At 51.0% G+C, this 115,343-nt stretch carries 93 protein-coding genes and 1 tRNA gene (1 of these 94 running past the window's edge); 50 read left to right on the top strand and 44 right to left on the bottom strand.

Translation table 11 applies throughout. The features are described 5' to 3' along the window. The 5 genes in view from F4Y64_06430 to F4Y64_06410 are tightly spaced (at most 59 nt apart) and all read left to right on the top strand, a layout consistent with a single transcriptional unit that may run on beyond the window. A protein-coding gene (locus F4Y64_06430) for an N-acetyltransferase (GenBank protein ID MXX97236.1) crosses the window boundary here: on the top strand, positions 1 to 471 show its 3' portion. 246 nt of this gene lie to the left of the window's left edge; only the last 471 of its 717 coding nucleotides appear in the window; the start codon falls outside the window, past its left edge; it ends in the stop codon at positions 469 to 471. A gap of 4 nt (positions 472 to 475) precedes the next feature. Then, entirely contained in the window at positions 476 to 1,591 is a 1,116-nt protein-coding gene (locus F4Y64_06425; GenBank protein MXX97235.1) for a DegT/DnrJ/EryC1/StrS family aminotransferase, read from the top strand. Continuing rightward, positions 1,584 to 2,597, top strand: coding sequence for a Gfo/Idh/MocA family oxidoreductase (locus F4Y64_06420; protein MXX97234.1), 1,014 nt, complete (start codon positions 1,584 to 1,586; stop codon positions 2,595 to 2,597). The genes F4Y64_06425 and F4Y64_06420 overlap by 8 nt, the downstream gene beginning before the upstream one ends. A gap of 59 nt (positions 2,598 to 2,656) precedes the next feature. Continuing rightward, positions 2,657 to 3,427, top strand: coding sequence for a TIGR02757 family protein (locus F4Y64_06415; GenBank protein MXX97233.1), 771 nt, complete (start codon positions 2,657 to 2,659; stop codon positions 3,425 to 3,427). Next, positions 3,424 to 4,395, top strand: a complete 972-nt coding sequence (locus tag F4Y64_06410) for a glycosyltransferase family 2 protein (GenBank protein ID MXX97232.1) — start codon at positions 3,424 to 3,426, stop codon at positions 4,393 to 4,395. Before F4Y64_06415 ends, F4Y64_06410 begins: the two co-directional genes overlap by 4 nt. Before the next feature lie 155 nt (positions 4,396 to 4,550). On the opposite strand, the gene F4Y64_06405 is transcribed toward F4Y64_06410, so the two are convergent. Both F4Y64_06405 and cadA read right to left on the bottom strand, forming a co-directional pair. Next, positions 4,551 to 5,597, bottom strand: coding sequence for a hypothetical protein (locus tag F4Y64_06405; GenBank protein MXX97231.1), 1,047 nt, complete (start codon positions 5,595 to 5,597; stop codon positions 4,551 to 4,553). A 27-nt stretch (positions 5,598 to 5,624) separates the two neighbouring features. Further along, a complete protein-coding gene (gene cadA, locus F4Y64_06400; protein MXX97230.1) occupies positions 5,625 to 7,946 on the bottom strand; it encodes a cadmium-translocating P-type ATPase in 2,322 nt (773 codons plus the stop codon). A 63-nt stretch (positions 7,947 to 8,009) separates the two neighbouring features. Between cadA and F4Y64_06395 the strand changes: the two genes are divergently transcribed. The 4 genes from F4Y64_06395 to F4Y64_06380 all read left to right on the top strand — a co-directional run bounded on the left by F4Y64_06395 (position 8,010) and on the right by F4Y64_06380 (position 10,678). Beyond that, a complete protein-coding gene (locus F4Y64_06395; protein MXX97229.1) occupies positions 8,010 to 8,456 on the top strand; it encodes an SRPBCC domain-containing protein in 447 nt (148 codons plus the stop codon). A 213-nt stretch (positions 8,457 to 8,669) separates the two neighbouring features. Beyond that, positions 8,670 to 9,347: a DUF2461 domain-containing protein gene (locus F4Y64_06390; GenBank protein ID MXX97228.1), complete on the top strand. Its 678-nt coding sequence runs from the start codon at positions 8,670 to 8,672 to the stop codon at positions 9,345 to 9,347. A gap of 16 nt (positions 9,348 to 9,363) precedes the next feature. Next, positions 9,364 to 10,146 carry a VOC family protein gene (locus tag F4Y64_06385; GenBank protein ID MXX97227.1) on the top strand — a complete coding sequence of 261 codons (783 nt, stop codon included), beginning with the start codon at positions 9,364 to 9,366 and terminating at the stop codon, positions 10,144 to 10,146. Positions 10,147 to 10,273: 127 nt separating this feature from the next. Further along, positions 10,274 to 10,678 carry an SRPBCC domain-containing protein gene (locus F4Y64_06380; protein MXX97226.1) on the top strand — a complete coding sequence of 135 codons (405 nt, stop codon included), beginning with the start codon at positions 10,274 to 10,276 and terminating at the stop codon, positions 10,676 to 10,678. 2 nt (positions 10,679 to 10,680) lie between these two features. Here F4Y64_06380 and F4Y64_06375 read toward each other — a convergent pair whose 3' ends face one another. The 8 genes from F4Y64_06375 to F4Y64_06340 form a co-directional block, all read right to left on the bottom strand. Further along, on the bottom strand, positions 10,681 to 11,352 hold the full coding sequence (locus tag F4Y64_06375) for a repressor LexA (GenBank protein MXX97225.1): 672 nt from the start codon (positions 11,350 to 11,352) through the stop codon (positions 10,681 to 10,683). A gap of 122 nt (positions 11,353 to 11,474) precedes the next feature. Beyond that, complete coding sequence (locus F4Y64_06370) at positions 11,475 to 11,906, bottom strand: VOC family protein (GenBank protein MXX97224.1); 432 nt, start codon at positions 11,904 to 11,906, stop codon at positions 11,475 to 11,477. A 50-nt stretch (positions 11,907 to 11,956) separates the two neighbouring features. Further along, on the bottom strand, positions 11,957 to 12,616 hold the full coding sequence (locus F4Y64_06365; protein ID MXX97223.1) for an RluA family pseudouridine synthase: 660 nt from the start codon (positions 12,614 to 12,616) through the stop codon (positions 11,957 to 11,959). A gap of 26 nt (positions 12,617 to 12,642) precedes the next feature. Further along, on the bottom strand, positions 12,643 to 14,991 hold the full coding sequence (locus F4Y64_06360) for a carboxypeptidase-like regulatory domain-containing protein (GenBank protein ID MXX97222.1): 2,349 nt from the start codon (positions 14,989 to 14,991) through the stop codon (positions 12,643 to 12,645). Positions 14,992 to 15,005: 14 nt separating this feature from the next. Next, positions 15,006 to 17,375 (bottom strand): carboxypeptidase-like regulatory domain-containing protein, encoded by a 2,370-nt coding sequence (locus F4Y64_06355; protein MXX97221.1) that lies wholly within the window; start codon positions 17,373 to 17,375, stop codon positions 15,006 to 15,008. Beyond that, positions 17,368 to 18,510, bottom strand: a complete 1,143-nt coding sequence (locus F4Y64_06350) for a patatin-like phospholipase family protein (GenBank protein ID MXX97220.1) — start codon at positions 18,508 to 18,510, stop codon at positions 17,368 to 17,370. The genes F4Y64_06355 and F4Y64_06350 overlap by 8 nt, the downstream gene beginning before the upstream one ends. Before the next feature lie 221 nt (positions 18,511 to 18,731). Beyond that, positions 18,732 to 20,942 (bottom strand): S46 family peptidase, encoded by a 2,211-nt coding sequence (locus tag F4Y64_06345; GenBank protein ID MXX97219.1) that lies wholly within the window; start codon positions 20,940 to 20,942, stop codon positions 18,732 to 18,734. Beyond that, positions 20,935 to 22,041, bottom strand: coding sequence for a S46 family peptidase (locus F4Y64_06340; protein ID MXX97218.1), 1,107 nt, complete (start codon positions 22,039 to 22,041; stop codon positions 20,935 to 20,937). Before F4Y64_06340 ends, F4Y64_06345 begins: the two co-directional genes overlap by 8 nt. A gap of 24 nt (positions 22,042 to 22,065) precedes the next feature. Between F4Y64_06340 and F4Y64_06335 the strand changes: the two genes are divergently transcribed. Beyond that, positions 22,066 to 22,149, top strand: a tRNA-Leu gene (locus tag F4Y64_06335). A gap of 24 nt (positions 22,150 to 22,173) precedes the next feature. On the opposite strand, the gene F4Y64_06330 is transcribed toward F4Y64_06335, so the two are convergent. Both F4Y64_06330 and F4Y64_06325 read right to left on the bottom strand, forming a co-directional pair. Continuing rightward, the gene (locus F4Y64_06330) at positions 22,174 to 22,542 is read right to left on the bottom strand and encodes a methionine-R-sulfoxide reductase (GenBank protein ID MXX97217.1); all 369 of its coding nucleotides are present in this window, start codon (positions 22,540 to 22,542) and stop codon (positions 22,174 to 22,176) included. 49 nt (positions 22,543 to 22,591) lie between these two features. Continuing rightward, positions 22,592 to 23,416: an NAD-dependent epimerase/dehydratase family protein gene (locus tag F4Y64_06325; protein MXX97216.1), complete on the bottom strand. Its 825-nt coding sequence runs from the start codon at positions 23,414 to 23,416 to the stop codon at positions 22,592 to 22,594. Positions 23,417 to 23,470: 54 nt separating this feature from the next. Here F4Y64_06325 and F4Y64_06320 point away from each other — a divergent pair, with 54 nt between their 5' ends. Together F4Y64_06320 and F4Y64_06315 are read left to right on the top strand one after the other, a co-directional pair. Continuing rightward, a complete protein-coding gene (locus tag F4Y64_06320; protein MXX97215.1) occupies positions 23,471 to 23,938 on the top strand; it encodes a PH domain-containing protein in 468 nt (155 codons plus the stop codon). Then, positions 23,938 to 25,380 (top strand): PH domain-containing protein, encoded by a 1,443-nt coding sequence (locus F4Y64_06315; protein MXX97214.1) that lies wholly within the window; start codon positions 23,938 to 23,940, stop codon positions 25,378 to 25,380. Before F4Y64_06320 ends, F4Y64_06315 begins: the two co-directional genes overlap by 1 nt. A gap of 10 nt (positions 25,381 to 25,390) precedes the next feature. Here F4Y64_06315 and F4Y64_06310 read toward each other — a convergent pair whose 3' ends face one another. Then, entirely contained in the window at positions 25,391 to 26,155 is a 765-nt protein-coding gene (locus F4Y64_06310) for a hypothetical protein (GenBank protein ID MXX97213.1), read from the bottom strand. Positions 26,156 to 26,460: 305 nt separating this feature from the next. Beyond that, positions 26,461 to 26,916: a GNAT family N-acetyltransferase gene (locus F4Y64_06305; GenBank protein MXX97212.1), complete on the bottom strand. Its 456-nt coding sequence runs from the start codon at positions 26,914 to 26,916 to the stop codon at positions 26,461 to 26,463. Between the two features lie 53 nt (positions 26,917 to 26,969). Between F4Y64_06305 and malQ the strand changes: the two genes are divergently transcribed. Next, positions 26,970 to 28,457 (top strand): 4-alpha-glucanotransferase, encoded by a 1,488-nt coding sequence (gene malQ, locus F4Y64_06300; protein ID MXX97211.1) that lies wholly within the window; start codon positions 26,970 to 26,972, stop codon positions 28,455 to 28,457. On the opposite strand, the gene glgX is transcribed toward malQ, so the two are convergent. Then, entirely contained in the window at positions 28,410 to 30,467 is a 2,058-nt protein-coding gene (gene glgX, locus F4Y64_06295; GenBank protein MXX97210.1) for a glycogen debranching protein GlgX, read from the bottom strand. The genes malQ and glgX overlap by 48 nt on opposite strands. A gap of 105 nt (positions 30,468 to 30,572) precedes the next feature. On the opposite strand from glgX, the gene F4Y64_06290 reads away from it, so the two are divergent. Further along, entirely contained in the window at positions 30,573 to 32,546 is a 1,974-nt protein-coding gene (locus F4Y64_06290) for an alpha-1,4-glucan--maltose-1-phosphate maltosyltransferase (GenBank protein ID MXX97209.1), read from the top strand. Positions 32,547 to 32,561: 15 nt separating this feature from the next. Here F4Y64_06290 and F4Y64_06285 read toward each other — a convergent pair whose 3' ends face one another. Beyond that, entirely contained in the window at positions 32,562 to 33,953 is a 1,392-nt protein-coding gene (locus F4Y64_06285) for an NCS2 family permease (GenBank protein MXX97208.1), read from the bottom strand. 595 nt (positions 33,954 to 34,548) lie between these two features. Here F4Y64_06285 and glgB point away from each other — a divergent pair. The 4 genes from glgB to F4Y64_06265 all read left to right on the top strand — a co-directional run bounded on the left by glgB (position 34,549) and on the right by F4Y64_06265 (position 43,245). Next, positions 34,549 to 36,441: a 1,4-alpha-glucan branching protein GlgB gene (gene glgB / locus F4Y64_06280; GenBank protein MXX97207.1), complete on the top strand. Its 1,893-nt coding sequence runs from the start codon at positions 34,549 to 34,551 to the stop codon at positions 36,439 to 36,441. Beyond that, positions 36,366 to 38,894, top strand: a complete 2,529-nt coding sequence (locus F4Y64_06275) for a choice-of-anchor B family protein (GenBank protein MXX97206.1) — start codon at positions 36,366 to 36,368, stop codon at positions 38,892 to 38,894. The genes glgB and F4Y64_06275 overlap by 76 nt, the downstream gene beginning before the upstream one ends. 1,127 nt (positions 38,895 to 40,021) lie before the next feature. Then, on the top strand, positions 40,022 to 42,082 hold the full coding sequence (locus F4Y64_06270) for a VCBS repeat-containing protein (GenBank protein ID MXX97205.1): 2,061 nt from the start codon (positions 40,022 to 40,024) through the stop codon (positions 42,080 to 42,082). 290 nt (positions 42,083 to 42,372) lie between these two features. Continuing rightward, positions 42,373 to 43,245 (top strand): GIY-YIG nuclease family protein, encoded by an 873-nt coding sequence (locus F4Y64_06265; protein MXX97204.1) that lies wholly within the window; start codon positions 42,373 to 42,375, stop codon positions 43,243 to 43,245. Positions 43,246 to 43,511: 266 nt separating this feature from the next. Here the strand turns inward: F4Y64_06265 and F4Y64_06260 are convergent, their stop codons facing one another. From F4Y64_06260 to F4Y64_06250, 3 genes are all read right to left on the bottom strand, one after another. Further along, positions 43,512 to 43,736, bottom strand: a complete 225-nt coding sequence (locus F4Y64_06260) for a hypothetical protein (GenBank protein ID MXX97203.1) — start codon at positions 43,734 to 43,736, stop codon at positions 43,512 to 43,514. Between the two features lie 558 nt (positions 43,737 to 44,294). Continuing rightward, positions 44,295 to 44,633: a hypothetical protein gene (locus tag F4Y64_06255; GenBank protein ID MXX97202.1), complete on the bottom strand. Its 339-nt coding sequence runs from the start codon at positions 44,631 to 44,633 to the stop codon at positions 44,295 to 44,297. Positions 44,634 to 45,261: 628 nt separating this feature from the next. Continuing rightward, complete coding sequence (locus F4Y64_06250; GenBank protein ID MXX97201.1) at positions 45,262 to 48,222, bottom strand: vitamin B12-dependent ribonucleotide reductase; 2,961 nt, start codon at positions 48,220 to 48,222, stop codon at positions 45,262 to 45,264. 348 nt (positions 48,223 to 48,570) lie between these two features. On the opposite strand from F4Y64_06250, the gene F4Y64_06245 reads away from it, so the two are divergent. Further along, on the top strand, positions 48,571 to 48,969 hold the full coding sequence (locus F4Y64_06245; GenBank protein ID MXX97200.1) for a hypothetical protein: 399 nt from the start codon (positions 48,571 to 48,573) through the stop codon (positions 48,967 to 48,969). Here F4Y64_06245 and F4Y64_06240 read toward each other — a convergent pair. From F4Y64_06240 to F4Y64_06230, 3 genes are all read right to left on the bottom strand, one after another. Next, on the bottom strand, positions 48,958 to 50,544 hold the full coding sequence (locus tag F4Y64_06240) for an HD domain-containing protein (protein ID MXX97199.1): 1,587 nt from the start codon (positions 50,542 to 50,544) through the stop codon (positions 48,958 to 48,960). The genes F4Y64_06245 and F4Y64_06240 overlap by 12 nt on opposite strands. Positions 50,545 to 50,792: 248 nt before the next feature. Further along, positions 50,793 to 53,438, bottom strand: coding sequence for a cellulase family glycosylhydrolase (locus F4Y64_06235; protein MXX97198.1), 2,646 nt, complete (start codon positions 53,436 to 53,438; stop codon positions 50,793 to 50,795). 238 nt (positions 53,439 to 53,676) lie between these two features. Then, positions 53,677 to 54,048, bottom strand: coding sequence for a (2Fe-2S)-binding protein (locus F4Y64_06230; GenBank protein MXX97197.1), 372 nt, complete (start codon positions 54,046 to 54,048; stop codon positions 53,677 to 53,679). Between the two features lie 56 nt (positions 54,049 to 54,104). Between F4Y64_06230 and F4Y64_06225 the strand changes: the two genes are divergently transcribed. After that, positions 54,105 to 55,388 carry a beta-lactamase family protein gene (locus F4Y64_06225; GenBank protein ID MXX97196.1) on the top strand — a complete coding sequence of 428 codons (1,284 nt, stop codon included), beginning with the start codon at positions 54,105 to 54,107 and terminating at the stop codon, positions 55,386 to 55,388. A 39-nt stretch (positions 55,389 to 55,427) separates the two neighbouring features. Beyond that, positions 55,428 to 55,721 carry a zinc ribbon domain-containing protein gene (locus F4Y64_06220; protein MXX97195.1) on the top strand — a complete coding sequence of 98 codons (294 nt, stop codon included), beginning with the start codon at positions 55,428 to 55,430 and terminating at the stop codon, positions 55,719 to 55,721. 74 nt (positions 55,722 to 55,795) lie between these two features. Here the strand turns inward: F4Y64_06220 and F4Y64_06215 are convergent, their stop codons facing one another. Genes F4Y64_06215 through F4Y64_06200 form a run of 4 tightly spaced genes read right to left on the bottom strand, consistent with a single transcriptional unit; the run spans position 55,796 to position 59,916 of the window. Continuing rightward, positions 55,796 to 56,557: a triose-phosphate isomerase gene (locus F4Y64_06215; protein ID MXX97194.1), complete on the bottom strand. Its 762-nt coding sequence runs from the start codon at positions 56,555 to 56,557 to the stop codon at positions 55,796 to 55,798. 5 nt (positions 56,558 to 56,562) lie between these two features. Continuing rightward, positions 56,563 to 57,936 carry a redoxin domain-containing protein gene (locus F4Y64_06210; protein ID MXX97193.1) on the bottom strand — a complete coding sequence of 458 codons (1,374 nt, stop codon included), beginning with the start codon at positions 57,934 to 57,936 and terminating at the stop codon, positions 56,563 to 56,565. Then, a complete protein-coding gene (gene gatB, locus F4Y64_06205; GenBank protein ID MXX97192.1) occupies positions 57,933 to 59,393 on the bottom strand; it encodes an Asp-tRNA(Asn)/Glu-tRNA(Gln) amidotransferase subunit GatB in 1,461 nt (486 codons plus the stop codon). Before gatB ends, F4Y64_06210 begins: the two co-directional genes overlap by 4 nt. 40 nt (positions 59,394 to 59,433) lie before the next feature. Then, the gene (locus tag F4Y64_06200; GenBank protein ID MXX97191.1) at positions 59,434 to 59,916 is read right to left on the bottom strand and encodes a thioredoxin-dependent thiol peroxidase; all 483 of its coding nucleotides are present in this window, start codon (positions 59,914 to 59,916) and stop codon (positions 59,434 to 59,436) included. A gap of 324 nt (positions 59,917 to 60,240) precedes the next feature. On the opposite strand from F4Y64_06200, the gene F4Y64_06195 reads away from it, so the two are divergent. Beyond that, positions 60,241 to 60,723: a hypothetical protein gene (locus tag F4Y64_06195; protein MXX97190.1), complete on the top strand. Its 483-nt coding sequence runs from the start codon at positions 60,241 to 60,243 to the stop codon at positions 60,721 to 60,723. A 466-nt stretch (positions 60,724 to 61,189) separates the two neighbouring features. Here the strand turns inward: F4Y64_06195 and F4Y64_06190 are convergent, their stop codons facing one another. After that, positions 61,190 to 61,642, bottom strand: coding sequence for a hypothetical protein (locus F4Y64_06190; GenBank protein ID MXX97189.1), 453 nt, complete (start codon positions 61,640 to 61,642; stop codon positions 61,190 to 61,192). 389 nt (positions 61,643 to 62,031) lie between these two features. Between F4Y64_06190 and F4Y64_06185 the strand changes: the two genes are divergently transcribed. Then, positions 62,032 to 62,760: a SprT family zinc-dependent metalloprotease gene (locus F4Y64_06185; GenBank protein MXX97188.1), complete on the top strand. Its 729-nt coding sequence runs from the start codon at positions 62,032 to 62,034 to the stop codon at positions 62,758 to 62,760. A 150-nt stretch (positions 62,761 to 62,910) separates the two neighbouring features. On the opposite strand, the gene F4Y64_06180 is transcribed toward F4Y64_06185, so the two are convergent. Both F4Y64_06180 and F4Y64_06175 read right to left on the bottom strand, forming a co-directional pair. Continuing rightward, entirely contained in the window at positions 62,911 to 64,809 is a 1,899-nt protein-coding gene (locus tag F4Y64_06180; GenBank protein MXX97187.1) for a dehydrogenase, read from the bottom strand. Between the two features lie 80 nt (positions 64,810 to 64,889). Next, positions 64,890 to 66,308: a sugar transferase gene (locus F4Y64_06175; GenBank protein ID MXX97186.1), complete on the bottom strand. Its 1,419-nt coding sequence runs from the start codon at positions 66,306 to 66,308 to the stop codon at positions 64,890 to 64,892. A gap of 309 nt (positions 66,309 to 66,617) precedes the next feature. On the opposite strand from F4Y64_06175, the gene F4Y64_06170 reads away from it, so the two are divergent. Genes F4Y64_06170 through F4Y64_06160 form a run of 3 tightly spaced genes read left to right on the top strand, consistent with a single transcriptional unit; the run spans position 66,618 to position 70,758 of the window. Beyond that, on the top strand, positions 66,618 to 68,276 hold the full coding sequence (locus F4Y64_06170) for a capsule assembly Wzi family protein (protein MXX97185.1): 1,659 nt from the start codon (positions 66,618 to 66,620) through the stop codon (positions 68,274 to 68,276). Further along, positions 68,273 to 68,842 carry a hypothetical protein gene (locus tag F4Y64_06165; protein ID MXX97184.1) on the top strand — a complete coding sequence of 190 codons (570 nt, stop codon included), beginning with the start codon at positions 68,273 to 68,275 and terminating at the stop codon, positions 68,840 to 68,842. Before F4Y64_06170 ends, F4Y64_06165 begins: the two co-directional genes overlap by 4 nt. Next, on the top strand, positions 68,842 to 70,758 hold the full coding sequence (locus F4Y64_06160; protein MXX97183.1) for a hypothetical protein: 1,917 nt from the start codon (positions 68,842 to 68,844) through the stop codon (positions 70,756 to 70,758). The genes F4Y64_06165 and F4Y64_06160 overlap by 1 nt, the downstream gene beginning before the upstream one ends. 59 nt (positions 70,759 to 70,817) lie before the next feature. Here the strand turns inward: F4Y64_06160 and F4Y64_06155 are convergent, their stop codons facing one another. Then, positions 70,818 to 71,336, bottom strand: coding sequence for a BrxA/BrxB family bacilliredoxin (locus tag F4Y64_06155; protein ID MXX97182.1), 519 nt, complete (start codon positions 71,334 to 71,336; stop codon positions 70,818 to 70,820). Between the two features lie 116 nt (positions 71,337 to 71,452). Here F4Y64_06155 and F4Y64_06150 point away from each other — a divergent pair, with 116 nt between their 5' ends. From F4Y64_06150 to F4Y64_06140, 3 genes are read left to right on the top strand one after another with little or no spacing between them, the layout of a single operon-like run. After that, on the top strand, positions 71,453 to 72,022 hold the full coding sequence (locus F4Y64_06150; GenBank protein MXX97181.1) for a hydrolase Nlp/P60: 570 nt from the start codon (positions 71,453 to 71,455) through the stop codon (positions 72,020 to 72,022). 21 nt (positions 72,023 to 72,043) lie between these two features. Further along, positions 72,044 to 72,520 (top strand): transcription elongation factor GreA, encoded by a 477-nt coding sequence (greA, locus tag F4Y64_06145; protein MXX97180.1) that lies wholly within the window; start codon positions 72,044 to 72,046, stop codon positions 72,518 to 72,520. Then, positions 72,517 to 73,542 (top strand): low specificity L-threonine aldolase, encoded by a 1,026-nt coding sequence (locus tag F4Y64_06140; protein MXX97179.1) that lies wholly within the window; start codon positions 72,517 to 72,519, stop codon positions 73,540 to 73,542. Before greA ends, F4Y64_06140 begins: the two co-directional genes overlap by 4 nt. Here the strand turns inward: F4Y64_06140 and F4Y64_06135 are convergent. Continuing rightward, a complete protein-coding gene (locus F4Y64_06135; GenBank protein ID MXX97178.1) occupies positions 73,529 to 74,182 on the bottom strand; it encodes a fumarylacetoacetate hydrolase family protein in 654 nt (217 codons plus the stop codon). The two genes, F4Y64_06140 and F4Y64_06135, sit on opposite strands and share 14 nt — an antisense overlap. A gap of 92 nt (positions 74,183 to 74,274) precedes the next feature. Here F4Y64_06135 and rplU point away from each other — a divergent pair, with 92 nt between their 5' ends. The 3 genes from rplU to F4Y64_06120 all read left to right on the top strand — a co-directional run bounded on the left by rplU (position 74,275) and on the right by F4Y64_06120 (position 77,035). Next, positions 74,275 to 74,595: a 50S ribosomal protein L21 gene (gene rplU / locus F4Y64_06130; protein ID MXX97177.1), complete on the top strand. Its 321-nt coding sequence runs from the start codon at positions 74,275 to 74,277 to the stop codon at positions 74,593 to 74,595. A 12-nt stretch (positions 74,596 to 74,607) separates the two neighbouring features. Then, positions 74,608 to 74,871, top strand: coding sequence for a 50S ribosomal protein L27 (locus tag F4Y64_06125; GenBank protein MXX97176.1), 264 nt, complete (start codon positions 74,608 to 74,610; stop codon positions 74,869 to 74,871). Positions 74,872 to 74,938: 67 nt separating this feature from the next. Then, positions 74,939 to 77,035, top strand: coding sequence for a peptidylprolyl isomerase (locus F4Y64_06120; protein MXX97175.1), 2,097 nt, complete (start codon positions 74,939 to 74,941; stop codon positions 77,033 to 77,035). A gap of 99 nt (positions 77,036 to 77,134) precedes the next feature. On the opposite strand, the gene F4Y64_06115 is transcribed toward F4Y64_06120, so the two are convergent. Genes F4Y64_06115 through F4Y64_06105 form a run of 3 tightly spaced genes read right to left on the bottom strand, consistent with a single transcriptional unit; the run spans position 77,135 to position 80,462 of the window. Continuing rightward, on the bottom strand, positions 77,135 to 78,280 hold the full coding sequence (locus tag F4Y64_06115) for a cystathionine gamma-synthase (GenBank protein MXX97174.1): 1,146 nt from the start codon (positions 78,278 to 78,280) through the stop codon (positions 77,135 to 77,137). 25 nt (positions 78,281 to 78,305) lie between these two features. After that, positions 78,306 to 79,559: a tetratricopeptide repeat protein gene (locus F4Y64_06110; GenBank protein MXX97173.1), complete on the bottom strand. Its 1,254-nt coding sequence runs from the start codon at positions 79,557 to 79,559 to the stop codon at positions 78,306 to 78,308. 60 nt (positions 79,560 to 79,619) lie between these two features. Then, entirely contained in the window at positions 79,620 to 80,462 is an 843-nt protein-coding gene (locus F4Y64_06105) for a diaminopimelate epimerase (GenBank protein MXX97172.1), read from the bottom strand. A gap of 65 nt (positions 80,463 to 80,527) precedes the next feature. Between F4Y64_06105 and F4Y64_06100 the strand changes: the two genes are divergently transcribed. Then, the gene (locus F4Y64_06100) at positions 80,528 to 81,475 is read left to right on the top strand and encodes a PhoH family protein (protein MXX97171.1); all 948 of its coding nucleotides are present in this window, start codon (positions 80,528 to 80,530) and stop codon (positions 81,473 to 81,475) included. A 220-nt stretch (positions 81,476 to 81,695) separates the two neighbouring features. Beyond that, on the top strand, positions 81,696 to 82,880 hold the full coding sequence (locus tag F4Y64_06095; protein MXX97170.1) for an ATP-binding protein: 1,185 nt from the start codon (positions 81,696 to 81,698) through the stop codon (positions 82,878 to 82,880). A gap of 409 nt (positions 82,881 to 83,289) precedes the next feature. Here the strand turns inward: F4Y64_06095 and F4Y64_06090 are convergent, their stop codons facing one another. The 3 genes from F4Y64_06090 to F4Y64_06080 form a co-directional block, all read right to left on the bottom strand. After that, on the bottom strand, positions 83,290 to 84,030 hold the full coding sequence (locus tag F4Y64_06090) for a 4'-phosphopantetheinyl transferase superfamily protein (protein ID MXX97169.1): 741 nt from the start codon (positions 84,028 to 84,030) through the stop codon (positions 83,290 to 83,292). 74 nt (positions 84,031 to 84,104) lie between these two features. Beyond that, the gene (locus F4Y64_06085) at positions 84,105 to 85,232 is read right to left on the bottom strand and encodes a quinone-dependent dihydroorotate dehydrogenase (GenBank protein MXX97168.1); all 1,128 of its coding nucleotides are present in this window, start codon (positions 85,230 to 85,232) and stop codon (positions 84,105 to 84,107) included. Positions 85,233 to 85,243: 11 nt separating this feature from the next. Beyond that, on the bottom strand, positions 85,244 to 88,339 hold the full coding sequence (locus tag F4Y64_06080; protein MXX97167.1) for a peptidase S9: 3,096 nt from the start codon (positions 88,337 to 88,339) through the stop codon (positions 85,244 to 85,246). Positions 88,340 to 88,383: 44 nt separating this feature from the next. Here F4Y64_06080 and mrdA point away from each other — a divergent pair, with 44 nt between their 5' ends. The 6 genes from mrdA to F4Y64_06050 are packed head-to-tail and all read left to right on the top strand — an operon-like array spanning position 88,384 to position 98,101. Further along, a complete protein-coding gene (mrdA, locus tag F4Y64_06075; GenBank protein MXX97166.1) occupies positions 88,384 to 90,321 on the top strand; it encodes a penicillin-binding protein 2 in 1,938 nt (645 codons plus the stop codon). A 3-nt stretch (positions 90,322 to 90,324) separates the two neighbouring features. After that, positions 90,325 to 91,581 carry a rod shape-determining protein RodA gene (locus F4Y64_06070; GenBank protein ID MXX97165.1) on the top strand — a complete coding sequence of 419 codons (1,257 nt, stop codon included), beginning with the start codon at positions 90,325 to 90,327 and terminating at the stop codon, positions 91,579 to 91,581. Beyond that, complete coding sequence (gene solA / locus F4Y64_06065; GenBank protein ID MXX97164.1) at positions 91,559 to 92,716, top strand: N-methyl-L-tryptophan oxidase; 1,158 nt, start codon at positions 91,559 to 91,561, stop codon at positions 92,714 to 92,716. The genes F4Y64_06070 and solA overlap by 23 nt, the downstream gene beginning before the upstream one ends. A 1-nt stretch (position 92,717) precedes the next feature. Continuing rightward, positions 92,718 to 94,463, top strand: coding sequence for an arginine--tRNA ligase (locus tag F4Y64_06060; protein MXX97163.1), 1,746 nt, complete (start codon positions 92,718 to 92,720; stop codon positions 94,461 to 94,463). A 2-nt stretch (positions 94,464 to 94,465) separates the two neighbouring features. After that, complete coding sequence (gene pheA / locus F4Y64_06055; protein ID MXX97162.1) at positions 94,466 to 95,323, top strand: prephenate dehydratase; 858 nt, start codon at positions 94,466 to 94,468, stop codon at positions 95,321 to 95,323. Positions 95,324 to 95,356: 33 nt separating this feature from the next. Further along, the gene (locus F4Y64_06050) at positions 95,357 to 98,101 is read left to right on the top strand and encodes a S9 family peptidase (GenBank protein MXX97161.1); all 2,745 of its coding nucleotides are present in this window, start codon (positions 95,357 to 95,359) and stop codon (positions 98,099 to 98,101) included. Positions 98,102 to 98,253: 152 nt separating this feature from the next. On the opposite strand, the gene F4Y64_06045 is transcribed toward F4Y64_06050, so the two are convergent. The 5 genes from F4Y64_06045 to F4Y64_06025 all read right to left on the bottom strand — a co-directional run bounded on the left by F4Y64_06045 (position 98,254) and on the right by F4Y64_06025 (position 101,280). Beyond that, the gene (locus F4Y64_06045) at positions 98,254 to 98,772 is read right to left on the bottom strand and encodes a histidine phosphatase family protein (GenBank protein MXX97160.1); all 519 of its coding nucleotides are present in this window, start codon (positions 98,770 to 98,772) and stop codon (positions 98,254 to 98,256) included. Between the two features lie 3 nt (positions 98,773 to 98,775). Next, a complete protein-coding gene (locus tag F4Y64_06040) occupies positions 98,776 to 99,348 on the bottom strand; it encodes a DUF4389 domain-containing protein (protein ID MXX97159.1) in 573 nt (190 codons plus the stop codon). A 182-nt stretch (positions 99,349 to 99,530) separates the two neighbouring features. Further along, positions 99,531 to 100,238: a di-trans,poly-cis-decaprenylcistransferase gene (gene uppS / locus F4Y64_06035; protein ID MXX97158.1), complete on the bottom strand. Its 708-nt coding sequence runs from the start codon at positions 100,236 to 100,238 to the stop codon at positions 99,531 to 99,533. Positions 100,239 to 100,322: 84 nt separating this feature from the next. Then, positions 100,323 to 100,682 (bottom strand): transcriptional regulator, encoded by a 360-nt coding sequence (locus F4Y64_06030; GenBank protein MXX97157.1) that lies wholly within the window; start codon positions 100,680 to 100,682, stop codon positions 100,323 to 100,325. Next, positions 100,672 to 101,280 carry a hypothetical protein gene (locus F4Y64_06025; GenBank protein ID MXX97156.1) on the bottom strand — a complete coding sequence of 203 codons (609 nt, stop codon included), beginning with the start codon at positions 101,278 to 101,280 and terminating at the stop codon, positions 100,672 to 100,674. The genes F4Y64_06030 and F4Y64_06025 overlap by 11 nt, the downstream gene beginning before the upstream one ends. A 94-nt stretch (positions 101,281 to 101,374) precedes the next feature. Here F4Y64_06025 and F4Y64_06020 point away from each other — a divergent pair, with 94 nt between their 5' ends. The 10 genes from F4Y64_06020 (at position 101,375) to hemG (ending at position 111,599) form a co-directional block, all read left to right on the top strand. Next, positions 101,375 to 102,523, top strand: a complete 1,149-nt coding sequence (locus F4Y64_06020) for a hypothetical protein (GenBank protein MXX97155.1) — start codon at positions 101,375 to 101,377, stop codon at positions 102,521 to 102,523. A 27-nt stretch (positions 102,524 to 102,550) separates the two neighbouring features. After that, positions 102,551 to 103,585, top strand: coding sequence for an alcohol dehydrogenase catalytic domain-containing protein (locus tag F4Y64_06015; protein MXX97154.1), 1,035 nt, complete (start codon positions 102,551 to 102,553; stop codon positions 103,583 to 103,585). A 69-nt stretch (positions 103,586 to 103,654) separates the two neighbouring features. Next, positions 103,655 to 104,908: a glutamyl-tRNA reductase gene (locus tag F4Y64_06010; GenBank protein ID MXX97153.1), complete on the top strand. Its 1,254-nt coding sequence runs from the start codon at positions 103,655 to 103,657 to the stop codon at positions 104,906 to 104,908. After that, on the top strand, positions 104,905 to 105,810 hold the full coding sequence (hemC, locus tag F4Y64_06005; GenBank protein MXX97152.1) for a hydroxymethylbilane synthase: 906 nt from the start codon (positions 104,905 to 104,907) through the stop codon (positions 105,808 to 105,810). Before F4Y64_06010 ends, hemC begins: the two co-directional genes overlap by 4 nt. Next, a complete protein-coding gene (locus F4Y64_06000) occupies positions 105,803 to 106,537 on the top strand; it encodes a uroporphyrinogen-III synthase (protein ID MXX97151.1) in 735 nt (244 codons plus the stop codon). Before hemC ends, F4Y64_06000 begins: the two co-directional genes overlap by 8 nt. Beyond that, complete coding sequence (gene hemB, locus F4Y64_05995; protein ID MXX97150.1) at positions 106,530 to 107,516, top strand: porphobilinogen synthase; 987 nt, start codon at positions 106,530 to 106,532, stop codon at positions 107,514 to 107,516. Before F4Y64_06000 ends, hemB begins: the two co-directional genes overlap by 8 nt. Then, complete coding sequence (locus F4Y64_05990; protein MXX97149.1) at positions 107,517 to 108,254, top strand: chlorite dismutase family protein; 738 nt, start codon at positions 107,517 to 107,519, stop codon at positions 108,252 to 108,254. It begins immediately after the preceding gene. A 30-nt stretch (positions 108,255 to 108,284) separates the two neighbouring features. Further along, entirely contained in the window at positions 108,285 to 109,313 is a 1,029-nt protein-coding gene (hemE, locus tag F4Y64_05985) for a uroporphyrinogen decarboxylase (GenBank protein ID MXX97148.1), read from the top strand. Further along, the gene (locus tag F4Y64_05980; protein MXX97147.1) at positions 109,300 to 110,268 is read left to right on the top strand and encodes a ferrochelatase; all 969 of its coding nucleotides are present in this window, start codon (positions 109,300 to 109,302) and stop codon (positions 110,266 to 110,268) included. The genes hemE and F4Y64_05980 overlap by 14 nt, the downstream gene beginning before the upstream one ends. Beyond that, entirely contained in the window at positions 110,265 to 111,599 is a 1,335-nt protein-coding gene (hemG, locus tag F4Y64_05975; protein ID MXX97146.1) for a protoporphyrinogen oxidase, read from the top strand. Before F4Y64_05980 ends, hemG begins: the two co-directional genes overlap by 4 nt. Positions 111,600 to 112,085: 486 nt before the next feature. Here the strand turns inward: hemG and F4Y64_05970 are convergent, their stop codons facing one another. Together F4Y64_05970 and F4Y64_05965 are read right to left on the bottom strand one after the other, a co-directional pair. Then, positions 112,086 to 114,644, bottom strand: a complete 2,559-nt coding sequence (locus F4Y64_05970) for a T9SS type A sorting domain-containing protein (protein MXX97145.1) — start codon at positions 114,642 to 114,644, stop codon at positions 112,086 to 112,088. A gap of 3 nt (positions 114,645 to 114,647) precedes the next feature. Beyond that, a complete protein-coding gene (locus tag F4Y64_05965; protein MXX97144.1) occupies positions 114,648 to 115,028 on the bottom strand; it encodes a hypothetical protein in 381 nt (126 codons plus the stop codon). Positions 115,029 to 115,343 lie beyond the last annotated feature (315 nt).

Raw genomic sequence — 115,343 nt, 5'->3', positions numbered from 1 at the left:
GCAATCCTATACTGTGGCTGCGCTGTCGGCTCACATGTAATGGTCGCGGACCTGGCTTCTGTGCGGGAACGGGTTTCCATTGGCGAAGCTACCATTGTTGGCCGAGGAGTCGCTGTCGAGAATGACTGTTCTGTCGGAGCTCATTGTAAGCTGGAGACCAACGTATATATCACCGCCTACTCTAAACTGGAAGATTACGTATTCATTGCACCCGGTGTAACGACCAGTAATGACAATTTTGCAGGCCGAACAAAAGAGCGCCATAAATACTACAAGGGGGTTACGGTATTGCGCGGTGGACGGATCGGTGCAGGAGCCACCATCCTACCTGGTAAAACGATTGGACCTGATGCGATGCTGGCTGCAGGTGGTGTCCTTACACATCATATTCCTGCACGTGAATTGTGGGCAGGAGTACCCGCTCGATACCTGCGCATGGTTCCAGAAGATCAGTGGTTAGAGAATCAGTAGCCGAATGAATATTCAGATGGTTGATCTCAGGGGACAGTACCTGAGAATCAAAGATGAGATCGACGCAGCTGTGGCTCAGGTTTTGGATTCCGCGCATTTCATTCGCGGTCCTGTTGTATCACACTTTGAGGCCGCACTTGCTGAGTACACAAAAGCTGAATATGCCATCGGAGTCGCGAACGGGACGGATGCCCTGCAAATTGCCTATATGGCTCTTGGGATTGGCCCCGGTGATGAAATCATCACCCCCTCATTCACGTTCATTGCCACCGCGGAGGCTGCTGCCCTTTTGGGAGCCGTGCCCGTCTTTGCAGATATAGATCCCGATACGTTTTGTCTTGATCCGGCCAGTGTTGAAGCATGCATCACTCCTCGAACGCGAGCCATTATCCCCGTACACCTCTTCGGCCAGTCGGCAGATATGGATCCGATTACTGCTCTCGCCTCACAACACAATCTTGCTGTGATCGAAGACAATGCACAGGCGATTGGAGCAACCTATAGGGATATTCCCACCGGAAGTATGGGAACCATGGCTACCTGTTCATTCTTTCCTTCAAAAAACCTGGGCGCATATGGTGATGGCGGAGCCATCCTCACTTCCGATCCAGAACTAGAGGCCCAGTCCCGCATGATCACGAATCATGGTGGACGACACAAATATTATAATGAAGTGATTGGACTCAACAGCCGACTGGATGCGCTCCAGGCAGCAATCCTGGAAGTAAAACTCCGGCATCTCGAATCTTTTACTGAGCGACGACGCACGGCAGCCGCGTACTATCATTCACTCTTTGAAGATATTGATGAGATTGTTTGCCCTCATGAAGCTCCGTGGGGGCGCCATGTCTATCACCAGTACGTGATTCGCGTAAAGAAGAGAGAAGAACTCGTCAACTCCCTCTCCCAGGCCGGTATTCCCCATGGGATCTACTATCCTGTACCATTGCATCGGCAACCTGTATTTGGGGCCGAATCAAATCAGAAGGTGCTCCCCGAAACGGAGCGAGCCTGTGATGAGGTCTTGGCCCTGCCAATGCACACAGAGCTCACGCCTGCTCAGCAGGAGCTGATTGCAGAGAAAGTAATTGACCATGCAACCCATCTGATCTATGCATAAAGTTCGACTAGCCCAGATCGGCGTAGGGTACTGGGGCAAAAACCTATTGAGAAATTTTGACGCAATCCCGGCATGCCGTGTCGTCGCCGTCTGTGATGCAGATCCTGGGGCGAGGCAGTTTGTTGAGGACCGATATCCGATGATTTCTGTCACGAAGGATGCACAGGACATTCTATCCCGTGACGACCTTGATGGGATTGTTATTGCTACGGAAACATCCTCTCATTTCTCTCTTGCACGCACCGCTCTTGAGAGCGGCCGCCATGTATTCGTCGAAAAACCCATGGCTGAACGTGCGAAGGAAGCGGAAATTCTGGTCTCGCTATCTGAGGAGACGGGCTGTCACTGCATGGTGGGCCATCTGCTTCTCTACCATCCGGCGTTCAATTATGTGGAAAACCTGATTCAAAGCGGTGCACTCGGTGATATATACTACATGTACAGCGTACGCGTCAACCTTGGCATTGTACGTCAGCGTGAAAATGCACTACAGAGCCTCGCTCCACACGACCTGTCTGTCGCCCTAGCCTTTCTGCAGCGGGAACCCGTCGCGGTCGCCGTACATGCTCAGGCTTACTTGCAACCTGATATCTGCGATGTTGCATTCTCAACGATTTTTTTTGAGGATGGTGCACTCGCGCATCTCCATACAAGCTGGCTGGATCCCCACAAAATCCGTAAGATCACTTTGGTGGGTAGCAAAAAGATGGTCGTTATTGATGAAATGACCAGCGCAGAGAAAGTGCGTATTTATGATAAAGGTGTCAACCCGCCAGGGTATGTAGGATTTGCCGAATCCATGACTACGCGTGTTGGCGATATTCATATTCCCAATATCCGAATGTCGGAACCGCTGCGTATGGAGTGTGCCCATTTTGTTGATTGTATTCGTACGGGCAAGACACCACGTACCGATGCTCGCAATGGTTTGGCGGTTGTTCGTTTGCTTGACGCCGCACAAAAATCGCTTGAATCAGGGGGTGCCAAGATCCCGATTAGCGCTTAGTCGTTTCAATCCTTAGACCCCTGCCCAGTTCTCTCCGGGAAACATAGTCTTGATTTTGTGTGCCAAACCCCTCCTACCTTGATCGACTGGTGACTCACTTTGAGTCTCCCTCCTTTATCCCTGACGATCCGATCAGCCTATGCCACGCCTTCACGGATCGAACCGATCAGGAGATTATTGGGCTCTACGCTGCAACATTGGCGTGGGGATCGCGTGCGGTCATTCTTTCAAAGCTCGAAGAACTATGCACCCGTATGCAATTCAGGCCCTGGAGGTTCGTTACTCAGTTCGATCCAGTTCGAGACCATGATGTACTTCGTACTTTTGTGCATCGTACCTTTCAACCAGAAGACTGCCTTGCCTTCACGCACAACCTGAGTCTCTTGATCCGCCAGTTTGGATCCGTTGAGAATATCTTTGGGTGTCAGCCTGAGGAGACCGACGCACATCCGTCCATAGAGCGATTTAGTATGCGCATGATGACTGCCCAACCCGATACCCCGATAAGACTGCAGAAACACCTCGCACGTCCCAGTCGTGGAAGTGCCTGCAAACGACTTTCATTATATCTACGCTGGATGGTTCGCTCTGGACCTGTAGATTTAGGACTCTGGAATTCTATGAAACCCCGTCAGCTTGTATTACCCCTGGATATTCACTCTGGACGCCAGGCACGTATCTTAGGATTACTCAACCGCAAAATGAATGACTGGAAGGCCGTCATTGAACTGACTGATGCTTGTCGGAAACTCAACAGGAACGATCCGGCACGCTATGACTATGCACTCTTCGGCCTTGGAGCATATGGAGACCCGTTTGAAGATTCATGACCGATCGACACACTTCTAGCCCAGGAATTTGCCTCGTTTTTCCCTGCTACAATGAGGAAGAGGTTCTACCAGATTTACTTCGTACACTCAGCGCATTGGATTTGGGGATTCCGACACGATTCCTGTTCGTTGATGATGGGAGTACCGATGGTACGCTTCAGCTTTTGCAAGCGGCCTGCCAATCCGAATCCGATCATCAAATGGCTTACCTGAGCTTCTCCAGAAATTTTGGACATCAGGTCGCTGTAAGTGCCGGGTTGAAGCATGCTCATGGAGACCTCGTCGCCGTCCTAGATGCCGACCTTCAGGATCCTCCAGAGCTCCTCAATCAGTTTATCGCCAAATGGCGCGATGGTTACGATGTTGTCTATGGGATACGGACAAATCGTAAAGAACCTTGGTTTCTGCGAGTCTGCTACAGTAGTTTCTACCACTTTCTGAGCAAAACAGCAAATATTAGAATCCCCCGGGACGCGGGAGATTTTGCCCTCATGGACCGAAAAGTGGTGGATGTGATCAACTCGCTGCCTGAGCACAACCGATTTGTTCGGGGCCTGCGTGGGTGGGTTGGGTTTCATCAAGTAGGGGTCAAGTATGCACGCCCGGCCCGACATGCAGGCAAACCCAGCTACAACATGAAACGACTGTCACGGCTTGCCTTGGACGGGTTGCTTTCATTCTCGTCGGCCCCTCTGCGATTATCAGCGTGGCTAGGTGCTGGAGCGGCTTTCCTTGGCTTTTGCTATCTCGTTTATGCTCTGAGCGTATTTATAAGCGGGAAGGATCTGCCCGAGGGATGGACTTCGACAGTCGTGTTGATCCTATTCCTGGGTGGGGTCCAACTTATGGTCCTGGGAATTCTCGGCGAATATCTGGGACGAATCTTTGACGAGGTCAAAGGCCGCCCGCATTATGTCATGAACGAGTGTGCTGGCTGGCTGACCGAACCAGATACGATCAAGGAATGAAGCGTCTGGGACGGTGACTTGAATCACTGACCCGTATGGATTAAATGTCCCAAACCTTAAAATCCTCAATCCAAAGATTTTGCAGGAGGCCCGTTTGAAAGCCATTTATACACTCCCTCCAAGGAGATCCGCTATAGCACTCAGTAGCATTCCAGCTACTGAAGCACGGTCATCTGCATCCTGGCGAGCTTAATCGTACCCGACCCGACAATGGCAAATCCCGTTACTCCTGCTCCTGGGGCGGAGCCATGCCCATGTACCGCAAGGTCTCCATCAAAATATCCCCGGAAGTGTGTCTGATCTCCAACCACCCTGAATACACCAACCTCCAGGGATTGGGATAGACTCGATTCTTCCTCTATCTCCATTTCTCCATCCACCGAAACTCCAAGACGGATCATCCCATCTTCCACCTCCATGAAGTGGTACGAGAGACTATCCGTTACATGATGAAGCAAGCGTGTGGAGCCATCAAAATCAGATAGATCCATCTCCGCCAGTAATTCAACGTTTGTGACGGGAATCCCGTACGTGATCATTGCTGGAGATTCCACGATAGACAATGCCAACCAGTAATTACCTTCTGAATCTTGGACCGTATCGGTGACGACTTGCCCCGTCACCGTCTCAAATGCCGCATTGAACGTGTTCACAGCATTCTCTCCTGCCCGCCAATGCCATGCGCCATCTTCCCCGAGCCCCGAAAACTCTTCTGCCATCCCCATTCTCAAGAGTTCCCTCTCCTTTTCCTCCAACTCTATCGCCATCGAATCTACCATCGCGACTCCCACCCCCTGCTCGTATACCAAACGCCCCCCGAACGATGATGCCTGATAGAGTGGGATCAGCCCGATCGCACCGATAACTGTAAGTGGAATCCAGAACACCAGTCGGAACGAAAACCACCACAGTGCAAGTCTGAGCACCGCGTAGATCAGGAAATAATACATCACAATTTCGCCTACATCTTCATGATTGGCCAGTATTGAACTCGCCTGCCCTGCTACTGCCACCGTTTCTACCGCAGCCTCGCCTGAAACGACGCTACCTATAGCCCCCAGAGCCCCGAGGACATAAAGGATCGTGGACATTCGCGGCAGTATTGAAATCTTGCGGAAAAACAAGGCAACTACATCCACAGCAAAAGCTACGATGATCAGCGCAATGGGAAAATGCACCACCATGGGGTGCAGATTGGGCATCCATTCAGGAAGCATTGACTCTCGGGGTTAAGGTTTAAGTTTGTTGCGCAATCGTAAACTGTTGAGAACCACCGACAGACTGGATAGAGTCATTGCCAGCGATGCCAACATAGGATTGAGAAGTACTCCGAACATTCCATATAGCGCACCGGCAGCTACAGGAATACTCAGTGTGTTATAAATAAATGCGAAAAACAGGTTCTGACGAATCGTACTCATGGCCCTCTGACCTACATTGATCGCATCTGCAGCAGATCCCAGATCTTCGCGCAGAAGCGTGACATCTGCCGTCTCAACGGCAACTTGTGTACCAGATCCAATGGCGATTCCAACGTCTGCCTCGGCAAGTGCAGGAGCATCATTGATCCCATCACCAACCATTGCCACTACCGTATTAGGCCCTCGCAGGGACGAGATAAATTCAAGCTTGCCTTCCGGTGTTACACCGGCTTGTATATGATCGATCCCAACCTGCTCTGCTGCGGCCATTGCATTTTTTTCTGTATCTCCCGTCAGCATAATGGCGGTTAAACCCTGATGACGCAACTGTGTAACTGCATCCTTGGACGTACTCCGCAGTGCATCTGTGATCGAAAACTGCGCTGCCCATTGTCCGTCAACCGCCACATGAATTCTTGCCTCTGTTGAGGCAATTGAGGGCAGACTGATCCCTCTCTGAACCAAGAATACATCGCTGCCAACACATATTTCACGACCCTGCACAACCCCCGAAATGCCATGTCCAGGAATCGATTCAACCGCTTCTGCCAAACCATATTCAACTCCATCCTCTCTGGCTTTCGCAACAATAGCCTCTGCCAAAGGGTGCTGCGAGTGTACCTCCAGCGAGGCGGCCATCTGCAAAATTTCCGGAACGGAATGCTTTGGGGACGCTTCAACAGACTGAACCGCTGGTTTTCCCGTGGTGAGCGTCCCTGTTTTATCCAGAACAATATGTGTAATCCGACTAATTCGTTCTAAAGCATCTCCCCCCTTGAACAGGACTCCCCTCCGGGCCCCGGCTCCGGTGGCAGTAACTACAGCAGCAGGAGTCGCCAACCCTAGAGCACACGGACAGGCAATAATGAGTACGGAGACGAATGTGGTGAGTGCATGTTCTAAGCCCCACCCCGCGATCAACCACGCTGCAAACGTTACCGCTGCAATCACCAAGACGACCGGCACAAAAACTCCCGACACTCGGTCTGCCAATTTCTGGATTGGTGCTTTGCGTCCCTGGGCTTCCTTGGTAAGGCGGACAATTTGTTGCAACACAGTGTCTTGACCAGTTTGCGTAACACGCACTGTCAGAGATCCATCTACATTCAGGGTACCTGCCACCACAATATCGCCTTCTGATTTGGAAACCGGCAAAGGTTCTCCTGTCAACATACTCTCATCTACCACACCAAATCCCTGTACCACCTCCCCATCAACGGGAACTTGATCTCCAAGCCGAACGATCACAAGATCACCTGGCTTCACTGCCTCAACAGGTAAATCCACCCAATGTGCGCCCCGCTGTACACGGGCAACTGGCACCTGTAGCCGCAGAAGTGCCTCAATCGCAGATCCGGTTTGTGCCATTGCACGTGACTCCAGAAACTGGCCAACGAGAACCAGAGCTACAATGACTGCCGAGGCTTCAAAGTAAATAGGCGGGGCTGCATCAAATAACGCCGGGAAAAGAGTGATAACTGTACTGTAGATCCATGCCGTTGCTACCCCAATTGCAATGAGCGTATACATGTTTGCGGCGCCTCGCTTTAATGCAATCCATGCTCGCTTGAAGAATTCACTTCCACAGTAAAACACGATGGGGGTCGCAATCGCCATCAATACCATGTGGGATGCTGCCTCAAGCATGGTCAAGGCCATCAGGCTCACGGCACCCGGTACGGCAATCACTAAGCGGATCTGATTGAAAGCAGACGTTTTCGATTTGCCGCCCGGTGTATGTGCATACTCAGGAAATGCAGCCAACAGATCTTCTGCTTTCACGAGACCTGGAATCCACGATAGGGTCAATGTTTCGCCCGATAACTCTCCCTGTACCAGCGGTCCGAGCCTGCTGCAGCGTTCATCAATACTCTGCTGACTTAAACCAGAACCTTCCTCCTTTGCGTGAAGAACCAACTTGGATTGAGCGACATCATATCCTGCTTCTTGAATCACGGCCACGGCGGCTTGTGGAGACAGCCCCTCAACGTGTGCTTCATGCGTAGCAATGTTCACATGCACCTGAGTCGTATCGGGGCGTTGTCTGAATTGGCGCTCCAGCCCAGCAGCGCACGAAGCACAGTGCATGCCCGTTACAGGGATTGTAAGTGGAGAGGTGGCCGTATCCATGAGTGTATGATGCAACCTAACAGGTGTTTTTTTTGTTCTGCACTGTTTCAGACCAACGAATAGATGCGTACACTTTCTTTTTCAGAGAATTTCGCCTGCACACCACAGGAGCTGTTTGATGCGCTGCACACTCCGAGCGCACTACGCAGTTGGTGGAATGCAAATCGGGTAATCATTATCCCTCGCACAAATGGCATGTATGCTGCCGCCTGGGGGGAGGATGAAGATGATCCCGAATACGTCTCTTCGGGGATCTACCGAGTCTATGATCCACCATATAAGAGTGTGATTGAGGACTTCCGGTATTATGCAAAATCTGATCCAGCCGACTTTGAAGGCCTGATGTCTATCACCTATGAAATTACCGCGCGCAACTCAGAAGCACATCTGCAACTTACACACACGGGCATCCCAGAGGGCGCTGAAGCTGATGCTTACTTTGAGGCCTGTACTATAGGATGGGTGGAAACCCTCAAAAATCTTAAAAAATATGTGGAACAACATATGTAGAACAGTGTTAGCCATATAATTCACTAACCTTTCTGCATCCACGTATTCCCGTTCATTGCTTATATTCGCCTCGCGTGGTTCCATCTTGACCACGATTCGTGTTTTATCGAAAGCCTTCATTGCCAGTTTTGTTAAGCATCAGACTGAAATCAGAAACGAAGTTTTACCGCTTTTAATCCACACGCAAACCCATTGTAAGAAGCCCCTACTGATATGATTACCCCTGCGCTATTTGATTTCTTTCGTGAACTCCGTGCCAACAATAATCGGGACTGGTTCAACGAGAACCGCGCCCGCTATGAACAGGATGTAAAAGCTCCGCTACTGAGATTCATCACAGAATTTGCTGGACCGCTTCAAACAATCAGTCCCCACTTTACGGCCATTCCGAAGGTTGGCGGTTCCCTCTTTCGTATCTACCGAGATATCCGCTTCTCAAAAGATAAACGACCTTATAAGGAAGCCGCCGGCGTGCACTTTCGGCATGCAGCGGGAAAAGATGTGCATGCACCGGGATTCTATCTTCACTTGGCTCCTGACGAAGTGTTCGCCGCAATTGGCATCTGGGGACCCGGCAGTAAAGAATTACTCAGGATCCGGCAAGAGATTGCCCGACACCCGGATACATGGACCGGAATCACCCAAGATCCAGACTTTTTGAGCGTATTCTCCGAAGGATACGAGCACCAGAAGCTAAAACGAGCCCCGAAGGGGTTTGACCCAAATCATCCTCTCATTGAGGACTTGAAATGCAAACACTTCGTAGCTTCATGTCCCCTGTCTGAAAAGTTTGTGTGTACACCGGACTTTCCGGTTAAACTTGCACAAACCTACAGTCATGGCGCGAAGTACATGGAGCATCTGACACATACACTTGACCTTCCCTGGTAACTAAATAATTTTCTTGATGAACCCATTCAAAACACACGGCGCCTTCAGCTGGCAGGAACTCTTAGCTACTGACATACCCTCGGCATTAAACTACTATACACAGCTTCTGGGGTTAACCACCAGCGAGATGCCAATGCCCGATGGCACATATACACTGCTTCACAGCCACTCAAAGCGTGTCGCCGGATTAATGGCTTGTCCTCCCGATGCCCCACCCTGTTGGACGTACTACGTCACAGTTCATGATATTCAGAAACTTCTTGAAGAGAATGAATTGAACCTGATCGTTCCTTTACAGGAAGTCCCTATGATTGGCTCCTTTGCAGGACTTCTGGATCCATATGGGGCATACCTATCCGTCATCCAATACAATGAAGCTGGGGAGCCTGACAAAGAGGCCATTGTGAGTAATCAGGAAGCATTGACCACACATGGTGCATTTTCATGGTTCGAACTTCACACCAATGAACCAAAAGCGGCTGCCGATTGGTACAGCAAACTGTTTGGCTGGTCCATTAAAAAGATAGAACTACCCTCCACTTACTATATCATTTCTGCGAATGGAACTGAAATCGGTGGAATAATGGAAGTCATGGACCCTAATGTTCCGCCACACTGGAGTTGCATTGTTACGGTCGATAATGTAGATGCTGTACAGTCGCAAGTCGCTGAATTAGGAGGAACTGTTCTTGCACCTGCCTTTGACCTGCCGAATGTTGGCCGTTTACTGTATACTCTTGATCCTACTGGTTTGCCGCTTGCGTTTGGCACTTGGGCTCCCCAACCCTCAGAAGAATAGCGCAGTTAGAAATTCCCTCTGGAAACGCTCAATCAAACTTGCATGACCGATACCGAAAGGAGGGAGCACAACTTGAGATCGTCTGAGCGGTCCACCCAGCACTAGCACACGGGCATTATACAGGGCTATGTTTGGAATCTACCACGATGTTGTGTTGGATATTGCACCGGCGAAAGTTTTTGCAGCCTTCAGTACCGAAACTGGACTGAATAGCTGGTGGACCGATCGGTGCAAAGCAGATCGCCGGATTGGAGGGACATATGAATTCTACTTTGACCCAGATTATCACTGGTCAGCACAAGTCATCGAACTCACCGAGTCCAAACAGATTACCTGGATCTTCACACAGGCAGACCGTGACTGGACAGGTACAAGGTTGAGCTTCAGCTTAGTTCACTCCGACGGCAAACTGTTGTTGCGTATGGAGCATACCGGATGGAGGGTCCGTAACCACCACTTCCGACACTCCAGCTACTGGTGGGCACAGTACCTCAGGAAGTTGAAGGAAAGCGTGGTTACCACACCAGAATAGGTCTAAGCCTCGTTCCCGAATGGGGAGTAATGCCGTGTTGAGACTTGGTACATCTCCGGTGCTTTCCGAACTCCCATTTTATTCACATGTCCAATATACCGTCCCAGAATTTTTACCTCCTCAAAGATGTCGGGCGCGATGTGAATATCATCGAATTCGGAATTGGCCGGCTCAAGGCGAAGCCCCTGATGATCCATGAAAATCCTCTTGAGAGAAGTTTCACCATTATAGAGGACTGCACCAATACCACCATCTGGAATATCATCATCCACTAGGAGTACATAATCACCGTCATGGATTTCAGCTCCAATCATGGATTCACCTCGAACACGTACCGCAAAAATACGGTCAAGATTGGGAAAAAGAGTTTCTATCGTGATATAACCCAGATTCGTTTCCACGGCTTCCTGAAGCGTTCCCGCGGTGATCTCACCGAGGATCGGAATCCCGCGTCGAGCATCTTTTTGTTCGGGCTTTAGCTGGTAACCGCCTTCTTCATTAATTAAGTAACCTTTCTTCTGGAGAGCCTTCAGATTCTGTGTGATACTGTTAGAGGATTTGTAACCAAACTCATCCATAAAACTCTCGTAACTGGGCCATCCCATATCCTCTTGATCATATTTTATGATGAAGTCCAGTACAGCCTGCTGTTTTTCGGTCAAGGGTCGTGGCATATTTTCCGTGATTTTTTATATGGAATAAATATACTACTTACATCTCACATATAGGTTCAATTGGTACAATATTCCTGGGGAACGGATGAATCTTGTTCAAATCGTACGAAGCAACCAACCTCCTATTGAACCGACGTGTCGGGGCGGTCAAAAAATTGATCTACCAAAATGACATTTCCGTCGGGGTCTTGAAGCATTAAACTTCCGGGCCCGTTCGAATTTTTCTTCTCATCCACTTCCGATACAAGCTCCAGATCAAGAGATTTGAGATGCTTTTGAATCGCCCGGATATCTGTAAACTCATCTACGCGCCATGCTTCCAGCAATGCTCCCTCAGAGTCGTTTTTCGCACACAAACCAGGGTTAAAGGTGAGAATATTCCCCTCGAACATCCCCTGAAAAAGCCCGATCACCGTGGTGCCATTCACCATGATTAAGTAACCTTGCCCCTCGTGTGTTACCTCAAAACCCAGTTTCTGGTAGAATTCACTAGATACGTAAAGGTCGCGGACTGCCAGACTCATGGAAAATGCTCCCAACTCAAGTTTGCTCATGGTTTTCTGTATTGGATAATTTTATCAATGACAAATATGAACTTCAACGATTAGTAATATAGTTCCCTAAACTTTCTCCAGGGACTGGGAAGCGTGGTTTCGACATCCATGGAGGTCTTCTTTACAGGATGTAAAAAGCGGAGATTTTGACAATGTAATGCAATCTGGTCCTTTCCATCAAAACCTTGCTGTGCACCATAGCGAATGTCTCCTAATACGGGGAATCCCCGATCACTGAACTGACATCGAATTTGATGAGCACGCCCTGTAATCAGCTCTATCGATACCAGTGTAACCTTCCCATTGGACTCTACCGCATTCCACCGTAAGCTCGCATACTTGCCCTGGTCCTTCACCTGCACCACATAGGACCGATCCGCTTCCTTACGCAAATAATCTTCCATGACCCCGCTGCCAGTCAGGGCCCCTTCCACAAGAGCGATATACTTCTTTTTTACGCTTCGCTCACGGAATGCCTGAGATAAACGTCGTGCTGCTTTAGAGGTCCTTGCAAGCACCATTGCTCCCGAGGTGGGGCGATCCAATCGGTGGACCAATCCGATATATACATTCCCAGGCTTACTGTATTTGTGTTTGATATACTCCTTTGCCAATGTCACTACATCTGGGTCTCCTGTACTATCCGCCTGGGAAAGCAGTCCTGCAGGTTTGTCGAGCGTCAAAAGGTGGTTGTCTTCAAAAAGCCACATCTATAAGGAACTTGACCGATAATGCATTAATTGCGCCCCGCAATACCAAAACCCACGAATATCCCTGGCTGATCAATTCTGCGAGTGAAGTTGACACGTACCGGAGCTCGTGCAATACTTAGCGTAACCTCGTGAATCCAGCGTCCATTTATGTATACATGTGCCCCGCCAAGACGCATACTGACATTATGGTCCACCAGTGGACGAATACGAAGTGCCTCAAACAGAAGACTACGAAAATCATGTTCCCAGTGGGCCCCAATCATTTGACGTCCAATGAGTCGCCGATTCCGAATGGAACGCAGCGTACCCAACTCCCCAACTGGCCCCATACTACCTTCAGCGACATGCCAACGATCTCTAGAAGCATCCTGTGTTATAACCCCACCTAAGATTCGCAGAGAAAGCCTTGGTGGAGTTGGGCGACGACGCATGAATGTAGCGAAATTATAGTCCGCGAGCAGTGTGGCCCGAAGGTCACTGCGGCTACCATGCGGATGTCCAAATTCAATCCTGGCCTCAACCCTTTTTTGTGGGTCAATGTGGTATGGGTGCCACATGCTACCGGTCGCAACCCTCAACTCAAGGGACTGTCGTTGACCCGGTCGTATCGATAGATTCTCAGGAAATTCCTTGTTCAATGGCCAAGGGCGCCGTACCTGTGTCTGCATGGAATCAACAAACGAATACTCTCCCGAAAGCATCATCCTAATTCCTTTCGTCTCATAACGCGCACTTGCACGAAGGCTTTTCGACCAGTACCAGTCAAAATAATCTTGTGCAAAAAACCTTGAAGACAACGAATTCAATGCCTCCGTATGGATCAATACCCCGTTTTGTGGACGCGTGTTCTGCTCATATACCACAGACGTCTGCAGCGACTGAGTTTCCTGACGATTTAATGCGATACCTAGACGTGTCCGGCCGAATCCGATAGACTGACCAATTCGTGCGGCAATTTTACGATTGTTTCGAACCGAAAAAACTCTACCCGCTCCCACGCGTGTCCCATCAACACGGTTGTATGCAAACCAAGGAATGAATCCCCCGACGACGGGGAAAGAAAACTGAGGCCGGTCCCATATTTGAAAATCGTACAATTCAACTGCTGAAGCGACAGCCGAAGTGGTTGGTGGAAATGCCTCGCGAAGCGTAAGCGGCTTCTCCCATCGAAGATTTTCCAGAGCTTGCAGTTCCCGCGCAGTCAAGGCAACCATATCAAGTCCCATTAGAAACAAATCATCCCGCAGAACCGAAGTTGAATCAACCTGTAATTGATCCTCAACCGTAAACGGTGCACTCGGTACAGGCTCGTTGGCTTGATAGTTAATGAACCTGACGGCCTGTTCGACTACGGCTGGACTGACCCGCTCACCGTTCGGCTCTACATGAATCCAACCCTGTAACTGAAGATCGGTCGGGAGCCAGAATGAGTCCACCTGGGCAAAATTCTGGCGGTACATGACACTCCATTCTCGTGTATCAGGAGAAAAGACCACATGAGGGGCAGGCTTTAAATCCGCCTCTACAAGTGCGTACACACTGTCCAACACGGAAATCCGACCAATCAACGTGGCTTCTTGATTGTTTTTCGGGGCAATGTAGATATCGTATAACTGCTGACCATCCCACATGCGACGCCCCGCAAATGTGAACGTATAGTGGTCCAATGCATCCGGGTGTGTCGGCCCAAAAAATGACAGCCCGTTGATCTGCACATGATCAGAAGAAAAATCCTGAGGTGCCAGCGTCAAACCCAATTGCTCGTGAAAGTCAGAGGTTGTACGCATGGACCGGATGACATCCCTGATTCCACTGCCCTTGGCAAAATATCGGTCGAACACCGTTTCATTGATCAGAACAATTCTGTCCCGATTCTGAAGTGTGATTCTGGTATATACTCTCGCGTTGTGAGACTCCAGGTGAACTCTGCGCGCAGCTTTGCGACGAATGACCTCCTGCATAATCCCTGTAGCCAGATGATCTCCCGTGATCAGTAGCTCCGGTAACTCGATCGCCGCCGGCTCAAGACTCATGTGGATGACCCTCGTGTCATTCGGCGTCAATTCGACCCGCGCCGGATGATAGCCAATGTGTCGAAAAATGAGTGTAGCCGGGAGACTGGGAAGTGTGATTTCAAAATCACCTTCCCGATTGGTAATGGTGCCCAGATTACTCCCATCCAAAATCACGTGTGCAGAAGTGAGCGGCAACTGGGTAACTGAATCCTTTACGGAGCCGGTAATCAGCACCTGCCCCGTCGCCTGCGGTGAGTACATCTGGGTACCTGCAACACCCAGCGAGATCAAAAACCACAAACGGATACGACGCCTCCTGAATGACACAATACTGCACTCTGAGCAGGGTAGCTTCATCCATTCCCCGTGGATCAAAAAATACGCGCCACACTAATCGCAGGATAGAATTGATTCTCTCCGATCCGATACGCTAGGTCCAAACGCATGACGCCAAATATGCCACTCAATGAAACCCCTAATTCATTATGATCAATCCATTTATTGCCCCATGGTCTTGCCTCTCGAACGAAAGCATGCCCACCAAAAACCAACACGTTGTAACCTTTGTTTGTCATCCACTCTAGGCCAAGTATTTCGAAAAAAAATGTGCGGAAATTATGCTCCCAGTGCCCAAAGACGATCGCGTTTCCCTGATAGGGTAATCCCTGAAGTGTGTACAACGAGCCACCCCAATGATAAATTGTGGTCCCTCCCTCAACAACGAATGTACGCTGCGGCGGTAATGTCCGACCTCCGTCGGAAGACAAGCCCACAGAAATCCCGTAATCAAGTGTCGCCGGCAAAAGCCGTCTCTGCAGGAAGGTGGTGATCCGCCCGCCCACCTTTAAATAATATCGACGGAAAGAAATGTCCGACCAAGGCATTGAGATTTCAATACTGGATTCAAAGTGTCTTGACGGGCCGATATTTATGGGTATATCGCGACCGATCCGAAGCGTAGCCGTAAATGTTCGCAGGTCTCCCTCTTGAATCGCTCCATTAGGACGTTGCAACGTACTCTTGCCCAATAAATCGTAGCTCACATTGCCGGTTAGTCCTGAATGTTTTTCGTGGAGATACGTGCCAGTAATGGTGGCTGAACGCCACCTCTTTATTCTATATCCTCCCGTGAAAGAAATCCCTTCCCGCCGATAATAATCAAAATAGTCTTCCTGTCCCAGTAACATCAAACCACTATTAGACAGCCGCGACTTGCTATTGGATGAGTAGGTGGGCACGTTCTCTGCACGATAACCTATATCAATAAACCAGTCATTGTCCAAACGAATGGATCCTTGATACGAATACCTTGTATCCCCTTCCTGTTCCGTGTTGAAGCCTCCCTGAGCCTGAACCTCAAGTATCTCTCCGAACCCTTTTTTATATCCAAGTCCTAGGTGTAGAGCATCTACCCGGTTGTACCAGGCCTGAGGCATAAAACCAAGATCTGTAACAAAAGAAAAGACTCCCCTCGCGGACGAGCGTCTTTCTTCTATTTCTGCAAGCCTTTCTGCTCTGTCCCACAAGGAGCCTCTCGGTCCATATGCTTCTCCAAGGGAATGGGTACTGTCTATAGATGCATATGCTACTGTTTCTTTTGGTGTCAGAGGAACGATTGCCCCCTCACGTTGAAATGATTCACCAGATGAGACTGCCGAGGAGTCAACCTGTAGATAGCTCCCCTCAAATAGGCTGTCCGCCAGTTCCACATTCAATTGATAATCGGTAAATCGAGATACCATATCTATTATAAAGGGTGGAAAACTCAGCAATGGTTCCATGGAGACGAGTTCCACAATTATGTTTGAGCGCAAATCCATTGGTAGCCAAATCTCCCCATCGTAGTCAGAAAACTGCTGCAAGTAAGTGACATCATATTTCTGGATTGGGAAAGGAAACAAGAACGCCGGCCCCGGGCGCAGCCTCGCTTCTATGAGAGCAAAGTCCCCATCAATCACGGACACACTGCCCACAAATGCACTGGTAAGATTCTGCTTTGGCTCAACCGCAATATCATAGACAAGTACATCATCCACTCTGCGCATCCCATCTAGGGTAAACACATATCTGTCTAATGCATCTGGGTGGGTCACGCCAATGAGTGTGTGACCGCTGATCCGAACATCATCGTCATACAGATTCACCATGATTGACGCGGCGGGGAGTGCCTCCCCATCCCCCAAAGGCACATTTCCTGTGCTGCGTGACCCGGTGACCTCCTCGCGAAGTCCGCGATCCTGATCCCACCAGGTGGTGGCTGCAGACTCAACAATCGCAACAATCCCTGAATCATTGGAAAAGGTGTAGCGACTATACGCCTGCGCCTCAAATGTATTGAGTTGCTTTCGCCAAATTTGCTTTCGCTCAATGACCTGACGCATGATCCATATGGCCGGATCATCTTCGGTCACAACCAACTGCTCCATCTCCAGAGCTACTGGCTCCAGTCGAAATTCCAGTGGAGTCAGCGTGTGTGCAGTCAGCGTGTCAGTCCGAAATCCGATGTACCGCACCACTATATCAACCGGCAAGTCGTCCACTGCAATTTCATACATCCCGTCGTTATTCGTTATCGTCCCCCGATAAGTACCCGCAATCTGCACGGTCGCTGCAGGTAGCGGCTCATTGGTGGCTGCGTCACTGACGCGGCCACGAAGAATCTGCGCGAAAATCTCTGGCGAACACACCATGCATCCAAGCAGAATCAACCTGGCCACTCTGAAAACCCTTCGTCTAGTCATCTATTGATTTTGTTATAAATTTTTCGATTGCAGTGGTCTGCCGCCTGCCATCTTCATAGCCCAGCTCTAGTACACGTCCGATAAATTCCGGATCAAACAGCATGACACTGAGCCAATCTGGACTCAGTGTCTCTCCACTTCCCAGGCCCCGTGTCAACATCCGAAAAACTCCCTTCGTCTTCACTTCCAATCCCTTGGCCAACTTTGCAATATCCCTCGACGGTTGGATCAGAAGAATATTGACCGGGCGGACTCCGCCCCGTTCAGACGGGGGCACATGTTTAGCCAATTCGGTCATTCTCTCTGCCATCCGAACATCATGGTCAAACGCATCCAGGAAAGTGGCATTCAGCAGGATACCCATGACCTGTGCAGCAGGTGGATACCCGGTAATCGCAGGCTCTGCGGCTTCGATTTGGGTGCGTACGTACTTAGGCGAAATACAAATAATATCTGTTGCACCCAGGTGCAGTGCAGGTGAAATCGGTGCGATGAGGCGAATTCCCCCATCCCCATACCATTCATCGCCGAGCCTCACCGCTGGAAATAACAGCGGTAAAGCCGAGGAGGCCATCACATGATCAAGCGTAATCGTGTCGCGATGCGCAATACGATTCGGGCGCTGCCAGGTCTGTATATCCTGTCCCTGTATCCAACTCACAGACTGACCCGTCGTAAAACTCGTGGTCGTGATGCAAACCGATGTCAGTTCTCCTTCGTCAAGATTTTTTTGAATCTGTGGCAGTGTGCCATCGGAAGCGGCGGGCAACTGGTGCGAAAGGTAGTGGCGTAGTGGAGTCGTATTGAGGAGTGCCTCCCCTTCCTGAACACGAATCATTATGTCTCCAAATGGGACCCGTGGGAGCACCCTTCGAATTAACCCCATGGATGATTCTGCTTCGTAGACCTTGCTTTGATCAATATTTTTCCAGCAATCCACCAACGCTTCTGCACCGCCTCGACCCGGATGGCCTGCAAGAAATGCTGCATTGATTGCTCCTGCAGAGACACCGGTAATGATGGGATATGAGATCTCTGGAACCAGTTCACGTATATAGGACACAACACCTGCCTGATATGCAGCTCTGGCACCTCCTCCGGCTAATACTAAAGCAAGTTGTCTTGGCTGCTCCATCTCCTCTGTGTGGGGTTTATCCGTTATTCCATGTGAATGATACTCCTCCGGGCATGGTTACCCCAAATCTGGCGGGAATCCCACATGGAAACCTAGTCTGTAATACCAGCAAATTCCTATCCATGCCGATGAGTTTGGTGTTGGAGGCATCACTGACAATCTAAACCTTTGCAGAGATGTTCCTCTGTCCAGGCATGAAACTGACTGGAAGCTCACTGCGTCTACTGCGCCGCAAGAATCTCTTCCACAAGCCGCTCGGCTTCGTAAACATGTTGTAATGAGGCCAGGATCGCCCGAACATCTACCGAAACTGTCCGTGCTGTCCGGTCCGAAAATATATATACATTGGGCAGAGATTCAATATTGCCATCAAATACCAAACCTACGATCTCCAAATCCTGATTTAATAGTGGGGATCCAGAATTCCCTCCCGTAATATCGTTGGTGCTGACTAGGTTGAGCGGGGTTGAGAGATCAAACATCTCCGGTGGATTCCGCCAGCGTTCCGGGAGGTCCCACGATCTGCTCATGTTCCGATAGGCGTAAAAGTGATCATACAGCCCATAGAAGGTCGTAAAAGCAGGTGCGCGGGTTCCATTGTACGTATATCCATCTACACGCCCGTCTGATATTCGGAGCGAAAAGGAGGCATCTGGGGGCACACCGGTACCGTAAAGCGCAAAACGGAGCGATGCCAGCTCGGCAACGAGAAGGTCTTCTCTGTTTTTGAAACTCTCGGCCTGTTGCTGAGCCGTAAAATACAAGGGTGCCAACGCGCTGATCACTGGCACCGCCGGATCATCACTGCTCAGAAACCCTTGATCCAGAAGGTCGGCAAACCTTGCAGAATCCGAGAGTGCTGTGGTCGCTACCAGATTTGCCGCCAGGCTATCGATTGTGAGTCCCCCCAATATGCTTCGCATCGTTGGGTCCTGCTCTCCCAAAGCTTCCAGAAGCTCTTCAAGCCGAAGAGCAATGATCTCTCTGTCCACCTCTGCCGGAAAGTCATCCAACGCCAATGCGTTCTCACGAATCTCATCAAGTACCTCCCGATCCACATAACCACGACGCTGTAGATTTGCATAGTAGTATCCATGCAGTGCACGCGTCAGGATCCGCGATCCGACCGCCGTTCCAAAGAACGTGAACGCCGCCATACGCCCTGCTTCCGCGCGCTTTGACAACTGAAGTTCATCCAGTTCCTGGAATAATGAGCCATAGCGCATGGATAGCGAATCTGAATGAAAGAGATCCTCTCTGATCTGAAATTCCGCTGCACTGCGACGTGCGATCAGTGTGTCGTTACGAAGCCCTTCCAACTGCCCCGAGAGTGCCTTGAGTGAATTACTGGCCGTGAACCACATGTTCTCAAATGCATCTGCACCTTCTTGGTCTATGCCGATGAACGGTTGCAACGCTTCTACACGTCGCCGCAGTATTTCGACCTGCTGAACCAACGTATAGTCTCGCTCAAACGTTAGTTGCGACACGCTGCCAAACCGGCTGGTTGATCCTGGATTACCCACTACAAAGACGGCATCGTCCGCATTTGCTCCCTCGCTACTCCATTTGTAATGTTCTGGCGTAACTGCGGGATTACCCTCTCGATCATAAGCACGGAAAAAGGCCATATCAAGCGTATACCGGGGGAAGGTAAAATTATCCTCTTCTCCTCCGAAATATCCCAGTCTCTTTTCTGGAGCCATTACCAGGCGTACATCCTCGTAACGCCGATAGGTATACGCGGCATATCGTTCGCCGCTATACAGCTCAATCACCTCCACCCGGAGCGTTGAGTCTCGCATCTTGGCAGCGCTTGTCAGCTCGCCTGCAATCACCGAAGCCTTATCCCTGCGTGCACGGACACGCTCATTATCCCCGCGCACAATGCGGCTGGCACCGTGTACCCGTTGGGTGACATCTGAAATTTCCCAGAGTTGCTCAACATACAAATCAGGCACTCTTCGCTCGTCGGCAGCTGTTGCAGCTAGAAACCCCTCTTCAAGTAAATGCTCCGCCTCATCAGACACCTCGGTAATGCTCTCACGAGCACAGTGATGATTCGTTAAAATTAATCCCTGATCCGAAACAAAGCTGGCAGAACAGTTTGTCCCAAACCGTAATGCCCCCAGTCTGGCTCTGGCAAACCATGCAGAATCAGCGTCTATCCCATACTCTTCCGCAAGCCACTCCACAGGCGGGCTATCAAACGTCCACATCTTCCCCCCGTCAAACCGATCAAGATCCACATCGAATCGGTCCACAGTCAGAGAAAGGGTAGGATCCGGCGCTTCCACGGGTGAAACAGAGGATTGAGGCTCTTCCACGACCAGAGGCTGATTAATCACCTGGACTACCTCTACGGCGCTGGGGGCACAACCTGCCAGACATATCAGGAACCCTGCAATCAACCAATTTTTGTACTTACCCATTCTCCTCTGCACTTCGTGCCTGTTCTGCCAATTCCTCCACAATATTCTCCGCCTCGAATACGGTCCTTAGAAGTGACAGGATACCCGAAGTCGAAACTGCTACACAGCGCTCACGCCCCCCTGTGAATGCATGATCAAAGGCAATGCCAAGAATCTCCAAGTCTATATCTACAATGCCCGTTCCTATCTGAGCACATTTACCGGCCACAGAAAAATTCAATGCGGCGGATAAATCACTCTCTTTGATTCCAGCAATCCACCCCGCTGGTAATCCCCAAACCCCTATTGCCCCGTGCGAATGATGCAAATCCAACATACCGTACAACGTCGTGTAAGGCGGACTGACGGTCCCGTTGTACGTGAATGTATTTGACAGGGTAACACTCGTAAACGGTCCGTTTTCATCCACTGCAGTGGCGAATAATTTTTCCCGATGATCGGGCGGACGATCACTCCACGCAAAGTAGTTTTCGGTGTCCAGAGATTGACCGCTCTCATCATACACCCTGAAGAGTGCAAAGTCCAGTGCATACCTGGGATAGACCCCCTCTTCATTGCCAAAATTTGCCACCTCCACAGGCGGAATCAGTACTAGCCTCACATCATCGTAGATACGCCAGGTATATTCCCAGAAACTACTACTGTCGTCCGCGGCAACAATCTCCGTACGTGTTCTGGGCAGTGCATCGCTGGGCGGATCTTCTGGGCTGTCAAGCTTTCGGACCTCGACAAGCTGCTCTACGGCGAGCCCTGCCAACCTGCGCTCTTGCAACAATTCATCGGCCACAAACACCGAATCGGTTGGTCGAATCCAGGTTTCTAGAGAACGCAGGCATGCAGCACTGGTCACAGCCAGACCATCCGCACTCACTAGAGCTCCAGCACATTGAGGTAACTGCAGCGTCCCCAAGCGCACATTCTCAATCCAATCTTTATCCACAATATGTGAACCTGGGGCCTCTAGATGCGCCTGGGAATACCACTGGTGTCGCACGACGACCGTATCCGCTTCTCCAGAAGTGCTCATCTGCTTCGCCTGGGCAGATGGCATCAACAGCAACAAGCTGATGATCCCGCAAACGATGGAACTATTTTTCATAAGTTTATATCACTCCGATCGCTTGCCGGAGTGGCGGAACTGGTAGACGCGCAGGTCTTAGGAACCTGTGTCCCTTCGGATGTGTGGGTTCGAGTCCCACCTCCGGCACTATGTAATGAAGGGAATCCACCGTCAGGAGTTGGCCTTGTCGCTTGCCATGAATTTCATGGACAGCGAGTTAACACAATGACGCGTATTCTTGGCGGTAAACATCTCTCCTGTAAATACGTGTCCGAGGTGCCCATTGCAATTCGCGCAAATGATCTCTGTACGACGTCCGTCTGCATCGGGTACACGTTGGACCTGACCCGGTATTTCATCGTCGAAGCTGGGCCATCCACATCCTGAGCGAAACTTATCCTCCGACCGATACAGAGGTGCGTCGCACCGGCGGCAGAGATAAATCCCTGCAGCATCATGCTCATAGTATTCCCCTGTAAACGGGCGCTCGGTCCCTTTCTCTAGTATGACGTAGGCCTCTTCAGGCGTTAATTCGTTCATCTTTACAGTTTTATACTTGCAACTGGAATCTCCGCTGGAATGTTGCCCGTTACGGCGCTGGAGCCAATGGATCGGGAAACTTGAACGTATATCCGAGATGCATTCTTACCTTATCACTAAGCACCACCTTATTGGGACGGGATTCACCAAAGGAACCTTGTGGAGGGGGCAGACCTAGATTCGATGCTGCGCGGGCATAGAACTCGGCTCTGGTCGGATGTAAGTCCGCACATACATTAAAGGTTTGTCCCCAGCACTGTTGCTTTACCACCTCCATTGCAACTCTCACAGCGTCATCGCGGTGCAGCATGTTCACGGCGTTTTGTGGATCCCGTAACGGACGCCCTGACCAGAATCGTCCCGGCTTACGTTCATACCCATAGAGTCCGGCGAATCGGAGCACGGTGCTCTTGAAATCTGATGCATTTCTGATTAATTCCTCTGCGGCAAGTAGTGCGGCACCCGATGCACTACTTGGCGGCAATTTACCTGCATCCTCTTCATGTACATACCCGGCGCTATACACACTTGTTGAACTGATAAACAACACCTTCTGTACCTGCCCCTCCTTTAAGTAGGTGAGAAGCGATCCCATTGCAGCTTCCATAAACGCCTCCACATCGGCCCGCTTGCGCCCTGGCGGAAAATTGATCACAACGACGTCGGAGTCAAAAAAATCACGTCGGCCATACCCCTCCAGGTTTGGGGTTAATCTAAGGAGATACGGCTCTATCCCATCTGCCAACAAGTTCGTAAGCTTTGATTCACTGGTCGTTGATCCGCGTACCCGCCAGCCACGTTTCAGAAACAGTTTGGCCAAGGGCTGACCAATATATCCGCATCCCAGTATACTGACCGTGATTGGCGTGCTCATATTATAACAAGTCAACGGTTCTGGCGCACTTTCTTTGGCTCCTTATAAGGAATTATGCAAATACTTGATCCAGCAGTCATAAAAGTTTGGACCATCAAGGGAGCACTGAGCTGGGGAATTTTGCTTCCGGTCTGTACAACGGTTGATGTCATTCTCTTCTTCTCGGACAATGATACGTTTCTACCGGGTTTGTGGACAGGCCTGCTGTTGGTTATCTGTTTAGCATGGATCTTGATCATCCCAAAATTGCGTTACAGATACTGGCGGTATGAATTGCGCGATGAGGATCTCTACGCCATCCGGGGAATCTGGAACCGAGTGCAGACGATCGTCCCTCTTCGTCGCATCCAGCACTTGGACGTTGCTCAGGACCTGATTGAAGGAAATTACGATCTCGCCCGCTTAGTCGTACACACTGCCGGAACCAGAAGTACGGATGTGGTCGTCCCAGGACTCCCCTACGATGAGGCGGTGCAACTGCGCGATACAGTGCGCGAATTTATCGCAGAATACATGGATTAATGGAGGCGCCTTCCGCGGTATTTCGCCAATTGCACCCATTGACCTTCGTGCATTATGTGTTTCTGGCCATTGTCGGATTTGCCTTTGCCGCACTCTCGTCACCCAGTTATGGCGGGGACGCGCAGAGGTACTCCTTGATTTTCGCCACCTTCTACGCGACCGTCACCGGGCCTTATGCAATTGCCAAATACATCAGGTTTCGATACCATGTTACGAGCGATGAATTGGTCATTTATTACGGAGTATTCAAGCGGGTACGACGCAATATTCCTTCCGAGCGTATTCACACGGTCTCCATTGAGCGTAATATGCTTGCCCGGATCCTTGGGACTGCTGCTGTCAGGATTGAAACTGCAGGAACGGGAGACGCAGAGGGAAACCTATCCTATGTTGGAGTCCGTGAGGCGGAGCGGATACGAAACCTGCTCCGAACGGCACAAGCTGTTGATTCGCCCGAATCTCCTACCTCTCCAAGCTTTTTTATGCCGCTGAGGCGGGTATTGCTCTCAAGTATTTACCAGTTCTCCCTCGGAATCAGTGCACTCCTGGTTGGTGTGTTCTTTCAATTGGAATCCTTCGGCATCGTCGACGGTCGCGCACTCACCACTTGGCTTGTAGAACAAAACTTTTTTAGCGGGACCATTGAGGAATTCTGGCCACTGCTTATAGCCCTACTGCTTCTAGTTACCTTTGTACTTGGCTGGACTTTGGGCTTCATTCAGAACCTGATTCGGTTTTACAATTTTCGGATCGAACTCGGTGCAATGAAAATCCGCCGTAGATTCGGCCTGATTACTCTTCATGAGGGGGCCATTCCATATAAACGTGTTCAGTCCTTCCTCATCCGATCCAATCCGCTCATGAGGCTATACAACTGGCATCGACTGGAAATGCAAACGCTCGGCCTGCAAAGTGGTGAACGGGGATTCCAGCCCGGAATGCCCTTTGCCAAGTGGGCAGAAATCACTGCGTTGGCTCCTAAAATTCGACCGTTCTCAATTCCAGAATCCTATGCGCCTGTCAGTCGGCTGACCATTCGCAGACGTACCCTGCGTTACAGCCTTCTGATTGTACTTTCCTCGGTTATTATATCACTATTGTGGTGGCCCCTTGCTCTCTGGGGATTATGTCTCTTGCCAGCCGGATGGGGACTAGCTTCGCTCCAGTATCTGTGTCACCGATGGGCATACTATGACGGGAATTTGCTGATTCGCCGGCGCGTATTCAGTCAACAGTTTTGGATTATTCCGGTTGAGCGTTTTCAGGCTTTCGAAATCACTGCAACGTTTTTTCAACGGCGCCTGGGGCTATGTACCCTGATCGTGGATACCGCTGGTGCAGGCGATCTGCGCTATCCTCGAATCATTGATCTGGAGCGTGAGGAAGCAAACCGACTATTGGCCGAACTCTACGATGCATTTCAGGCAGAAGCTACTTGGTAAGGGTCCCGACTCAAGAACTTTCATTTGCGTCTACACTTCTCTGACCTTTCTCAGCATCCAAACGGATACAACTAAGCCCCAAGTAGAGTAAAATTGGGACGGTCTTGCGACGGGCGGGTCCCTGGAGATCCAGTGTAGTCAACCCGATCGAGATGACCCACGCCCCGGGGATAATCGTATGAGCCCACCATGGTACGCGGGCAAAAAGAAATGCAAACAGTGAGGTCGCCAGCTTTACACCAATCAGGCGGACGGTCCACCCAAATAGCACAGTCTTGATCAGGCCCTGAACCACCAGTGTACCAAACGCCTGCAGGAGCACAGGTGCAGCAAAAATTCCTCCGGCCTTCTTCAGAAATGCAACGGCGCGTTTACGCTCAATCCCCAGAGATTCCAGAATCTGTAGTTGTTCCGCCTGGGTATACTTCGAGAACACATCCACAGCATATTCCTGCACCATTCGAATAAGTAGATCTCTTTCTGTACCCCGGTCCGCCAAGGGTATTTTGAGAAATCGTGCCGTATCGCGAATGATATAACGAAAATCTGCTCCAGGTTCTTTACCAACAACTCTTCTGAATTGATATGCAAGGTCACTGCTTCCCAGGTATCGAATCTTCTTTTCAAGCTCTTCGCACAGAGCTACGTGATGATCAGGGGAATCAATTTCTTCGAGATGCCTTTTCAGGCTCGTACACCGGTCAAACGGTCCCTGGATGATGTGAATCAGATACGCGTAATCCTCCTGGGAGAGTTCCAACAATAATTCCTGCATGACTCCTCCGTAATAGCCTGAATCTCAGGGATACGTACAGCGATCACATAAGGTTGAGAAGGCGGTGGCTTGATTAGTCGCGGGGATATATCGAATTTATGGCTCTTCTTTCTTGCGGGAGGCAATGTAGCCAGTTTCGACGCGATAAACCAATCCCATGATAATCTGCGATCAAACGTAAAATTGTACCCGCCACCCCTAATTGGACCGTGTTATCCCATATCAGACCTACTACCACCGGAGTGACAAGGGTTGGGTGCGATTTGCAGCCGTCACAAAAAACATCTTTCCACGTCGACCTTGAGCTAAAGATCAAGAGCGTAATGATAAAACGTACGGTCTCGTGAATATCCTAGCTTCTCGTAAAGGCGCTGTGCACGCTCATTAGTTTTTTCAGTTGCCAACTCCAGTGCAATGTTTCCGCTCTGCACCGCATGCCTCCGCGCCGCCTCCATCAACTGCTCCCCAATGCCCCGACCACGCCAATCTTGATCTACATACAAGTCATTCAGAATAAAAATTGGGGCCATACGTACCGATGAAAACATCGGATAAAGCTGAACAAATCCAACGGACAACCCCTCCTGTTCTTTGGCTACAAGAATGACGGAATCTCCGCGGCGCATACGCTCCGAAAGAAAAACTTGGGCCCCCGCGAGGTCGGATTCCATTCCGTAAAACTGCCGATAACCATCAAAGAGATACGCTAAACCGGACAGCTCACCGGGCACGGCAATCTTGATCTGAACACCTGTTTGCATGGCACGAAATCGTCTGAATGAAGTTTGCGGGGATATTACGCTCATGAACCCCTATGCGCTCCAGTGGTCTTCTGTTGCATGTGACTTCCTTGCCCACCCGCTTTGGAATTGGGGATCTAGGACCGGAAGCATGGAAATTTGTTGATACACTGGCAGAAGCTGGTCAGACTTGGTGGCAGTTACTCCCTATGTGCCCCGTAGGCCTGGGGGATTCTCCCTACGCAAGCCCTGCATCATTTGCGGGAAACCCACTCCTGATCAGCCCCGAACTGATGGTGCAAGATGGGTGGTCCACCGAGACTGAAATCAACACTAATTATCCTCACTCGGGTGGCAGTGTAGATTATCAGAGCGTTTCCAATTACAAGTCAACCCTGCTGGGCCAGGCGTTCTCCCGGTTCGTGAAACAGCCGCAAACGGATGAATTCATTTCCTTCGTAAATAGGGAAAAAGATTGGCTGCTGCCGTATGCAGCCTTTCAAGCACGAAAGGTGCAATACCGAAATAGAATTTGGACGAGTTGGTCCGCAGAGGACCGAAAACCACCCGGAAAAGATTCGCTGAAGATTGATTCTCTGGAGATTCAATTCTACCTGTTCGAGCAGTTTCTTTTTGATTGCCAATGGCAGAGACTCTATGAGTATTGTCGTCAAAAAGGAATCAAGATCATGGGGGATCTACCCATCTACGTCGCACATGACAGTGTTGACGTGTGGGCGCATCCTGAATTGTTCGAGCTCGACAATGCCGGTGAGCCGCTGGTAGTTGCGGGCGTTCCTCCAGACTTTTTCAGTAAAACTGGGCAACGCTGGGGAAATCCGATTTATCGCTGGAAGGCAATGGAAGCCGAGGGATTCGACTGGTGGATCCGCCGAATGAAACGGGCACTGAGTCTATGCGACAGCATTCGACTCGATCATTTTCGCGGATTTGCCGGATACTGGGAGATACCGGCGACGGAAGAAACTGCTGTTCGCGGACGCTGGGTAACCGGCCCCGGACAAGCTTTCTTTGACCAGCTTACAGAAACCCTAGGCCCGCTGCCCATCCTCGCAGAAGACCTTGGAGTGATCACACCGGATGTGATTGAACTGATGAAGACGAACGCGTTCCCAGGAATGGCTGTCATTCAGTTTGGGTTTGATGCGGGAATGGATAACCTGCACCTACCACATAACTACAAACCCAACCAGTGCGTGTATACCGGTACCCACGACAACAATACCCTTCTCGGCTGGTGGAACTCCCTGACCGAATATGAGCATGAATTCGCAAAGGATTATTTGCAGATCGAATCCGATGAAGACGTATGCCGGATGGCCATTGCACGGTGTCTGGACTCCGAGGCCAAAATGGTGATTCTACCTGTACAGGATATCCTAGAGCTCGACAGTGATGCCCGGATGAACTTCCCTGGAACTCTTGTCGGAAACTGGTGCTGGTCCCTTCTACCAGAGCAGCATTTACAGTTGCGAGAAGTCGCCGATCAGTGGCTACACCATACCACGCTCCGAAGCAGACGACTGAACGCGCAGGATTAGCACCGACTGCGAGGCAACACTGGCGACCCCTCCTTTCAAATCTTCACCTGCCACAACCGTACTCTCCCCCCAGCCCAGCCCCCAACTCCAGACATACTCATCCGAGAGCTTGAACCGGACTGCTTCGCCAGTCGGGTTGAAACAAATCAATAGCATATCTGGCGCGGCAAGCCACATTCCAAATGCTTGGGTTGATGCCCAGTCTTCGGAGCGCATGACATGTCCTTCAGGGTGCCACCAAATTGCGTCTGGCAAGCCATTTTTTTCTACTTGTCCCGTCAAGAACCGGTTACGCCGCAGAGATGGATGATCCTCGCGGAATGCAATCAACTCACGTACAAATTCGAGCTGCTCTTTATTGGATTCGCCGAGATTCCAGTCATACCATGAGATCTCATTGTCCTGACAGTAAGGGTTATTATTCCCCTGCTGTGTCCGGCCAAGCTCGTCTCCTCCCAGAAGCATGGGAACTCCCTGAGATACAAACAAAGTGGTCAGCAGACTGCGCTTTAAGCGGTCCCGATGCGCCAGGATATCTGGATTCGTTGAGCTCCCTTCCTGACCGCAATTTTGACTGTAGTTCACAGATCTGCCATCACGACCATTTTCCTGGTTGGCCTCATTGTGTTTCCTCTCATAGGACACCAAGTCCTGGAGTGTAAACCCATCGTGCGAGGTTACGTAATTAATTGAGGACGAGGGGCGGCGATGCCCCGGAGCAAACAGATCACTCGAGCCAGCAATGCGCGTGGCAAACTGTCCGGTGATGCCGAACTCACCGTTCCAGTAACGCCGTACGACATCACGATACTTATCATTCCACTCTCTCCAAGGCGGAGGATACGTACCTAATTGATAACCTGAGTAGCCCAAATCCCATGGTTCGGCAATCAACTTTACCCCGGATAAAACAGGATCCTGTTGTACCATTTGCAGCCATCCGCTTTGATGATTGACTCTGCCTTGCTCCCGAAGCAATGTGCTGGCCAGATCAAAGCGAAAGCCATCTACATTCATCACTTCTACCCAATACCGCAGGCTATCCATGATGAGACGACGAACATATACATGCTCTGCACGCAAGGTATTACCGCATCCGGTACTGTCATAGAGAAAGCGGGGCTGTCCAGGTTTCGGTACATAATAGGACGCATTATCAATGCCCCGCCAAGATAGAGTTGGCCCCAGATGATCCCCCTCCCCCGTATGATTATAGACCACATCAAGGATGACTTCAATTCCATGGTCATGCATCGCATCCACCATCACCCTGAATTCTTTGATCGCCGAGGCTGGACCACCAGCCGAGAAACGCGGATCCGGGGCGAAATAGGAAAGGGGATTGTATCCCCAATACTGCGACAGCCCATTTTTTACGAGACGCTCATCCTGTACCGCAGCGTAGACGGGTAATAATTCTATGGTCGTCACACCCAGATGCTTCAGATGAGCCAAAACTGCATCAGAAGCAGCTCCCAGATAAGTCCCGCGAAGTGAAGGCGGTACATCCGGGTTCTGGATGCTCAGCCCTTTGATGTGCGTTTCATAAATCACGGTATCTGTCCAAGGGGTATCAGGCCTCATCGCTGATTTTTCCGAGATCCCAGGATCGGTCACTACACCAATCGGTGCATAGGAGGCACTGTCCACTGGATTCAGGACCCGGTCATCACGGTTACGGTCGTGGCCAAACAAACTGTTATCCCATACCGGCATCCTGCTGATGGCACGAGCGTACGGGTCCAACAACAGCTTTGCACTATTGAACCGGTGCCCTTCGTCTGGCGCCCATGGACCATGGACACGATAGGCATATCGCTGCCCTGGCCGTATCCCTGGCACATATACATGCCACACATCCCCGGTGCGTCCGCTCACGTCTATTGTACGTTCCAGGGAATGCTCTTCATCAAGCAGGACCAGCTCTACACGATCAGCGTTTGCACTAAAAATGGAGAAATTCACCCCGTTTTGATCGAGATATGCTCCTAATACTGTAGTTTTATCCATGAGTTATATCCGGTGGGATATACATGCTTTTTGAATAGATTCGTTGAACCGGTAAGCACCACGCTACTGCCGGTGGCACCGAGAATAAGAAATTATGACCACAATATGAAGTCCGCCTCTGATCGCTGGTCCCGTGTTTTTATTATTTCCGTATCTCCCCGCGTCCATGAAGGCGACTGGCACATCAAACGAACCGTGGGAGAACGGGTCAACGTCACTGCAGACATAATTGTTGACGGACACGACCAACTTTGCGCAAAACTCTACGTGACACACCTGGGTGGTGCCACCGAAGAAATCCGTATGACACCAACCTATAACGATGAATACACGGGCAGTTTTGTAACGGAGACTCCCGGCCTCTACACGTACCATGTACAGGCCTGGATTGACCGTTATGGTTCGTGGCAAGAGGAATATGGGCGCCGTTTTAAGGCAAAGATGCCCGAAGCGGAGCTCAAAATAGAACTTCTGGATGGCGCCGCTCTGCTCAAGGAGTACGCGGTCAATGCTCCCCTGGAGGCCCGTGAAAAGCTCCTCTCTTTTGCGAAACGGTATACCAAGGGGGATATCCAGGCCCCGCTGGAAGAGGAACCCCTGCAGTTAGCACTGGCTAACGACCCGCAAAAAGGTGCAGTCCAGAGCCCTGTACTCACGGTTGAGGTTGATCGCAAACTTGCCGCATTCGCAGCATGGTACGAATTTTTTCCGCGATCTAGTGCGAATGCACCGGGCATGCACGGAACGTTTGACGATGCAGCGCTACATCTTGAGCGCATCCGGGATATGGGGTTCGACATCGTGTATCTGCCCCCGATTCATCCAATCGGCACCACTTTCCGAAAGGGCAAAGACAACAGCCCGGAGGCAGAACCTACGGAGCCGGGGAGCCCTTGGGCAATTGGCAGCCCTGATGGAGGGCATACCAGCATCCATAAAGAACTGGGAGGGTTCCCTGCATTTGACCGGTTTGTCGCCAAAGCAACAAAACTAGGCCTCGAAGTGGCACTTGATATCGCATTCCAGTGCTCTCCTGATCATCCTTGGGTGAAAGAACACCCTGAATGGTTCAGGAAACGTGCCGACGACAGCATCCGCTATGCAGAAAATCCCCCGAAAAAATACCAGGATGTCTATCCGCTGAATTTTGAATGTGCAGACTGGCGTGCACTCTGGGAAGAACTCAAACAAGTGTTTGAGTTCTGGATCAAACGGGGGGTCCGTGTATTCCGGGTCGACAACCCGCACACAAAACCGCTGGCGTTCTGGACATGGTGCCTGAGTCGACTTCGCACGAAGCACCCTGACCTGATTTTTCTTGCAGAAGCGTTTACGCGGCCGAAAATCATGTATATGCTCGCAAAACTGGGGTTCAATAACTCCTACACCTACTTCACATGGCGAAATACAAAAGAAGAGATCACCGACTATCTCCAAGAACTCACGTCCACCAATGTCGGTGAATACTTCCGGCCCAGCTTCTGGCCAAATACCCCCGATATCTTGCATGAATACCTGGTCAGTGGTGGGCGCCCCGCACACATTATCCGGTACGTACTCGCGGCAACACTCTCTCCGGTATATGGAGTCTACGGCCCCCCATATGAGCACGTTCTTGCAGAGAGGCATCCCGACCGGGAAGAATATGCCAATAACGAGAAATATGAAATCCGTACCTGGAACTGGAATGACCCGAACTCTCTTCAGAGTCTGTTCCAGGCCATCAACCAAATCAGGAAAAACAATGCTGCCCTGCAGCAGTTACGAAATCTCCAGTTTCTGGAAATTCAAAACCCCCTTATGCTTGCCTACTGGAAGAATTCAGGTGAGAACTCTATCGTATGCATCGTGAGCTTGGATCCGTTTCAGGTTCAGGAGGGAGAGATCCTACTTCCCCTTGAAGAATTGAAGTTACCAAAGGCAGCCCCCTTCCAAATGCTTGATTTACTCGGCGGAGAACGATATATCTGGCAGGGACGCTCTCATAGTATTCGAGTGGATCCACATGTGATGCCTGCAAAAATATTCCAGGTTCTTCGCCGGGTGCGGACCGAAGCAGATTTTGACTATTTCGTGTAGTTCTTGCTGCTACGACTAGATAGAAAGCACAAAATAAACCACGAAAGCGACGGCCGCCACGATGAGGAGCCAGTGAATTTCATGGTGCTTGCCAGCCAGCAGTTTGAGTACCGTGTAGGTGATAATGCCGACTCCTATGCCGTTAGTGATGCTGTACGTCAGCGGCATCAATAGCAATGTAAGAAAAGCGGGAATGGACGCCTCATAGTCTTTCCAGGGGATATCCCGAAGTGTGCCCATCATCAGAAAGCCTACCAGAATGAGTGCGGGGGCCGTAGCCTCTGCAGGGATGATGCCTGCAAGCGGACTAAAGAACATACACAGCAAAAAGAGCACACCGACTACTACAGCCGTCAATCCAGTGCGCCCTCCTTCCGCAATGCCAGCTGCACTCTCAATATAGGTCGTGTTACTGCTCACATTCGAAAAACCTCCGAATGCTGCACCCACCGAATCCACTAATAGCACTCTGTTAATACCCGGCAACTTGCCCTCCTTTGTCAGAAATCCTCCCTCTTCACCCAGACCAACAACTGTACCCATTGTGTCGAAAAAATCGGTCAGCAAGAGAGAAAATACCGCCAGAATTGCAGCCAATATTCCCAATTGAGTAAAAAGCCCGAAATCAATTCGACCAAAAATGGAATCTGACCCAATAATACCTTGGGGAAGCCAAATAAATTCTGTAGGAACTTGAGCACTTCCGCCAAATGCGGTACCATCGGCAACCATCAGATTGAGAGTAATCGCCAGAAGCGTAGTCGCGCCAATGCCCCATAAGAGTGCACCCTTAATACCTCGGGCCATCAACCAAACTGTCAGCAGGAGTCCGAAGAGAAATGTAACCACGCTGATCTGGCTCAAATTTCCCAGTGCAAGAGGCGTCCCGGCCGTAGTGACGATAATCCCACTGTTAATGCCTCCAATGAGAGCTAGAAACAGGCCAATGCCTGCGCCTATAGATTTTTTCAGAGACATTGGGATGGCATCCATCATTGCTTCCCGAAATTTTGTCAGTACAAGCACAAAAATGATAAGTCCTTCTATGAGAACGACCGTCATAGCCTGCCCCCACGTTAATCCCATCTGTCCAACTAGCTGAAACGCTACGACAGCATTGAGCCCCATGCCGGGCGCCAGAGCAAATGGATAGTTCGCATACAAGCCCATGAAGATGGTTAGAACCCCTGCGGCCAAGCATGTCAGGCTCAGTATAGCAGCCGGGGGCATCACCATGCCGACGCTGTCAGCTGCTCCGCCCAGTATACTTGGGTTGACGAAAATGATGTAGGCCATCACCATGAACGTGGCAAAGCCGGCTCGGATTTCACCGGACAAGGTAGCCTCCCGATCCTCCAGTCGGAAAACCCGGTATGGCCAGTTATGTGGATTGTGATTAGTCGTCATGAAAATGCTGCAATAGATTATGGAATTCATACAGGCCCCGACAAGGGGGCTGCCCCGAACACGCACCGTTACGTAGGAACACTAGTATTCTATCAGGGAGTCGGCTAATCCTCTCATATGATCCCGATACGAAAGTAATCGAATTAACAATAATCGCCATCTCTGCAAGCGAATTATTGATCTCGTGTGTAATGATGGACCTATTCGGCCGAATTTAGCGACTAATTCATCGTCATTTGTTAAAAGCGCTCTTGGATTCGTACCAGAACGGTACAATTTCTCGCCCAAGGTTAACAATTGCAACACCACAAAAGAAGCAGATTTCTAACTTGCTGACTTTGCTCTACCCCAGCCTGTTGCTTATAAGCGGTTGATATCATAATTCAGGCGGAATATCTCTCTCACCCCCTTTCAGTTTTCGACACACTTTGTTCTGTGTCAATCGATCCAGAAACGGATTGAGGATCCGGGATCGTCCGATTCGGAAATCCCCCTAGATCTCTGTCCCACTTTTAACTATATGGTTTCAGTGAAGTACAACCGTTTTTTGTCCTTCGATGTGAGGTATTTCCTTTATAGCTAGCTCGTGTATTGAATGCCCAGCAAGTCTAAAAAACAGAGGGAGCGGTGGCTCTCAGATGAAGATCTCTATTTTTGGGATCAAGGAGAATTGACCAAGAGTTACGAGCGGCTTGGTGGACATTTGCACGAAGATGGCGCCTGGTTTGCAGTCTGGGCACCGCATGCAGATACCATTCATGTCATTGGAGATTTTAATGACTGGCAGGCAGAGGCGCATCCCATGCAAAAAACCGGAAGCGGTTGCTGGGAATGCTTCGTTCCTGGTGCTTCAAGGGGGCAGCGATACAAATACCGCATCCAGCACGGCCTGTATACAGTGGACAAGTGTGACCCTTTCGCGGTTCAAATGGAGCCACCCGTATCTCAGGGAAGTAGCGTGCAGGGACTCTCTGCCGTTTTAAATCCCCTGCAGTATGACTGGCAGGATAAAGCGTGGATGAATCAGCGGGATGGGGCAGCTACGCTAGGGAAGCCAATCTCCATCTACGAAGTGCACCTTGGATCCTGGCAGCATAAAGAGTACGGCACCTCCCTGTCCTATCGAGAAATTGCCGAGGCACTCGCAGATCACGTCAGCGATCTGGGTTTTACTCATGTTGAACTACTTCCTGTTGCCGAGCACGCGTTTTATGGATCGTGGGGATATCAGGTGGTCGGATACTTCTGCCCGACTTACCGATACGGCTCTCCTGAAGATCTGATGTTTCTGATTGATACTCTCCATCAACGGGGAATTGGTGTGATCGTCGACTGGGTCCCCGCCCACTTTGCTACGGATCCACAAGGGTTGGTTTATTATGATGGCTCCACCCTGTTTGAGTACGATGATCCCAAAATGCGCTACCACCCAGACTGGGGAACCTATATTTTTGACTATGGAAAAGCCGGAGTACGGAATTTTCTGATTTCGAACGCACTCTTCTGGCTGGATAAGTACCACATCGACGCTTTACGTGTGGATGCCGTTGCCTCCATGCTGTACCGGGATTATTCACGCGATGAGTGGTCTCCGAATACGTATGGTGAGCGCGAAAACCTTGAGGCCATTGATGTCCTCAAAAAAACCAACGAGGCTGTCTATTCGCACTTTCCCGGTGCTTTTACCATTGCAGAAGAATCGACTGCATTTCAAGGAGTATCCGCCCCGACCTACGACCAGGGGCTCGGCTTCATGTACAAGTGGAATATGGGCTGGATGAACGATGTGCTCGCCTACATGCGTGAGGATCCAGTGCATCGCAAGTACCACCATAACCTGTTAACCTTCTCCTTCGTGTATGCATTCAGTGAGCACTATGTACTTCCTCTTTCGCATGATGAGGTCGTTCACGGCAAGGGCTCTCTCTGGGATCGTATGCCGGGGGATGAGTGGCAGAAAGCCGCCAATTATCGACTCCTCTTGGGACACATGTTCGGGCATCCCGGCAAAAAGATGCTATTTATGGGTAGCGAGTTTGCTCAAACCCAGGAGTGGACTCATGATCACCCATTAAACTGGGATTTAGTCAACAGTCCCCTGCATGGCGGGATCCTTCGCCTCGTGAAAGACCTGAACACTCTATATCTAGAGTCGCCTGCTCTCTGGAATGATGGTCCGGACGGATGGTCGTGGATTGGTGAACATGTCAATGACTCGATTCTTGTCTATGAGCGAAAGCAGGGATCTGAAAGCATTGTGTTCGCTCTGAACATGACCCCGGTTCCTCGGGAGAATTTCAGGATTGGTGTTGAAAAAAAGGGCCATTGGCACGAACGCTTAAATAGTGATGCATCCATATATGGGGGAAGTGACATGGGTAATATGGGGCGCGTGGAGAGCATGCCCGTTCCATGCCACGGTCGCCCCTCGAGTATCGTCGTGACACTCCCTCCACTTGCCTTCCTAGTACTGCAGAAGGAATCCTGACGTATTTTCTGCATCCTATGTCCGTCAAAATCGTACTAGGGGACTTGATTCTGTTAACCCAATGGCCAATCTTCGTCATGAAATACTTTTCCCTCTTACTACTTTTCGCCGTGCCATCTACAGCTTACGCCCAGATTAATGCTCTCGGCCTCGCTACGGAGACTACCGAAAATTCCATCTTGGTAGGGCACCCTATCCCTGATGACGATCAGTCAGGAATTGTCTATATCTATCAATACACAGGTGACGAAGAGGGATGGCAGGTTGCCGGTGAACTCATAGCCTCGGACGCTACAGCAGGAGATGGGTTTGGCTACCAGATCGTTGCCAACGGAGAGCACCTTGCAATCGGCGCCCCCTCTATGGAAGGAACTGGTGGTGCAGTTTACGTCTTTGCCCAAAATAGCGAAACGGGTGACTGGGAAGAAGTTGCGAAGGTATCTGGCTCGGAAGAAGCACCAATTGGCGGAAGCGTTGCCTTTTCGGGGGCAACCCTCGTTACAGGAGGTATGACTGGGGTTGATTCAACTAACTCCGTGTCTGTTTACACGCGTGGAGAGGGTGGCTTCGAAGAGGCAGGTATACTGACACACGAAAATGTGCAGGTGGCGGATTTATTTGGCTCATCCGTTGCAGTTGCAGGCAATGGAAGCGTCTACGTTGGTGCTCCCGGTGCCAATGAAGGCGCTGGAGCCGTATACCATTTTGCGAATCACGACGGTCAGTGGCATGGCCAGCAAATCCTGAGTGGTGATCAAGAAAATATTAATGGCCGGGGACTGGGAGTTGCCCTGCAGGTGGTTGCTGACTCAATGCTCTTTGCAGGCGCCCCAGGGATCGTTCCCAATATACAGCCAACCGCGCCTCCTCCTCCAGGTAAATTGGTCTGGGCAGCGATTGGCGTCCAGGGGCTTGAAATTCTCCAAGTGCTGGCTACGGAAATAGGTGGCTTTGATATCTTCGGCCTCGGTTTCGGCTCTAATAACACAACCCTGCTTGCAGGTCTGCCTGTCGCCGGTGGTCAGATGGGATCTGTGTGGTCGTACGAACTAGATATGGACTCCATGCAATGGGCCAGAACAGGTACCATTGAAGCGGGGACAGGAGATCAGCTTTTCGGCATGGTTATTTCCCTTGGAGATAACACAGGTGTTATTAGTGCACCCTTTACGAACCTTGGTAAGGGCTCGGTTCGCGTAGCTACTATGGACGGCGAAAGTGGTGAATGGGTCGTGAGTGACCCGCTGAAAACCGGCAAAGAGGTTGTACTCATCTCAAGTGGCGCTGTAGACTGTGCCGACGGGGTGGCCGGGCAGTTTGACTGTGGGAACGTTGATCTACTCTCCTATATGACGATTGAAGATCTTGGAGGGGGCGACGGGATCCAAGCGAACGATGTCTGGGGATGGGTTGACCCTGAAACCAGCCGTGAATATGCCTTGGTGGGACGAACCAATGGAACTTCTTTTGTAGACATTACGGATCCGACCAACCCAGTCTTGAAAGGAGACCTGCCGTTGACCGAAGGTGCAAATCCGAATTCCTGGCGAGATATCAAGGTCCATGCCAACCATGCGTTCATTGTAGCCGATAATGCGGGCGAGCATGGTATGCAGATCTTTGACTTAACCCGCCTTCGCGAGGATAGTGACACACCAGTTACCTTCACGGAAGATGCGATTTATGATGGCATCGCCAGTGCTCACAACGTCGTGATCAACGAAGACACTGGATTCGCCTATGTGGTTGGAAGCAGTGGTGGTGGGGATACCTGTGGAGGAGGATTGCACATGGTCAACATACAGGATCCTGTTTCGCCTCAATTTGCTGGCTGCTTTGCAGATCCGAGTACTGGCCGCGCCGGTACAGGTTACTCACATGATGCGCAGTGCGTAATCTATGAGGGACCAGACACCGACTATCACGGAAAAGAGATTTGCTTTAACTCGAATGAGACCGCACTCAGCATCTCGGATGTCACGGATAAAGAAAATCCTGTGGCCCTCTCCGTGGCAGAATACCCAAATGTAGCATATGCTCACCAAGGCTGGGTCACCGACGACTTTGAGTACTTTTATATGAACGATGAGATTGATGAGTTAAGTGGAAATGTCGTGGGTACGCGAACCCTCATCTGGAATGTATCGGACTTGGACGACCCCCTGTTGGAGAAGGAATTCATGTCAGAGAACCTTTCAAGTGATCATAACCTGTACATTCAGGGAGATGTGATGTATCAGTCCAATTACATGAGCGGGCTGCGAATCTTTGACATCAGCGATCGCACCAACCCAGTAGAAATCGGCTTCTTTGACACCCATCCGATAGGCACGGACAAGCCGGGGTTTGAGGGGTCGTGGAGCAATTATCCCTACTTCCCCAGTGGCACGATCATCGTTACCAGTATCGGCGAGGGACTCTTCATTGTCCGAAAACAAAATATTGATATATAGGTGAATCTCCAGTCGTATGCTAAGAAAATATTTTTCTGGCGTTGCATTTTTTCTGGTGCTTTTTTATGGACATGCGTTGGCGCAGTCGGCACCGCCCATTTTCAGCCGCGATGTCCTACCCATCATTCAGGAGAAATTTGCTCTGCTCCTAGAGCGGGAGACCGGCCTCTCTCTTGAATCGTGGGATGGGATCATGGCCGGATCGGATCATGGGGAGATTGTGATCCCTTACGATCCAGATGGGAGTCTGTTGATCCGTCTGGCTAACAACCTCTCCGGTGAGGACCCATTGAGCGCCCATGCCGCGAAATTGTCCGACGAAGATGTTCTGACAGTTCGGTCATGGATCGAGCGTGGCGCCCCGAATGACGAAGGGCATGTTGCCTACTCGGATACATCTAACCTATTGTATGCATGCATCCAGGGAGCCGCCAAAGTTGCGGTCATTGACATGGATGCGAATGTGGTCATCCGGACGATTGACCTGCAGGAACTGGGCTTCACCGAGAACTCCAGGCCTCATCATGTGGCCGTTGAACCCGATGGATCTGCGTTCTATGTCTCCCTGATCGGGGATGACACCGTACTGAAGTTCAACCGAAATAATGAGCTGATTGATCAGATTGCTTTTGAGCGACCGGGAATGCTAGTAGTCAGCCCAAGCGACAGCCTCCTGTTTGTGGGCCGATCCATGAAAGCTGTCAACCCACCTCAGAGAATTGGCATCGTTGAGCGGAATGGGATGGAGATTGAAGAGCTGGATGTGTTTTTCCCCCGCCCCCATGCACTGGCAATCAATCCAAGCGGTAAATATGTGTACGTCGCAAGCCTTGCACAAAATGATATGTTCGTGGTTGATGTCGCCGCCGAGGAATTCTTTATGCGGAGGCTCCAAGGAGATCCACACACACTCGTGCAATTTGCTGTATCACCAGATGGTCAGGTGATGGTCGCGGGAGGACAGCTTACCGGCGAATTTCTCTTCTTTGACCTGTCGTCGGATCCTTTTACCCCAGTTCCAGACGGGTCTATCAAGGTTGGTATGGCACCTTGGCATCCTGTGTTTAGTCCAGATGGGAATTATGTCTGGTTTGGCAACAAGATGGGCAATCGTGCCACGGTCGTAGATGTTGCCGAGCGCGCAGTTGCGGCAACCGTTGAAGGACTTGCGGAGCCTCATGGAGCTGCCATCTCACCGAATGGACGCAACGTGTATATCTCCAACAATAATCTCAAGGGAGCCTATTCTGGCCGATATTCATGGCAGGATGGCCATCTCCCAGGGGTCATTGCAGTCATTGACTCGGAATCTCGTGAAATCACAAAAATGCTCGAAGTGGGGCCGAATCCCACTGGTCTTGGGACCCGCTAGGAATTGGGTTTCCCTTGGTCTTGCCCTTGCTTTCCTGTCAGGCTGTGCGACCACACAGACAACCCAGCAGGGTCCTCCTGAGTTTCCCCCCTCATATGTCCAGGAGATCTATGGGATTGAGGTATTTGGGGTGGATGGCGAGCCTCTTGATCATCCATTCCATGGTGGATTCAATCTGCCTAGACCACAACTGATTGATATTGATGGCGATCAGGACCTGGACCTGTTTGTTCAGGAGTTAACCGGTCACATCAAGTATTTTGAAAACACCGGCAGCACCACCGCACCCTCGTTTACCTGGCGCAGTGATCAGTATCAAGATCTGGATGTAGGTGAGTGGTACCGATTCGTTGACCTAGATCAGGACGGCGACTATGACTTGATCAGCGAAACCGTCTTCAGTTATGTGCGGCTTTTTCGCAACGAAGGAACCGCCACCTCCGCTTCCTTTGCCGCGCCCCTAGATTCATTACTAGATGCAGAGGGCGAACCACTCTTTATAGATCGCCAAAATATCCCGACCGTCATTGACCTAGACTGTGATGGACTCCTGGATCTGTTTATTGGCCGTGTCAGCGGAACCGTACTGCACTATGAATCTGTTGGTAAAGACGAACCTGGGCTTCCAAGATTTCGGCTAGTGACCGAGCGGTTTGAGGACATAGAAATTCTTGGCATGTTTGCTACCCTGCACGGTGCCAATGCTCTGTCGTTCCACGATATTGATCAGGACGGCGATGAGGATCTCTTTTGGGGAGATTTTTTTGAACCGGGCATTTTGCTGATTTCCAATACCGGAACCTGTGCGGAGCCGAACCTTCGCAATGAACCGGTTGCCTATCCGCCTGACGATCCGATCAAGACTAGCGGCTACAATTCCGTTCTCTTTGCTGACCTTGACGGGGATGACACCGCTGAACTGCTGTTCGGAGTGCTTGGCGGAGCATTCAACCCAAACACGTCTGCAGTGGACAATCTCTACTACATGGATCCGACACCGGAGGGACTTGTGCTGAAAACAAAAACATTACTGTCGGGAATTGATGTCGGTGCAGATTCCTACCCTGTATTTGCTGATCTGGACGCAGACGGAGATCATGACCTACTGATCTCCAACAAGATCTCAACGCACGATTTTAATACCGCCACAATCCATTTCTTCGAAAACACCTCTGTGCCCGGACATCTTCGCTGGCAACGACGATCGCCGCTTCCCATCGGGGGGCATTACAATCTCGCACCTGCTGTGGCGGACCTTGATGCGGATGGAGATTTGGATATGCTGGTAGGTACCTGGAACAAGGGCAGTTTGTATTTCCGCAATGATGGAACCCCGAGTGTACCGGATTTTGTACTAGATGAAAGTAATACCGTAACTCTCACCCGTGGTAGCAACAGTACGCCTGCCCTTGTAGATATTGACGCAGACGGGGACCTGGATCTTTTCATTGGCGAGTCATCGGGAGATCTGAATTTTTACCGCAACAACGGCAGCCCGAGTGTACCACAATTTGAGCTTGTCAGCGACGAATTCGAAGGCATCGACGTTGGACGGCGAAGTGTGCCCCGCTTTGCCGACTTGGACGGAGATGGGGATCAAGATCTAATTCTGGGGCGCGAAGCCGATGGAGTTGTCCTTTACATGAATGAGGGAAATACAGAGGTGCCCGTTTTTGTTGAATCCGGTACACTTCCAGCTCCTTTCCCGATCCTTGCGGTCCCCGCGTTTATAGATATTGACACGGACGGAGACCTGGATGTGTTCAGTGGCGGGCTGGGTGGTGGAATATTGTTTTTCCGCAACACGCAGTACTGATCCAGACATAGTAGCCGAAGCGTCTCGCCCTCAACTTTGTTGACGCTATCGGACGTGTAGCGTGACCGGATTTAATCATCACAGTGTGTTGGCAGAATTCTGCTTAATCATGGCATTAGGATAGCGATATCTCCTTACTCAGAAACTACTAAGAATAGATGCGTCACGCCTTCTCAAACGGATTATTCCTATAGAACATCTGAATCCAAAACCTGTCAAACGCTTCACATGTCCAACGACTAATGTCCATCCTCTGCATATACTACCCAATTTAGATCAACGGAAATTCAATGAGCAAACTTAGAGGCTTCAAGATCGAAATATTCGCGGCCGATGGGAATCCACAAGGCTTGCGCTTGATTGAGAAGTCAAACTGGATAGGCCTCGGTATTGTATGTCCAAGAGGAAGCTATCCTCAGGCCAAGAAGCGAGATGAGTTTTCTCGAAGTGGTGTTTATATGTTGATCGGCCACGATGGAGACTCGCTACCCATGCTATATGTAGGTGAGTCTGAACAGGTTGTAAAACGTCTTGATTCCCATTACACCGACAAGGATTTCTGGCAGCAGGCCATCATATTCACCACGAATGGAGACCAATACCAATTGAACAAGGCCCAAGTGAAGTACCTTGAATCTCGCCTGTTAGAGTTCGCAAAGAAAGCTGGGCGGTCGGAACTACAGAACAAGGGTACGCCCAAATCCTTGCTTAAAGAGGCGGACCGAGCCGTATTAGAAAGTTACTTGGACGAGTTGCTGTCCCTTCTTCCTCTCCTGGGGGTTCCGTTTCTCGAGCTTGACGATTTATCAGAGAATGACCGCCATCACTACTTTTGCAAGGGAAAGGGCTATAATGCAAAGGGCCTTGAAGAGAATATGGGGTTCAGGGTTCTAAAGGGATCAATCGCACGCGCAGAAGTGAGGCCTTCCATGAAAAAGCATGTGAGGAGTTACTTCAACCTACGGCAAAAACTCATCACCGATAAAATACTGCAAGAGACAGATGGTGGTTATCTTTTCTCAAGGGACCACCACTTTGATTCCTCCTCGGCAGCTGCAGCCACATGCTGCGGTGGGGCCACAAATGGTCCTAACAAATGGAAAGACACAAATGGATATTCACTGAGAAACAACCGTGAGAAAGCGATTACCGAACAGAAGTGACATCTGACGAAGAGTAATAACACGCCCCTCGACATTCAATAATTTAATCCTGAGTTGGTGGGTTGAATGGATCACGCTGCACCCCTCGTTTCAAAGGAGAGGCCACCTATTCAAAATGGACAGAATTATTTCAGTACGCATTTTCCCTTGAACCGTATCACTACGCTTGGAATTTGCATACAAACTCTTAAGCGTGCTTCAGATTGGTTAGAGTATTCCCTCATCACAACAAATTCATTCCTAATTCTCGATCCAATTTTCAGGACCTATAATTTCCGAAAATTCGTTGTTGCGAACGTAACAAAAGCTTTACGCTCGTAGAGTTTGGCCTCCTTAAAATTAGTAATCGCATTCTCAGCATCTTTAATATCCTTCAGCACCTCGGAGCGATGAAAGGTCTCACTTGGATCATAATCTGCATTATATCGCTTGGACTGTAAGATCGAAAATACATGACCAAATTCCTGAATTTCAGGAGAGAATTGCTCCATGATCTCCTTTCTGTTGCAACAACGTGCCACCTGAGCATGAACCAGGGATCAATAAGCTTGCTTCCAAGCTAAATTATTTCTGGTTCTGGCAGTTCCAATAAGTGCATCCGCGTATGCTTTCGCAGCGCAATGAAACAAGGCATAATAAGCTGTGCTAACTGCTCGACGTAAATCAACCTGCTGAGGCTTCCCTCCCCGCCCTCTCGCCAGCTTCCTTGCAGTTCTGATAAAATGTAAGGGAGTCATATAGCTCACAATCAATCAGAGATCCAGTAAGACTCTTCTCCGTTCTTTGGCGCTATGACCATACGGGAATCGCCTTTTCTAAACTGAATCCCGAGATGTTCTCACGAGTTACTATAAAGACTAGAGGAAGGTGCCTGTAGATGATCATGAAGCAATACAAATCTTCAATTGGGTAAGTTTTACAGGAGGAATTAATCTACTCTATAGCCCCAAAACAACTTCCATGAAGTGAGCTAATACCTCCTAATTCTCGTCGTATGTACCGCAGATGCTCGCGACCTTAGCCTCGGAAATTTACAGCTAAATACCTAGTCAAACGACTACGCCTTCCGGGCTATTCTCAAGATAATCTTCGTATTCTATAAACGAGAGAACTGGAAAACGTTCCTCATTGATTTCTTCAAGCTTAGGGCGAATCAGTCTAATAAAACTCAGCGAATGCTCAGGGTCAAGTTCCCCCGTTGAGCTATAAACGAATTTTACACGAAAATAATCCTCGTCTTCAAATGGAAATGGCTCTCGAACCTGAATTAACTCAACTTTGGCGTTCGCGAACTGCTCTTCAAAAAAGGTCTTGAAGAGCTGTTCTAACTGATTCAATGGTTCATTCACTTTTTTGAAGCGACCTTGGTTAAGATTCCAATCCGACATTTTTATACTAATGTTGTAATAATGCAAAATATATTACAACATGTGTACTAAGAGGGGAAGATATAAGTTCTCATTCCTCATCGGATAGAAGTATGGACACATCAACGACTACTTGGACAATGACATTAAATTGCCCATAGCGACTCAGATTCCGCAACAAGTACAGCTCACAAGCCTTGGAGAACCCCTCATTCTGATCACGAATTAAGGTCCTCCACAAAATCCCGCTCTCCAATCACTGCTGCCAGCTCCTAGTCCACAAGCTGCTCACGTATCCCTGCTATTGAGGAGCAACCTTGCAGAGCTGTCAGGGTTGGCAAGAATGAACTGCTTGGTCTGATTCAGTTCAGCGTGACCCATACTGCTTCGGGCTTGGTGAAGTACTGGTCTAGTGCTTCGCCTATTGTTGTGGGGGCAGGACGTTTGAGTTTGTGCATTGCACCATCATCTACTTGTGTACAGGTCGTTCGTCTACGACGCCCATTGCCATATGCTACATTTTCTCCAGCGTGCCCATTTCACGGACATGCGAAAGGGCGTTCCCCACTCGAGTTGTGGTACATGCCGTGAAACGTCCACCCTGACATGGACAAAAGCCCTCTAATCCGTTCGTATGGCTCTATGCCACTCACCCACAACCACTAGAGCTCCCACACTGTGAGCAGACGTAGCAAGCACCGCTGCGCACCGTAATCGCCCCACAGGTTGAACAAATCGGCGCATCGTCCTGATTCTGATACGTACCGTTCTCAACACCTACTGCTTCCGTGGCCCCAACAACCGCTTCTGCCTTCTGAGGAGAACTCACCGGAACTGTCTCTGATTGCACCGACAGCTCCTTTACGTCTTCTGCATCCCATTGTCCCTGTACATCTTCCTCAATATCCTGAACCGCATTTTTGATGACCTCCGGGATAACTGGCTTCTCCAGGAAAGTGAGTGACAGATACCGGAAGATATAATCCATGATGGACATCGCCATCGGGATCTTCCGATTATTCGTGTACCCACTCGGCTCAAAGCGCATAAAGCTGAACTTGGCACATAGATCTTCCAGTGGCACCCCATACTGCAAAGCAATTGAGATACTCGTGGCAAAGGCATCCATCAGCCCGGAAATCGTTGATCCTTCCTTTGCCATCCGGATGAAGATTTCGCCTGGCAGTTCTGTATCAGGATAGAGCCCCACATGCAGATACCCTTCGTGACCACTAACACTGAATTTATGTGTAAGGGCAGGCCGCTCATCAGGAAGGCGCTTACGCGTCGACTTGTACGTAACACGGGGACTGACAATTTCCGCTTCCGCTGGCAATCCATCTCCCGAGGCAGCGTTTTTGGTGTTACCGCCTTCGGATGTGGATAACGGCTGACTGCGCTTGGAGTTTTCGCGGTAGATGGCCAATGCTTTCAAGCCCAAGCGCCAGCCTTCCATATAGGCCTCCCCGATTTCCACTGAGGTGACCTCCTCAGGCATATTCACCGTCTTGGAGATTGCACCAGATACAAACGGCTGGCAGGCTGCCATCATACGAATATGCCCCATGAAGTGCACGCTACGGGTCCCGTTAAAGGGCTTGAATGCACAATCGAAGACCGGCAAGTCTGCTTCATTCAGATCTGGTGCCCCCTCAATCGTATCATGCTCATCGATATACGCAAGGATCTTCTCGATCTGCTCTTCATCATACCCTAGACGAGTGAGCGCCTCCGGCACGGTGCGATTGACAATTTTGAGCGTGCCATCCCCCTTACCCGCCAACAACTTGTATTTTACGAGCGCGATATCCGGCTCAATCCCGGTGGTGTCACAGTCCATCATGAAGGCAATCGTTCCTGTCGGGGCAAGCACGGTTACCTGTGAATTGCGAAAACCATAACGCTCTCCGAGTGTAACCATTCGATCCAACGATTCCTCTGCAGCGCTACGCAGATATTCAGGGCAACTTTCGTCGATCTCATTCGCAGCATCGCGATGCATGCGCATGACCTCGAGCATGCTCTCACGATTCTCTTCATAGCCGGCAAAGGGACCGATCTTGGGATTGCCCGCAATCTCCGCACTTCGAGCGTACGCTTCTGCGTGTTCAATCGCCATGATCGCACCAGCAACCGCACGCCCTTGATCACTGTCATAGGGGAGCCCCATGGCCATCAGGAGTGCACCTAGGTTGGCGAAGCCGAGTCCCAATGGGCGGAAAAGATGACTGTTTCTAGCAATGCTTTCACTCGGGTACCCGGCGTTATCCACAATGATCTCCATTGCAGTAATGTAGATCCGTACTGCAGCTCTGAAGCGCTCAACATTAAACGAACCATCCTCCTCTTGAAACTTGCGCAGGTTCAGACTGGCCAAGTTGCACGCGGAGTTGTCCAGAAACATGTACTCCGAGCAGGGATTGCTTGAGTTAATGGGACCGGTTGTTTTGCAGGTGTGCCACTTCTGGATGATGTCTTCGTACTGCACCCCCGGATCGCCACAGATATGAGTTCCCTCGGCAATCTGATCAAGGAGCATGTTGGCATCAACCTGCCGGACTACTTCCCCTGTTGTGACTGTGCGGAGTGCAAACGGAGTCCCCAATTCCACCGCCTTCATGAACTCGTCATCCAGCCGCACCGACTGGTTCACATTCTGAAACGCTACAGAGCCATATGCCGGACCATTAAATGATCCGTCATATCCCTGCTCAATCAACGCCCAAGCCTTTTTCTCTTCCTCTTTTTTGGAGTTAATAAATTCCTCCACATCTGGATGCCAGATTTTCAGCGTCTGCATGATTGCAGCCCGACGTGTCTTCCCACCACTCTTGATGGTTCCCCCGGTTGCATCCTGCACGCGCATAAAACTCACCGGCCCACTGGGAATACCACCCCCCGACAATTTTTCATGCGTTGACCGAAGCGTAGACCAATCTGCCCCTACCCCAGACCCAAACTTGAACAGACGTGCACTCTCACTCATCAATTTCCAGATATCATCAATCGAATCTTCCACGGAAATGATGAAGCAGGCCGACCCCTGTGGATACTCGTAAGGGTCTACATCCGCGACCTCCTCTTTTTCTGCATTCCAGCCCCAAATCTTTCTGTCTCCAGAATCGCTCACTCCATAGCGATCATGCAGGCCAACGTTGAACCACACCGGCGAATTGAAGGCACCGTACTGGTTCACACAAAGCCAGGTCAACTCGTCATGGAACCGATCTGCATCTTCCCGGGTGGCAAAGTAATCCTGATCTGCCCCCCAGTCTGCAATCGTTCGAGTCACGCGGTGAATTAATTGACGCAAGGAATGCTCACGTCCTCCTTCATCCGGCTCCATATGGACATTGGCCAGATCTCCATAGAAGTACTTCGAAGCGACTACATTCGTCGCCAGGGCACTCCAGTTTTTTGGGAACTCCACACCTCTTTGCTCAAATACGGACTCTCCTTGAGGATTTTTGATTGCAGCATCTCGCTTTTCCCATTCGAGCGAATCAAGTGCATTCTCCCCTTCGTTGGAGAAAACACGTTTGACAGACAGTCCTTTCTGGAAAGTCGCAGACGATGGCTTTGTAGTAGATTTGGCAGAAGAGGATTTCATGGCTAGAGCTCAGGTATTGACATAAATGTGTGACGGTCAGGTCGGGGGGCATGTTACAATATGTAGTTACATATTGTAACATGCTCCGGAATAATAAGGAAAATTTTTCATAAATGCCATTAATATTTTTGTTCCGATTCAGATAATAATTTCATCTTGTTTGTTTTCTGGGGAATTAGATGGTTTTCAAAGAATACAATGCCGTTATTTCAAGTCACTTCGTCCTATTCACAGGATCACACAGAATCGCACAGAGAATTCACTGGAAACTCACCAATTGGTGTGGATAAATAAAAACCGAACTTGCCCCCCTATGCACGGGTAAAACCGCCCTAAACGGAGAAAAAAATGGTTGATTTTGACGAACGGAGCGCCTATCCCAAACCTTTGGATTTTGAGGTCATGCGTCCGGAGTATGAAGAGGCTGAAGACGGGACCGTGATTGCCACAATCACAGTGAGCCCATTTGAAGTCACGGGCTCCAGTGTCTCAGAGCCCGGGGCACGCCGGTCAGCAATTTATCAGGCACACAAAACGTATAAGACCTATCATCCCAATTATGAGGTTCCCAGCCCGTTTCCTGACGAGTTCGAGGATCAAGAAGGGATTCTCTGGAAACGATTGAGTCCCATGGCGCGCACGATGCTCGGGGATTATTCCTTTACGGATCCTGATGGAGAAGAAGACTACGCCAACATCGAGCAGATGCTAATCTGGGATGTACGCCCCGGCGCATCAGGCCAGTAGCCGCGCTTTTATAGACTCCAGGTGTTCTAAAGCCACGTGGTGATCCTCCGGAATGTCACCGGTCATGATTTCCTGCTTTAGGGCATAGGCCGCGGGCCGCTCGCTCACGGGCATGGACAACACCACCTCTTCATAGAGCTTGGCCCGGCGCAATGCGTCATCCTTGATCTGCATCATCAATGCAAAGGCAGCATCGTGTTCATTCGGGATTTTCCCATCCAAAATCGCTTCACGGACTGCAAGCTTGATGATTCCGACTGCCACGCCGGCCCTGATCCCAACCACTTCCATTATCTCCTCTCCGTCGAGCGGTGGTTGAAAATTCCGCAGCTGATCCTTCGCCTCCACCTCTTCAAACTTACGGGCCACCGAATCAAATGCCCGCAGATAACGCCTCACGCGTTGCGGATTGCGGGATGTAATATCTGCCCGAACCAGAATCATCAGATCATCAATATCTTCACCGGCATCAAATAATAGTCGCCGAATTGCGGAATCTGTAACTTCATCATCTACAAGTGCAACCGGCCTGTGATGCAAAGCCACCAGCTTTTGGACATACGCCATTCGCTCATCTGTCGGTAGACGCAGTTTCCTGAAAAGCTTTGGTACCATTCTCGAACCGCGATCTTCATGACCATGAAATGTCCAGCCACTCCCGGGGGCAAAGCGTTTGGTTTGCGGTTTACCCACGTCATGCAACAGCGCTGCCCAGCGTAACCAGTATCGATCTGGTGGGGCCGTTGCGACAACATTATCTACCACCTGGAGGGTATGATAAAAGTTATCCTTATGGCGCTGTCCTGCCACCGTATCAACACCTCTGAGTGCACTGAGCTCTGGGAAAAATTCGCGTAAAAGTCCTGTTTCTTCCAAAATTTTCAAGCCCCCGGAGGGTTCCGAGCTAGCCATAATTTTATGCAACTCATCGGTGATCCTTTCCTGGCTCACAATTTCGAGACGTTTCGCTTCCTGCTTCATCCCCTTTCGCGTCTCTTGGTCAATGCGAAAGCTCAGCTGAGTCGCAAACCGGGCAGCCCGAATCATTCGTAGCGGATCATCTGCAAACGTCACCCTTGGTGGTCTGGGGGTTCGAAGCTTCCCTGCATCCAGATCCTTCAGTCCGCCAAATGGATCCAGGAGTTCTCCGAACGGCAGCTCTCCAGAGAGGCTGACCGCCAACGCATTCACCGTAAAATCCCGCCGAAGCAGATCATCCTCAAGCGTACCATCCTCCACAATGGGCTTGCGGGAATCTTTTCGGTAACTCTCGCGCCGAGCAGCTACGAACTCCAGAACTACATCTTTCACTCGAACTGCAGCTGTTCCAAATTTCGGATAGACATGGGCAACCGTGCCACCCAGATGGGTACTTATCGCACGGGCTAACTGGATCCCGGATCCCTGCCCCAGCGTCACAAAATCTATATCTGTCGTTGGACGCCCAAGAATTGCGTCGCGAACAAATCCTCCGACCGCATAAACCTCCAATTTTTGGCTCTGGGCTTCCTCGCCCACTGCTCTGAGCAATTCGTACTGGGGCAGCGTACGCAGTAATTCACACAGGTTATTCATGATACCCCAAATCCTTAAGGGCAAAGTTAGCCAACTTCCAGATTGAACGCTCCTGACGTCAGATCAATCCACAAGATGTACTCCAGGGAAAACCATGTGATATGCCGTGAAGAACTCAAAACTTCACTACGAAAAGAACAAATTTCCGGCCACAATAGAACCCAGTTCGCATTCATTGCAAGCTACCGACCACGTTCCGATAAACACATCGGTGGCGATACCTGCCCAGTCTGAAATATGGCCTGACGCTATCTGCCTCCGACGACCAGCGGTCGCGTAAACATCTGCGGTTCCTGAGACCCCATGAGTTGCAATCGCAGGATATACACTCCTGGTGCCAAGTCTGGTGCCAACGAAAACTCATGTTTCCCCGCACCATAAGATGCCTTTTCTGATTCGAATACCTGGCGCCCTAGCACATCGTATAACACCGCAGACACGGATACTAACTCCGGGGTGGAGAACGATATATTGACCTCCTCTATGAATGGATTCGGGTAGGTCGCGAGCAGCTCCGATTCAATGAGTCCGCGCTCCGTCTCCACATTGACAGGGGACACCCGGTGGAATGTCATTCGATTGAGATTCACTTCCTGGTCTGCAAAAGTTACTCGGAGGACACGTCCACTGCCAGCCTTTAGTTCAGGTGTACGTACGCTCCGGGTCACCCAGTTCTGCCAGCCTCCGGTGTTGCCGACTTCGATCTCCCCAATCCGCTCGCCATCCATGGAAAGGATTAAATCTGTCCCGGTTCGATCACCACCGCTTGCACTTGCACCTCGAATATCAATTTCGTAGACTGCATCCTCCAGAATATCAACAGTATACTCTATCCATTCAAATCGATTTGTCCACCCGACATTGTATTCGAATCCTTCGGGATCGGTTGAAATCTCAATGTCTACCCCATCATTGCGATAATTATAGCCCCTATTGCCCGTGGTTTCTCCAACTCTCCAAACGTCCGTATCATTATACGCTACCCCTTGATTTCCCAGATCATAGTCAACAGCATTGATGATCCCTGGAAGCTCATGCTTCTTGAACGGCTTTTGCTTCGTTCCATATTCGGGATCAAAGAGCGCGGCCAGGAGGCCTCGGTTTACTTTAGCAGAATCAAGCTCCAAATTTTGGGCCATCGCTAAAAGACCCCGGGCTGCTGCTTCTGCGGAGGGTTTAGGTCCCTGCCTATTACGCCAATACGTAATTACAGCCTCGTAACCCCGTGCAAACGGCGAACTGAGGGGACTGGTAATTGTCTCAATTTTTTTATGCGTCCACCAGTTAATTCCAATTCTATGTTCCTCCACCAATCTTGTCATCGCATAAAACCAGGCATTGGAATTCTCTCCTGTCTCGCCCAGATAAAGCGGGACCTGATCCTCGCTCCTCATATTGAGCAAGTACTGGATCGCTCCCTGATCCGCTCCCTTCCAGTAATGATGGAATGCATAGACAATATTGTCTCTGTGATTTGAAATATCCCGCAGATGCTCGTCAAATGACGTAGCCCAGTAATTGCCCTCAAGAAAGAACAGATGATTGGGGGAAATCGGCTGGACTGCGTTAATGATCTGAGTATACAGATCTGCCAAGTCTTTTCCAGGTATTCCCTCTGGGAGGACTGGCTCATTGATGAGATCGTACCCCATAATGATGGGATCATCGCTATACCGACGGGCGATTTCACGCCAGATCTTGATGGTTTGCGGCCAGTACTTGTCGGGTTCAGTCCAAAGCCGAGCTTCCCCATCACTGTCTGCAATCCCTCCCTCACTCTGCGCTCCTGGAACTGCGTGCATATCTAGAAGGACCGCAAGGTCATTCTTCCTGCACCATTCAAGAAATATATCCAATAGCTCAAAACCGTCCTCATCCCACGCGTCCATTTCAGGATCATAAAACAGGCGATAATGGAATGGGAGTCGAATATGATCAAACCCCCAATCCTTGATTGCTTCTATATCCTTCTCCTGTACATACTTCTCCGTGAATAACTCAAAGAACCTCTCTGTGTTTGCCTCACCGACGAGATCAATCATCTGATTCCGTATCCCGGAAGGCCCATCCGTTGTCCCTGGTGGCGTTGAGATATGCAGCATATAGCCTTCCGGTAGCAGCCATCCTCCCAGCCCCACCCCTTTCATAACAATCGGTTGACCGCTCCCATCCAGAATCTCGGTTCCATCGACACTGAAGTAGCCGTCCGAGGGAAGCCGAACTGTCTGTAACGCAAAACGAAACGTTCCGACTGGTTTAACCTCTCCGTCAACCAAAAATGGAGATTCCGTTATGCGCTTGATATTCTCCCGTGGATTTGTGGGCTGATTCGGTGAGGTATAATCGGATCCACTGTCTGTTCCTGCATCATAGACGAATAAGTCTACCTCAAGCGTATCAATCCAGTTCATGTCCTCATCCAGCAGGTTCAATCCTGACACACCAACAAACCAATCTGGACTGGGCGCCAACATGGATGTAACGGTGACCAGATTCCACGGAGGTCGAATATCGAATGTGACTTTGGTAGAGGTTGGAGGACGGCCTAAACCACGCCCACTAATGATCGCCTCGGCATTATTATCCCCTTTGGCCTGGTCGATTTCACTTCGAAGCGTCCCCGTGGCTCCAAGCTCTGCCATACTCTTGATTCCGTCACTGGCAGTTGCCCCTGTCCTCCAAAACTGCACTGCATCATTATGGGTACCCCCGATCAACGGGGAGAAGTGGGGGTTGGGTGGATAGCCCGTGGGATGTGTATCGGCAGTCCATGTTGATGTGTAGGTGAGCTCATAGGTGGCGGTGCCCTGTGCCATCGCCATGGATGAGAATAAAAAAGCACTCGCCATACAACAGAACAGGCATCTTTGAAGCACAAATAAAATTTTTCTCATTCCTAATCCAGTTTTTTTGTGATACCACTCGACACAACCGGTGCCTGTTGGTGGAATTTATGCACTATCACGATCTGAAATATAACGTATTAGCCCCACTATTACCCGAGAAAGCCGAAGCCAATTCTTCCGCCCCCGCGTGGGCTATGGACTGGAGGATTGGACGATTGTACTCCGATTGTGGGTATGCGCAAAAACAGAGAATCCGAGCCTGCTCTGGCCAAGACGATCTATCGATTTATGCCCCTTCTGGGGAGTGCTCAATCCAGTCTGGTATAGGTGTGACGGTATCTTCGGGAGGCGGGCCTGGATCCGACCATCCCATCTCCTCGACCATCATTAATGGCTTGACGGTCATATCCTCCTCTACGAGGATTTGGCACGAGAGTCGAACCTCACCGAGTAATTCGCGCTCTACTAATTTGTCTTGCTCTGCCCGCGAAATGACCTCAGGCTCTCCCGCAATGAACTCTACACGACAAGTGGTACAACGTGCATAGCCACCACAGCGATGTCCAAGATTCACTCCATGCGTCCGCAGTGCATTGACGAGCCGCTGCCCAGGCTCTACTTCAATTGCCCCGTGTCCCGGGATTGTTATCTTTGGCATGTTGTCTGAGTTTTTAACCGAATGCACCGAATATACTGCCATCACTCTAATAAATCATGAATAAACCGTTTCGTTGGACTCCCCGTCTTCTTATTTGCGGGCTCTTGGTACTGGGAGCTTGCCGATCCGCCAGAGAAACTGCACTCGAAGGCCCCCTCAATCCGGGACCTGTCAATATCCCGTCTATTCAGCCATTGATATCTACTTTGGATTCACCGACCGTCGTTTATCCAAGTGCCCTGATGCGCATGGATTCACTGATCATTGAATTTATAAACGCACAGGCTTTCCCTGGCGCAGTCCTCTCTGTAGGAAAAGGCATCGAAATTATCAAAATGACTGGCTATGGTGCGTACACCTACCGTTCCAGGCGACGTATGCTTCCGGAGTCTGTCTTCGATCTGGCTTCCCTCACCAAAGTGGTTGCGACGACAACGGCATCCATGCTGCTCTATGAGCGAGGACAACTGGATATAGATGCCCCTGTTTCCCGTTACCTGGACACGTTCAACACTCCAGAGCGGCAATCCATTACAATCCGGCACCTTCTGACACATACGAGTGGACTGCCCGCATGGAGACCGTTCTACCAGGATGGAATTACAGCGCGTGATGCCGTTCTGGGAGAGATCCTCTCCGCTGAGCTTCTCACCGAACCAGGAGAAGAATATCGCTACAGCGACTTTGGTATGATATCACTTGCACTGGTCATTGAAGAAATCACCGGAGAGCCTTTCGATCAATGGTGTACCCGCAATATTTTTGATCCACTGGGCATGAGGTCAACCGGCTTCCGTAGCACAGGAAAGCCAGATCCTAATATCGTTCCCACTGAACTGGATGACTACTTCCGCAATCGCCTTATCCAAGGAGAGGTCCATGACGAAACCGCATGGTCCCTCGGAGGGGTGGCCGGTCATGCCGGGCTTTTTTCTACGGCGCTTGACCTCTCACAATTTGCCCAGATGATGGTGCAACGGGGCTATCATGATGGGAGAACATTTCTTCAAGCCAGTACGATTGATCAATTTACTGCAGTCGTCGATACTTCATTGAGTACACGCGCGCTGGGTTGGGATACCCGAAATCTAAACGACGAGCCATCCTCTGCGGGCCTGTACTTCGGACCACGAAGTTATGGTCACACCGGATTCACAGGCACTTCGATATGGATTGATCCTGACTCGGAGGCCTGGGTGATCCTGCTCACAAACCGTGTTTATCCGACAAGAGATGAGTATGAACGGTTCCGGGGAATTCGAGGGTCGATTGCCGATGCCGCCTACGAAGCATTCTTCTGGCCGGTCCCAATCCCCGAAGTGGAACAATCCTCCCAGTAATGCTTTAGCGTGGGCTGTCTTTACTGTACTGCATTCTGCATGCCAACGTACGACTATAAACGCGCCGACGGAACCGTCTTTGAAGCGTCTCAGTCCATTACCGCCGAACCGTTCACAGAATGCCCCACGACCGGTCAGCCCGTAAAGCGGGTCATCAGCGGGGGTACGGGGTTTATCTTAAAGGGAACTGGGTTTTACCAAACGGATTACGCAGCGAAGCCCGTTGCAGAAAAACCAAAAGATTCCAAGACGGAGGATCAAGAGCCCAAAGGGGCGACCAACGGGAAACTTGCCGACGAGAAAAAATCCGTTCCATCCAAGAGTGAGGAATAACCTCTGGTGTCCCCTAATCGACACCACCAGCGTGTCGGTGTGCTAAAAATAATTCCCTGCCCCCCACGGAGGATTCATCCAGCCTGCACCTGCTGTGCAGCGTGAATTATCTGCCCAAAAACTTCAGGAGTGAGGCTCGCTCCGCCGATCAGTCCGCCATCTACATCCTCCTGGCTCAGGAGCTCTTTCGCGTTCGAAGGTTTCATGCTGCCTCCGTAAAGGATAAGCAGATCCGCGGCAATGTTTTTGCCAAACTGCTGGCGTACAAGCGTTCGGATAAACCTGTGCATGTCCTGAGCTTGCTCCGGGCTTGCCGTTTCGCCAGTACCGATTGCCCAGACCGGCTCATATGCGATCACGATTGAGTTTGCCGACTGGATCTTCAGTCCTTCCAGAGCATGCTTGACCTGAGTGGCCACAACCTGCTCCTCTTTCCCAGCCATCCGCTGATTCAGTTGTTCTCCCACACAAATAATAGGGATCAGGCCAGCCTTGACGGCTTGTTTCACTTTGCTGCTCACTCCGGAATCGGTTTCCCCGAAATGCTGTCGCCTCTCTGAGTGACCAAGAATCACGTAGTGGCACCCCACTGAGAGAAGCATCCGTGCAGAGACTTCACCGGTGTAAGCTCCCTGATCAGCCCAATACATGTTTTGTGCTCCTAGGCGTACCCGACTGCCATCCAGTGCCGCGCCGACACCACTCAAACAAGGGCTGGGGGGACATACGGCAATTCTGACCGCTCCTGCACTTTTGCTTTCCTGAACGACCCCCTGCGCCAACTCTACTGCAGAGCCGGCATCTGTATTCATTTTCCAATTTCCTGCGATAAGCATCTGGATTACTGTTCCTGTTGTTCTAAAATTCCCATCAAATATTCATGGAGTGCTGCCATGGTGCCTCCAACATACTTATTTACAAGGTTCCCTTCTGGGTCAATGAGATAGCGTGTTGGAAGAACATTGATATTGTACTTCTGTGCAACCTCCTGTCCCCCATATACATGCCGTCCAGGGACATCCCGTTCTTCAAAAAACGCTTCATTCACCAGCGTATCAGGTTGCATGGAGATGGAGACCACCTCGACCTGATCGGCCCCTAAAACCACAATCATATCATTACGGCCAGGTAACTCCCGCTGATACAAATCATCTTCCGGACGATAGAACTCCAGAACTACATGCCTGCCTCTCAAATCCTGTAACCTTAAGGAGTCTCCGTTGGCCTCTCGAACCGCAAATGCGGGGGCTTTCATTCCGGGAAGCAGATTCTGCACTTCGTACGCGGCCCGTTCTGCCCATATGGCCCACTGTGTACCTTCAAAGTCGTCCTGCATGGTTTCGGTCACTGAAAGTGCAGCATCAAACTCCATACTGTCTATATGGGCAAGTACGCGCTCGGATGCAATCTCCGCTCGTTGGAGATCGGTTACCGCCCGTTCCATCAGATCATCCAGCAGTGCCAATGCAGCCAACTGACCACCCAGGCGAGCCTTTGCCTTCCTGGCCGCCCGAGCCGCATCGCCGTAGCGCCTATTTGAAGGGGGCAGCTGCTGCATCCGGGCAACTGCAACAGAATCATCCCAGCCGGTCCCCATCAAGATTGACTCCGCAACTGCAAGTTCAGCTCCCATAGAGTTTGGGAATGTCTGCTGTAGATTCCATAGAATCATCGTTGTTTGTGAAACGCGGGTACGCACCTCTTCCTCATCGTATACCTCCGACTGTACAAGCTCAACCAACGCCTGTTCGTGCTGTGTACGGATATTTTGATACGCTTGCAGAGATGCATTCTCGGCAGACCGGATACGTAAGTTCCTTCCATGTAAAGGGAACGCCGCCACCAGTGAAGCGGAGTCTCCTTCTGCAATTGCCATTTGACCGGATGCCTGGATTTGCCCCAACCGACTGATGATCAACCGGTACACTCCACGCCGCGGAGCACTCACCTGCATGGAGAAGGAACCAGTGCTGTCGGTGATCGCATAGCCAAGCGTGTCCGGTTCACCTGCATTGTCTCCTGCCACAAGAACCTCGAACCCACGATAATCCGTAGACGGATCAACCTCCGCGCGAATACTCAGCATGCCCTCAAACGAGCTCTGCACCTGCACCTGCTGCGGGCTCTGCTCGGCCTGGGCGCATGCCAGCCCAGGTACCGTAATGAGTATAGAGTACAATATTGCCTGCTTTGCTCGAATAAATGATCGTTTCATGATCTGCGGCGGGTTAACTCTTCTTTCACTAAGGTATGAACAAGCTTCGGATCCGGCGCTCCATCAAATCGACGCATGACCTGCCCGATAAAGAACCCGATAATCGATTCCTTACCTCGCAAATACAATGCGACCTGTTTGGGGTTTTCCTTCAGGACCAGATCCACAACAGGATGCAAAACACTGCGATCAGAAACCTGAATCAGGTTCCGTTCTCTGGCAATCACTTCCGGGGGGCGATCATCTGTGATCATGGCCTCAAACAGCGACTGTGCAGCGCTAGAACCAATCGTAGCGTCCATCCGCAAATGGGCCAATCTTGCCAAGCGTTCGGGCTGAATCGGGAAATCCGCCATACGAACCTCTTTTTCCTTGCAGGTTCTGAGCACATCCCCCATAATAAAATTCGACAGTGCCTTTGCCCGATCAGGAAGTGAATAATCAGATTCCGAGGATTGGAGCACTTCCAGGGCCTGCTCAAAATAATCAGCAACCGGCCGCTCGTCGGTCAGAACCTGCGCATCATATTCAGGTAACTGCAATGTATGAACATAGTCGTGATAGCGCTCATCAGGAAGCCGTGGCATCTCCTCTTCAATAGCTGCCTTGGCAGCTTCTGTTACCAGAACAGGAGGCAAATCTGGATCCGGAAAATAGCGATAGTCGTGTGCCTCTTCCTTTGACCGCATGGGGAAGGTCTCTGCGGATGTATCGTCCCACAGGCGGGTTTCGTGTGTCACGCTCTCTCCACGTCTCAAGAGGGCAACCTGCCGCTGAACTTCGTAGTCAATGGCCCGCTCCACATGGCGAAACGAGTTCATGTTCTTGATCTCCGTCTTCGTGCCGAGTGTCTGGGTTCCCTTTGGACGAACAGACACATTCGCATCACAGCGCAGTGAACCTTCTTCCATATTTCCGTCGCTGATTTCAAGATATCGAACCAACTGACGAATTTTCTGCATGTACCTGTTTGCCTCGGCACCTGATCGCAAATCAGGTTCAGAAACGATTTCCAAAAGTGGTACCCCGCAGCGATTATAATCAAGAAGCGTATGGACCGGATCCTGATCATGCAGGGACTTGCCTGCATCTTCTTCAATATGGATCCGCGTAATCCCAATTCGGCGGCCCGCTTCAATGTCAAGGTGCCCTGCCGCGCAGATCGGTTGTTCAAATTGCGATATCTGATAGCCTTTGGGAAGATCCGGATAGAAGTAGTGTTTTCGTGCCAGGATACTTCGCTCGGAAATCTCACAGTTCATGGCCAGACCCAGTCGTACTGCATGTGCAATTACCTTGGCATTGAGAACCGGCAGGGTCCCCGGCAGGCCGAGGCTCACAGGATCAACATGTTGATTCGGAGCAGCTCCGAACTCGGCAGAATCAGGACTGAACGCCTTGGATGCGGTCAGCAACTGGCAGTGAACCTCAAGACCGATGACAGACTCGTACACCATGATGGTGTTTACCCCATCCATGCGATTTATTGGGGATGATCTATTGATGAGTTCCCGGCGATTGCAATTGTGCGAACCCGTCGAGGATTTCCTTGCCGTGAATTCTGTTTTTCGGGCGCTTGAAGATTTTAACAATCTTACCGGACTCGTCAATCAGGAAGGTCGTGCGCTTCACACCTAAAAAGGTTTTTCCATACATCTTCTTTTCTCCCCAAACCCCATAGGTAGTCATGATCTCTTTTTCCGTATCTGCCACAAGAGGAAATGGCAGATTGTACAACGCAGCAAACTTCTGATGGGACTTTACGCTGTCACCAGAAACCCCAATAACCACGATGCCTGCCTCCTGAATTGCCTCCCAATGATCCCGAATACTACACGCTTCCATTGTGCATCCGGGGGTGTCGTCCTTGGGATAAAAGTATAAGGCGACCCTGTGACCGGAAAAATCACTGAGCTGAAGCTCTTCCCCATCTCCTGATCGTCCTGTAAAGCCTGGCGCCTGATCTCCTACTTGTAACATAAAACCCCAAACGATTTGGTTGTGATTTTCATTCGATACACTATTGCTTCTGCACAATAGAACGTCCTTCTACTCGATGCGCGCCGAATGGTTAATTCGGGTAGTCATATTTGAAACAGGGCGGGTACATTATTACGTTTTGCCAAGAATGTCATGGATAGAGCCAATAAGCCGAAAACCACCGAATGGATCCAGCCAAAATAAATTGTGGATCAAGATTGAATCTTCAACGATAGCATAAGACACGACACGGCCTCATTCAGACAATTAAGATGCCCAAGACCATTGCGAAATACAGATTTGGACCGCGGTCGACTCATTTAAATTGTCCTTGCATCCCAAGCAGATCATATCATTTTGCATAGGTCAACGCTATTCGGCGGCGATCCAGTGGGAATTGTTGATAGTACCACGCCATACAAAGAAATCAACTGGACCGTTGGGATTTGGAACTGGCCCATAAAAGTATCCTGCCCAGAGCGTGCAATCCTTGAATTGGTTGCCGAATTGCGTGGAAATTCAGATTTCGAATATGTCGACCTGATCTTCGAACACTTGATAAGGCTGCGTCCACAACTGCTCATGAGACTCTTGCTGGCCTGCCGCAGTGTTAAGGTCCGGCGACTGTTTTTCGTTTTCGCCGACCGCCACAAACACGACTGGTTAGAATTCTTGGAACCTAAACAGATTGACTTCGGAAGTGGGCCGCGTGCGCTTGTTGGAGGTGGGGCATTCCATCCCACCTATCACATCTCCCTCCCCAATTTCCTACTGGATACTTCCTACGAGGATGAATCCATCTTCTAAGTAATCTGCCCAGGTTCAACTGCTGATGGATGTGCTGCCGAATGTTAGGAAGGAAGCATCATTGGCGCTCACGGGCCTGACAAACCGCGAGGCTGGTCCTGTAGATTCGTTTAGGTGCCCGCGGGGCTTTGTTGTCGGAAAGGATTGCTAATCCAAAAGGTTGTTTTCCTTAAGAATCTTCAATATTTCCTTGGGGGAGACGTTGTCTTTGTCACTCTTAAGATAAATGCACAAGGCTACAAAACGTGCGTCATCCTTGTAGTATACAATCCGCGCACCTTTTCTTCGTCCCATATTTCCCGTACCACATCTTGCTTTGAATACGGGGAATCCATGTAATTTTGGGAATTGGTCCCCATCTGGTGTTTCGTTAGCATTTAAAGCGTCTAATCTCTCCTCAACCCCGCTCTTCAACCCTTGGTGTTTGTGTAGTTTCTTGAGTTGTTTGTTAAATGTTTTGGTCTTTTCAATTATCCGCTGGTACATTAATAATATTTCCTACTTCTGTCTTTATCATGTCAGCAAATTCTTCGCTTGAGGCTAAAGCACAAGTTTCTGCAACATCTTCAATTCGACTTGCAAGATATTCTAGCTTATCACATGCCTTTGATTTCCACTCTACGTATTCAGGCAAAGCCTTAATATTCTCTATACGTTGATCCACATGTTCCAGAATGGAAGTTGCTTTAACACATACCTCCTTTAGATATTTACGGTCTTCCTCGGATGACACATCTAATCGTCCTAATAGAGTAGCAACATCCTCTATTGTGTCAAGATGAGTGTCCATTATAGAATAATCTGGCTCAGGATAGTATACCGGATCAGGTATCTGCACCCTTTCAAGACGCGAAAAAGTCCTTTCTCTAAGAAAAAGTTCTAAGTCATTATTGTCTGTATGTATTTGAGCGTGCACCATAATTCAGCAAGTTGTGAAAGATTTCTAGGAAATCGGGTAACAACCCTCGGTCTGTTTGTTGTGTAGTGAAGCGTTGAGAATAGTTAGATAGGAACAATATTACCCACCTTCATACTAACACCTAGGTTCAGTCCAAGTTAGTACCTATCGTATAGATCTACACAAATCAACACAATCCTACGCAAAAAGTGCCCAAAGTTGCCAAAAGTAATTTTGTATACGATGTGTACGCAACCCTCGCGATATCAATGACCGCCTTAAGTGATCGGATAAAATCGGAGTGGGGATCGAATTCGAAAGAATATTCAATGAGCTGTAAGACTTCCAAAAAACAACCCAGAACTTCGCAAGCCTGCACCGTGCCACAGCATTGAATTGTTTGCTATAACATGAACTACCGCAAAATCCTGACTGACTGTAACGGTGCAAACTGGCAGGTTCTGTTTGATATTGGCGATCAGGTGAAGTTCAGTACCAGCCCCCATGTGTACCAGACCGGTACAATCAAAAAACTTAACCCAAAGCGCGCCGTGGTAGATTGTGATACCTCTATCTGGAATGTCTCCTATGGCCTACTGAATCACGTAAGTGATGCAACTAGCAACGAACGTTATCAGCGATTAGAACGATTAGCAAAAATTGCCAAGCAAGCCCGGAAACTGATGGACCAGCATGGACTGCAGAACTGGTCGGTCGGTTTTAATGGTTCACTCCGACGGCTGGGTACATGCAATTACAGAAAGAAACAGATCCTGCTAAGCCAGACACAATCTGTACGTCGAACACCTGCCGAGACAACCGATGTCATACTCCACGAGATTGCGCACGCACTGGCGGGATCGGATGCTGGTCACGGACTGAAATGGAAAGCGATTGCATCCCGTATTGGGGCCAGACCAAAATCCTGTGCTGCAGAATCTACAGAGGTTTCAGAAAAACAGCAGGCCATTAAAAAAGCTCTTCAAGTCGGTGAGACCGTTACATTCAAGAACAGGAAACAGCAGACCTTAACGGGTGTTGTCATACGTAAGAATCCAAAAACTGCCACCGTGGAGGTTTCGGGAGGGATTTGGCGAATATCCTACATCAGACTCACGATCTCGCAACCTGTCAAATGATCTTGACTTCGGCCGTACCGTCTTCAAATCGATCAGTGGACGGGGCGGGCTTGGGCATCAAATGAGCGAGAATACCCGAGCAGTAGTTCAGGAGGCGTTGCGTATATACCTGTCTCGGGACAAGGTGGATATGGGACGAAAATCTTCTGCCTAATATGCCAGTAATTGCGCAAGTGCTTCCTTCAAGCGCGCATGGGGGGAAAAAATCTCCGTTTCCAAATTGATCGAAAAAGGCACTGATGTATCCAAGCTGGCCACCCGCATCGGCGGTGCATCCAGATATTCAAACGCTTCCTCCGTAATCCTTGCAGCAATCTCGGCACCGAAGCCTCCCGTCATGGTTGCCTCATGCAAAACCAGAAGACGACCTGTCTTCTTCAAGGATTGCAAAACTGTGCCCTGGTCCCAAGGCAACAGTGTACGCAAATCGATCACTTCAATAGAAACTCCCTTTTTCCGTTGCAGGTGCGCTTCCTCCAGGGCCCACTGCACACAGAGTCCGTACGTAACAATCGTGGCATCCTCACCAAGGTGCAGGCAGGCCGCTTTTCCCAGGGGGATATCAAACGCAGCATTTGGTACTAACCCACGCTGACTGCGATAGAGATACTTATGCTCAAAGTACAGAACCGGATTCGGATCTGCAATGGAAGCGAGAAGCAGCCCTTTTGCATCATAGGGAGTGGATGGGATCACCACTTTCAATCCCGGAACATGGCAGAACCAGGCTTCCTTGGACTGGGAATGAAAGGGGCCGGCACCGATATGCCCCCCAAACGGAGCGCGTATGGTCACATTCACCGGTGCATTCCATCGATAATGGGTCGTGGCTAGGTTATTCACAATCTGATTAAACCCACACGAAATAAAGTCGGCATACTGCATTTCTATGATAGGGCGAAAGCCCTCCAAGGCCAGCCCCAAGGCAGCTCCCAGTATCCCACTTTCTATGATCGGAGTATTGCGTACACGCGCAGGCCCGAACTGCTCCAAAAGTCCTGCCGAAGCTTTAAACACCCCTCCATACTCCGCCACATCCTGTCCCATCAGCAGGACACGTTCATCCTCTTCCATTGCCTGTCGCATCGCCTCACAGACTGCGTCAACAAAACGGAGTTCGGACTGCTTGCCCCCAGGCTGGCGAAGCGACTCGCTTCCAACCGCATACACCGCACTTTTTTCCCTGGAAGGAGTGCTTTCCACTAGCGGCTGCGCCAGTGCATACTCGGATGCCTCCTCCACCGACTCAGATATCTCGTCCCGCATCTTTTTCACTTCCTCGGGAGAAATGACCTTCTTTTTGATCAACTGGGCAGTGTATTGATCTACCGGATCCTTCGCTTCCCACTCCTTGATCAATGCTTTGGGCACATACTTGACTCCCGAGGCTTCCTCGTGGCCGCGGCGCCGGAACGTCTTCATTTCAAGAAGTGTGGGACCTTTGCCTTCCCGAGCATGTGCGGCGGCGCTGCGGACCGCAGTAACAACACTCAACACATCGTTGCCATCAATGGATACTCCCGGAAACCCATATCCAAGTGCTGCATCGGCTAGGTTGGTGATAGGCAGCGCCTCTTCGCTTGGCGTTGAGAGGCCGTATCCATTGTTCTCGATGACAAATAGTACGGGCAAATTCCAGACACCCGCCAGACTGCAGGCTTCATGAAAATCCCCTTCCCTCGTGGCACCCTCTCCGCAAAAAACAACGGCAATCTCGTGCGTGCCCTTGAGTTGGGCCGCTTGTGCGATCCCGCAGGCAACCGGCAACATGGCACCCAAGTGAGAGATCATTCCCACGATACGCTTTTCTGGCAGCCCAAAGTGAAATGTCCGGTCCCGCCCCATGGTATATCCCCCGGCTTTCCCCATGATCTGAGAGAACAGCGGTCGCATTGGCACTTCTCGCGTGGTCCATACACCTAGGTTTCGGTGCAGTGGCAGAATCACATCGGTTTCTTCCAGTGCCCAAGTACAACCGACTGCAATGGCTTCCTGACCATAACCGCTGAACCATTTTGATATACGGTTATGGCGGATGAGTCGGAGCATGTGCTCCTCAATGATACGCGGAACCAGGAGTGCGTGGAGCAACTCACGAAGCTCGCTGTGGGGGAACTGTTTGATTTTACTCAATGACCGCCTCCAGATACTACGGCCCGCAGAGTTCGGAACAGAATTTTCAGGTCCATTCGCAAGCTCATATTCTCAATGTAATACAGGTCAAACTTCACCTTTTGCTGTACATCTTCGAGGGAACTGTCATAATGCCACATCACCTGGGCCCAGCCAGTGATCCCAGGTTTGACGCGATGGCGCCGATTATAGAGTGGCACTTTCCCGATCAGCTTCTCTACAAAGTACGGCCGCTCCGGACGGGGACCAACCAGGCTCATGTTACCGCGCAGTACATTCCATAACTGTGGTATTTCATCTAGGCGGGTCTTGCGGAGCCAGCGTCCAACGGATGTGTAGCGTGAATCATCTTTGGAAGCCCACACCGGCCCTGTTTTCGCTTCCGCATCGACTTGCATCGTTCTGAACTTGTACATGGTAAAAACACGCCCCTTTTTCCCGACACGTTTTTGTCTGTAAATTGCCCCTCCCTTCGATGTCACCTTCACGGCAATGGCGAGCCCGATCCAGAGCGGCATCCCGACAACCAGAATGACCAGTGCGACAATCAGATCAATCAACCGCTTCGTATACTGCTCCCAGGCAGGCATCGGAGTCGCCAGTACCTCAATCAGGGGTAAGCCGTAAATGTGTTCCGTCCGTGCCATACCACCGATCACGGAATAGAAATCCGGGACGATTTTGAGAGCCACATTCTTCCCGTCACATAGTCGCAGAACCTCTGCGAGCTCCTTGTGATCCTGGGATCCCAATGCGATCAGCACATCCCGGACCTGCAGATCGTCAATCATATCCGGGAGTCGCTCAACGGCATGTACCGTCTCTCCATCTTCTGTTTCGGATCCGTTGAAGGTCCCATTATCTTGTTGACCTAACCGCACTGCTCCGACGATCTGCAGGCCTGCGGCTGGATATTTGGCAACATCCCGATATAGCCGTTCGACTTGATCCCGCCATCCAACCACTAGTGCACGGTGCATCCCATACCCCCGTAGGATCAATGCCTTTTGCACCGAGCGGACAAGAACCCGCCCAAATGTAACCGTCCCCAATACGGAGGCCCAGTAGATCGCAAAAATAGAGAGGCTTCCCCTCGTGTCCAGTTCGTCGATGAAAATACTGAAGACAAGAATCAGTACTCCGACCGTAATTACCTTCGCTAATGATACAATTTCATCAATCCGACTGGCCGCATGTCGTTCGCGGTACATCCCGGCGAACAGGAGCATGACAATCCAAAAGAGGGCGAGGGCCAACGAGGCATACAAAGGGTAGATCATCTGCCCTTCGGAGCCCTCAAATCCAAGGATCGCAAAACTGTCTGGAAACCTGATCCGTAAGTAAAGAATACAGGAGGCTACTGTGGCAACGATATCCGTAATCAGCAAAGCGATAAATTCAAGCTTGCGGGACATCTATCAAGCAACCTTGTAAACACTTATACATGAGTAATCTACCTCCCGTACCCATACAACCCCTGCAGTCATGGAACAACCCAGATCATCAAAAACCATGAGTACAGACATGAACACAATACAACTTTAGTGCTTAGTTTGGACTATCTGAATTGATTCGACCGCGAAATACGTACTTCAAACCCCTGTTTCCGCACTTCTGGAGGTCACATTAAGCTAATGAATTGATGCATAAACCTTGCACCGTCACGAATTTGCCCCTGTTGTACGCAGAGAACGACCTGACTGTCCTTTGCCTGATTCCAGATCATGCTCCGAGATCTGGTCAGTTCATCTACGGGATGGGGGCTTCCAAGACTGAGGATGAAGCGTATGAATGAATTCACCGTGATGGCATTTTTGTATCGCTACTCATTCCTGTACTCTGTACTGCTTTGCCTGTTGCTTAGCAGCCTGTTTGCACTGCCGGCCAGTCCAGTCCTGGCTCAGGGCAATCGTCTCCTGCCTACGAATGACTATGCCTACGAATATATTGTGCGACTTCAACGCCGGGGACACTTACTGGACTTGAATCCAACATCCCTGCCCTATCGAAGAAAAGAGATATGGGATGCACTGAGTCAAATAGACACTACAAGGCTGAACAGCTCAGAACATCACTGGGTAGATCTACTTCGGAAAAAGCTCCGGCCACCTTCAACCTCCGACGATCAGGTTGCGGTCGGATATACATTTATGGCGGGAACAGATGTGATCAACAGTGACCGCATCGACCCTGTGCGCCCCCAAGGAGATGCAATCAATTTCTATTGGCACGGCACCGCGGCTAGCGGCTACCTGGATGCCGGACCTGTGGTGGCAGAAATGTCCCTGTTTCACAGCCGCTATTATGACCGGGACCCAGACGGTATCGATGCTGGACTGCGCCTGATGGCGCGAAGCGAACATTCCTATGTCGGTTGGAATCACCGCTGGTTATCTGCCTACATCGGCCGATGGGACGTGCACTGGGGATCCTCTGGAGATGCCTCCACGATAATCAGTAGCAACGCACGCAGCCGTGATCAGGTATTCCTACGAATTGGAGGCGATCGTGCATCAGTGACTGCTATTCTGAGCGAACTCGACAGTGCTGTCGACGGGCGATACTATACCGGGCGGGCAGCCGACGATTCCGTCAAATTCGGCAGTACCCGCAGATTCCACGCTGCCCATCGCTGGGATTACCGTCCGACCAGAAAATTCATGCTCAGCTTCATGGAATCTGCGATCTATTCAGGCCCAGGGGCTTCACTCTCTCTGAAATATCTTAACCCCGTCAATCCATTCACATTTGTCGTCGATAACGTTCCGAAAAATGATGATAATAATGGCTTTCTGGCAGGACTCTTATGGGCACAGTTCAAACGCCTCACGCTTCAGGGACAATTCATGGTTGATGATATTCGTCTACAGGCGAATACAGGGCCGGAGACCATTACCTTCGTTTTGACTGGTTCTGCCGCTTATGCCTTGCCGAAAGCGGACTTGAAGTTGACTCTGGAAACCGTCACCTCAAGAGCCTACAATGCACCCCAGGTTGAAGGGCAGTATATCCATCTCAATCGGGGGCTGGCAACTCAGTTCAGCGACTATGTGCATACGTCTTTGTCTCTTGAATTTTACATGGATCACCGGGTTCGGGGATTACGGTTTGGGCCGAAGGTGGACCTGTTGCTTCAGGGCGAGCGGGATATGCGCCAACCATTCCCCGCAAAAACAGAATCCGTGCGTAATCTCTTGGATGGTGACATAGAGCCTACCTTCCGAGGATCCATGAGATTCACGTATCAACCTGTGCATTGGTGGTGGGTTGCTGCAGATGGGGGCATTAATGTGTCCGGTAACAATCAACATCGATTCGTAGGACTCATCAACGCCGGGATCCTACTCACACTTGACAGGACTATCAAGCTTTGGGATTCGTGAGACACATTCTGGCCGCCCTGACCCTGATGTTGATCACTGCTGATTGTCTCGCACAGGCTCCCTTCAGCAGATTGGAACTCCGTGTTCAGGGAACCCAAAATGTGAGTCGAAATCTTTTACACGATTACTGGCACCCTGCAAACGGGGTAAAAGTATCTGCTGCCACGCCATTTTATGCGGGGGACTGGGAGGTCAACCTAGGAGTTCACCGCTTCAATGGTGCCGCTGAAGCCCCTGGATTTGGAGCGCTCTGGATCAGTTCTGGCTGGAGACTTAAAATTCCAGTGACTACTCGGATTAGACTCAAGCCGGGAATTGGGTTCGGGAATTACCGGATGTCATTTGACGAATCCGTCACCAGCTATTCTGGAGAAAGACGTGAGAGCGACTTTGTCGGCAGTATTGGAGTATTGGCCTCACTGGATCTTGGTCGCAAATGGTTTTTGTTTGGTCAGGCCGAGTACCTTCGCGTTCAGACTCGACCCTTGATGCGTCTTTGGTTTATTTCCGCAGGGATTGGTCTCCAGGTAAACACAGGAATATTCCTGCAAACCCTTCTGGAATAATGCGTTGCTGGTGGAAGACCTGTTTCTGTGCCCTTATTGCACTTGGATCTGGGATCTTCAGCACCTCGGCCCAGGTACTGACTGCGGATGATCTTGTTAGAGCGGGAATCACCCGGCTCAGTGATATTCTGGAACTCGCAGATGACTGGGTTGGCAGTTCTACTGAAGGATATCACTGGACGATTGCTCCGCTAGGTACTTCTTGGGAGGCCAGCCCTGACTGGAGTCTGTTCATTGACGGGCAACCGATTAATCTACAGGCACTGAACCAGCAGAGCCTCAACGCACTGCCTCTGACGATTGTGGAAATCTGTGAAGTACAACTGCACGCGCATCCTGTGGTCATCCATGGAATTCTGGCTTCCGGCGGTGCCATTCAGATTACCCGATGTGTTCCCCAAACCGGGATTACCTTTGCCGGACAGCTTAGTGCGGGCAACGAGACTGGTGATCCCGGCCCATACCGATATACGAACTTTGGGGGGCCGAATGTGGATCGCACGGGCCCTACGATCCATAGCAGTCTGGCCATTGCCTCGGAAAATCAATTCGTCCAGATTACGGGAGCTTTGGACGAACACCATGCAACCGACCCACGCATTCACCCGAGAGTGCTCCAGCTCTATCAAGGCGAAAAAGATGCACGTATTCTTCACCGGGCACTAGGACTCAGTGCACGGCTACTTGGCCACAGAATCAGCGCGGGCACCAGTCGAGTGGAAGACTTGAAATTTCTTCCCTTCATGGGAAGAGAGATTCCCTTAGATCAGGAGATCTCATATGCGTCGGCATCTTTTTTCCGAAATAAACTCAGCTATTTATTGTCGGGCAACTCAACCGCCCTGACTACGCGACCGAACCCGGAGTCTGTGTCCGTTGAGTTTACGCAGAGACAACTCTATGCACGCACCTCTCTTCGCACATCAAGGCTGGAGTATGGAGCCAGTGCGGTGCTCGCCGATGGACGCTTTGGGCCCAATCTCGAGCGTGACGGCCTTAGTGCATTGCGCTTGGACGCCATCTTCGAGACTGGCCCTGCGTCTGCCTTCAGGATGAAAGTCATGTCTGCGCTCGCACTTGATAACGGCATCCTGGGCTACGAGTGGTTTACGCATGCACGGCATGAAGAAAGCGGTATCGGTTTACGATTTCTGATCCGGCGGCGGGCGTTGGCTTCCCGAATTAATTTTGTTCATTGGATCATGCGTGGGCACGGCCTTGGAGGTGCTGAGTTCCGTTACCAACTCCCAAGCTCACCCAAACGAGAAACCCTTTATTCTGCCGATCTGGACTGGACAACAGGAGACAGGATCAAACTGCACCTCAGCGGTGGAGTGCGCAGATTCACGGATTCTGTGCGTCCGTTCACCGAATTCACGCTGGATTCAGCCCGAACCCACCTGCAAACCGTAACCAGTATCGTGCCTACCGTGGGAAATATTGCCCGCACGAATCTGCGGATTCATTATCCTCTGACTCAGCAGCTCACACTCAAGATCTACGGCACGTATGCATATCCGTGGTCAAGCATGCATACCTTCCGTGATGCATGGCATCATCGTCTGCAGGTGGGCATGCGAGGGGAGTTCTACCCCAATGATCGGTTCAGCCTGGATCTGCGGTTTCGATACGTTGGTGCGAGTGCATGGCATGCGTTCGAGAGGGCCGCCGAAGAAAACCCAGAGTTTTATGCAATGCGACTGCCTAGTACGGTTCACCTTCACCTGACAGCACAAAAAAGATTCTGGGAAAACCGACTTCGCATAAGTGCTACAATGCGAAATGTGTTGAATCACCCCCACATCACTCACCCTGCAGGCGCCCGAACCCGCTCGTTGTTTCAGGTGACTCTGCGGTACTTATTTGGTTATAACTCCCGAACCACCAGGACACACGTCGCCGGACAAGCTCACTAAAGCTTCAGAACCAGCGATCAAGACCTGCATTGATCTGTGTAAAACGACCAATGCTCGAATCAGCGGATGATGGAACGAAATGACGACGAAATGGGACTTTCGGCGTAGCTGCCCACCGTTTCGGGACTCTCAGGGCCGTCTTCTGCGGTCTCATCGGTTCCGCAAAACCGATCAAATGCCTGGACTAAATCTATTGCAATTGCCTCGGCACTGCGCCCTTCAATGTGTCTGCGCTCGACAACATACACGACCTCCCCACCCTTAATAAGGGCCATAAACGGGGACGACGGAGGAATGCCAACTAAAAAATCCCGTGCAGAGGCCGTCGCCTCAAGGTCCTGCCCTGCGAAAACCGTTACCGCCCGATCCGGCTGAGTTTCATTCTGCATGGCCAAGCCAACAGCAGGACGCGCCATGGCTGCAGCGCACCCACACACAGAATTGACCACCAGGAGCATCGTCTGATTGGGGGTCATATCAAATGCACTCGCCACCTGCCCAGCCGTTCGCAATTCCTCAACACCCAATCGGGTGAGTTCCTGGCGCATTGGAGATACAAGATGTTCTGGATATGGCATAGTAAAAATAGATGATGAACCGAACTAGCCCTCTGCGTGTACTATTGAGGGGTTAGGATTGATCCTCTGAGCCAGGTTCAAGAATTGCACCAGCCGTTCGCCAAATCATTCATCCCATGCGTGCATACGTTCTTCTCTGCGGCGTCTGCCTCGCGGGTTGCTCTCAGACCGAGCAACTGCGTACACAAGAGCCCTTGCCGTTGCAGGCAGTTTCTTCCGTGAACCCCGCCATACCTTCCGCAGCCATCGAGTCGGAATTGCGTGCCTTTGCAGTATCCTGGCAGGGAACCCCGCACTTGGAAGGCGGAAGTTCCAGGTCGGGAATCGATGCTCCCGGGCTTGTTGTGGCAGTAGCTGACCAAATTCTCGGGCTGTCCTTTCCCCACTCAACGGCGCGGCAACTAGGATTCGGCAAAGAAGTTGAACGCGCCTCCCTCATGCCGGGTGATATTGTTTTCTTCCGACCAACCAGCATGCCGAGACATGTGGGAATCTACCTTGGCTCGCAGGAGTTTCTACATGCTTGGCCGGAAGATGGAGTATCTATCGGACGTATGGATGAACCGTACTGGAGTGGAGCCTACTGGGTTGGACGACGCGTCCTAGTGGGCCAGGATTCAGTGCTTACCCCTATTACGTCAGAAGAGCCTCCTGACAGTCTCAGAAGGCGGCGTGTAGGATGGTAATGATAATGACCTAAGTATGTAATGCCCGTTTATCTCACTGAAAAAGCACTTAATAAACTCAAAGCAGACATTCATCACGCGCGTACGGTGGAACGCAAGCGCATCTCGAATGAAATCGCGGAAGCCCGTGCACATGGGGACCTTTCAGAAAATGCCGAATATGACGCAGCCAAGGAAGCCCAAGGAAAGCTTGAAGCACGTATCGCCCAAATGGAGAATACCCTGGCGGAGGCCCGTGTTCTCGACGAAGATGATGTGGATGCCTCCAAGGCCCGGATCCTGTCTACCGTACGCTTCAGAAACTCACGAACCGGCAAGGAAAAAGTCGTAACGCTGGTGTCTGCTCCCGAGGCAGATATATCCAACGGCCGAATTCCGATTACTAGTCCTATCGGAAAGGGACTCCTTGGGAAGGGAGTCGGTGAAGAAGCGATCATCCATGTACCAGCAGGAGAATTGCACGTGAAGATTCTGGAGATCACTCGAAACGGTCAATGATTGACCTGCGCAGTGACACGGTGACACGCCCATCTGCGGGGATGCGCCGTGCCATGGTACAAGCCGAAGTGGGGGACGATGTCTTCGGAGAAGATCCGACCGTCAAGGCGCTCCAGAACACCGTCGCGGACCTGCTCGGCAAAGAAGCTGCTCTCTTTGTCCCGTCGGGGATGATGGGGAACCAGTTGGGTATCCATGTACATACCCGACCCGGCGATGAAGTGATCGTTGAACGAAAAAGCCACATCTTTAACTATGAGTCCGGGGCCGCCAGCAGCTTAAGCGGAGTTACGCTACATGTCATCGAGGGAAACGACGGCCGGTTTAGTAAACGCCAACTTCTGGATGCGTTGCGGCACGGCCATTACTGGGAATCAAATTCCACTCTGCTCTGCCTGGAAAATACACTCAATATTGCCGGAGGACTGCTGAATCCGCTTACAGAATTACAAGAGCTGGCTGCGTGTGCACACGAAAATGGGCTGGCATGCCACCTCGATGGTGCCAGATTGTGGAACGCTTCGGTTGCCACCCAAATCCCGATGACGGAGTATGCAGCCCCCTTTGATACGGTTACGGTATGCCTTTCCAAGGGATTGGGAGCTCCAGTGGGATCCGTGTTTGCGGGTACGGAAAAAATGATTCGGCGCGCCCATCGGCGCCGAAAAGAGCTAGGGGCAGGAATGCGTCAGACAGGTATTCTGGCTGCGGCCGGTCTCTACGCAATCGAACATCATCTCCCCGACCTTGAACAGGATCATATGCATGCTCGGCAGCTGGCAGATGGTTTGGCCGCTTTTCCCTCCATTCATGTTCGTACTCCAGAGACCAATATCGTCCTAATCTCACTCGCAGATGCAGAACTCACAACCGAAATCCTGCTGAAACGCCTCCGTGACCAGGCAATAGCGATGGTGGCAGTAGGTACCGATACAATCAGAGCCACAATCCACCGGGACCTCGCTATTCAGGAGATTGATACAGTCATCCTGGCGGTCAAGCAGGCGCTTAAAGGACCGTAGCTGTGAGCGGGGGCAGCGAATCACAGATCGCTTCCAATTGATCCCCCTTCACAACCGGACCAACTCCTTCAGGAGTACCGGTATACAGTAAGTCACCGTGCTCCAACGTGAAGATTTGAGAGCAGTACGAGATCAGGTGAGCAACCGAGAAAATCATATCCTGTGTATCTCCATGCTGTCTCGTAACACCATTGACATTCAACGTCAGCTTCAACTGTTGAGGATCGCCGATTTCAGCGGCGGAAACTAGTTCTCCAAGGGGAGCAAATGTGTCAAACCCCTTCGCAACACTCCAGGGCTTGCCCTTCCTCTTTGCCTCAGATTGCAGATCCCGTGCCGTCATGTCCAATCCGATCGCATAGGCCGTCACATACTCAAGACTGCGATTCAACGGAATATCCCTGCCGCTGCGTCCGATCATGGCAACCAATTCCACTTCATGGTGCACGTCCGAGGTCATCGAAGGGAGCCGAATTGAGTCCGGCATGCGTATAATCGCAGTAGATGGCTTCAGAAAAATGATCGGCTGCTTCGGAACTGAGGCATTCATTTCTGCGGCGTGGTCGGCGTAGTTGCGACCGATGCAAAGTACCTTGCCGACACGCACCTGTTCTGCGCTAGATGGATCAGTTAGTATCATCTGAATAAACTGGGGAACCTCTTAAATGTCAAAGCATAACATCGGGCTACCGAAAATTTGCGCGTCGGGTTGACGCTCTTATACCAGAACCAATGTTTGCAGTTGTCAATATTAGCGGAAAGCAATACCGAGTTGCCGAGGAAGATACACTTTTTATTCCCTACGAGGCGGAGGCCAAAGAGGGGGATACGCTTCATTTTCCCGAAGTCCTTCTCGTTGCTGATCAGGACGACATAAAGGTTGGACGCCCTCATGTTGCCGGCGCACAGGTTGTCGGAGAGGTGATTCAGCATGTCCGAGGAGATAAAATTGTCGTTTTCAAGAAAAAACGCCGCAAGCGTTATAAGGTGAAGCGCGGCCACCGACAACAGTACACTCAGATCCGGATTTCATCGCTCTCCATTGGAAAATAGACAAGAGTTATTATGGCACATAAGAAAGGACTAGGCTCCACTAAGAATGGTCGTGACTCCAAGCCCAAGATGCTTGGTGTCAAGGTATATGCCGGCCAGCACATTTCGGCTGGGGGTATTATTGTGCGTCAGAGAGGCACGCGAATCCACCCAGGCATAAATGTCGGCAGGGGCGGAGACGACACGCTCTTTGCTCGTGCAGAGGGAATTATCCGGTTCTCGAGTGGACGCAAAGACCGCAAGATGGTTCATGTTGATCCCGTCGCATCGGCCTGATTCTCTGGAAGTTCCGTCTTGGAACTCAGTACCGTCTATGGTATCAAACTAACGTGTAATCCGCCCAATGGGTACAATGAATCGCATGCGGGAAAACACGGGCATCGTCCTGTGGATTCTCGTCATTTCTTTTGGTGGTCTTTGGGTACTTCAAGACTCCGGTGTTTTTGACACCATCGGCACGGACCCTCTCGGAAAAGTGATTGTAGTTGATGGTGATCCCATCACCCGGGAGGTTTACAGCCAACAGCTGGAAGCACAGCTTGAACAGGTAAGACGCGCCAATAACGGAAACGTACTACCTCAGCAGTTGGAGGTTGAACGTGAACGGGCGTTCAATGCGCTGGTGGAAGACAGGCTGCGCGAACACATGATGGATGAGATTGGTGTGACAGTCAGTGACACTGAGGTTCGGGAACTCATTGTTGGTGAGAACCCCCATTGGATTGTGCGGCAAAATTTTTCTGATGGCCAGGGGGGGATCAATCGTGCGATCCTGCAAAACGTGATTGATGACCCGGCTCAGACACCGATGCTCATCCAACTAGAGCAATTTATTCGGTATGAGCGCCGTGAGCAGCGGCTGAATCAGCTTTTGGAAGCGTCTGTGCGCGTATCAGAGGCGGATGCGAAAGCAACCTGGGAGCTTGAGCAAAAACGTGCAGATGTTGAATTTTTCTTCCTTAGGTATGCAGACGTACCGGACTCCCTCGTCGCAGTTACCGACCGTGACGTATCTCGGTATTACTCGGATAACCGGGAAGATTACGCTAGAGAACGACTCTACTCTGTTCAGATTGCATCGCTCTCTAGATTGCCCTCCCAGGGGGACACACTTGCAATCATGCAAGAGATCGAGCGGCTGCGTCAAGGCTTTGAAGAGACCGATAACGATTCACTGTTCCTTGCCCAGTCTGCCAGTGAGGTGAACTGGTCAGATAATTTTCTCGGTGGCTCCACCTTGTCACCAGCTGAGTTGAGCGCACTCTTCGAACAAGGCACGGTGCCCCAGGAGGGAGATATCATTGGTCCGATTATCGTAAATGGTCAGGCACAACTGATCAAGGTTGCAGCAACGCGTGACGCCGAGGAGAACCATGTCCGTGCACGCCACATCCTAGTGAATTCTGATGACGATCCTGCTGCCGCACGGACCTCCATACAGGATATTCGGCGCAGGATCCAGTCAGGAGAAGATTTCGAAGCGGTCGCCATTGAGATGAGCGACGATCCAGGGAGTGGCTCGAATGGTGGAGATCTTGGATGGTTTGGACCGGGCCGAATGGTTGAAGCCTTTGAAGATGCTGCCTTTGGAGCAGACATTGGAACCTTGGTCGGTCCCATTGAGACAAGCTTTGGATTCCACCTGATTGAAGTTACACACCGGGCACCCGTGGATGTCCAATTATCCCGGCTGGCTTACGCCATCGATGTATCCGTTGCGACGCTGAACGATATCCAGGAATCCCTGGAAGATCTGCGCTACTACGCCGAAGAGGAAGGTGATTTTACGAGTGAAGCCGAACGGCGTGGCACTGCGATTGAGTCCCTGCAGATCCAAGACGGACAGACATCTATTCCAGGATTCGGTCAAAGTTTTTCGATTGAAGCATTCTTGCGTGACGCAGACGTTGGAGATATTAGCCCCGTCATTGAACTCAATGAAGTTGCACTGGTCGTACATGTCGTTGGCATCGAATCTGCGGGCTACGAGCCGCTGGAGACGGTCGAAGTGCAGGTGAGGCAGCTTGCGCTTCTGGAGAAGAAGCGTGACCATCAGATAAATCGGTTGCAATCCGCCTACAATTCGGGAGGATTTGATGGACTTGCCGATGCTCTCGGACTGAGTCCACAGCTTGCTTCGGGCGTATCTTTCGACAATCCTGTTGTCAGTGGGTTAGGACGGGACTATCGGTTTGTTGGCGCAGCTCTGGGACTGGATGCCGGAGAAGATTCCGGGGTACTGACCGGAGATAATGGAGCCTATGTCATCCGAACGAATGCAGTCAGCGAACCTCCTGAAATCTCTGACGACGAACTCGATAACCTGCTGGCTGATCTAACCAGAGATCAGCGGAACCTTGTTCTCCAGGGCTGGATCACTACGCTTCGGGAATCTGCGGAAATTGAGGATCTGAGAACCGATTTACTGCCTCTGCAGTAACGTCTACCCTCACCATCCGGTGGTGGAAGGTTCCTCCGTTTCCAAAAGCTCATTGCACTTCGAGGATTAGAAACAGACCTCAGCCCGTGTAGGCAGATTCTATATCCTGTCAAGTGCCTGTTCTAGGTCCTCGAGCAAGTCTTCGGAATCTTCAACCCCAATGGATAAGCGAATCAGATGATCGCTTATTCCGAGGCTGGCACGTTCCCCCGGGGTCAGGGCACCGTGCGACATGGTTGCAGGGTGCCCGATCAGGCTTTCTACCCCGCCAAGGCTCTCGGCAAACGTGAAGACTCGCAGCGAATGCAAAACCTCTCGTGTCTGGTGCGATGAAGATGTCCTGAGTGTGGCAGACAACATTCCCCCGAAATCCAGCATTTGCCTTTTTGCCAAGCCATGTCCCGGATCTGACTTCAGCCCCGGATAATTGACCTGGGCGACTTTCGGGTGGCCATCAAGGTACGCCGCAACCGCCTGTGCATTGGAGCAATGGCGTTCCATGCGGACATGAAGGGTTTTTGCACCTCGGAGCACTAGAAAACAATCCATCGGACCGGGGATCGCGCCGACGCACTTAACCTGAAAACGTAAATGATCTGCCCACTCTTCGTTGTTCGTACACACAAAACCGCCGACAAGATCAGAATGGCCTCCAAGATACTTGGTCGTGGAATGAAGGACTAGGTCCGCACCCAAAGAGAGCGGCTGTTGCAGGTACGGTGAAGCGAACGTGTTATCTACCACGACCGATGCATCTACCGAATGAGCGCATGCGGCAATGGCTTGAATGTCCATAACCTGGATCAGGGGATTTGTAGGAGATTCCATCCAGACTACCTTGGTTGCAGGCCTCAGTGATTGCATCACTGCATCCATGCTGGTCAAATCCGTAAAGGTTACCTGTACTCCCATGGGAGCAAGTACAAGCTTCAAATAGCGATAATTCCCCCCATACATATCTTCAGAGGCAACAATATGATCTCCGGGGCGCAGCGCCCGCAAGATCGCGTCGGTTGCAGACATCCCTGAGGCAAAAGCAATCCCATGTGCTGCACCTTCAAGGCTCGCGAGATTCTCCTCCAACATCGTCCGGGTTGGGTTTGCTGCCCGTCCATACTCATACGCAGTCGTGCTGCCTGCGGGCGGCTGCCTGTAGGTGGCGGTTTGATAGATCGGCGGCATGACTGAACCGGTAGCCTCATCCGGTTTTTGACCGGCATGCACGGCCCTCGTTGCAAAACGCATGGGTTTGGTAGTATTTGGTGGGTAATTAACGCCCCGACTGTCTAGCACAGATGCTGGCCTCCTCTGCACGAGATCTTTGGTTGGTCTGTGCATAGGCCAGATACAACGCATGACAAACACTGCCGAGGTCTGATAAATCATTCTCGAGTAGGCGTCTGGCAGACTCTAGGTGTGTGATCGCCTGACTGAAGTGCTCCGATTTTGACTGTTCTATGGCTTCTTTTCGTGCTTCCAGTCGCTCAATTTCACTTGGAGCAATCCTTCTGCCATTTCCTTGCAACGAATCTTCTACCGCCTGAAAACTCTTGTCAACCTGAACCCCGAGATTCACATGGGCTGCTCCAAGATTAAAAAGGGCATTCACATAGGACGAGTCCAGTGCAACTGCACCTGAGAGCATCCTGATTGCACCTTCATAATCTTCCTGATGCAACAACAACGTGCCATAATTATAGAGATAGATATGATTATCCTGTTCCACAGGAAAGATCTCTTCAAAAAAGGGTAACGCCTCCGCAGTCACCTCTGACATTGCATATGCATTCAGCAGCAACTTTCGAATCTCTCCATCGCCGGGGTAATGCTGCCGTGCTGTTTGTAGGGTCCTGACCATCTGACGGTAATAGCCGGGTTGTGCGTCTGGATCAACAAGCTCAACCGCCATCAACTCATATGTCCGTGCCAAATAAATAAATAGATCACGATCTGTATGTCCCAAGGCAATTGCCGATTCATAGGCATCTGCGGCTTCTTGCGCCTGCCCAGCGTTGTAGTACGCATGGGCTTCATTAATGAGTGCACTCACAGAATCTGGAATGATCATTGAAGCATTCCGAAAATGGCGTGCTGCTGCCGTGAACTGGTTTGCACGCTCGTGTCCCCCCAACTGATCTGCATCCTGATATGCCTCCATTGCCAGAGCGAACTCATTACCGTACAAAATGAACCGCTGCCTTGTCACATGTGCATTATTTTCTGGGGCCAGTGTCACTGCCTGAGCGTAAGCCCCAATCAGCTCTCCCACATACCCGGTTCGCTCAGCGCCGTCCGATACCTCAGGGAGCATTTCAGAAAGGATATCTCCCTTTAGGAGAAATGCTTCTGAATTATTGGGCTCGTTTTCCAAGGCTCTATTGATATTGGTGAGTGCACGCTGATAATTTTTATTGCGTAAGTCAAGTCTGGCACCTTCAATATTCGGATTACTTCTGCAGCCACTGGCTGCTACAAGAATCAAAATCATAAGCAACCCGCTCATGATTGGCAGTGCGTGTTTCATATTATGGAAGTTTTTTTTTGAGTCACCGCCATTACGCAGGCAGACCAAATGTAGTTTCTTTTATTCGGGAATGTCCAGCTCCATAGAACCACGATAGACGAATTCAGCAGGTCCCTCCAAGTATACACGATCCTCTTCTAGGCCTACCGTCAGCGTTCCCCCTAGCATCTGCACATTGCAGACATCTGATGAAATGTGTCCGGATTTTCGTGCAGCGACCACGCTTGCGATTGCACCGGTTCCGCAGGCTAGTGTTTCTGCTTCTACCCCCTTTTCGTAGGTCCGGACATGTATCCCTGTGTCTGGTGACTCAGGATCCAACGTAACAAAATTGATATTCGCTCCTTCCGGCCGAAGTACAGGATCATGACGCAGTCGCTGTCCCCATCGCTCTACCGGCAGTTGGTCGACACCGGACGTAAAACATACGAGGTGCTCTGTTCCAGGCCACAGATAATGTACTGAAGTGATTGCTCCCGGGATCTCCTTGTTCAGTTCAACAGAACTATCGTAATCCCGGGGGGCCTCCAAGTATATGCGCACCGGCGCATCTCTGGAGACATGGACCTCGCAGATCCCTGAAGCTGTCTGCATGTGTACGGTGGTCTTATGAAACCCGCTCTCAAATGCAAACTTGGCCAAACAACGTGCTCCATTCCCGCACATCGTACCTTCACTGCCATCAGCATTGACATAGATCATCCGATAATCTGTATCTGGATGCTCAGCAGTTGCCAGTGCCAGTACTCCATCTGCTCCTATCCCAGTCCGCCTTGGGCATAGTTGTTGAGCGATCTGTGAGAGTTCTGAAACCGAAAACTCATAAAACCGGTTATCCACTACGATAAAATCGTTCCCGGCACCATTCATTTTCGTAAATTCAACTATCAATGCACGCTTCATCGGACACATTTATTACCCTGCTCGGTTGAACCCCCGAGTATTGATTTGGAACCAAACGCAAACAATTGGCAGAAACTACTCTCACGCTTGATCAGGCCGATCCTCTTCTACTGTTTGGCACGCACGACGTGCACTTGAAGCGAATTGAGTCTGCTTTCCCAAATATCCAGATCACTGCCCGAGGAAATCAGATCCATCTTCGTGGCCCAAGCGGTTCGCTTGATTTGATTGAGCATGCGTTTGCCGAACTTGCATCCGTTGCTGGCCGGAATGGGTCTGTGACTTCAGGAGATCTTGACACCATCCTCGCAATGGCAACTGCCAATCCACGTCCATCGAATAAGGGAATCGGTGATGTGGTATTGTACACGTCTTCGGGTGGCATGATCAGGACGAAAACCCCTGGTCAGGCCCGGCTACTGGAGGCTACCCGCAAGAACGATATTGTATTTGCCATTGGTCCGGCTGGTACCGGAAAGACATATCTGGCCGTAGCACTGGCGGTTGCAGCACTAAAAGCACGACAGGTGAAGCGCATTGTCCTGTGCCGACCCGCCGTGGAAGCAGGGGAGCGACTTGGATTTCTACCGGGGGATTTCCGGGACAAGATTGATCCATACCTGCGCCCGCTCTATGATGCTCTGGAAGAGTTTCTACCTGCTGAGAAGCTCTCCGCGCATATGGCTGACCATGTCATAGAAATCGTGCCTCTGGCCTTTATGCGCGGACGCACATTGAATTCTTCCTACGTCATCCTGGACGAAGCACAAAATGCGACGGCGATCCAAATGAAGATGTTTCTGACACGTCTCGGAATCAATAGCCGCGCCATCGTGACGGGGGATCTCACACAGATAGATCTTCAAGATTCGCGGCAAAGTGGCCTCTTGGAGGCAGAGTCCATCCTCCAGAAGATCAATGGCATCAGCTTTGTATACTTCAACAAGATTGATGTCGTGCGCCACCGTCTCGTCAAGGAAATCATTAACGCTTACGAGAAGAGCGAAGATTGACCACCTCTCCATTGTATTCATGTCGTGATGAATATTATTAGGGGGCCCCGACATCGGCAATCACAGCCATGGTAGACTGGTTAAGTTCTCCGGTGACTCCCGTAATTCAAGTGCGTCAATTGTCGAGAAATGTGCAATTTCCCTGTCTACACACGGAAACAATTTACATTATCAATCATTTATTCTTGCAAATCGAAAAGATAATTTCATATTTGCAAGGATGTTGGCCCGTAACGCATTTCCACAGGTGCGTAAAGCACTGAATCGACAGGCTGCCACGGCATTGCTTGGGCCCCGTCAGGTGGGTAAGACTACGCTGGCCTTGGAGATTGCAGGCACGACTGAAGCACTATATCTTGACCTACAGTCCGGCAGCGATCGGGCACGGCTGATTGACCCTAGGTTGTATTTGCGTCATTACGAAGATCGACTTGTGATTCTGGACGAAATCCATCGAGTGCCTGATCTATTTTCTGAATTACGTGGTCTCATTGACGAGGGGAGGCGGCGCGGCCGGAGAACCGGAAGATTTCTCCTTCTCGGGTCAGCAACCATGGACCTGCTTAAACAGGCAGGGGAGAGTCTAGCGGGGCGAATCGAATTTGTGTCTCTCAATCCTCTCAGCGTCCTTGAAGCGAACGCGAATGCTCAGGATTCTCTATGGGTTCGCGGCGGTTTTCCAGACAGTTACCTCGCGGCCAATGACGACGACAGCCTAGTATTCCGCCAGAGTTTCATTCGCACATATCTGGAGCGTGATTTGGCGGAATTTGTGCAGGTTCGAATACCTACTGAAACCCTCGAACGACTCTGGATCATGTTGGCTCACAGCCAGGGGGGAATCCTGAACGTGGCGCGGTTGGCGAGCAACCTATCCATGAGTGCCCCCTCAGTGTCACAGTACATTGATGTACTGACTCGCTTACTCCTCGTGCGGCGACTTACACCCTATTCGGCCAACACCCGCAAGCGGCTTGTCAAGTCTCCCAAGATCTACATCCGTGACAGCGGCCTGTTACATGCTCTGTTGGGTATCAAACAGTTACACGACCTTGTGGGACACCCCATCGTCGGAGCTGGTTGGGAAGGGTTTGTAATCGAGAATCTCCTTTCTGATGCTCATCCCAGAACGCGTGCCAGCTTTTACCGAACGTCCGCGGGAGCTGAACTTGACCTTATACTGGAGATTCCTGGATTCCAACGGCCCATAGTCATTGAAATCAAGCGCTCACTCACTCCAAGTCTCGGCAAGGGATTCCACAATGCCATTAGTGATATTGAGCCAGAGCGTACCTTTGTGGTGTATGCGGGCGAAGACCGCTATCCGGTAGGGGAATCAATCGAAGTCATCGGGCTCCGCGAAATGGCCCTACTGCTTTCAAAGCCTAATCTGCTGCGATCGTAGAGATCTGCTGAGTGGAATGTAATTGAACTGTTCAGTCGGCAGCGAGGATGTTGGGACCAATCAGTTGCCTGTAGGGGCAACCTTGGAGAGTCGACTGCCCTGCCTCCTTAGAGCTCATCAGACTTTATGAGGTTCTCAGAGTACTCTTCAACTCCCTGCACCCACCTCACGGCAATGGGGAAGGCATCGGCATTCCAATAGCCAGGAAAGATACGCTGAGAAGTATCGCCTTTTTGAGAGGGGTTGCTACGGAAAAAAGGCATATCTACGAACCTCTTGCAAGAATCCCTCGCATGGATGCATAAGCCGATTATTAACCCTGAGGGTGACGGTTTGGAACGCCATCAAAGTACAAATCGTGGAATTATTTCATGTGCGGAGAGGGAAGGACTCTGGATATGCCGATGGTTCAGGTTTCAGTATGCGAGGTATAATTTGGATCGGAAGAGACGATTTCGGAGGCAATTGCTGCGGTGTACTGCTGGGTGCTCAAATCCTGAAGCTGCCAGTGGGTAGCTGGATCGCTAGGGGATTGAAAGATTCCCCTTGGAGCCCCGTGGCGGACGTTCTGGGGGAGTTCAATCTTGGTGAGATCGGTGGATAATCCGGTCCCGAGTCCCTTGAGCAACGCCTCTTTCAGCGTCCAGTATCTAAAAAACAGTCTCGCCTTTTTTGCGCCTTTGACCGATAGGATCTCTTCCCGCTCATTCGGGCCAAACACCATTTCGGAAATCCCATCAAAATCTCTCTTGCGTAAACCCGCTTCCACATCCACCCCCACACGCAATCCCTCCCTAATCGTAATCAGTCCATGAGGGTCACTGTGACTCACATTGAATCTGATGGAGACTGGCTTCCCGTGCAATAAAGCATATGGTTTGCCGTGATCTGCGGTAGCAATCGAAAGCTCATAGTTATTACATCCAAGTTGCTGGCAAAGCAGATAACGCAGTGCCGATCGGCAGAATGCAAACTCCCTTCGTGGACGATCAACTTGATACCGCTGCCAACGCTGCCGCTCCTGCTCATGAAGCCAACTGACTGCATGCCGCTCGTGAGCCTCGTCAAGAGCTAAATCAATGTGGACTACACTCACCGTACCGATTCGGCAAACAGGGCGGATCCATGATTGAATCATATCAGCCTGCATGGTAAAAAGACATGGAATCAGAAATCCTTTGCTCAGAAACCCAGTGAATTGAACAACAAACGCATCCGCATACCTCAAACACCGGGAATGAATGGCAAATCGGCAACACTTGTAGACTCGCCAATGCCCGGTGCAGTACCTACAGCAGATACAATTGATGCGTATCCACTGGATTTCAGCCGCTGAACCAACCCTCGCTTTATACTCTGGACAAACTTCGGCCCCTCATAGATGAGTGCGGTATAGATTTGCAGGAGACTAGCACCCGCACGGATCATCTGATAGGCATCTTCCGCTGAGGAAATACCCCCAACTCCAATAATTGGATAATCGGGGCCAACACAGGAACGAACATACCTGACCATTTGAACTGACCTTGGATAGATGGGCGGGCCACTGAGTCCCCCGTTACCGATGGCATCTAGGGATTCCTTGTCGGTCACGAGCCCAAGACGGTCCTTGGCTGTATTTGTCACGACAAACCCATTCACTCCATGGTGGACCGCGATCTTTAGGAGTGCATCCGTCCGGCTGTCATAGATCACCTTTGGGGTATCTGGAGGGGAGAGCTTCATCAGGACTGGAACATGGTTCCCCACCTGATCCATCAGAGCATCCAAGAGTGAATCCAGGTGCTCCGGTGCTTCGAAGCTCTTCCCGTCTACAGTATTGGGACACGAGATGTTGATCGTCAAGTAATCGGCATACGGCAAAAACCGCAAAGCACACTGGCAGTAATCCTCAATGGCCGGTGAGCTTCCATCTACTCTGGCAATACTCACGCCAATCGGCATTTTAACTGCAGAGCAGCGGGATAAACGCTGGGCAACCCGGCGCGAACCCTTGCTGGGAAGTCCCAATCGGTTGATGATCGCACGATCTTCCGGGAGGCGAAACAACCGCGGCCTCGAATTCCCGGGTGAACGGTTCACTGTAACCGAACCTATCTCTGCGTGGCCAAACCCCAGCCTGTCCCAAAATGAGACCAGTAAAGCATTCTTGTCACATCCTGCAGCTAGACCAATCGGATTGGGAAAACCCAACCCCCATACCTCTTGATGAAGGATGGGGTCATCAAACCCAAATGTCTTCTCCAAATACGCCGGCGCAATCCGGTCTGCAAGCCATGCGGCACTAAAACCTAACCGGTGAGCTAATTCAGGATCCAGCCCGAAGAGTCGGCGCAGCAGAATGGAATCCATCTCACACTACGTTACCAGCCAGGTAGTAACTGGAATCCAAAATGTGCCCCCTTATCCGGCCGCTGGAATGGGTACGCGTAGTAGATCTCAAAGATTATATAACCTAGCAGATTGAATCGAGCCGATGGGCCTACACTGACCACCGGCACACGCTCCACCGTATCCTGCTCGAACTTGAGCATTTTGAGTGGATCATCTCCTTGATTCCAAGCCATCCCTGCATCAACAAAGCCGACCAATTCTAGTGGTAGATAGGGGAAGTTGAACAGCCCCAGCGCCTCCGTTCCAAATAATGGCAGACGGATCTCAGCGCTTGCCATCGCCGTTCGCGTCCCATAGAGGCGCGCGAATACCGAACAGGTGATATCTTGACATTCTTCCGCAAAATCAAAAGAACTATAATTGTATCCGCGAACGAAGCCCCGATGGTATGGATAATAGAGGTACTCCCGTGAAAAAATCTGATCCTGATCACCCCCGAAATTTCCTGCGAGCATGCCCCGAACCGCAAACGTAACCGGCTCATAGAAGAAGTAGCGCCGATAATCAACTAATACACTGACGAAATTGTCCGTCCCAAAGCGAGGGACAACCTCAAGCCGGTACCGTCCCCCCTGGGAAGGTGACGTAAAGCCGAAATTGCTGAAGTCCCCAACGTAGGCCAAACCCGCATCGAAGTAATAGAACCCGTCTGGCTCGCACGCCCACACGGTTTGTCGCTCCTCGGGCGTCAGGTTGCTGCACTTATCTGCATTCCTGCGCTCTCTCTGAATCCCAAACGGCGTATATGTGTATGTGTAGGCCTGAATATCAAACCCGTAGCGGGTGAATCCCCCGAAAACCTCCAGACGACGGGTCGTTGAAAAAGGATACGAACCAATTCCACGAACCTGATCCAAATAAATCCGCTGCCGTAAATCCTGGACAACAAACTGTCCAAACTGATTGAAGCCCTGTCGCGGGATGCCATACAGGTACGGAATATGGGCGACCAGACCACCATAATTAAACCGTCGACCACGATTCATGTACTGAACCATCCCCCCTATATCCCGGAAAGTCCCGTTCGCCTGCGCCACAACCGCCAAATTCCGATTCCCCAACATATCGCTGAAATAAAACCCAACGCCCCCAGAAGCACCACCCCCGTAATACCCCCCTACAGATACGCCAATGGACGGAGGCGCAACGTAATCTAGACGCAGGCGTGAATCATATATCTTTTCAACCGTGGTACGAGGCTCTGGCAGCCCGGTCAAAGGGTCATCCAGATAATTTTCAACCAGCCCCTCATTCGCCGCACTTTGGGGCGGCAGAATACTGGCTTGGGACGGTACACTACTTTCGACGAGGTTTCCCATCGCTTCATCCTCCTCAAGTCCAAAGACTGAGTATCCGCCGTCATAAAAGACAGAGTAAACAACCCGTCCATTCTGAGAGGCTACACTCATCGTAGGCGAAAGCGCTGTAATCCCGCTGACCCCCGTTTTTAAATTTGTCACACGGTACGTAGCCTCTTCACGTAAATCGTACCGATAAATATCAGAAAATCCATCCTGATCACTCACGAAATACAAACTCTGTCCGTTCGGCGAGAATTGTGGATTGATGTGTTTCCCGTTCACAAAAGGACGCAGGGTACTGTGTGTACCACTTTCGAGATCAATCAATGAAATACGGGTGTCGGCATACTCCAGGGTTTCAAAATTTGTCCCCTCCGGCCCTCGATCTGTGACTACTGCAATCGTCCGCCCATCTGGTGACCACGCTGGCTGTAGGTCAGCAAACCGGTCACTGGTAATCTGTCGAGCCTGCTGACTCTCTATATCATATATGTACAGGTCGCTGATTCCGCCATCAATTCCCGAGAATGCAATGGATCGACCATCTGGTGACCACGCAGGGTTGCTGAGCGCACTTACCCCACCCACACTGATCCGTCGTTCAATTGCACCACTATCCAGATCCCATATCGAAATCTCATTGTCTCCCTGAACGAAGGTTACAAATGCAAATTGTTTCCCATCAGGAGACCAGGAGCCTGCGGAACTGATAAAGCGGATATTGTCAAAATGGGGATTCGTGTTGGTTGACTGAAGTTTGCGGATGGTTTCTCCTGTTGCTGCATCTGCAATGAACAGATTGATATTGAAAATATCCCTTTCACTTAGGTATGCGATATACTGCCCATCCGGGCTCACAGAAGGGGAAAGGTTCAGGGCACCACCACTGAGCTCTTCCGAAAGGATGGCAGTTCCTGCACTGTCTGGATGCGTACGTGACTCCATCAGGGGCAGGTATGCCTCTTGGATCGCCTGTGCCCATTCGACTGAAAGCGAATCAGCCGTAATCCCAATTGTATACACAAACGCGGAGTCAACCCCTACGCGCCCACCTAACTTGAAAAGATTCGTGACCGCGGCATCGCCATATTTACCTCCGATGTACGCTAGGTAGGCCTGTCCATACCGGTACGGGAAGTACTTATTGCTCCGGGTCATGTCCTCAATAGTCGGCAAATCATCCCGCAAAGCTGCATCACGCATCCACATGGCCGTATGTGCATCTTCACGTCCCACTGACAGATACTCTGCCATCCCTTCCACAAGCCAAAGCGGAAGAAGTTGAAGGGCAAACCGGGAGCTGTCTCCGCGCGACAGCCCAATATCATATTGGAAACTGTGCACCAACTCGTGCCCCAGTACATGGTCCGTCTCCTCGTAAATTCCTGTGAGTGGCATAACCACCCTCTCTTTCAGGCTTTCGGTCACCCCTCCAGTACCCTGACCTATATGTCCTCCGATTACATTGGTCTGCTGAAAATCGGCATCGTTGGCATAAAAAATGATCGGTTTGCGTTCATGGAAATCGCGTAAGAAGGTTCGGGAATGCCGGCGATACCACCGTTCCCCCATACGGGACGCATCCGCAACCGCATCCTTTGCTTCCGGGTAAAAGTAGAATTCAAAGTGGGGAGTCTGAAAACTCCTGAACTCGAATCGATCGTATTGGACTTTATTGCGCCCGAACTGCTGTGCCAGTACAGGGGAGACCCCGACAAGAACCTGTAGAACGATGAACGCCGTGATCTTCAAGACATTTCTCATGGAGTTATTCCGCTGATCGTTAATTTTATGTATACGAAAGCCGTTTGACACCCCTACCGGGTAGTATAATAGGCTTAGGTTGGCAGGCGGTTCCCCAAAAACGCTCCTGCACCCAAAATACTGACAATAATCATACCACGGCGTTGACAAAAAACCGATTCACCCTCTTTTGTTGTGCAGTTGTTTTCGTGCTGTCGGTACTGAGCCTCCAACTTTTTCGGCTACAGGTAGCCGAGCGTCAGGACCTCTCAGAAATCGCACGTGGTAACGCACTGCGTGACATACGTGTACTTCCCGCTCGCGGACTGGTCTATGACCGTAACGGGACCCTTATAGTCCACAATACGCCGACCTATACGATCTCCCTTGCACCGAGATACTTCGACCAAACCCGCATACCACTACTGGCAAAACACCTGGAAATCCCCGACTCCGTTGTAACACTGCGCCTGCAGGAAGCGCAGGACTATAATCCTTATCGACTGTACCCTTCTTTTTCGAATGTTTCATTTGCACAGTACAGCCGTGTCCTTGAAGATGTTTACCTGCTTCCTGGTGTTGGGTGGGAAATCAAACAGCAAAGACGTTACCCTACAAACGCCCGGGCTTCGCACGCTCTGGGATATATCGGAGAAATCAACCGGGAAGAGCTGAATGCCATCGACCATGAATCTGACTCTTCACTCTACCGTCAGGGAGATTTTCGGGGGCGGACCGGTATTGAGGAGGGATATGAGCCATGGCTCCGAGGAATCCCCGGTGTCGCCCGCCGCTGGGTAAATGTATACGGTCTCGAGATCATGTCTTACGCGCAGGGCCAGGGAGATCAGCCACCACGAGGGAATTATGATCTTCATCTCACCCTGGATCATCGTGTTCAGGAATTCGCTGAGTCTCTGTTTGTCAACAAACGCGGAGCGGTGGTCGCCCTGGATCCCAATGACGGTGGCATAATCGCACTGGTTAGCAAACCGGATTACCCGCTTGAATCGCTCAGTCAGGGAATCCAACGCGAAGCCTGGCAAGCTCTGCTCAACCATCATGAAGACCCTCTTTACAATCGGGCTACGATGAATTTGATGCCCCCAGGATCAACCTGGAAACCGTTTATGGCACTATTGGGGTTGTCGGAAGGGCTCCTTGAGGGAGCCGATGAAACGATTTATTGTCCTGGATACCACCCATTCGGTCAGGGCCGCTTTTTTCGGTGCATGGAGGCACGAGGCCACCAAAACGTTGTCGAGGCCTTAAAGAATTCATGTAATACATTCTTTTTTGAATTAGCCCGGAGGATGGATCTCGAGGTCTTCAAAAAGCATGCGAACCGCTTTGGCTTCGGAGTAGAATCTCCTACGGACCTGCTAGAACAGACTCCTGGATTAATCCCCGATTCTGCCTACTTCGAGCAAACCGGGAGATACTGGGGAACGGTAGCAATCATGAACCTCGGCGTCGGACAGGGAGATATGGGAGTTACTCCATTTCAATTGGCCCGGTATGTAGCTGCGCTGGCCAACGGGGGAACGCTGTACGCGCCCCACATGGTTTCTCACCTGGTTGAGCCCGAAACAAATAAACGGGTGGAACTGCCCGACATTTCCGATCCCATTCACTTGGGAATTGACACGGCCTACGTAAACCTGGTCCGCGAAGGGATGCGCCTGGTCATGGAGGCGGGCACTGCACGCGCTTCACAGATTCCCGGGATTCAGAGTGCGGGAAAAACCGGAACGGCCCAGGCTCCCGGCAACTTTAAGGATCACTCGGTCTTCATCATGTTTGCGCCATTTGATAATCCCCAGATTGCTCTGGCTGTCCAATGTGAAAATACCGGGAACGGAAGTCAATGTGCGGCCCCGATTGCCAGCCTGCTTGCAGAGATGTATCTCAAGGGAGACGTGCCCCCCTCCTGGCAAACGGATATCCGAATGGGGCGTGCCCTGTCAGCAACCAGCGAGTCACTGACACAAGCAGCCGAATAATTCATGCGCCGGTGGTATCGAAATCTTGATATCTCAACTCTGTTAATCTGGATTGCCCTGTGTGCCTGTGGACTGGTTGCAATTTATAGCTCTACCCACGGAGAGGCACAGGAATTTTTGCTGACCACAGTCCAGAACAGTTTCGGGCGACAGCGTCTCTGGCTGATGATCTCTACCGTTGCGCTCGTGACCATTCTATCGGTGCCAATGCGTCTATTGGTTCGAATGGTCCCGTTGATTTACTTGGCAACCATCGGATTTTTGATCCTGGCTCTCGTGATTGGCCATGAAGTGGGTGGAGCACGTTCATGGGTCTACTTTGGGCCGATCGGCTTTCAGTCCTCCGAGTTGGCAAAAGTTGGAGGACTGCTTATGGCTGCTTTTGTTTTGGCATCCCGCAGGAAGGAGAAATCAATCCTGCCTACAGCGGCGATTGCTGCCGGAGCTCTTATCCTGCCGGCCCTGTTGATTATTCTCCAGAATGACCTTGGAACCGCACTTGTATTTGTGGGCCTTATACCCGTCCTTGCGCTCTGCGGCGGGGTTCCCCTCAGAATTGTCGGACTCTTGATCCTCTTCCCAGTTGCAGGGTACCTGACAATCCTCAGCTGGCCGGTTGCTTTAGGGTTTACGGTTCTGGTTGGGATTATCGCATGGTATGGAACACATAGCCGCAGCTGGGTGGCCGCTGGGGTGATCGCCAGCGCAATGACCATCGGCGTCGCCAACTTTGCACTGCAGTATGTGCTGCAACCGCATCAGGTTGCCCGTATTGTCTCTTTTTCCAATCCCGAAGCGGATGAGTACCGGGCCAATGTCGGTTTCCACCTCGTGCAATCGAAAGCAGCGCTCGGATCAGGTGGATGGTTTGGGTTGGGATTTCGACAGGGTACCCAAACACAAGGCCGCTATATCCCCGAACAATCTACAGACTTTGTATTCTCCGTCATTGGCGAGGAATGGGGGTTTGTTGGCGGGATCCTGGTCTTATTACTCTTTGCTGCACTGATGCTCCGTTTGCTCTGGCTGGCAAGAGCGATTGACCACCCCTTCGGAAACCTTGTTGTTGCTGGAGTTGCGGGAATATTTTTGATTCATGTATGCGTGAATATCGGCATGGTGCTGGGCTTGCTGCCTGTGATCGGCATTCCATTGCCCTTCCTGTCCTATGGCGGCTCGGCTCTCTTAACCAATACCACACTCTTGGGCCTGGCTTTGGCGTGTTACATGAGACGGGCTGAATTTTCACTCTACGTGTAGACTATTGAGTTCACCTCATTTTGACATCATCGTGATTGGATTGGGAGCAGCTGGCAGTGCAGCATTGTTTCATGTCGCCCGAACGGGAGCTACCGTACTGGGGATTGATCGCTTTGTCTGCCCGCATACGCATGGCTCAACGCACAGCGAGAGCCGAATTATACGAAAAAGCTATTCCGAGGGGCCACAATATCTGCCACTGCTCAACCGGGCCTACACATTGTGGTCTGAACTGGAAAACATATCTGCAACAAAACTCATGTACCTAGGGGGATGTCTCAATATTGGCCAACCCGACAGTGAAATGGTTCGTGCTGCACAAAAAACCGCCATCGCCGGTAACATCCGGCATCTGCTGTTATCCTCCGACGAAGTGAACCAACGCTATCCTGGATATCGCCTCCAATCAGATCAGGTTGCACTCGTTGATCTAGAAGCGGGCTACATCCAGCCCGAACTCTGCGTGCGCACTCATCTTCGAAGAGCTGCAATGCACGGGGCCCAATGTCGGTTTGGGACACCCGTCCTGTCCTGCTACGTCCAACAGAGCCGCGTCATCGTGAAAACGGACCTGGATACCTTTGAAGCATCGCGGGTGATTCTGACGGCTGGGAGTTGGATGCGTGACTTTGCACCTGTACCCCTTATGATTGAGCGTGTCACAAATTCCTGGTTCACACCGACCGGCTCACACTTCAAGCCAGCGCAGTGCCCGCCATTTATTCTGGAGGATGCGACCGGGTTAAAGAGCTATGGCTGTCCCGATCTGGGCAGCGGGATCAAAGTAGGTCTACATCATGCAGGCCAAGTTGTCACACACCCAAAAGAGATCAACCGAAAGGCCGGGCTGGAAGATGAAGCCCACACACGCAATGTCTTGGAGAGAATCATGCCGGAGGCGGCGGGCGTGTGCCGAAAAACGACCGTTTGCATCTATTCAAATACGCCGGACAAACACTATCTCATAGACCGTATGTATGGGGATGACGAGCACGTTATCGTAGGAAGTGCCTGCTCCGGCCATGGGTTCAAAGCCAGTTCTGCAGTTGGTGAATCCTTGGCAGCTCTGGCTCTGGATAAGCCTCCTCCCGTGGATCTCTCGCCATTCAAATGGAGGTGGTCACTAAAGGCGTAATATGAAAGACTATCTCAGGGCAGCGCTTCAGCGCATATTGACATCCATTCCGTCTGTGCCGGCAGATTTTGTGCCGGAGCTGTCGGTCCCCGCAAACCCCGACCATGGAGATCTTGCCACAAACTGTGCGATGAAGCTTGCCCGGCATTTGCGTCGCCCGCCACGGATGATCGCGGAAGAGATCGTTACCGCGTTCATGGCAGATGAACATGATCCCTTCTACGTAGACTCGGTCTCGGTTGCAGGAGGCGGATTTATTAATTTCAAGTGCTCCAACCGGTACCTGTACCGTGAGCTTGGATCCTGCCTGCACCAGGGGGTTGATTTTGGACGTTCCGATGCGGGCAAGGACAAGCATGCACTGGTAGAGTTTGTCAGTGCAAACCCGACAGGACCATTGACGGTGGGACATGGCCGGAATGCCGTTCTAGGAGATACCCTTGCAAGCCTGTTGGAATGGGTTGGCTATCGCGTCACGCGCGAATACTACTTCAATGATGCTGGACGCCAAATGCGTGTCCTGGGTGCTTCACTACGAAGCCGATACGAGGAGGTGGTCGCTGAGGAAGACCAGCCGTTTGCAGACCTGCCCCGTGCCATCAAGCACCGGCAAAGCTATGAATCAAAACAACTGGAGGACACGGGCGACGAGCCCATCATCGTCGCGGACTCCTTCCCTGAAGACGGTTACCTTGGCGCCTACATTACGACGATTGCCCGCGAACTGGTACAGAAGCACGGAATTGACCTGTTGGACAGTGAGAACGACGATGTTTTTGAACGTGCCGCCAAGTCCGCCATCTTTTCTGAAATTCGTACCACACTTGAGCACCTCGGGGTCTCAATGGACAACTATTTCAACGAAAAAAGTCTCTATGAGACGGGGGCGGTGACCAGTACCCTAGACGCCCTGCGAGCAAGTGACATGGTTTATGAGCAGGATGGTGCGACATGGTTCAAGACCTCCAGTCTCGGGAAAGAATCGGATACAGTACTGGTGAAACGGACCGGTGAACCAACATATCGTTTGCCTGACATCGCTTATCACGTTGACAAGATGGAACGGGGATTCGATCTTCTGGTCAATATATTTGGAGCTGACCATATTGGTACGTATCCTGACATCCTGCGTGGCCTGGATGTGCTGGGATTTGACTCACGCCGTGTCAAGGTGATTATCTACCAGTTTGTGACCCTGATACGCGGCGGCGAGGAAGTAAAGATGAGTACTCGCAAGGCAAATTTTATTACGCTGGATGAGCTCATGGATGAAGTGTCGCCCGATGTGACGCGGTATTTCTTTGTCATGCGATCCGCCCAGAAACACCTGGAATTTGACATTGACTTGGCACGGGAAGCTAGTGATAAGAATCCTGTTTTCTATCTTCAGTATGCCCATGCACGAATTTGCTCCATCCTGAGGAAAGCAGCTGGCCTCAATCTTGCACCGGACCCCGACCCGTCCAGCCTGGATCTACTCATACATGAATCCGAAATCGCTTTGATCAAAGGGATCATTGACTTTCCGCGGGCAGTGTCCAATTGTGCCGAGACGTGCGAACCACATCGGCTCGCAACCTATCTGCGTGGTGTTGCAGAGGCATTTACCCAGTTTTATCACTCGTGCCGTATTCTTGGGGAGGAAGAAAAGATTGCAATGGCGCGCATGGCCCTTGCGCAGGCTACCAGTATTACACTCCGTAATGGACTCTCCATTCTGGGGATCAGCGCCCCCGAACACATGTAGACATGAAGGTTGCTTTTCAAGGAGAAATTGGTGCATTCAGTGAGGAGGCAGCAGGACGCCTATATCCTGGTTGCAGTGTGGTTCCACTGCCTGCGATGGAAGATGTATTTATGGCGGTTGAAGCCCAGACAGTTTCGCGGGGGATCGTTCCGATTGAGAATTCTCTCTTTGGTAGTGTTCATATCAACTATGACCTTTTGCGTGCGCACCAGGTCAGGATTGAAGGAGAAGTAAAACTTCGCATCCGCCATTTTCTGATGGCCAAGCCTGGTGCCCGGGTTGAGGACATTCAGCGCGTTCTTTCTCATCCACAGGCCCTCGGGCAGTGTCAGACATTTCTGAAGGAAAAGCTTGGTTGGAGTGAGGTTGTCCCCACCTACGATACCGCAGGTGCCGCAAAATTGATTGCGGCGGAAGACAACCTTACAGGTGCTGCGATCGGACCTGTACGGGCTGCTCAGGAGTACGGCTTGGAGGTTCTGGCAACCGACCTGCAGAGTCATGCCCTCAATTACACACGGTTTCTGGCTTTAGCACCAGAAAATGCTGAGAAATACATCTCCGCAGAAACTTCACTTAAGACCTCAATCGTGTTTGCACTAAAACAAACCGTACCTGGTGCTCTATTTAAGAGCCTCAGCGTATTTTTTCTGCGTGATCTGGACCTGTACAAGGTGGAAAGCCGCCCACTGATCGGCCATCCCGGCGATTACCTGTTTTATCTGGATGTTGAAGGAGACACCGCGGATCCTGTGCTTCAGCGAGCTCTTGAGCATCTTGGCGAAATCACCACAGATCTACGCATCCTGGGATCATACCCCCGTGGACAGACCTGGGACGGAAACCACGTAAGTCAGTAGGCTTGCACGAATTCACTCAACACTACGAATCAAATGTACCGCATCTATTTTTCTCTACTAATGCTTTCCTTACTCTGCATGAGCACCTATGCTCAGAAAAGGGCTCTGGACCACGATGTCTACGAAATCTGGAATAGTATCTCTGACCGGGAAATTTCATATGATGGTCGGTGGAGTTTCTACGAATACAGCCCGGAAAAGGGAGATGGAACGCTTGAGATCCGTAGTCTCACAGACGATGAACTGTACAAGATCCCGAGGGGGAACGCTGCCCAGTTTACGCACAATTCCCAGTATGTGGTATACCTGATTACTCCTCCTGACGATACACTGCGTGCTGCCCGTAGAGCAGATCTTGACGAGGATGAAATGCCAAAGGATACCCTCGGTATTCTAGACCTCGGAACCGGAGTATCCCATCATGTACCCCATGTGCGCTCATTTGAAGTCCCGGATGAATTCACCAATGTAGTGGCATATCTCTCGGAAGAGACGGAAGCAGATTCTACTGGCAAAGGCAGCATGCTCCACGTACATGATTTTGGAACCACAAGTGTGACCAGCTTTGCACATGTTCAGGAGTACCTACTCTCCGCAAACGGTGCACATTTGGTGTACACTTTTGAGGGAAATGACTCGCTGGACACCGGACTGGTCCGGGTAGATCTTTCCTCTGGTGCAGTAGACACGCTTCTCTCTGGTGGAGGTGCATATGAGCGTTTGACGTTCGATGAGGCAGGAGACCAGCTGGCGTTTCTGTCCAGCCGTGAGGGACATGCAATGGACCCTGCGGAGTACGCACTCTATTATTGGCGGGTGGGCACCGATAGTGCTCGTGCAGTTGCCACCGCAACCAGTGACGCTCTCGCTGAAGGCTGGTGGATCAGCCCCGACAGAGATCCGTCGTTTTCAGAAAGTGGCGACCGACTCTACTTTGGCACGGCGCCAAAACCGGCGGCCGAAGAGGAAGATGTTGACGAAGAAGAAACGCCCGTCCTAGACATCTGGAACTGGCGGGATCCGCTTTTGCAGCCCATGCAGCTGGTGAATATGGAGCGGGAAAAAGAGCGCTCTTACTTGGCAGTCCTGCATCTGGATACAGAACAGATCATCCAACTGGCACACAAAGCGATGCCGAATGTATCCGTGGGGTCAGACGGGGATGCAAACATTGCGCTCGGCTGGTCAAACCTGCCCTATCAGCAGCAGATCAGTTGGGATTCCCCCAGAGCCTACGATGCCTACGTGGCCAATGTACTTGATGGCACAAGTACATTAGTCCTTGAGGGGGTACAGTATCTCCCATCCCTTTCCCCAGATGCGGGCTATGTCACATGGTGGGACCGCGATGAATTAAGCTGGATGACGCTACCCACTGAAGGCGGTCAGCAGATCAATCTGACTGCGTCGATAGAGGTACCGATTCACAATGAAATTCACGACTGGCCTTATGCTCCCAATCCGTACGGCAGTGCGGGTTGGAGTGCGGATGATCGCGAGTTCTTGTTTTATGATCGGCACGACATATGGGCAGTCAATCCTTCCGATGTATCTGCGCCCCGCAATGTCACTGGCGGTTTGGGCCGCGAACAGGACCTTCAATTCCGTTATGTTGGGCTTGACCGTGATGAAGAGTCTATTTCGGATGAACTCATGCTCTCAGCCTTCAATATGGAAACGAAAGCCTCAGGGTTCTACCGGGGTCATATTGATTCAGATGAGTATCCAGAGGAGCTAGTCATGATGGATAAGCGTTTTGGCTCTTTGGACAAGGCTGAGGACGCTGACCAATTGCTCTTTACACAAGAGAGCTTCACCGAATCCAGAGATCTTTGGACGAGCAGTCTGGATCTGTCTGATATGACGCAGGTGAGCGATGTCAACCCCCAGCAATCGGACTACAGCTGGGGCACTGCCGAGCTTGTCCATTGGACCTCCCTGGATGGCATCCCACTGACAGGGATGCTATTCAAGCCGGATGGGTTTGATGCATCTCAAAAATACCCGATGATGGTGTACTTTTATGAAAAGATGTCCAACGGCCTACACCAGTACCGGCCACCCACCACTGCACGTTCTTCGATCAGTTTTTCCTTCTATGTCAGCCGCGGGTATGTCGTCTTCGTGCCGGACATTCCATATAAAGTGGGCTACCCAGGAGAGAGCGCACTGAATGCAGTCGTTCCCGGCGTAACCATGCTCATTAATCAGGGCTTCGTGGATCCAGATCGCGTTGGGGTGCAGGGACACAGCTGGGGAGGATATCAGATTGCCTATATGATCACAGAATCGGATCTGTTTGCTGCTGCGGAAGCGGGTGCCCCGGTTGTCAATATGACGAGTGCCTATGGCGGAATCCGTTGGGCTAGTGGAATGAGTCGCATGTTTCAATATGAGCGCACCCAAAGCCGGATTGGAGGATCCCTTTGGGAAACTCCACTCAGGTATCTTGATAACTCGCCATTATTCCAGGCTGATAAGATCAAAACCCCGGTCCTTATGCTCCACAATGATGATGATGGTGCTGTGCCGTGGTATCAGGGCATTGAATTTTTTGTGGCCTTGCGACGCTTACAGAAACCGGTCTGGATGCTCAATTACAATGGGGAGGGACATGGGCTGTCAAAGTACCCCAACAGGAGAGACTTCGCCATTCGCATGCAGCAGTTCTTTGACCATTATCTCTTGGATGCACCTGCTCCTGTATGGATGACCAAAGGAGTTCCTGCAACTATGAAAGGCGAAACGCTGGGGCTTGAACCCGCTGATGACCAGTAATAGCGGAAGAACTTCCGGTCTCTCCAGGGTATATCAAAACCTGAACCGCCCAAGAGGAATTACAGGCCTGCAAAATTTTTGTCTATTGTCCGTGGCCCGTCTTACGACCGGTCATGAATAATCTGCCGACAACACAGCCCTCACACCCGTTGTCAGCCGTTCTGATCGTAATAGCTTTCTGGTAATCGCTTGGGGAATTGGTGCCAGATGAACTTCCCAGTTCCAGGCGCAGAACGTTCCCAGTTTTCGACCGAAAGATCGATCCTCGCCATGGATGCAGTTGGGAAAGCATTCACCGGATGATTCGATAGAAGTGCTGCCGTCATGGACCATGTGGGCTGATGCCCCACCAGCATAGCCGTCTGGATATGGTCGGGAACCTCCTGCAGGTAATGGATCAGGTCTTTCGGTGCAGCATAGTAAAGTCCCCGCTCGTACTGGACATCTGCCAGCCACGCACCCGCCTCACTGGCCATAATGCACGTGGAACGAGCACGGACAGCAGTAGAACAAAGGATGAGATCCGGCAAGGGCCCTATCTCTGTAAGCCAACGCCCGATGGCACGGGATGCACGTCTGCCACGCGGATTCAACGGCCGGTCATGATCCTGGCCGTAGTCCGCATTCCAATCCGACTTGCCGTGACGAAGAAGGAGAACGGTCTTAGGCATGAGCTATTCCTCCAATGAGAACGGTGGATATTGATCGGTCGCCAACATCCAACCGTATGCATATACACGCAGCCACCAACGTAAGACGCCACCGGCAAAACTGAATACCCTATCTGGATAACGACCCATCAATAACACTGACAGCCAGCAAACGGGAGTAATGAGACAAAGTAGCAGAGAAAACAAGGAGAGGATGATTACATGAGGAATGGCGAACAACCATTTCAGCAGAGGGAGCAAGCGGGCGAGAGATACATCATCTTCATCGGGATAATCAATCTCAACAAGAATCCCTGCATTCTTTTGAAACGTTGGGTATTCATCCGTCAGGAGCAACAGATAGACCAGCGACCTAAACTCAAACCGACAGGAGCTCATATTTAATTCGAACAGCCACTTGGGGTAGTGGGCAAAGAACACAATTGAAAGGCCTACCAGAAAACGGCTCAGAGACATAAAGGGTGCGAAGAAATTCACGATCAGCATTGTCGGCAGAACCAAAGGCAGACGAAGCAGGACGCTCAATCGACTCTGGTGATCCTGATAGGGAATTTCAAGATGTGTGGGATATCTCATGAATTCAGTCAAGGCAATTGGAACTTGCCGCTAACCTGCAAGGAGTGATTCTGCCGTAAAAAGCCTTGATAGAACCTGTAATCATCCGTTATGCCTGGCATCAATCAAAATCGCTTAGACCCTGCCTGGATGATACCGTGACACGTATTCCGGGTTGCCCATACCTGTGCTGGTCCTGATTCTCAGGCCGACACCTTACCAAAACGACGCTGCCGCTTCTGGAATGCACAAAGAGCCGTATCGAGCTTCGTTCCGTCAAAATCCGGCCAGTAATCCGGTATGAAATAGAGTTCTGCATAGGCACATTCCCAAAGCAGAAAATCGCTCAGGCGCTGTTCCCCGCCGGTTCGTATCAGAAGGTCTACATCCGGTACAAGGCTGTCTGCATTGTAAGCTCGCATAAGTGCCTGCAGAAAATCTCCATTCCCATTATTCCCAACATGCCGTGCGGCCTTTGTGAGAGAGTCCCGCGCAGAATAATCAATCGCCAAACGTAGGTGCAGAGCCGTACAATGCATCGTACGGGCTTCGGCACGTAGGACGGCCTGCAAGACCGGATCTGGCAGACGATCACGCCTGCCAATGATACTCAGCCGAATATTCTGCCGAACACAACGGGCTGCCTGACTGGGCAACTGCGCCGCAAGAATCCGCATCAGTGCCCTGACTTCACTCCGGGGACGCTGCCAGTTATCTGACGAAAATGCATACAGTGTCAGCGTATGGATCTGCCGCTCAACGGCAGCCTCAACCGTTGCTCTGAGTGATCGAACCCCGGCGTGATGTCCCGCTGTGCGCGGAAGACCACGTTCAGTGGCCCAGCGGCCATTGCCGTCCATAATGATCGCAACATGCAGTCGATCGCTCATCGTTTCTTGGTCTGTCGTCATGCGTGGTCTACCGAATTGCACTGCCTTGAACCAGGAACGGCGGCGGAGCACATCTCCTCCATGGGCGGCAGTTGTACATTCATGTCAGTTTGAAAAATCATCCTCATCAATCGTCACAGATCGAGCCACTTGGAGCATATGCTCCATTTGCTCTACATACGAAAGAAGAGCCTCGGTCCCTTTGGAGGTCAAGCGATATTCTGTGTGAGGCATTCGGCCCTGAAAAGATTTTATACATTCGATATAACCTGCCTTCTCTAATTTTTGAGCGTGGCGACTCAAATTGCCATCCGACGTGCTGAGAAGTACTTTCAGATCCCTGAAACTAAGGGTTTCGCCGGCTGCCAAAGCACTCACAATCCCGAGACGTACCCGTGCATGAATCAAGGGATCTAGGTTTTTTCGCAGCACTCTCATCGAACTGAAAAAAATTTTACCCTCCATATCTCCGCGCGATATACAGCCCAAAACCAATGTGCAGCCCCCCAAAACTGAGTGCCAGCAACAAATGCATCCAGGCAGGTGGAAGAAAGAGGGAGATAATCCCCATCACCATAAAACAGATACCCAAAATGGGGATAATTCGCACACTGCTCGTCCCCCCTGTAATCGTACCTGCACCATAGAACAGAAGCCACAGCGTCGCCAGAAGATCCTGACTGCCTGCCTGCCACAAGGCAACCGTGAACAGAAGCCCCGCCACCATGGATGGGGCAAGCGTCAAAATGTACTTGCGGCCCGGACCACTGGTAAGCGATACACCACATTTACGCGCCTTCCTGCGCAATGTCCAGACGGCAATGGTTACCGCAACCACTGCCTCAATAAACCAGACTATCAGGATCCCGTCCGATGTGGCCTGAATAGAAGCAATCCAGGATGCAAGCGCCGCAGTAACCCCGACAGCTACCATACCCCACCCGGGCACCGCCGTGAATGAGGCGGAACGTTCCATGACATCGCGAATAAATCGCAGATGCTCGCTTGCCTGATTCTGGGAGTTCTCTGTCCGACTCGGGATCGGTCCGTATTCTATGCGCATAGGTTATATACTTTGTAAAGTACTTTATGTTGCAAAGTAAACATTTTTTGCGAATCCAACCCCATACCCTGCACGTTCAAGCCGTTTCAGTTCCATGATGATGCACACCTTGGATGATTTAGCGACCCCATGTCTGCTCATTGATGAGGAGCGCATGGAAGCAAATCTTGCACAAATGGCTACAAGGGCTGCAACCGTCGAACTGCGACCACATACGAAAACCCATAAATCCGTCGCACTCGCAAAGCGTCAACTCAAGCATGGTGCCAATGGGATCACCGTAGCGAAAGTCAGCGAAGCTGAGAAATTTGTCCAGCATGGCTTTCAGGACGTGCGTATTGCTTATACCGTGGTCGGAGAAAGGCAACTTGAGCATCTGATCAAACTTGCACATCAGGCCCGTATTTCTTTTTGCATCGACAGTGAGGAAGGGGCAAACCGGGCTTCCAAGGCATTCAGCGAAGCTGGCATTTCTGTTGATGTGCTCCTAGAAATTGACACGGGGCATGGCCGCTGTGGGGCCCCCTATGACCGTGAAGATGTCGTCGCTCTAGCTCTGAAAATCCAAGAGCTGGATGGTTTGCATCTGTGCGGGATTCTGACGCACGAAGGAAATGCGTATTCCCGAGATAATTCGGATATCACCACAATCATGACCCAGACACGTGACCGAATGCTTGAGGTCGCTGTCCGATTGTCCGAAGCCCATTGTGTAGATCCATCCTCCTTCGAAATCAGTATGGGTTCCACACCCTCCATCCATGTTTTTGAAAATGCAAACCTCGGTGGTTTTCAGATTACAGAAGTGCGCCCCGGCAACTATATTTTCAACGACCTGACCCAAGTTGAGCTCGGGATCTGTTCGCTGGATGCATGCGCGCTGACCGTTCTCTCCACGGTCGTAAGTCGGCACCGCACTTCCCAGGGTACCGAGCGCTTTGTCCTCGATGCGGGCCGCAAAGTACTCACCAGCGATACACTGCAGGGCAGATCCGATTACGGCTGTATCCTGTATAATCCCCGTGTACGTGCGGCACATCCTCATGCGAAAATCACGGGACTTTCAGAAGAACACGGTTGGGGCGAAGTTCAGGGAGGAAGTACCCTGCAGATTGGGGATCGTGTACAAATCGTGCCAAATCATGCATGTGTGGTCGTAAATATGGTAGATCGAATGTTTCTCGTTGAGGAAGGTGCTGCAATTTCGGAAATCATCGTGGACGCACGGGGATGCGTCCTGTAAGCTAAACGTAGACTCATGCAGGCAGTCATGAAGGTTGCACCCGGGATCGGGCATATCGCGGTATCTGAGATCCCAGAGCCTGACCCTGGCCCGAACCAAGTAAAACTCAAGGTACATGCTGCCGGTCTCTGCGGGACAGATTTGCATATCTACCATGACGAATTCAAGTCCTGTCCACCCGTCGTCCTGGGACACGAAGTCGCTGGAGAAGTAGTGGAAATCGGTCAGGGAGTTCCCGACAGGCTCCTAGGCTCACGGGTGACCTCCGAAACCTATTTTCGCACATGCAATTCCTGTCGTTACTGCCGGGACGGACACGCCAATCTTTGCCTAGACAGGCAATCCATTGGCTCTGCAGTCAATGGGGGATTTGCAGAATACCTTGTCGTTCCCGCCCAGAATGTGCACCGTTTACCCGAACACATCTCCTACCGTGAAGGTGCCATCACCGAGCCATTAGCCTGCGTTGTACACGGCGTGTTACTCGCCGCACCCACCATACGGGCTGGCGATTTGGCCGTCGTTGCCGGTCCGGGAACAATTGGCCTGCTAACCCTGCAGATCCTCAAGGCCAGTCATGCAACCGTTGTCGTTTTAGGGACCAGTGCAGATTCGGATCGCCTGAGCCTGGCAGATGATCTCGGGGCAGATTATGTAGCCAATGTGGAAACGAGAGATATTCACGCGCTCATTCAGGATGTATCCCTCCAGGGGCTGGGAGCGGATGTGGTCTACGAGTGTTCGGGAGCAGGAGCCGCTGCCCTTGAGCTACTGCGCCTTGTGCGCCGTCGTGGACGTTATGTACAGGTAGGCCTGTTCGGCAAATCTATCGCGTGGGACCTGGATCAGGTATGCTATAAGGAACTCACGGTGACTGGTAGCAATGCCTCGACACCGGAATCTTGGATCCGTGCAATTCATCTCCTTCAGAACGGCACGGTCAAGACCGGCCCGCTCATTACGCACGACTTTACTCTCTCGCAATGGGAGAGGGCATTTCAGGTATTTACGCAAAAAAGTGGTGTGAAAGCACTATTTCGGCCTCATTTTGATCGAATTTGAAGCTTTCCCCTGATTATCCTTAAATTGTCGTTTTGTGCGATCATTATTTTATCATTTCAGTGCTGTTCTATGGCTAATCCATCACTGGGACTTATTGGACTTAGCTACAAAGCTACTCCGGTAGACATCCGGGAGAGCCTTACTCTTCTTCCAAAGCAAAAACTTGACTTTTTTGATGCAGCGCGTGCATCCTTTGACGGGTTGGCTGTGTTGTCCACCTGTAATCGCGTAGAGTTTTATGGTCATGTGAATGGATCTGAACCGGCTACTGATGCACTGCAGTCCCTACTGCGTCGTTCCTTTGACTTTTCCACAGCTGAATCCTATGTCTATTCTAAACAGACCACGGATGCAGTTCGTCACCTAATGCGTGTAGCCTGTGGTCTGGATTCTATGGTTTTGGGGGAGTCTCAGATTTTGGGTCAGGTACATGATTGCCTCCAGTCTTCGGAGACTGCCTCGCTTGCAAGCCCGGAACTGACCACGGTCTTCAAGGCTGCAATCAAAACCGGAAAGCGCGCACGCAGCGAAACCGCGCTGGGAAAATTCCCCATCAGTGTCGCCTCGGTTGCAATTGACCGCATCCTTCTTGAAGCAGGCCCGCTGGATGATCTGCATGTCGCGGTCATTGGCACCGGTGAGATGGGCAGCCTAGCAGGAAAAGTCCTCCGAAAAAAAGCGATCGGAAAACTTACGTTTGTCAATCGTTACCCGGATCGTACAAAAGAGTTGGCCGTGGATTCATGTGCGCAGGCGGTGCCGATTGAAGAACTGCGGGAGGCCGTTTCAAACGCGGATGTCGTGATCAGTGCAACCGGTGCCCCGCATATTATCCTTGGACCCGAACATATTACACCTCGAAAGAACCGTCCACTTCTTTTGGTTGACCTGGCAGTTCCACGAGATATCGACCCGTTCCTGAATGAGTTACCAAACGTAACCCTCCTGGACATTGATCATCTAAAAAACGGGATCGCCGAGTCGAAGGCCGCCAGACAGGCAGAAGTGCCGCAAGTGGAAAAAATCATCGAAAAAGAATTAGGCATTCTTGATCAGCGCCTTCAAATGCTGAAGATCGAACCGGTTATTACTGCCCTTCGAAAAAAAGCTGAGACGATCCGGCAAACAGAATTTTCCCAGACCCTGGAGGAACTTGGACCACTGGATACGCAAGTGGTGGAAAAGCTTGAATATTTTTCGAATGCTTTGGTAAAGAAGCTGCTGCATGATCCGACGCTCCAACTCAGACATGGCAATTCTGAACTGGATCCACACACCATTCGCCAACTGTTTGGCTTGCAGGAGTCTACGCCAGACCAATGACGCGGCAATTAAGAGTAGGCACGCGCCGCTCTGTGTTGGCAAGAACTCAGACTGATCATGTTCTCCAACTCCTGAAAGTGATCAGGCCACAACTGGGTATCCAGATTCAGACGATTTCAACCATCGGAGACCAGACTACCGGCCCACTTCCCACTTCAAACCCCGGTCTCTTTACCAGTACGCTGGAGACCGCACTTCTCAATCACGAGATTGACTTTGCCGTTCACTCTCTCAAAGATCTCCCGATTGAGCAACCGGAGGAATTGGTGATTGCCGCCATCTGTGAGCGACATACAGCGTTTGATGTTTTGGTGACCACATCCGGCCTGTCCCTCGATGACCTGCCCCCAGACACTACAGTTGGCACTTCAAGTTTGCGGCGCACCGCTCAACTGCTCGCAGTTCGGCCAGACCTCTCGATTGCACCTCTGCGAGGCAATATTGATACCCGGGTTGAAAAAGTGTTGAGCGGACAACTGCAGGCCATTGTACTTGCAGAAGCTGGTTTATTGAGACTTGGCGTGTCCGATAGATACATGTGGAGGATCCCTATGGATCTTATGCTTCCAGCCCCCGCGCAAGGAGCCCTTGCTGTGGAGTGCCGGAAGAATGACCTGGAGATCGTCCGTATTCTAGAATCCATCAACTGTTCTGTGACCTGGACTGCCACCGCCGCTGAACGCACGTTCCTTGAAGTTGCTGGAGGAGGCTGCTCAATCCCGGTTGCCGCCTATGCGGAGCAGATCAATGATGAAATCCATTTGAGCGGTGAGGTACGATCCTTGGATGGACGCCGCAAAATCGCTGTATCGGGAATCGGGACGAATGCGATGACGTTAGGAAAACAACTGGCGCAAAAAGCACATCAAATGGGTGCCAGGGAGGTGCTACAACGTGAATAGCCCTCTTGCCGGGAAACGGATTGCGGTTACGCGCCCAGTACATCAGTCCGGCACAATGCGCCGGATGCTTGAGGTACGGGGAGCCACGATCGTGGAGTTCCCAACCATCCGTATTGAACCCGCACCAAATCCCAAGCCTTTACAGCAGGCACTCAACGAGTTAGCCACGTTCGACCGCGTTCTCTTCACCAGCGTGAATGGGGTTACGCACACGTGGCAACATCTGCAGCATCCCTGGCCCGACTCGGTACGCGTTGCAGCGATTGGGCCCGCCACTGCTGCAGCACTTAAATCCCGCGGTGTCACGCCGGATTTTGTCCCATCTGAGTATGTCGCGGAAGCTCTTGCATCTGGCTTGGGGTCTGTTCAGGACCAATCAATCCTACTGCTACGCGCTTCTAAAGCCCGCCCCACTCTAGTAGAACTGTTGCGTGCTGGGGGAGCGAAGGTTACCCTCGTGACTGCATACGAAACCCATGTGAACCACCCTCCAGATGCTGCGTACGCTGCACTTGCAGACGGCGCAGATGCCGTTACCTTTACTAGTGGATCAACCGTTGAGGGCTTCGTTGCTGTTTCTCCAGATCCCAAAATCCCTGTAACTGCAGCCTGTATCGGCCCAATTACAGCCCAGGTGGCAGCGGATGCCGGATTCAAGGTTGCCATCGTAGCGAAAACATATACCACTGAAGGCCTCGTAGCCGCCTTGGAAGAATACTTTGAATAAACCTAACAAACATAGACGTCCAAGACGCCTGCGCGCCACCGGTGCTATACGACGAATGGTGCGGGAGACCCGATTGTCTCCGGCAGATTTTATCTATCCCATTTTTGTCACACGAGAACAAGCCGGCCCGATCAAAGGGATGCCGAATCAATTCCGGTATACCATAGATGGTGCTCTTCGAGCGGCACAAGAGGCAGAAGAGGCGGGAGCGAGCGGCATTCTTCTTTTCGGGATCCCTGAGTCCAAGGATGCGACTGGGACCCACGCCCTGTCCCCCTCGGGAGTCATACCGGATACCCTTCGAGCTATCAAGAACGCTGGGCTAGACCTAGTACTCATTACCGATGTATGCCTCTGCTCCTACACCTCACACGGACACTGCGGAGTGATCCACGATGGCAAGTTGTCCAACGATGCCACTCTGCCCCTACTGGCCGAGATGGCCCGCATTCATGCAGACAGCGGAGCAGACATTGTCGCGCCAAGTGGAATGATGGATCACCAGGTGAGTGCAATCCGAGAGATGCTGGATTCTGCGGCCCATCAAGATGTATCCATTCTCTCCTACAGTGCGAAATATGCATCTGCATTCTATGGGCCGTTCCGTGATGCAGCAGGTGGAGCACCCCAATTTGGAGATCGAAAAACCCATCAGATGGATCCCTGCAACGCACGGGAAGCCTTGCGGGAAATCGCCATGGATATAGAGGAAGGAGCAGATATGGTTATGATCAAACCTGCACTAGCCTATCTTGATGTAATTCGTCAAGCCCGAGACCGGTGGCCCGAAGTGCCGCTGGTGGCTTATAATGTAAGCGGGGAGTATTCCATGCTGAAAGCCGCTGCCATGCAAAACTATGTTGATGAATCCGCCGCAATTCTCGAAGTCCTCACCAGTATCCGCCGGGCCGGTGCCCAAAGTATCATTACCTACCATGCACTGGAAGCGGCACGCTTGCTAAATCAACCCACCCAGTAAATGGCTATCAATATACAGGAGAATCGGACCTCTGGAGTTGACCTTCGAGAAAAGGGGAAGGATGAGCGTTCTGATCGTCCCATTTACCATGATGGCCGACTGTATATGCAACTGTTAGTCTTCACAGGGCTGAATGCGAAACCCCAAACCCTAGTCAGAGTGATGGAAAAAACCGGGTTCTGTGGTGCATTGTATTCCAGTCTCCATGATCCCAAAGGGATTGGCTTGCTGACCGTCTCTGAAGATCCCCGGTTTTTTTTGACTGAGCTCCAATCCTTCCTGCACGATAGCGATTTTTCTCGCCTGCAATGCCGCCCCGACTGGACGATGATCGGTCGCACCTACGCGATTGGATACGAAAACGACCTGATTGAAACCCTGTTTGAACGCCCCAGACGGTATGTGTGTAATCCTTCCTGGCCATGGGCGATCTGGTATCCGCTTCGTCGTTCGGGTGATTTTGAACACTTGAGCACAGACGAGCGTCGGAAAATCCTTATGGAGCACGGTGGAATTGGTCGCGCATACGGACGAAGCGATCATGCTCATGACATTCGCCTTGCCTGCCATGGACTCGATCAAAACGACAATGATTTTGTGGTCGGGCTTCTGAGTAAGGATTTACATCCCCTGTCTGCAATTATTGAACGGATGCGCAAGACGCAGCAAACCTCACGGTACTTGAGCAGCCTCGGGCCCTTCTTTGTCGGATATACGCTCTGGCAATCTTCCTCCTGACCGTCATAGAGCTCCCAACACCTTTGTCCCATGACTGGACGTGAGCGATTTCTGGCTGCATGCCATGGGAAGGCGGTCGACTGCACCCCCATCTGGATCATGCGACAGGCTGGCCGATATCTGCCTGACTATCGTGCACTGCGTCGTCAGTATTCGATGGAATCCGCCCTGACTACGCCTGCAATTGCCGCCGAAATTACCCTCCTCCCCTTGAAGCATTTTGAGCTGGATGCGGCAATCATTTTTTCAGATATTCTGCCACCCCTGGCGGGTATGGGGCTTGACCTCTCGTTTGTACCAGGCCATGGCCCCTCCATTCAGAACCCACTTCGAACACCCAAAGCTATCGATATGCTGGGGGTTCCGCCTGCCCAAGAAGCCATGGCCCCGACGCTGGAGGCAATCAAAATCGTCCGTCCTGAGCTGGACGCACATAATCTGGCCCTGATTGGATTCGCAGGTGCCCCTTTCACCATGGCCAGCTATGCGATCGAAGGGGGAGCCACACGCACGTTTGCACACACGAAAGCGTTCATGTACAGCGAGCCCGCGGCCTGGGACCGTCTCATGGCCAAACTCTCCGGCTTGACCATCGACTACCTCAATGCACAAATCCGTGCCGGGGTGCACTGTGTACAGCTCTTTGACTCATGGGTCGGAGCACTCAGCCGGTATGATTATGAGCGCTACGTTAAGCCCTACAGCCATCGTGTGCTTTCAACCATCGGGGAGAAGGCTCCGGTGATTCACTTCAGCACGAATACTGGCACCTATCTGGACTTGATTGCAGCGGCGGGTGGTCACGTGATCGGAGTTGACTGGCGTATCCCCATTGATGAAGCACAACGGCTGGTACAAAAGCCCATCATGGGAAATTTAGACCCCTGCACCCTACTCGGGCCATGGCGCGAGCTGATCCCCCATGCCCAGGATGTGATGCAGCGCATTGCGGGGCAGCCAGGCCATATCTTTAATCTTGGACACGGAATCCTGCCAGAAACGCCGGTTGAAAATGTAGCGCGACTGGTGGACTACGTACACAGCTATGACCATGGTTAATCCTGAAAACCCAATTGGTATTTTGTTTATGGCCTATGGGGGTCCGGATCGCCTGGAGGATATACCGGGCTATCTGGCCGATATTCGTGCCGGCCGGACAACATCAACGGCACTGATCGAAGAAATTACACGCAATTACCGGTTGATTGGTGGCTCCTCTCCACTTTTGGACTTGACCATCGAAACGACCCGCGCTGTAACGGATCTTCTGAATCCACCCAATGAGCCCACGTACTTCAAACCCTACCTGGGGATGCGCCACTGGGCTCCATGGATTGAAGAAACGGTCGGTGACATGATCCAGGACGGAATTACCCGGTCCGTTAGTATGGTCCTTGCGCCCCAGTACAGTCGGATGAGCATTGCGAAGTATCAGAAAAAAATAGACGCGGGACTCAACTTCTATCGTGGCCAGATTGATTTTTCCCATATCCAGAGCTATCATGACGATCCGGGCCTGATTGACGCATTCGCCAAACGGGTCCACATTGGTCTGGAGCGATTTCCTGAAGAGGACCGAGCCAGTGTGCACGTGATCTTCAGCGCTCACAGCCTGCCCACACGAATTTTGAAAGAAAATGATCCATACCCCACTCAATGCTACGAAACTGCTGCGCTGGTTGCAAAAGTAGCCGGACTAACGCCAGATCAGTGGTCTGGGTGTTACCAGTCCGAGGGGCGGAGTCCCGAGCCATGGCTCGGACCGCAACTGGAAGATTATCTGGTTGAGTTAGCCAACAAGGGGATTCGGAATGTGGTCAGCGTTCCTGTGGGTTTTGTGTCTGATCACGTAGAGGTGCTCTACGATATTGACATTGAGGCACAGGCTGTTGCGGAAGAACACGATATGCGTCTGGAGCGCCCTCCCTCGCTCAATAGTGATCCCCTTTTTGTTGAGACCCTGGCAAAGTTGATCCGCAAACAAGCTGTGGGTGCTGGCTGGCTGGCCACATGACCCGGGTCGTCATCATCGGGGGTGGCATTACGGGATTGAGTGCTGCCTGGGCACTGCGCCAAACTCCCAATCCCCCAGAGATCATACTCCTGGAGCAGAGTGACCGACTGGGAGGATGCATCCATACCGAACAATTTAACGGCTTCCTGATGGAGCACGGGCCGGATGTATTTCTGGCTCGAAAGCCTGAGGCGATACGGCTGTGCAAGGCTCTGGGACTTGCTCTTCAAGAGACAAACAAAGATCAGCGAGGAGCCTACCTGCGACGAGGGTGCAGATTGTATCCGGTCCCGGAGGGGATGAGTGGGCTGGTACCGGGCCGGCTTTGGCCGCTCCTCAGCTCTCCACTGATCAGCCTTCGGGGAAAGCTGCGCGTACTTGCGGAATTTCTGCTCCCGCCTCGAACGGATGAGACAGATGAATCGATTCAAGACTTCTTCATCAGGCGGTTTGGCCCAGAAGCCTTCTTTGGCCTGATCGAGCCCCTCCTTGGAGGACTTGCCGGGGGACGTGCCGACGAGCTCAGTATGAAGGCACTCCTGCCACATATGATGAACCTCGAATCAAAGTATGGCAGCGTCCTCCTCGGAGTTGGCCGAATACCCGTTCAGGAGCCCACCTCTCCACTCCTAAGTCTTCCAGATGGACTATCCTCTTTGATCACCGCCCTGACCATGGTCAACGAAGACAACATCCACTTTGGACACAAGGCTACCGCCATCACAAAAATAGGTACGCACTGGAAGGTCAGCACCACCGGGCATGCTCCCCTGTCGGCTACCGACATCATTCTAGCCGTACCGGCCCAGAATGCGGCGGCGATCACCCAGTCAGCGATTCCAGAATTAGCCGAACTCCTTCACCAAATCCCATATCGTGCAGGTACGATGGTTCACTTGGCCTATTCTCAGACAGATGTCCTCAGGCCGCTCAGAGGATATGGTCATCTGGTTGCCTCCGATCAAGTTACTTCTGTGGCCGCTTGCACCTGGAGTGCGATCAAGCTCGCAGGACGTGCACCCGCTGGTCATTTACTGTTCAGACTCTATTTACGGGACACGAAGATGACCGACACAGTTATTCTCTCACAGGCATGTGAAGAGATGGAACAGGCGCTGGGGATTACAGCAGATCCCCTATTCACCAGGATTCACCGTTTTCATGCTGCATTGCCCCAATATACACTTGGGCATGTCGGGCGAATCAAGAAAGTCCGTGAGATTACAAGCTCCCATTCCGGCCTTTATCTCGCGGGAAATTACCTGGATGGTGTGGGCATTCCTGATTGTATTCGCAATGGAATCCATGCGGCAGATCAGATCGTCAACTAGATAATCTGCAGAATTCAAAAATGGTTCAGTTCGGGAGTGCGCAGCGTCCGCTAATTATTTATCAGCAACACTTAACCTGATTTCGGTGATCTGATAGTTCCTGGAATTTGACAATCCCTGTTTAAGGATCTTCTGGGAGAGGTTTTGTTTGCTTCTGGTTGTGGTGCTCAGCTATTTGTTTTACAAGATCTTTCTCGCATACCTGTGTATTCACTCCAACAAATTTCATGTTTGTTCGAATCCTCCGACACAAGACCGCCTAGAATGTTGGGGAGTCGTAAATGCCCTTTATCCCCAAAAAATGCCCCTCAAACGGAAATGTCAGAAGCCCATAGCTCTACTATGCTCCAATTGATAAAGTAGGGCGAAACCCCAAATTAATGGGAGAAATCAGTCAACACATTACAGAAATTGCAAACTTGCCTCCACTCTGAACGACTGAAGTTCAGGGCACGCTGGATACCTAGCAGACGTGTACAGCTTGAGCTACCGGAAATGTACGAATTGACCCGTTTGTGTTGAGTTGCCCGTCTCCGAGTACATCACTATACGGTACAAGTAGTGTCCAGAGGGAAGCGATTGTCCATCCACCTCGATCTGCTTTCCCCACCCCGCAGCTAATTCTATCGGGGGAACCGTCAACACCCGCCGTCCTAACATGTCTATGACCTCTACGGTCACGCGGGCAGACGCGGGAAGATCAAACTGCAAGTATGTTGATTTCTGAAAAGGATTTGGATAATTGCCGTGTACTACGAACGCTTCTGGCAATGTCGCTTGCTGCCTGACTTGCACAGGAGAACTTCCATGAAGTCGAAACCGAGCACGTATGGGAATCACGGTATCGTCAAACCCTACCCCTACAGTAGTAACATCTATGTCCCATAGTTCTATCCATCTACTACCATTCCAAGATAGATGTGATACGTTTTCTTTCGTGTAGGGTGCTGGTCCTAAGGACAGAATATTGTCGTCGCTTCCTGCATCCCCGTATGCAATATGGATAACATCCGGCAAGACACCGATTCCTTCTTTTGAAAGATCCAATTCAAAGAAATCCAGATCAAAGTTCGTTACCTTGGCGAAAGCTCTTGGATCGTCGACCACCTTTGAAAACAAGATCTCCCCCGGTTCGCCCTCATCATCCGAATATATGTAGACGGTCAGATCTCGGGGCGCAGAAGAAGGCAAGTCTGTATTCCAAAACTGATTGTCATAGTAAGGCGCCAGCCAGATACGGTCAACCCACACCTCTCGATCATCGTCCGGAGATGCCTTAGGGATGAACCGAGTAGACATTATTGGTGGGGACGACAGCAAAAGAAACAGATGCCCCCCGTTGCTTGTGTGAAATGCCTCTCCCTCATCGTACTGAATGTCCACGATCTCCACGCCATCTGGTATAGAATAAATTTCAATCATAAACTGCAAACTGGCGGTATTCCCGCCTGCATCGGTTGCCGTGTATGTGTAGGTTACGGGCGCAGCGATAACTTCCTTAGGCGTTCCCCGAATGGTTCGGGTCGAAGAGTCAAAGCTCAATCCGGCGGGCAGCCCAGGCATGAGGGAGTAACTGATCGGCGATTCACCTCCTGTGGCCTCCGGCAAAATCAATGGTGTAATGGCCTGTCCCTCCAAAAAGGATTGATCTTTGATCTGCTGCACAAATTGCAAAGAACCCTCCATGCTACCGAGTCGGAAACGAGCACGTATAGGGATCATCGCCTCGTTATACGTGCTCCCGTCACTAAGAGTTATGGTCCAGAATTCTCTCCACCGACCATTCAGGTATAGGTGCGACACGTTTTCCGTAGCGTAGCGCGCTGCTCCTATAGACAGAAGATTGTCGTCGCTTCCTGCATTCCCGTATGCAATGTGAATGGTATCCGGCAAGACACCGATCCCTTCGTTTGAAAGGTCCAATTCAAAGAAGTCCAGCTCAAGACTCGTCACACCGGCAAAGGCTCTTGGATCGTCAATTACCTTTGAAAACAAGACCTCCCCCGGTCTACCTCCTTGATCCGAATATATGTAGACGGTCAGGTCTCGGGGAGCAGAAGAAGGCAAGTTCGTGTTCCCAAACTGATTATCAAAGTAAGGCGCCAGCCAAATACGATCAATCCGTACCTCTCGATTGTCCTCCGAAGATACCTTGGGGATGAACCGTGTGGACATTTGTGATTCAGCCGGTGTACTTGCAAATAGATCTGTACCGTCATCTGTCGTGAATGCCTCTCCTTCGTCGTACTGAATGTCTACTACTCCACCCGACGATGAATTAATTTCAATCGTAAACTGCAAACTGACGGTGTTCCCGCCTGCATCAGTTGCCGTGTATGTGTAGGCTACAGGCGTAACAGTAACTTCCGTCGGCGTTCCACGAATGGTTCGAGTTGAAGAGTCAAAACTCAATCCAGCGGGCAGCCCGGGCACTAGGGAGTAACTGATCGATGATTCACCTCCCGTGGCTTCCGGCAAAATCAATGGTGTAATGGCCTGTCCCTCAAGGAAAGATTGATCTTTGACCTGCTCTGCAAATTGCAAGGAACCATCCGTGCTATCAAGTCGGAAACGAGCACGTATGGGGATCACCGTCTCGTTAAACGATCTCCCGTCCTGAATAGTGATACTCCACAGTGCTTTCCATGATGAACCCGTGTATCTGTACGACACGTTTTCTTTTGTGTAGGGCGCCGCTCCTAGGACTAGGACATTGTTGTCGCTTCCTGCATTCCCATACGCAATGTGGATGGTATCCGGCAAGACACCGATCTCTTCGTTTGAAAGGTCCAATTCAAAGAAATCCAGCTCAAGGCTCGTCACACTAGCAAAATCTCGTGGATCTTCAATCACCTTTGAAAACAGGACCTCTCCCGGTTCGCCTTCATTATCCGAATATATGTAGACCGCCAGATCCCGGGGGGCAGAAGGAGGCAGGGCCGTGGTCAAAAATTGATTGTTAAAGTAAGGTGCCAGCCAGATACGATCAATCCGCACCTCGCGATCATCCCCTAAAGACGTCTTGGGAATGAACTGGGTAGACAACCTTTATTGAGCTGATATACCTAAGAACAGAGAGTTACCGTCCTCCGCCTCGAATACTTTTCCCTCGTCGTACTGAATGTCCACAAATTCCGAACTGTCTGACGAAGGGTACATTTTCATTGCGATCGTGCAGGGTTCATTGGAATCAGGCACCAGTCTAGCTCGGCACACTCCGTCCCCTGATACTCCTCCTACGGAGCTCTTGACATTTTCGGCGTGCAAGTCTACGGCCACTGTATGAAAAGCACTGGGATGTAGCGAATTAGCCGAATGCGGAAGCTGCGTACTAGGATCAATCGCGACGGTCTTGTGCAGCACCTCAATCTGTGCCTGTACAGGCGTAAACGCACCCACTGACCCCAGTACCACCAAGATACTTGCCATTAGGCTACGTATGGTATTGGGACCTCCTACACATTTGAAGAATGAACCCTTATCTGTATTGTTCTCTCTTGCGATAATCATTATATGTAGCGTACTATACGATTTGGTTCACGCACTTTGCCATGAACAATGCAACGGCAAAATCCAAGAAGTCAAGACCGTCGGTAGAGAATACAGGGCGTTTGAAAACTTTAGAACTGCCATTCTTTTTTCTGCGGAGGACTCGACCTCTACCCGCAACATTCTTGGTAAAGCCTCTTTTTCCATTAGTATCTCACCGACCCCTGCAGATTCAAGCCGATGCCTGTCGGTGCG

This window comes from Rhodothermaceae bacterium (genome assembly GCA_009838195.1).
Lineage (GTDB): Bacteria > Bacteroidota > Rhodothermia > Rhodothermales > Bin80 > Bin80.
This window is presented reverse-complemented; position numbering and strand designations above follow the sequence as displayed.

Coding starts and splice junctions, on each gene's coding strand:
- F4Y64_06425 (MXX97235.1), top strand. CDS start 476: ATGAATATTCAGATGGTTGATCTCAGGGGACAGTACCTGAGAATCAAA.
- F4Y64_06420 (MXX97234.1), top strand. CDS start 1,584: ATGCATAAAGTTCGACTAGCCCAGATCGGCGTAGGGTACTGGGGCAAA.
- F4Y64_06410 (MXX97232.1), top strand. CDS start 3,424: ATGACCGATCGACACACTTCTAGCCCAGGAATTTGCCTCGTTTTTCCC.
- F4Y64_06405 (MXX97231.1), bottom strand. CDS start 5,597: ATGCCCAATCTGCACCCCATGGTGGTGCATTTTCCCATTGCGCTGATC.
- cadA (MXX97230.1), bottom strand. CDS start 7,946: ATGGATACGGCCACCTCTCCACTTACAATCCCTGTAACGGGCATGCAC.
- F4Y64_06395 (MXX97229.1), top strand. CDS start 8,010: ATGCGTACACTTTCTTTTTCAGAGAATTTCGCCTGCACACCACAGGAG.
- F4Y64_06390 (MXX97228.1), top strand. CDS start 8,670: ATGATTACCCCTGCGCTATTTGATTTCTTTCGTGAACTCCGTGCCAAC.
- F4Y64_06385 (MXX97227.1), top strand. CDS start 9,364: ATGAACCCATTCAAAACACACGGCGCCTTCAGCTGGCAGGAACTCTTA.
- F4Y64_06380 (MXX97226.1), top strand. CDS start 10,274: ATGTTTGGAATCTACCACGATGTTGTGTTGGATATTGCACCGGCGAAA.
- F4Y64_06375 (MXX97225.1), bottom strand. CDS start 11,352: ATGCCACGACCCTTGACCGAAAAACAGCAGGCTGTACTGGACTTCATC.
- F4Y64_06370 (MXX97224.1), bottom strand. CDS start 11,906: ATGAGCAAACTTGAGTTGGGAGCATTTTCCATGAGTCTGGCAGTCCGC.
- F4Y64_06365 (MXX97223.1), bottom strand. CDS start 12,616: ATGTGGCTTTTTGAAGACAACCACCTTTTGACGCTCGACAAACCTGCA.
- F4Y64_06360 (MXX97222.1), bottom strand. CDS start 14,991: ATGAAGCTACCCTGCTCAGAGTGCAGTATTGTGTCATTCAGGAGGCGT.
- F4Y64_06355 (MXX97221.1), bottom strand. CDS start 17,375: ATGACTAGACGAAGGGTTTTCAGAGTGGCCAGGTTGATTCTGCTTGGA.
- F4Y64_06350 (MXX97220.1), bottom strand. CDS start 18,510: ATGGAGCAGCCAAGACAACTTGCTTTAGTATTAGCCGGAGGAGGTGCC.
- F4Y64_06345 (MXX97219.1), bottom strand. CDS start 20,942: ATGGGTAAGTACAAAAATTGGTTGATTGCAGGGTTCCTGATATGTCTG.
- F4Y64_06340 (MXX97218.1), bottom strand. CDS start 22,041: ATGAAAAATAGTTCCATCGTTTGCGGGATCATCAGCTTGTTGCTGTTG.
- F4Y64_06330 (MXX97217.1), bottom strand. CDS start 22,542: ATGAACGAATTAACGCCTGAAGAGGCCTACGTCATACTAGAGAAAGGG.
- F4Y64_06325 (MXX97216.1), bottom strand. CDS start 23,416: ATGAGCACGCCAATCACGGTCAGTATACTGGGATGCGGATATATTGGT.
- F4Y64_06320 (MXX97215.1), top strand. CDS start 23,471: ATGCAAATACTTGATCCAGCAGTCATAAAAGTTTGGACCATCAAGGGA.
- F4Y64_06315 (MXX97214.1), top strand. CDS start 23,938: ATGGAGGCGCCTTCCGCGGTATTTCGCCAATTGCACCCATTGACCTTC.
- F4Y64_06310 (MXX97213.1), bottom strand. CDS start 26,155: ATGCAGGAATTATTGTTGGAACTCTCCCAGGAGGATTACGCGTATCTG.
- F4Y64_06305 (MXX97212.1), bottom strand. CDS start 26,916: ATGCAAACAGGTGTTCAGATCAAGATTGCCGTGCCCGGTGAGCTGTCC.
- malQ (MXX97211.1), top strand. CDS start 26,970: ATGCGCTCCAGTGGTCTTCTGTTGCATGTGACTTCCTTGCCCACCCGC.
- glgX (MXX97210.1), bottom strand. CDS start 30,467: ATGGATAAAACTACAGTATTAGGAGCATATCTCGATCAAAACGGGGTG.
- F4Y64_06290 (MXX97209.1), top strand. CDS start 30,573: ATGAAGTCCGCCTCTGATCGCTGGTCCCGTGTTTTTATTATTTCCGTA.
- F4Y64_06285 (MXX97208.1), bottom strand. CDS start 33,953: ATGACGACTAATCACAATCCACATAACTGGCCATACCGGGTTTTCCGA.
- glgB (MXX97207.1), top strand. CDS start 34,549: ATGCCCAGCAAGTCTAAAAAACAGAGGGAGCGGTGGCTCTCAGATGAA.
- F4Y64_06275 (MXX97206.1), top strand. CDS start 36,366: ATGCCACGGTCGCCCCTCGAGTATCGTCGTGACACTCCCTCCACTTGC.
- F4Y64_06270 (MXX97205.1), top strand. CDS start 40,022: ATGTTGCCGAGCGCGCAGTTGCGGCAACCGTTGAAGGACTTGCGGAGC.
- F4Y64_06265 (MXX97204.1), top strand. CDS start 42,373: ATGAGCAAACTTAGAGGCTTCAAGATCGAAATATTCGCGGCCGATGGG.
- F4Y64_06260 (MXX97203.1), bottom strand. CDS start 43,736: ATGGAGCAATTCTCTCCTGAAATTCAGGAATTTGGTCATGTATTTTCG.
- F4Y64_06255 (MXX97202.1), bottom strand. CDS start 44,633: ATGTCGGATTGGAATCTTAACCAAGGTCGCTTCAAAAAAGTGAATGAA.
- F4Y64_06250 (MXX97201.1), bottom strand. CDS start 48,222: ATGAAATCCTCTTCTGCCAAATCTACTACAAAGCCATCGTCTGCGACT.
- F4Y64_06245 (MXX97200.1), top strand. CDS start 48,571: ATGGTTGATTTTGACGAACGGAGCGCCTATCCCAAACCTTTGGATTTT.
- F4Y64_06240 (MXX97199.1), bottom strand. CDS start 50,544: ATGAATAACCTGTGTGAATTACTGCGTACGCTGCCCCAGTACGAATTG.
- F4Y64_06235 (MXX97198.1), bottom strand. CDS start 53,438: ATGAGAAAAATTTTATTTGTGCTTCAAAGATGCCTGTTCTGTTGTATG.
- F4Y64_06230 (MXX97197.1), bottom strand. CDS start 54,048: ATGCCAAAGATAACAATCCCGGGACACGGGGCAATTGAAGTAGAGCCT.
- F4Y64_06225 (MXX97196.1), top strand. CDS start 54,105: ATGAATAAACCGTTTCGTTGGACTCCCCGTCTTCTTATTTGCGGGCTC.
- F4Y64_06220 (MXX97195.1), top strand. CDS start 55,428: ATGCCAACGTACGACTATAAACGCGCCGACGGAACCGTCTTTGAAGCG.
- F4Y64_06215 (MXX97194.1), bottom strand. CDS start 56,557: ATGCTTATCGCAGGAAATTGGAAAATGAATACAGATGCCGGCTCTGCA.
- F4Y64_06210 (MXX97193.1), bottom strand. CDS start 57,936: ATGAAACGATCATTTATTCGAGCAAAGCAGGCAATATTGTACTCTATA.
- gatB (MXX97192.1), bottom strand. CDS start 59,393: ATGGTGTACGAGTCTGTCATCGGTCTTGAGGTTCACTGCCAGTTGCTG.
- F4Y64_06200 (MXX97191.1), bottom strand. CDS start 59,916: ATGTTACAAGTAGGAGATCAGGCGCCAGGCTTTACAGGACGATCAGGA.
- F4Y64_06190 (MXX97189.1), bottom strand. CDS start 61,642: ATGGTGCACGCTCAAATACATACAGACAATAATGACTTAGAACTTTTT.
- F4Y64_06185 (MXX97188.1), top strand. CDS start 62,032: ATGAACTACCGCAAAATCCTGACTGACTGTAACGGTGCAAACTGGCAG.
- F4Y64_06180 (MXX97187.1), bottom strand. CDS start 64,809: ATGCTCCGACTCATCCGCCATAACCGTATATCAAAATGGTTCAGCGGT.
- F4Y64_06175 (MXX97186.1), bottom strand. CDS start 66,308: ATGTCCCGCAAGCTTGAATTTATCGCTTTGCTGATTACGGATATCGTT.
- F4Y64_06170 (MXX97185.1), top strand. CDS start 66,618: ATGCTCCGAGATCTGGTCAGTTCATCTACGGGATGGGGGCTTCCAAGA.
- F4Y64_06160 (MXX97183.1), top strand. CDS start 68,842: ATGCGTTGCTGGTGGAAGACCTGTTTCTGTGCCCTTATTGCACTTGGA.
- F4Y64_06155 (MXX97182.1), bottom strand. CDS start 71,336: ATGCCATATCCAGAACATCTTGTATCTCCAATGCGCCAGGAACTCACC.
- F4Y64_06150 (MXX97181.1), top strand. CDS start 71,453: ATGCGTGCATACGTTCTTCTCTGCGGCGTCTGCCTCGCGGGTTGCTCT.
- greA (MXX97180.1), top strand. CDS start 72,044: ATGCCCGTTTATCTCACTGAAAAAGCACTTAATAAACTCAAAGCAGAC.
- F4Y64_06140 (MXX97179.1), top strand. CDS start 72,517: ATGATTGACCTGCGCAGTGACACGGTGACACGCCCATCTGCGGGGATG.
- F4Y64_06135 (MXX97178.1), bottom strand. CDS start 74,182: ATGATACTAACTGATCCATCTAGCGCAGAACAGGTGCGTGTCGGCAAG.
- rplU (MXX97177.1), top strand. CDS start 74,275: ATGTTTGCAGTTGTCAATATTAGCGGAAAGCAATACCGAGTTGCCGAG.
- F4Y64_06125 (MXX97176.1), top strand. CDS start 74,608: ATGGCACATAAGAAAGGACTAGGCTCCACTAAGAATGGTCGTGACTCC.
- F4Y64_06120 (MXX97175.1), top strand. CDS start 74,939: ATGGGTACAATGAATCGCATGCGGGAAAACACGGGCATCGTCCTGTGG.
- F4Y64_06115 (MXX97174.1), bottom strand. CDS start 78,280: ATGCGTTTTGCAACGAGGGCCGTGCATGCCGGTCAAAAACCGGATGAG.
- F4Y64_06110 (MXX97173.1), bottom strand. CDS start 79,559: ATGAAACACGCACTGCCAATCATGAGCGGGTTGCTTATGATTTTGATT.
- F4Y64_06105 (MXX97172.1), bottom strand. CDS start 80,462: ATGAAGCGTGCATTGATAGTTGAATTTACGAAAATGAATGGTGCCGGG.
- F4Y64_06095 (MXX97170.1), top strand. CDS start 81,696: ATGTTGGCCCGTAACGCATTTCCACAGGTGCGTAAAGCACTGAATCGA.
- F4Y64_06090 (MXX97169.1), bottom strand. CDS start 84,030: ATGCAGGCTGATATGATTCAATCATGGATCCGCCCTGTTTGCCGAATC.
- F4Y64_06085 (MXX97168.1), bottom strand. CDS start 85,232: ATGGATTCCATTCTGCTGCGCCGACTCTTCGGGCTGGATCCTGAATTA.
- F4Y64_06080 (MXX97167.1), bottom strand. CDS start 88,339: ATGAGAAATGTCTTGAAGATCACGGCGTTCATCGTTCTACAGGTTCTT.
- F4Y64_06070 (MXX97165.1), top strand. CDS start 90,325: ATGCGCCGGTGGTATCGAAATCTTGATATCTCAACTCTGTTAATCTGG.
- F4Y64_06060 (MXX97163.1), top strand. CDS start 92,718: ATGAAAGACTATCTCAGGGCAGCGCTTCAGCGCATATTGACATCCATT.
- pheA (MXX97162.1), top strand. CDS start 94,466: ATGAAGGTTGCTTTTCAAGGAGAAATTGGTGCATTCAGTGAGGAGGCA.
- F4Y64_06050 (MXX97161.1), top strand. CDS start 95,357: ATGTACCGCATCTATTTTTCTCTACTAATGCTTTCCTTACTCTGCATG.
- F4Y64_06045 (MXX97160.1), bottom strand. CDS start 98,772: ATGCCTAAGACCGTTCTCCTTCTTCGTCACGGCAAGTCGGATTGGAAT.
- F4Y64_06040 (MXX97159.1), bottom strand. CDS start 99,348: ATGAGATATCCCACACATCTTGAAATTCCCTATCAGGATCACCAGAGT.
- uppS (MXX97158.1), bottom strand. CDS start 100,238: ATGACGACAGACCAAGAAACGATGAGCGATCGACTGCATGTTGCGATC.
- F4Y64_06030 (MXX97157.1), bottom strand. CDS start 100,682: ATGGAGGGTAAAATTTTTTTCAGTTCGATGAGAGTGCTGCGAAAAAAC.
- F4Y64_06025 (MXX97156.1), bottom strand. CDS start 101,280: ATGCGCATAGAATACGGACCGATCCCGAGTCGGACAGAGAACTCCCAG.
- F4Y64_06020 (MXX97155.1), top strand. CDS start 101,375: ATGATGATGCACACCTTGGATGATTTAGCGACCCCATGTCTGCTCATT.
- F4Y64_06015 (MXX97154.1), top strand. CDS start 102,551: ATGAAGGTTGCACCCGGGATCGGGCATATCGCGGTATCTGAGATCCCA.
- F4Y64_06010 (MXX97153.1), top strand. CDS start 103,655: ATGGCTAATCCATCACTGGGACTTATTGGACTTAGCTACAAAGCTACT.
- hemC (MXX97152.1), top strand. CDS start 104,905: ATGACGCGGCAATTAAGAGTAGGCACGCGCCGCTCTGTGTTGGCAAGA.
- F4Y64_05990 (MXX97149.1), top strand. CDS start 107,517: ATGGCTATCAATATACAGGAGAATCGGACCTCTGGAGTTGACCTTCGA.
- hemE (MXX97148.1), top strand. CDS start 108,285: ATGACTGGACGTGAGCGATTTCTGGCTGCATGCCATGGGAAGGCGGTC.
- F4Y64_05980 (MXX97147.1), top strand. CDS start 109,300: ATGACCATGGTTAATCCTGAAAACCCAATTGGTATTTTGTTTATGGCC.
- hemG (MXX97146.1), top strand. CDS start 110,265: ATGACCCGGGTCGTCATCATCGGGGGTGGCATTACGGGATTGAGTGCT.
- F4Y64_05965 (MXX97144.1), bottom strand. CDS start 115,028: ATGGCAAGTATCTTGGTGGTACTGGGGTCAGTGGGTGCGTTTACGCCT.